This window comes from Mycobacterium sp. 852002-53434_SCH5985345 (assembly GCF_001667155.1).
In the GTDB taxonomy this organism is placed as follows: domain Bacteria; phylum Actinomycetota; class Actinomycetes; order Mycobacteriales; family Mycobacteriaceae; genus Mycobacterium.
Genome location: NZ_LZIE01000053.1, coordinates 1 through 111501, shown reverse-complemented (window position 1 = coordinate 111501; position 111501 = coordinate 1). Strand labels below are relative to the sequence as shown.

Below are 111501 nucleotides of genomic sequence, written 5' to 3'. Positions count from 1 at the left end.
CGCCGCGGTTTCTGGGACACGGGCAGCTGCTCGTGGCGACGCACCTGGGCCAGGTGCTGGTCTTCGAGGCGCACCGCGGCGCGGTGGCCGGCAGCCCGATGGATCTGGTCGACGGCGTCGATCCCACCGACTCGACGCGCGGGTTGGCCGATTGCGCGCCGGCCCGGCAGGGCTGCCCGGTGGCCGCCGCACCCGCTTTTTCGGCGGCCAGCCAGATGGCGGTGCTCGGCGTATGGCAGCCGGGCGCCCCGGCCGCGGGACTGGTCGGGCTGAAGTATCACCCCGGGCAGACGCCCTTGCTGTCCCGGGAGTGGACCAGCGACGCCGTCGGGGACGGTGTCATCGCCAGCCCGGTGTTGTCCGCCGACGGGTCGACCGTCTATGTCAACGGCCGCGACCAACGACTATGGGCCCTGCACGCCGCCGACGGGAAGGTGAAATGGTCGGCGCCGCTGGGGTTCCTGGCACAGACCCCGCCCGCGGTCACGCCCGACGGCCTCATCGTGGCGGGCGGCGGGCCCGACACCCGGCTGGTGGCATTCAAGGACGCGGGCGATCACGCCGATCAGGCGTGGCGCCGCGACGACGTCGTCCCGCTGTCGTCGTCGAGCCTGGCCGGCGCCGGCGCCGGGTACACGGTCGTCAGCGCCCCGACCGCAAACGGCGCGCCCGGTATGTCGCTGCTGGCCTTCGATCCGGGGAATGGCCACACGCAGGGCAGCTACCCGCTCCCGGCAGCCACCGGATATCCGGTGGGGGTCGCGGTCGGCACCGATCGCCGCGTGGTGGCCGCGACCAGCGATGGCCAGGTGTACGGTTTCGCACCGGCATGACCGGGCCATACTGAGCCCATGGCCACCGATGACGACGAGATGCAGGGCGCTGTCGCCGCCTACTCCAGAAAAAGCGAGCGCAACCTGGCGGTGGACCGCACCGCGACCATTGTGCTGCTCGCCGTCCACGCTTTCCTGGTCGCCGTCACAATCGGCGTGCTGAGCCTGTTCGTCATGGGCACCGACCCGTGCGGCTCCCGGAAGTGCGGCGACGCGGCATGGATCGATCGCGCCATGTTCCTGGGTCTCGGCGGCGGCGCCCTCGTCTTCGTTATCGCCCTGGTCGTCGCCATCCGTCGCCTCACCCGGCGCCGCACCGCCTTCTTCGTTCCGCTGCTCGGTTGCCTCGCGCAGGTGGCGCTGGCCGTGGGCGCCGCGGCGATGGAGACACTGGCCGGGCCGGTCTAGCTGTCAGAGCGTCAGCGGCGGGATGGCGTTGCGGGGCACCTCGGCTTGGACCGGCCCGGCAAACGCCGGCAGCATCTCACCGGGCGCGAAGTAGAAGATCAGCTGATCGTCGGTGATCGCAAAGTTCTGATAGTGCGTCGGATCGTGGCCGGTCGAAGGCAAAATGGTTGCGCCCAATGGGGTTTGGCGTGCCAGGTCGCGCTGCACGACCGGGAAGATGCTGTCCAGCGGCGTGGTGCCCGGCGCAAACAGGTTGTCGAAGGTGATGGGCTGCTTCGTCCCGAGGTTGTAGTTGAACGCCTTGTACCAGATGGAGGGGTGCGACCCGCCGAGGTCCTGGAAGAGCTTGAGCACCACGCTGCGGGTGTTGTGCGGCGGCTGACCGGAGCTGCGTTGCTCGGTGGTGGCCTCCAATTGGTAGGGCTGATCGCGCGACCCGGAGCTCTGCGCGACGTTGACGAAACCGTCCCGGTTTTGCGTGATGTAGTCGGTCAGCGCCTGCTCGTCGGGATAGTCGGCGGGAAACACCATGTTGAGCATGTACGTGGGACCGGTGGCGCGCACACGGCACATCTGGCCGTCCTCCATGGCGCCGCCGAGGCTGACGCACGACGGTGGGGCGGCGGCGGCCGGCCAGCCCAGCAGGGCGGCCGATGCGAGCACCACGGCCGCTATCAGATAACGCATCCTTCTATTGTCCTTGCAGATTAGGCGGGGCTGGCGCCTCCAAGAGCGATCCCACCAGCCTACCGCGAGGGCCTGCATACGAACGCCGTCGCGCGACCGGCGGCGCCCGACCCGATGCGCGTGATGACCACGGACAGGGGCCGGCCACCGCGCAGCCGCATCCGTCGGCGCAGCGCGTCCGGATCGACCCGTACTCCGCGAACCAGGACCTCCAGCGTCCCGCAGTCCAGCGCCGACAACGCCTGGCGGAGCCGTCGCTCGTCGAACGCCAGCCGCTCGAGCACCTCGAAGCCGCGGACCGCCGCCGGCAGTGTGTCCCCCGACAGGTAGGCGATGTCGGGGTCGAGTTGCCACAGCCCGTGCCGCGCCGCGTAGTGGCGAACCAGCCCCGCCCGGACCACGGCGCCGTCGGGATCCACTATCCATCGCCCGGCGGGCCGCACCGGGCAGTCGTCCGGGTCGGTGTCCGTGATCTGCTCACCCCGGTCGAGGACGCTGGCCCGTCGGCGGACGCCGCTCTGCGCCAGTCCGCGCGACCACAGGCACGCCTCCCGTACCGCGCCGCGATAGGACGTCACCTCGATCTCGCCACCGAAGCCGAGTCGGCCCACTTCGTCGAAATCTATTCCGGGAGCAGATTTTACGACGAGATCACGGTCCTGATAGGTGTCGATCAAGGCTCCGAGGCCCGGCCGGTAGTCATCGATGCGCAAGCGGCGGCGCCCGCCGCCACGGCGCGCCGGGTCCACGAGCACCGCGGTGTCGCGGGTCACCGGCACCAGCGCGTCGGCGCGGCAGAGGTGGGCCGCCTCGCCCAGGTTGTGCCGGGCCATCGCCAGCCGCACCGCATCGATGTCGCTGCCCACCGCCCTGACCCCGACCCGGCGCAGCGCGGCCAACTCGGTGCCGATCGAACAGGTCGCGTCGTGCACGACGACTCCCGCCTCGGCGAGCCGCCTGGCGCGGTGCAAAGCCACCGGGGCCGCGGTGGCCTGCTGCAGCGCCTCATCGGTGAAAAGCCATTCTGACACCGGGATTTCGGAGCCCAGCGCGCTCAACTTCTCGGTGGCGCGCCGGCGCAGCAACGTCGTTTCCACCAACACCGCCGCCCGGTCGCCGAATCGGGCGCGCGCGGCGGCGATATCGGCGACTCGGGTGGCGTCGGTCAGCTCGAGCTCGGCGACCTCCGCCAGCGCCGCGGCACCCGATTCCGACCGCAGATAACGGACGTCCCCGGCGCCGAACGTGAGGCCGTCACTCAGGAGGGCTTGACCCCGGTGATCATCACGTTGTAGAACCAGCCCTTCGGCGCCAGGTGGCGCATGACGTTGGCGTCGAGCCAACTCAGTGTCTTCCAGCTGGTGAACGCGAACTTCGCCCAGCCCCAGCCGAGCCGCCCGGGCGGCACCGCGCATTCGAACGTGCGCAGCGGCCAGCCCAGCATCGCGGCGGTGAATTCGACGGTGGCCGTTTCAACTTCGGCCGCACCGGCGTCGACGGCCAGCCGCTCCAGGTCGTCCGGCGTGAAGGTGTGTAGGTCGACGACGGCCTCCAACGCCGCGGCGCGGGAGGATTCGTCGAGTTCGGCCTGCGGTCGCCGCCAGCCGTCCAGACCGGGCAGCTTGGTGACGTTGGTGGCGACGCGCCAGGTCAGGGTCGACAACGTGCGGGCGTAGGTGTCGCCGACGGTGGTCGGCTCGCCGGCGAATACGAACCGGCCGCCCGGCCGCAGCACCCGGACGACCTCGCGCAGGGCCAGCTCTACGTCGGGGATGTGGTGGAGCACGGCGTGCCCGACCACCAGGTCGAATGTGTTGTCCTCGTACGGAATGCCCTCGGCGTCGGCGACCCGGCCGTCGATGTCCAGCCCCAGCGACTGCCCGTTTCGGGTGGCGACCTTGACCATCCCGGGCGACAGGTCGGTGACCGATCCGCGGCGGGCGACCCCGGACTGGATCAGGTTGAGCAGGAAAAACCCGGTGCCGCAACCTAATTCGAGTGCCCGATCGTAGGGCAGCTCGCGCAGCACCTCGTCGGGCACGATGGCGTCGAAGCAGTCCCGCGCGTAGTCCACGCAGCGCTGGTCGTAAGAGATCGACCACTTCTCGTCGTAGGACTCGGCTTCCCAGTCGTGGTAGAGGACCTGCGCCAGCTTGCTGTCATGCCGGGCGGCTTCCACCTGCTCGGCTGTGGCATGCGGGTTGGGAACGGCATCGGTCGAACTCGTCGTCATGCAGGGCAGCCTAACGGGCGCCGGATTCGGAGTCGTCTTCACCGCTTCCACCAGCGGCGAACACGTCGGCGTAGCGGCGCCGCTCGGCGGCGGCCCGGTCGGCCGGGCCCAGCTCGAACACGTCGTTGATGCCGGCCTTCGCGGCGGCCAGCGCGTGCCGCGGGCCGTCGAGGAAGCGGCGCGCCCACCCCGCGGCGGTGTCGTACACGTCGTCGGGGGCCACCATCTCGTCGATCAGGCCCAGCTCCAGCGCCTCCTCGGCGTCGAAAAACCGGCCGCTGAACACCAGTTCCTTCGCCTTGCTCGCCCCGGCCGCGCGGGTCAGCCGGGCCATGCCGTCACCGCCGGGGATGAGGCCGGCCAGGACCTCCGTCGCGCCGAACTTCACGTTGTCACCGCTGACGCGCCAATCGGCGGCCAGGGCCAGCGTGAGCCCGGCGCCCAGCGCGTACCCGGTGATCGCGGCAACGGTCGGCTTCGGGATCCGCGCGACGGCGTCGATGGCCTGCTGCCGCGCCCGGGCCGCCGTCTCGGCCTCCGGTCCGGTCAGCGTCCTCAGCTCGGGCATGTCGTCGCCGGCCGAGAAAATCTCGTGGCCACCGAACAGGATGACCGCCGCCACGTCGTCGCGCTCCCCCAGTTCGGCGGCCGCGGAGACGATCTCCCGGTAGAGCTGACGGGTCATCGCGTTCGTCGGGGGTCGCGACAGCAGCAGCATGGCCAGCCCGGCGTCTTGCGAGCCGTCGCTGACCACGGTGCTGACGAACTCGCTCAATGCCGCCACCCCATCCCGCCGGCTTCGCGTGCCTGGTGGTAGCGGTCGGAGTCGAAGAACTCGAAGACCCAGTTGTCGCCCTGGATCTCCAGGTGCGGCTGCACGGTGACGATCTGCCGTTCGACGGCCAGCACTTCCGCGACGGTGCGCCCAGCCAGTGAATCCAGCTGAGTCCACGTCGGCGGCAGCAGAAAACAGCGGCCGGCCGAGAAGTCGTCGATGGCGGCCTGCGGCGTGGTCCAGCCGGCGCGGTCGGATTCGGTGTTCTCGCCGTCGGCCCGCTGCCCGTGCGGCAGTGCGCCCACAAAGAAGTAGGTGTCATAGCGGCGGGTGCGCTCGGCTTCGGGGGTGACCCAGTTGGCCCACGGCCGGAGCAGGTCGGAGCGCAGCTCGAGGTTCTCCCGGCGCAGGAAATCCGCGAACGACAACGTGCCGTCGGCGAGCGCGCGGCGGGCGTCGGCGTACACCGAGGCGTCGCCGACGATACCGTCCGGGTCACCCGCGGGCCCCGCGAACAGCACCCCGGATTCCTCGAAGGTCTCCCGGGCCGCCGCGCAGACCAGCGCCTCGGCCAAGTCGGGCTCGATGCCGAACCGCTGCGCCCACCACTGTGGCGGCGGGCCGGCCCACGCGATGTCGGCGTTACGGTCGCGGTCATCGACGCCGCCGCCGGGGAACACCATCGTCCCGGCCGCGAACTCCATCTTGGCGTGCCGGCGCATCAGGAAGACGGCGATTCCGTCCGGGTCGTCGCGGATCAGCATCACGGTCGCCGCGGGCCGCGGCACCAGCGGGGCCTCGTCGTTTGGTGTCGTCATAGCTGCCTCCGGTGGGCTGCGCGGGTGCGGACGCGTCGGGCGAAATAACGCCTGTCGACGACGTCGAGGGCGATCGACTGGCCGAACGCGGTGGACAGGTTCTCTGAGGTCATGACGTCGGTCAGCAGCCCCGCGGCGACCACCTCCCCTTCGGACAGCAGCATGCAATGGCTGAAGCCGGGCGGGATCTCCTCGACGTGGTGGGTGACCAGCACCAGCGCGGGCGCGTCGGGGTCGGCCGCGAGGTCGGCCAGCCGCGCCACCAGCTCCTCGCGCCCACCCAGGTCCAAACCGGCGGCCGGTTCGTCTAGCAGCAGCAGCTCCGGATCGGTCATCAAAGCGCGGGCGATCAACACCCGCTTGCGCTCGCCTTCCGACAGCGTTCCGTAGCTCCGGTCCGCGAGGTGCTCGGCGCCCAGGCTCTCCAGCATGTCGATGGCCCGGCGGTAGTCGACGTCCTCGTAGCGCTCCCGCCAGCGGCCGAGCACCGCGTAGCCGGCCGAGACCACCAGGTCGCGCACCACCTCGTCGGTGGGCACCCGCTGCGCCAGGGCCGATGAACTCAGACCGATCCGGGAGCGCAACTCCGACACGTCGACTCGGCCCAGCCGCTCGCCGAGGACGAAGGCCACGCCCGACGAGGGGTGCTCGGCGGCCGCGGCAATCCGCAGCAGCGACGTCTTGCCGGCCCCGTTCGGGCCGACGATCACCCAGCGCTCGTCGAGTTCGACCGCCCAATCCAACGGCCCGACAAGGGTGTGGCCGCCGCGCCGCAGCGACACTTTCCTGAAGTCGATCAGCAGATCGGGGTCGGCCGCCTCACTCATCTGGTCGGCTCCACCCTCGGATTCTCTCGAATCCTCGAGGCTCACCTCCGGCGTCCGTCTTTGGGCACCCGACCATCGTGCCGTACCGGGGCCGCTACTCGTCGGGCGGGATCTCCACCCTGCGGACCTCGCCGTCCACCGCGTCGGCGGCCTCGATTTCGCCGCGGGTCACGCCCAGCAGAAACAACACCGTGTCCAGGTATGGGTGGCTCAGCGAGGCGTCGGCCACCTCACGCAACGCCGGCTTGGCGTTGAACGCCACGCCCAGCCCGGCCGCGGCCAGCATGTCGATGTCGTTGGCGCCGTCGCCGACGGCGACGGTCTGCGCCATCGGGACCCCGACCCGCTGCGCGAAGTCCCGCAGGGCCGCCGCCTTGCCGGCGCGGTCGACGATCGGGCCGATGACCCGCCCAGTGAGTTTGCCGTCGACGATCTCCAGCTCATTGGCGGCGACGTAGTCCAGCATGAGCTCCTCGGCCAACGGCTCGATGATCCCCCGGAAGCCGCCGGACACCACACCGCAGTGAAAACCCAAGCGCCGCAACGTCCGCAGCGTGGTCCGGGCCCCGGGCATCAGCTCCAGCTGATCGGCGACCTCGTCGATCACCGTGGCCGGCAGACCCGCCAGGGTGGCCACCCGCTGTTCGAGCGACTGCGCGAAGTCCAGCTCGCCCCGCATGGCTGCGTCGGTGATGGCGGCGACCTTCCCCTCGGCGCCCGCCCGGGCGGCCAGCATCTCGATCACCTCGCCCTGCACCAGCGTCGAGTCCACGTCGAACACGATCAGCCGCTTGGCCCGGCGCTCCAGGGTGTAGTCCTCGACGGCCACGTCGACGCGTTTCTCGGCGGACACCTGGTTCAGGGCCGTCCGCAGCGCGGCGTCCGATCCCGGCGGCACCGAGACGCGCAGCTCCAGGCCGGTCACCGGGTAGTCGGAGACGCCGCGGATGAGATCGATGTTGACCCCCAGGCCGGCCACCGCCCGGGCCACCGCGCCGAACGCACCGGCGGTGATGGGCCGGCCCAGCACGAAGATGGTGTGCGTCGAGGGTTCCCGGATGATCGGCACGTCGTGGCTGTGCTCGATGGTGACGTCCAGGCCCACCCCGCGGATGGCCGACTCGACGTCACGGCGCAGGTCGGGACCGTCGGCGACGTCCGCGGGACAACACACCAGCACGCCCAGGGTCAGGCGGTGCCGAATCACCACCTGTTCGACGTTGAGCAGCTCGACGCCGTGCCCGGAGAGCGCCTCGAAGAGGGCCGAGGTGACGCCCGGTTGGTCCACTCCGGTGACGGTGATCAGCACCGACACCTTCGGTGGTGTGCTCACCCCCGACTCAGCCGCTACTGCTGGGGGGTCGAGCGATCGGGCTCGGTCCGTGGACCGAATCCCTTCGGCGATTCCAGAGCCGTGGCGTGGCGCCCCACATGCGCCTCGGCGCGCAGCCGCTCCACCATGTGCGGGTAGTGCAGCTCGAAAGCCGGTCGCTCCGAACGGATCCGGGGCAGCTCGGTGAAGTTGTGCCGCGGCGGCGGGCAACTGGTTGCCCACTCCAGCGAGTTGCCGTAGCCCCACGGGTCGTCGACGGTCACCACCTCGCCGTAGCGCCAGCTCTTGAAGACATTCCAGACGAACGGGAACATCGACGCGCCCAGGATGAAGGCGCCGACCGTCGAGGCGATGTTGTACGGCTGGAAGCCGTCCGAGGGCAGGTAGTCGGCGTAGCGGCGGGGCATGCCCATGTCGCCGAGCCAGTGCTGCACCAGGAAGGTGGTGTGGAAGCCGATGAAGGTCAGCCAGAAGTGCAGCTTGCCCAGCCGCTCGTCGAGCAGCCGGCCGGTCATCTTGGGGAACCAGAAGTAGACGCCGGCGAACGTCGCGAACACGATCGTGCCGAACAGCACGTAGTGGAAGTGCGCGACCACGAAGTAGGTGTCGGTGACGTGGAAGTCCAGCGGGGGGCTGGCCAGCATCACGCCGGTCAGACCGCCCAGCAGGAAGGTCACCAGGAAGCCCACCGAGAACAGCATCGGGGTCTCGAAGGTGATTTGGCCCTTCCACATCGTGCCGATCCAGTTGAAGAACTTGATCCCCGTGGGCACCGCGATCAGATACGTCATGAACGAAAAGAACGGCAGCAGAACGGCTCCGGTGGCGAACATGTGGTGTGCCCACACCGCGACCGACAACGCGGCGATCGACAGCGTCGCGTAAACCAGGGTGGTGTAACCGAATACCGGCTTGCGGGAGAACACCGGGATGATCTCGGTGATGATCCCGAAGAACGGCAAGGCGATGATGTACACCTCGGGATGGCCGAAGAACCAGAACAGGTGTTGCCACAGCAGCACCCCGCCGTTGGCCGCGTCGTAGACGTGGGCCCCTAGATGTCGATCGGCGGCCAGCCCGAACAGCGCGGCGGTCAGGATCGGGAACGCGATCAGGATCAGGATCGACGTCACGAGGATGTTCCACGTGAAGATCGGCATCCGGAACATCGTCATGCCGGGCGCGCGCATGCACACCACGGTGGTGATCATGTTGACCGCACCCAGGATGGTGCCCAGACCGGCGACGATCAGGCCCGTGATCCACAGGTCTCCCCCGGCGCCGGGCGAGTGGACGGCGTCGGACAGCGGCGTGTAGGCCGTCCAGCCGAAGTCGGCGGCGCCACCCGGGACGATGAAGCCCGCCGACGCGGTCAGACCGCCGAACAGGAACAGCCAGAACGAGAAGGCGTTCAGCCGAGGGAAAGCCACGTCGGGCGCGCCGATCTGCAGCGGCAGCACCAGGTTGGCGAACCCGAACACGACCGGCGTCGCGTACAGCAGCAGCATGATCGTGCCGTGCATGGTGAACAGCTGGTTGTACTGCTCATTCGACAGGAACTGCAGCCCCGGCGCGGCCAGCTCGGTGCGCATCAACAGGGCCATCAGTCCGCCGATGAAGAAGAAGACGAAGCAGGTGACCGTGTACATGATGCCGATCATCTTGTGATCGGTGGTGGTGATCAGTTTGTAGACGAGGTTCCCTTTGGGGCCGGTCCGGTCCGGGTACGGACGAACGGCCTCGAGTTCTCCCAAGGGGGGCGCTTCGGCTGTCAACAGCTTCTCCAAACATCCGGATAGGACAGGGGCCCAAAAACAGAGCTGACACGAATCTTAACCGTCGATCCTGCCGACGTCAGGGCTGGTCCTACAAACTGTCGTAAACGGGTCGGCGGCGCGGCGTGTCCGTTCGGAGGGGCAAGCCGCGAGCCGGCGGGTGTTAGCGTCTGACGCGTGCTTTTCGGCGTGACCCGACCCGTGTCCCTGCGCGCGGCCGCCGCGCTGACGGCGGCGCTCGCCGTCGCATGCAGCGGTTGCGGATCGGGCAAGCCCGGAACTATGGCGCCGACTCCCACGCTGGTCACCCCCACCACCCAGATCGCCGGGGCGGGTGTGCTCGGAAACGACCGCCGCCCCGACGAGTCGTGCGCACGGGATGCCGCCGCGGCCGATCCGGGGCCGAAGACGCGGCAGGCCCACAACGCGGCCAGCGTCACCCCGGACATGGTGCAGGTGCCCGCCGAGCCTCAGCGCATCGTGGTGCTCTCGGGCGACCAGCTCGACGCCCTGTGCGCGCTCGGCCTGCAATCGCGGGTGGTCGGTGCCGCGCTGCCGGACGGGTCCTCGAACCAGCCCGCCTACCTGGGCAGCGCGGTGCGCGGCGTGCCCGGCGTCGGGACCCGCAGCAACCCGGACCTGGCCGGCATCGCGGCGACCCACCCCGACCTCATCCTGGGCTCGCAGGGGTTGACGCCCAAGCTCTACCCGCAGCTGGCCGCGATCGCCCCGACGGTGTTCACCGCGGCCCCCGGGGCGGCCTGGGAAGAGAACCTGCGCGGCGTGGGCGCCGCGACGGCGCGCGGTGCCGCGATGGACGCGCTGCTCAACGGCTTTGCGCAGCGGGCCAGCGACGTCGGCGCCAGGCATGACGCGTCCCACTTTCAAGCGTCCATCGTGCAGCTGACCACCGACACGATCCGGATCTACGGCACCAACAACTTCCCGGCCAGCGTGCTGGGCGCCGTCGGGGTGGACCGGCCGGCGGCCCAGCGGTTCACCGACAAGCCGTACATCGAGATCCGCGCCACCGACGACGACCTGGCCAAGAACCCGGACCTCTCCGCCGCCGATGCCGACGTCGTCTATGTGTCGTGTGCGTCACCGGCGGCTGTCCAGCGCGCCGCCACCGTGCTGGACAGCAACCCGTGGCGCAAGCTGTCCGCGAACCATGACAACCGCGTCTACGTCGTCAACGACGAGCTGTGGCAGACCGGCGAGGGCCTGGTCGCGGCCCGCGGCATCGTCGACGACCTACGCCTGGTCAACGCCCCCATCAATTAGCGCGCGGGCGAGCGGATACCCGCGGCCCTAAGGTGAGAACGAGCGGCCTCCTGTTGGCCCGGGACCATTACCTTAGCTAAACTTTTGCAGACGCGACCACATCGAAGAGGGATATTCATGAGCACTGTTTCGGCGTACGCCGCGACGTCGGCGACCGAACCGTTGACCAAGACCACCATCGAGCGGCGTGACCCCGGCCCACACGACGTAGCGATCGACATCAAGTTCGCCGGCATCTGCCACTCCGACATCCACACCGTCAAGGCCGAGTGGGGTACGCCGAACTACCCCGTGGTGCCCGGCCATGAGATCGCCGGCGTCGTCTCCGCGGTCGGCTCCGACGTCACCAAGTACAAGGTCGGTGACCACGTCGGCGTGGGCTGCATGGTGAACTCCTGCGGCCAGTGCAGCAGTTGCAAGGCCGGGCTCGAGCAGTACTGCAAGCCGGGCGCGACCTTCACCTACAACTCCGTCGACAAAGACGGCACGTCGACACAGGGCGGCTACAGCCAGGGGGTCGTCGTCGACGAGAACTTCGTCGTGCGCATCCCCGACTCGCTGCCGCTGGACAAGGCGGCGCCGCTGCTGTGCGCGGGCATCACGCTGTTCTCGCCGCTGCGGCATTGGAAGGCCGGCGAGGGCACGCGGCTGGCGATCATCGGCCTGGGCGGCTTGGGGCACATGGGCGTCAAGCTCGGTGCGGCGATGGGCGCCGAGGTGACCGTGCTGTCGCAGTCGCTGAAGAAGATGGAGGACGGCCTGCGGCTGGGCGCCAAGCACTACTACGCCACCGCCGACCCCGACACCTTCAAGAAGTTGCGGAACAGCTTCGACCTGATCCTGAACACCGTGTCGGCAAACCTGAAACTCAACGACTACCTGAGCCTGCTCGACGTCGACGGCACCCTCGTCGAATTGGGCATTCCCGAGCATCCCATGGAGGTGGGGGCGTTCCCGCTGGCGCTGGCGCGGCGCAGCCTATCCGGGTCGAACATCGGCGGGATCGCCGAAACCCAGGAAATGCTGGACTTCTGCGCCGAACACGACGTGACGCCCGAAATCGAGCTGATCGAGCCGGATTACATCAACGAGGCCTACGAGCGCGTCCTGGCGAGCGACGTTCGCTACCGCTTCGTCATCGACATCTCGAAGCTATGAGGCGACCTCGGACGGCTCTTCGGGCGTGCGGTCACGGGCGATTACTTCGGCCGCCTCCGCGTGCTCGTCGTCGGGGACAACCTCGCTGACGTCGATGCCGGCCAACGGCCATCCGGCCGCGGCCAATGTGGCCGCCACCCGGATGATGTTTTCCTTGCCGGCGTCGAATTGCGTCATGTCGGAAATGAATTCGGCGATCTCGTCGCGATCGATGGGGTGATCGATGGTCTCCGGAGACCCTTCCGTCGCGGTGATGTGACGCACCACCTCGCGGATCTGGTCTTCGGTCAGCGGTGTGCTGCGCAGCAATGCCATCAGCGGCACGCGGTCCGGGCCGGGGACGCCGTTCGGGTAGCCGACCTGCAGCCACTGGATCACTGAGCGGCAGAAATGGTGGCGGTGATCCTTCTCGGAGGATGCGGTTTTCGTCACCAGAACAGTGTCAGGGCAGTGGCATCACCGGCGCTAGCGAGCCGTCGCTCCCTGCCCACAATTCACATGCCGTTCATTGCCCGAACATGTCCGGGACGGGCGCGGCGCCTGAGGTTAAATGGCACGTCTTGTCGCTGCCCATCCCTACGATCGAGGCGTGCTCAAGGCGCTCGTCGTGCTCCCGTTGGCCTGCGGCGTGGTCGTCGGCGTCGTCGACCACAGCCCTGCGACGGGTTTCGTGGCGTTCTACCTGATGCTGCTGCTCGAGGTGCTGGTCGGGTGGTCCACCAGCCGGCAATGGCCGCGCGGGGGACGGGCCGTATTCGCGGCCGTTGACGCGATGGACGGGGTCGAGTTCGAGGGCTATGTGGCCGCCCGCCTGCGCCGCGCGGGGTGGCGGGTCGCGTTCACGCCGCCGGTCGGCGACTACGGCGTCGACCTGATCGCGGAAAAGGGTGGCCACTCGGTGGCCGTCCAGTGCAAGCGCCACGGCAAATCGGTGGGCATCGCCGCCGTCCAGCAGGTGGTCTCCGGCGCCCGCCACCACGGGTGCGTCAGGAGCATCGTGGTGAGCAATCAGGAATTCACCCGGGCCGCAAAGCAATTGGCGCATACCCATGGCTGCCAATTGATCGGCCGCAAAGTATTGCAGGCCTGGGTGCCGCCGCCGGCATGGAGCGCCAAGAATCCCGCGGGAAGAAAATCGGCCCAGCCGGCGTCTGAATAGGAGATCGGGCCGGCCCCAGTCCCTCCCCCCCGACGTGTGCGGCCGGCCCGATTCTCACCAACCTGCGGTTTTAGAAGTCCCAGTCCTCGTCTTCGGTGACGACGGCCTTGCCGATCACATAGGACGAACCCGAGCCGGAGAAGAAGTCGTGGTTCTCGTCGGCGTTGGGCGAGAGCGCCGAGAGGATCGCCGGGTTCACGTCGGTCTCGTCCCGCGGGAACAGCGCCTCGTAGCCGAGGTTCATCAGCGCCTTGTTGGCGTTGTAGCGCAGGAACTTCTTGACGTCCTCGGTCAGCCCGACCTCGTCGTAGAGGTCCTGGGTGTACTCCACTTCGTTGTCGTAGAGCTCGAAGAGCAGCTCGTAGGTGTAGTCCTTGAGCTCGGCGCGCTTGGCCTCGTCAACGAGCGCCAGCCCGCGCTGGTACTTGTAGCCGATGTAGTAACCGTGCACCGCCTCGTCGCGGATGATCAGCCGGATCATGTCGGCGGTGTTGGTCAGCTTGGCCCGGCTCGACCAGTACATCGGCAGGTAGAAGCCGGAGTAGAACAGAAAGCTTTCCAGCAGCGTGGAGGCCACCTTGCGCTTCAGCGGCTCGTCGCCCTTGTAATACTGCATGACGATCTCGGCCTTGCGCTGCAGGTTGGGGTTCTCCTCCGACCAGCGGAAGGCATCGTCGATCTCGGCGGTCGAGCACAGCGTGGAGAAGATGTTGCTGTAGCTGCGCGCGTGCACCGACTCCATGAACGCGATGTTGGTGTAGACGGCTTCCTCGTGCGGCGTCAGCGCGTCCGGGATCAGGCTGACCGCGCCGACCGTGCCCTGGATGGTGTCCAGCAGTGTCAGCCCGGTGAACACCCGCATCGTCAGCTGCTTCTCGCCGGGGGTGAGCGTTGCCCACGACGGGAGGTCGTTGGACACCGGCACCTTCTCGGGCAGCCAGAAGTTCCCGGTCAGCCGGTCCCAGACCTCGGCGTCCTTCTCGTCCTGCAGCCGGTTCCAGTTGATCGCCGAAACGCGGTCAATCAGCTTCATGTTTTCGGTCACCAGAACCCCACTTCACCCGCCGTTTTGCCTGAGGGACGTCAGGCTCCAAACACTACCCCTGGGGTGCGACAACGGAGCGGAACACAAGAACTTGTGTTTGCGTGTCGCGGACACACCCGCATTCATCTGGAGTCCCCTCCCAGTATCTACCCAAGACCGCACGCGCGATGTACCATTTGGTACATGTTTACCGAAGACAGTGTCGAGATCGATGCGTCGCCGCAGCTGGTGTGGGATGTCTTCAGCGAGGTGGAACGCTGGCCCGAGTGGACCGCGTCGGTGACCTCGCTGGCCGGCCGGGACGGGCCCACGCTCGGGGTCGGCAAGCGGTTCACCATCAAGCAGCCCGGCATGTCGAAGCTGGTCTGGAAGGTCACCGAGATCGACCCGGGCTCGTCCTGGACCTGGGTGCAACGCTCCCCCGGCGTGCGGGTGAGCGCCCGGCATGACGTGATCCCGCAATCCGGCGGCCGCACCCTGGTGCGCCAGCAACTGGATCAGCGCGGTCCGCTCGGCGCGTTGGTCGGGCGGTTGATGCTCAAGAAGACCAAGCGATTCCTGGAACTCGAGGCGCAAGGACTCAAGGCCCGGTCTGAGCAGCTCAGCCGCGCCAATGGCTCGCACTCCTGACTCGCTGCGGCGCCGCGAACTACTGCATGCCTTGTTCGAGGAGTTCGCCGCGAACGGCATCGGCAACCGCTCGCTCCGCGATGTCGCGGCCGCGGTCGGCACCAGTCACCGAATGTTATTGCACCACTTCGGCTCTCGAGACGATCTGCTGATCGCGGTCGTGGAGGAGGCCGAGCGCCGCCAGATGGCCATGGTCCCCGACTTGCCCACCGATCCGGCCGAGGGCTTCGCCGCCATGTGGGCCGACCTTCGCCGCCGGGACCTGCGCCAGCTGGAGCGGCTGTTCTTCGAGTGCTATGCCCGCGCGGCCCAGGGCGAAAAGCCTTTCACGCGAATGGTTCCCGGGGCGGTCGACGGCTGGCTTCGTGAGGTCGAGACCGCCGCCGCCGGCGTCGCCTATAACGGCGCGCTGGCAAGGCTGGGGCTGGCCGTCACCCGTGGCCTGCTGCTGGACCTGGTCGCCACGAACGACGAGGCCGGCGTCGACGCGGCCGCGGCCGCTTTCGCGCAGCTGCTACGCGGACACGGCCCAACGGTCGGCGCGTGACGGCTGGCGCCAAACGATCGATGCCTCAGGCGGTGGTGTAGACGATCAGCACGTCGGTTCTGGCCCTGCGGGAGACTTCGGATGGGACCGATCCCAGCAGCCGCCCGGCAACGCTGCTGAGCCCGACGTTGCCGACGACGAGCAGGTCGGCCTCGATCTCCTCGGCGAGTTGCACCAGCGCATTGATGGGAGCACCGACGATCGGCTTTTCCTCGACGTTCGTGGCCCCGGCTTGGTGCGCCCGCTCCCTGGCGTTCTGCAGGATCGCGAAGAAAGGGGCCTCGCCCACCGTGCGGTAGTCCTGACCGTGGTCGCTTCCCGGTGGGATGGCGTAGCGGCCCTTTTCCAGGGGAACGGGAAGATGCGCGGTCGCAACGATCAATTTCGCGCCGTGATGCGCAGCGATCGCGGCTGCGCGGTCCACCGCGCGCAGCGACGAATCCGAGCCATCGGTGCCGACCACAACGGTCTGGTAGGCAGTCATTTCCCTCCCAGTGTAAGACCAGACGGCGGCTCAACACCCGCTCAGAGAAGAATTCATGGAGAGCCCGACTCGAGCCATGCCTACCCGGCGGCTCAGCCCCGCGCGGCCGCCGCCATGCGCTTGGCGCCCGACCCGTTGCCGAAGAATTCGTACTCCTCCGGCTTGACCGAGCGGGTGTCCCGCCAGTACTCCCAGGTGTAGCCGCCCCACAGCACCGTGTTCTTGCCGTGCTCGTCGAGATACCAACTGGCGCAACCACCGCTGTTCCACACCGACGGCCCCAGCCGGCGCTGCAACTCGTCGTTGAAGGCGTCCTGCGCGGCGCGCGTCGGCGCCAGCGCCTGCACGCCGAGCTTGTCGCAGGTCTTGATCGCGCTGGCCACGTAGCGAATCTGGGACTCGATCATGAAGACCACCGAGTTGTGTCCCAGGCCGGTGTTGGGCCCCAGCAGGAAGAACAGGTTGGGCATGTCGGCGACGGTGATGCCGCGGTGGGCGGCGATGCCCTCCCGGTTCCAGCGGTCCACCAGGTCCTCACCGTTGTGGCCCTTGATCTGGACGTAGGTGTAGGAGTCGGTGACGTGGAATCCGGTGCCGTACACGATGACGTCGGCCTCGCGCTCTTTGCCGTCGGCGGTGACGATCCCGGTGGGCGTGATTCGCGCGATGTGATCGGTGATCAGTTCGGTCTTCGGGTCGGCGACCGCACGATAATAGGTGGAGGAGTTCAGGATTCGCTTGCAGCCGATGCGATAGTGCGGGGTCAGCTTGCGACGCAGTTCGCGATCCTTGACCGACCGGCGGATGTTGTATTTCACGTAGGCTTCGATGAACTTCAGCGCGTTGGGGCGCTTGGTCATCCCGACGGCCAGCGCCTCTTGACCCCAATAGATCGCCACACGCGTCAGCGCCCGCAAGCCCGGGACGTTCGCCATGGCCCGGCGCAGTGCGACGGGAATCTCGGGGTTGGAGCGCGGCACCACCCACGGCGGAGTGCGTTGGTAGAGCTGAAGTTCGGCGACCTGCCCGACGATCTCCGGCACGATCTGGATCGCGCTGGCGCCGGTCCCGATCATCGCCACCCGCTTGCGAATCAAATCGACGCTATGGTCCCATTCCGCGGAATGGAAAGCAGGACCGCGGAATTCGTCGCGGCCGTCGATGTCGGGCAGGGACGGGATGTGCAACGCCCCCGCGCCGGAGATCAGGAACTGCCCGACGAATTCGCGGCCGTCTTCGGTGAAGACATGCCAGCGCTGTTCGTCGTCGTCCCAGTGGGCCCGATCGACGTGCGAGTTGAACTCGATGTACCGGCGCAGGCCGTATTTCTCGGTGACGCCTTTGAGGTAGTCCCAGATCTCGGGCTGATAAGAGAACGGGTTCTTCCAGTCGGGCTTGGGATCGAAGGAGAACGAATACAGGTGCGACGGGATGTCGCAGGCGCAGCCCGGGTAACTGTTGTCGCGCCAGGTGCCGCCGACGTCGTTGAACTTCTCCAGGATCACGAAGTCCACGCCCTGCTGCTGCAGCTTGATCGCCATGCCCAGGCCGGAGAACCCGGTCCCGATGATGATGGCGCGCGCGTGCACGGGCTGGTGTGCGGATGTCGGTTCGGCGTGTGTCACAACGTCGGTCACAGTGGATCGGTCTTCCTGTTAGCTCCCCAAATACCCAGTACCCAGGGTATCGAATGGCACGAGTGTTGACGATCGCCGGAACGATGTCAACGTGCCAAAGGTCCTCAGCCTCAGCTCGCCGCAGGGTTGCTGGGCACCACGCTGTGAACCGGCTGGTCGGGGTCCATCGTGATGCCGAGCACCTCGGCGGTGCCGACGATGACCCCCACCATGATGGTCGTCAGGTGGGCGACGAACTGGTCGCGCGGCATGCGGCGCGCGCTCTGCGGGTCCGGACCCAGCCACCACTCGGTGGCCGATGCAGCCGAGCCGAAGGCCGCGTGCGCGGCGAGCTCGAACGCCGCATGGTCGAGCTCCATCTCGCGCAGCTCGTCGTCGAACAGGTCGGCCATCGCCAACGTGATGCCGCGACCCTCGTTGAGGATCTGGGGGCTTGCCGACGAGCGGCCCTGGATGAACACCCGCAACACGTTGGGGTGCTGGTCGACCAGGCCGACGTACTCGTCGACGGCCCGCCTGATCACCTCGCGCGCCGAGTCGATCTTCAGATCGACCGACGGGAAGATCGCCGTCCAGAGCATGTCGCGCAGCCGTTCCCCGATGGCCTGGAACAGATCGGACTTGTCGTGGAAATGCCGGTAGATCTTCGGCTTGGCGGTGCCGGCCTCCTCGGCGATCTCCCGCACGCTCAGCTCGGGCCCCAGGCGGTCGATGGCGCGAAACGCCGCATCCACGATCTCGCCGCGCACCTTCTTGCGGTGTTCGCGCCACCGCTCGCTGCGCGCGTCGACCTTGGCCCCCGGCGGCTTGACGCTGGGGTGGGGTGGTCGCGGAATTCTCACCACGTCAAGCACCATACCCCTCTGGGACCGCCCTGAGCCGCTGACCTGGGCAGACTGCGCCCCAGGAGCCGGCTGCGACGCTCAGAGCATGCAGGACACGCAGCCCTCGACCTCGGTGCCCTCCAAAGCCATCTGCCGCAAGCGGATGTAGTAGAGCGTCTTGATGCCCTTGCGCCAGGCGTAGATCTGCGCCTTGTTCACGTCGCGGGTGGTCGCGGTGTCCTTGAAGAACAGCGTCAGACTCAGGCCCTGGTCCACGTGCTGGGTGGCCGCGGCGTAGGTGTCGATGACCTTCTCGTACCCGATCTCGTAGGCGTCCTGGAAGTACTCCAGGTTGTCGTTGGTCATGTAGGGCGCCGGGTAGTAGACGCGGCCGATCTTGCCTTCCTTGCGGATCTCGACCTTGCTGGCGATCGGGTGGATCGAGCTGGTGGAGTGGTTGATGTAGGAGATCGACCCGGTCGGCGGGACGGCCTGCAGGTTCTGGTTGTAGATGCCGTACTCCTGCACCGACTCCTTCAGCCGCTTCCAGTCGTCCTGGGTGGGGATCCGGATGTCCGCGTCGGCGAAGAGCTGACGCACCTTCTCGGTCTGCGGCTCCCACACCTGCTCGGTGTACTTGTCGAAGAACTCCCCCGATTTGTACTTCGACCGCTCGAAACCGCCGAACGCCCTGCCCCGTTCGATGGCAATGCGATTCGACGCCCGCAGCGCGTGGTAGAGCACCGTATAGAAGTAGATGTTGGTGAAGTCGATGCCTTCCTCGGACCCGTAGAAGATGCGCTCCCGGGCGAGATAGCCGTGCAGGTTCATCTGTCCCAGCCCGATCGCGTGGGATTCGTTGTTGCCCTGCTCGATCGAGGGCACCGACGTGATCGACGTCTGGTCACTCACCGCGGTCAGCGCGCGGATCGCCACCTCGATGGTCTGCGCGAAGTCGGGCGAGTCCATCGCCTTGGCGATGTTCAGCGACCCGAGGTTGCACGAAATGTCCTTGCCCACTTTGGAGTACGAGAGGTCATCGTTGAACTCCGACGGCGTGGACACCTGCAGGATCTCCGAGCACAGGTTCGAGTGCGTGATCTTGCCCTCGATCGGATTGGCCCGGTTCACTGTGTCCTCGAACATGATGTAGGGGTAGCCCGACTCGAACTGCAGCTCGGCCAGCGTCTGGAAGAACTCCCTCGCCTTGATTTTCGTCTTGCGGATGCGCGCGTCGTCGACCATCTCGTAGTACTTCTCGGTCACCGAGATGTCGGCGAAGGGCACCCCGTAGACCCGCTCGACGTCGTACGGCGAGAACAGGTACATGTCCTCGTTCTTCTTGGCCAGCTCGAAGGTGATGTCGGGGATCACTACGCCCAGGCTCAGCGTCTTGATCCGGATCTTCTCGTCGGCGTTCTCCCGCTTGGTGTCCAGGAAGCGGTAGATGTCGGGGTGATGCGCGTGCAGGTACACCGCGCCGGCCCCCTGGCGCGCGCCCAGTTGGTTGGCGTAGGAGAACGAGTCCTCGAGCAGCTTCATGATGGGGATGACGCCCGAAGACTGGTTCTCGATGTTCTTGATCGGCGCGCCGTGCTCACGAATGTTGGTCAGCAGCAACGCGACTCCGCCGCCGCGCTTGGACAGCTGCAGGGCGGAGTTGATCGATCGCCCGATCGACTCCATGTTGTCCTCGATGCGTAACAGGAAGCAGCTCACCGGCTCGCCGCGCTGCTTCTTGCCCGAGTTCAAGAACGTCGGGGTGGCCGGCTGGAAGCGGCCGTCGATGATCTCGTCGACCAGCTTCTCGGCCAGTCCGGTGTCGCCGGCGGCCAGGGTGAGCGCCACCATGACCACGCGGTCCTCGAAGCGCTCCAGGTAGCGCTTACCGTCGAAGGTCTTGAGCGTGTAGGAGGTGTAGTACTTGAACGCGCCGAGGAACGTCGGGAACCGGAACTTCTTGGCGTAGGCGCGGTCCAGCAGCTCCTTGACGAAGTTGCGCGAGTACTGGTCGAGAACCTCGCGCTCGTAATAGTTTTCGCGAATCAGGTAGTCGAGCTTCTCGTCCTGATTGTGGAAGAAGACCGTGTTCTGGTTGACGTGCTGCAGGAAGTACTCGCGAGCCGCCAGCACGTCCTTGTCGAACTGAATCCTGCCGTCGGCGTCGTACAGGTTCAGCATCGCGTTCAGGGCGTGGTAGTCCGTCTCGCCCGGTAGCGTGTGCGCGCCGGAGGTTACAGGCTCTGCAGTGACGGTTGGTGGCACGTCTGTTCCTTCCAGAAATCTTCCAAACCCGTGCGGACGGCTTCCACGTCGTCCGGGGTTCCCATCAGTTCGAAGCGGTAAAGGTAGGGAACGCCGCATTTGCGTGAGATCACGTTGCCCGCATAGGCGAATTCGGCGCCGAAGTTGTTGTTGCCCGCGGCGATGACGCCGCGGATCAACGACCGGTTGTGCTCGTTGTTCAGGAAAGCGATGACTTGCTTGGGAACATAGCCACCGGCATTCAGATCCGGGGTGGCCCGGCCGCCGCCGTACGTGGGCAGTATCAGCACGTACGGCTCGTCGACCTCGATCGGGCCATGCAGCGGTATCCGCGTGGCGGGAACACCCAGCTTTTCCACGAAGCGGTGGGTGTTCTCCGACACGGAGGAGAAATAGACCAGGTTGCGCGACTGCACCGCAACCTCCTTACCTGACGTCTGCCGCTAACTGCTCAGGCGCTGAGCGCCGATTCCGCGATGGCCCTGATGCGGTCCGGCCGGAACCCCGACCAGTGGTCGTTTCCGGCCACCACGACGGGGGCCTGCAGGTAACCCAGCGCCATCACGTAGTCGCGCGCCTCGTTGTCCAGCGTGATGTCGACCTTCTCGTAGCCGATGCCCTGCTTGTCCAGGGCCTTGAACGTGGCGCTGCACTGCACGCATGCCGGCTTGGTGTACACGGTGATGGTCATAGAAGCCGCTCCTTTGCGGAAGGTGGGACTTGTACGGACTGGCAACTACTCGGGTACTGCAACGAACTCTGTCCTCGCTGTGTTACAGCGGCCCGTCAAGTCCCCCGATTCCCGTCCTGCGGCCGTCGGGGTCGAATGACCTATCGAGCCGATTTCGGGTGGTGAACCAGGCCCCGGTCGGGCTGGTGAACCTGGGATCTGCCGGTCCTCGAAACACTACACCTAGTGGCTGGCAAGATATCGAGATACAAGATGTTCGGAATAACATTTCTGAAATTCGCTGGTCGTAAGCACTCTGGACGACACGCGCCCGGCGTGTCGCAGGTCACATTCGCCGCCTGAGTCATCCATGCGAACGGGTATATCACCGGCCACCGACAACTCCCCGCCGGCGCGGCGCGGGCCCCCCAATCCGACTCGCCGCCAGCAAAGCCGCCAGCCGGGGCTGGCGGCTTCTGCTATCCGGTTACAGCAACCTCGCTGGTCGTCCGGCGGCGGGCTTGTTGACTTCCGCCAATCAGTCGACTTCGGCGACCAGTTTCCCGACGACATCGCGTACGTTCCCCGAGAGCTCGGCGTGGTCCGCGGGCGCCTTGCCTTCCAGTGTTTTGAACGGCACCGAGAGCTTGATCGACTCGACCACGCGGGCACCGGCAATCCCGAACGACTTGCGGGTTTCGTCGTGCGCCCAGACCCCGCCGTACTGGCCGAACGAGCCGCCAATGACCGCCAGCGGCTTGCCCTTCAGCGCGCCGTCACCGAACGGGCGGGACAGCCAGTCGATCGCGTTCTTGATGACGGCCGGGATGCTGCCGTTGTATTCCGGGGTGACCACCAGCGCGGCGTCGGCCTCGGCCGCCGCGGTGCGCAGGGCGGTCACCGGGGCCAGCGGCGGGGCGTCGGCAGTCATCGCCTCATCGATCTCCTCGTTGTAGAACGGCAGGTCCGCCAGCCCGTCGAACACCGTCACGGTGACGCCGTCGGGGGCGATGTCAGATGCCAGTTCGGCGATCTGACGATTGATCGACGCCGCGCGCAGGCTCCCCACTAACGCCAAGACCTTGATGTTGTCTGCCACCGTCGCGTTTCCCTTCATTAGTTGGTCCATCCTCGCACACACAACCGGACCAGAGTCCGGTTGTATTCCCGCGGCGTTAAAGTACAGGAATGAGCAGTGTCGAGCGGTTGGGTGAACTACCCGTCTACCCGCTCCAAGCGGCCCAGCCGGAGCGGGGCGACGCGGCGCGCAACCGTGCCCTCCTGCTGGATGCCGCCCGTAGGCTGATCGCCGAGCGCGGCGCGGACGCGGTCACCATGGATGACGTCGCGGCCGCCGCCGGTGTCGGCAAGGGCACATTGTTTCGCCGGTTCGGCAGCCGCGCCGGCCTGATGATGGTGCTGCTCGACGAGGACGAGCAAGCCAGCCAGCAGGCCTTCCTGTTCGGCCCGCCTCCACTGGGACCCGACGCCGCGCCGGTCGACCGGCTGGTGGCGTTCGGTCGGGAACGCATCCGTTTCGCCCATACCCATCACGAACTGCTGTCGGAAGCACACCGCGATCCGCAGGCTCGCTACAGCGCGCCCGTCCTGGTGCACCACACCCACATCCGGGTGCTGCTCCAGGCGGCGCACACCACCGGCGACCTCGACGCTCAGACCGATGCCCTGTTGGCCCTCCTCCACGTGAACTATGTCGAGCACCAGCTCAACGAACGCGGCCACACCCTGCAGACGTTGGGTGACGCATGGGAAAGCTTGGCGCGCAAGCTTTGTGGGCGCTGATGAGCTCGGCCTGGGTCCTGCACGTCGACCTCGATCAGTTTCTGGCGTCGGTGGAGTTGCGCCGCCACCCCGAACTGGCCGGGCTGCCGGTCATCGTGGGCGGCAACGGCGACCCGACCGAGCCCCGCAAGGTGGTCACCTGCGCCTCCTACGAGGCCCGGGAATTCGGCGTGCACGCCGGCATGCCGTTGCGGGCCGCTTCGCGCCGCTGCCCCGATGCGACGTTTCTGCCCTCGGATGCGGCCGCCTACGACGCGGCGTCCGAAGAGGTGATGGGGCTGTTGCGAGACTTGGGGCATCCGGTCGAAGTGTGGGGCTGGGACGAGGCCTATGTCGGGCTGAACGGCGACGCGGCGGCCGATCCGGCCGCCGTGGCCGAAGAGATTCGCACGATCATCTCGTCGGAAACCGGGCTGTCCTGCTCGGTCGGAATCAGCGACAACAAGCAGCGCGCCAAGATCGCGACCGGCTTCGCCAAACCGGCGGGCATCTTCAAGCTCACCGATGCGAACTGGATGACCCTGATGGCGGATCGCCCGGTCGACGCACTGTGGGGCGTGGGGCCGAAGACGGCGAAAAAGCTTGCCACACTGGGAATTACGACAGTCTGGCAGCTCGCGCACAGTGATGCCGAGTTACTCACTTCTGCGTTCGGCCCGCGCACCGGCCTGTGGCTGCTGCTGCTGGCCAAGGGCGGCGGTGACGCGCAAGTCAGCGCCGAGCCGTGGATTCCCCGCTCCCGCAGCCACGTCGTCACCTTCCCGCGAGACCTCACCGATCGCGCCGAAATGGATTCGGCCATAACGCAACTGGCCGAACAGGCGTTGGCTGACGTGCTCGCGTCCGGCCGGATCGTGACGCGGGTGGCGGTTACCGTGCGAACCGCGACGTTCTACACCCGCACCAAAATCCGCAAGTTGGACGCGCCCACCACCGACCGCGACACCATCGTCGCCGCGGCGCTGGGCGTGCTGGAACTATTCGAGCTCGACCGCCCGATCCGGCTGCTCGGAGTGCGCCTCGAACTGGCCATGCCGGACTAGCGGCGCCGGAGCCGGCCGCAGCGCCCGGGTGAAGATGACGTTGACCTGACGCATCGCCACGCTGTAGGGCCACCAGGCCAGCCGCTTGAAGGCGTACAGCGCCCGGATGTCCGGTGAGGTGTAGATCAGGTAGCGGTTCTTGGCCACCCCGGCCAAGATCTTCTCGGCCGCCTTCTCCGGCGAGACGGCGTGGCCGCTGAACCGGTTCACCCAGCGCGCGACCTTGGGGTCTTCGCGGTCCACGCCGGCGATCTCGACGGTTTGCACCAGTGGGGTGTTCACCGCTCCCGGCACCACGACCGACACCCCGATGCGGTGGCGGGCCAGGTCGAAGCGCAGCACCTCCGACAGGCCGCGCAGGCCGTACTTGCTGGCGCTGTAGGCGGCATGCCACGGGAGCGCGACCAGCCCGGCCGCCGACGACACGTTGACCAGGTGCCCGCCATTGCGGGCGGCCACCATCGGCGGCACGAAGGATTCGATGACGTGGATCGGACCCATCAGGTTGATCGCGATCATCTTGCTCCACTGGTCGTGCGTCAGCCGGTCGACGGTGCCCCAGGCGGAGACTCCGGCGATGTTGAGCACGACGTCCATGCTCGGACGGTCGCGGTGGACGTCGGCGGCGAACGCCGCCACCTGGTCGTAGTCGGCGATGTCGAGCGCCCGGTGCGCGGGCACCTGAGCGCCCAGCGCGCGGGCGTCGGCCACGGTGAGCTCGAGGCCCTCCCGGTCCCGGTCGGTCAGATAGAGTTCGGCGCCCTGTGCGGCCAGCCGCAACGCGGTGGCCCGCCCGATGCCGCTGGCCGCGCCGGTGACCAGACACCGCTTGCCTGCGTAATACCCCTGCTGCCCCATTGCCGTGACGATACCGGCGGTAACGCCCTACGGGCGCCCGCCCCAGAGCGCGTGTAGCCACAACCGCTCGAGTACGCGCACGCGGCGGTCGCGATCGCTGTCACGGCCGGCCAGGATGGGATCGCCGGTCAGCATCAACGCGGTGGTACCGGCCAGGGTGCGGATCAGTGTCGGCAGGTCGTCGCTGATCGGGCTGGCGGTCCCGGCCTTCATCTCGGCCTCGACGATGGCGACGATCTGACCCAGCACCACCTCGAATTGTTGATCCATCAGGTTGCGAATCTCGACGTCGGTATTGCGGGCCTCGTTGCAGGCGGTCATCACCGGGTCGTTGTGCGCATAAACGGCCGCCGCGCTGCCGACCATGCGCTCGGCGAACTGCTCCGGCGACTCGCCCGGCTGGCGAGGGGCGAAATCCTGGGTTAGCGCTTCGAGTTCCTCGGCGGCCTCGGCCATCAGCTGGGCGAGTACGGCGTACTTGGAGTCGAAATAGAAGTAGAAGCCCGACCGGGCCACCCCGGCCCGGAGGCTGATGGTGCTGACCGACAGCTCCGCGAATGGCTTCTCCTGCAGCAGTTCCCGCACCGCCTGCAGGATCGCCTGGCGCTGCTTGTCGCCGCGCCGTTGCCCGCCCGGCTCCGGACTGGCGGGATGGCTGCTCATTCCCTGACCTTGCACCACGCCGGTCAAAAAGCAAACTTGACAGCCGTCAAGTTTTTTCCGAAGGTTATAAGACAGTGACGGCTGTCACCTCGGAGGGAACGCAAAGGAGCGTCTATGACCGCCACGATCAGCACCCCGCAGTACCTGCTGGACCAGGCGCGGCGCCGGTTCACCCCGACGCTGAACACCATCCCGGGGATGGGTGCGGTCGAAAGGCGTCTGCTCAGCCACGACTGGGAAACCAAGGTGCTGGCCGAACCGCCCGCCGGCAGCGGCCTCAAGCCCGTGCTGGGTGACGCCGGCCTCCCGATCCTCGGGCACATCATCGAGATGTTCCGGGGCGGGCCGGACTACGCACTGCATCTATATCGCACCCGCGGCCCCCTGCACTTCCTCGACTCGCCGATCATGCCGGCGGTGACCGCGCTGGGCCCGGACGCCACCCAGGCCGTGTTCTCCAACAAGAACAAGGACTTCTCGCAGCGGGGCTGGCACCCGGTGATCGGGCCGTTCTTCAACCGGGGCCTGATGATGCTGGACTTCGACGAGCACATGTACCACCGGCGCATCATGCAGGAGGCCTTCATCCGCAGCCGGCTGACCGGCTACGTCGAGCACATCGATCGGGTGGCCAGCGACATCGTCGCCGACTGGCCGACCAACGACGCGCGGTTCCTGTTCCACCCGGCGATGAAGGAACTCACCCTCGATATCGCATCCCTGGTGTTCATGGGGCACGAGCCGGGCACGGACCACGACCTGGTGACCAAGGTCAATCAGGCGTTCACGATCACGACGCGCGCGGGCGGCGCGATCATCCGGCAACCCCTTCCGCCGTTCAAATGGTGGCGCGGGCTGCGGGCCCGCAAGCTCCTCGAGGACTACTTCATCGAGCGGGTGAAGGAGCGCCGCAACGCCACCGGCAATGACATGCTCACGGTGTTGTGCCACACCGAGGACGACGACGGCAACAGCTTCACCGACGAAGACATCGTCAACCACATGATCTTCTTGATGATGGCCGCCCACGACACGTCGACGTCGACGACCACCACCATGGTGTACAACATGGCCGCGAACCCGGAGTGGCAGGAGCGGGCCCGTGAGGAGTCGGCTCGGCTCGGCGACGGCCCGTTGGACATCGAGGCGCTGGAGAAGCTGGAGACGCTCGAGCTGATCATGAACGAGTCGCTGCGCATGGTGACGCCGCTACCGTTCAATATGCGGCAGGCCGTGCGCGACACCGAGCTACTCGGCCATTACATCCCCGCCGGGACCAACATCACCATCTGGCCGGGCATGAATCACCGCCTGCCCGAATTGTGGACGGACCCAGACAAATTCGATCCCGACCGCTTCGCCGAGCCCCGCTCCGAGCACAAGAAGCATCGCTACGCCTTCGCGCCGTTCGGCGGCGGCGCGCACAAGTGCATCGGCATGGTGTTCGGTCAGCTGGAGGTCAAGACCGTCGTGCACCGACTGCTGCGACGCTACCGGCTGGAGCTGGCCCGGCCGGGCTATCAGCCGCACCTGGACTACGGCGGCATGCCGATACCGATGGACGGCATGCCGATCGTCCTGCGCCCGCTGTAGGCCTCAGGCGAGCAGTCGGTTAGCGCAGGCGATCACCGCGCGCAACGCCGACTGCGTCGAATCGTCCGACCAGCCCATCGCCCACTCGTCGCGGGCGCCGTTGCTGCCGCGGACGAAAGTGGCGGCGTGGCCGTCCGAGCCCAGCTGATGAAACTTGACGATCTCCACCGCGATCCCGCGATCATGCAGCATCGCAATCAGCGCCGCGATCGGGCCGCATGCGGCGGCGGTTGAAGTTCTGATGTGGTCGCCGACGGCGATGACGGCCTCGAAGTTGCGGGCCTGCGGTCCCGGCCGGGCGGTGTCGATGCACGCCCAGCCGCCCAGCCGGACGGGCCCGCCCGTGTGGGCGTAGGTCGCAACGAAATCTTCCCAGCACATCGCGTCGGCCTGTTCCCGCAGACCGCGGGGTAACGGCGCGCCGAACTGCTGGGCGAACCACACCGTGGCGGCGCACTGGCTGGCTTGGTTACTGGACGGGTCGAGCCGCTCGAAAAGAGTCATCGTGCCGGTCTTCTTCGGTCGAAAGGAGTGACCGACGGCGTAGCTTCCGACCCACAGCGGGGGGTCGGTCTGGGTCAGACCCCGCTGCGGGTGCTAGCTACTACGGCCTTCTTGAAGGCGCGATCGAGAAGACGCACGAGCGACGACATTAGCCGCATACGGCCCTGACATGCAAGTTTGCATAACGCGTCGGTCCGTCGCGAAATAAGTCAAAAATTTTGGTTTACGCGTGTGCAACAGGGGGTATGGGCGGGGGCAACAGTCGTTCAACGGCTGTGCAACAACCCCTCGGAAGAATGGTGAAAGAAGGCTCATCATGCAGGCGAAAACCACCAAGAAAATCCTTAAAACTGTCGCAGCCGCCACCGGGTTGGCCGCGGCGTTAATACTCCCCACCGGATGTGCATCGACGGCCGCCACAGGCGGCACAGGGCTGGGCGGGGGCGGAACCACTTGCGTGGGGCCTGTCTGCGTTGGCCTGTAAGTAATTTTCAAGTGGCCCTCGGGAAGCGATTCCCGGGGGCCGCTTGCGTTCAGCCGTTCGGCCCGGCCGACGGATCGAACCGCAGATACGCCTGAATCGTCGTGCCGCGGGCGGTCGTGTGGGTGCGCACCAGGTCCGAGATGGCATTGACCAGGTATAGCCCGCGGCTAGCGGGGCCGCACGGCCCCGGGTCCATTCGGCCCACCAGCGGATCTTCGAAGCACCCGCTGTCGCGAGCCTCGCACACCAGATAGCCGTCGTCGTGCCAGAAGGCGAGCTGGCACGCGCCGTCGGTGTACATCAGGCTGTTGCTGGCCAGCTCGGTCGCGACCAATTGCAGGTCCTCGATCCCGTCCTGGGACAACCCGATCCACCCGGCGTAATTCGTGGCGAACGAACGCGCGGGGCTGAGGTCCGACGACTTTTTGACCAAGTAGGTGACGGCGCGCGGATTGCCGGGGAGCGGCCGGTTGCAGCGCCGCAACGCGGCGTCGGGCGCGTAGTCGGCGCTGCGCTGCAGCGCGTCGCCGCTCCACAGCAACGGGTGCGTCGCTCGGACGTCCGCCAGCACGTCGTCGTCGAGCCGGCTTCCGTCGTAGAGGCACAAACCGGTCACCTGGTAGCCGTCCATTGCTCCGTTGACCAGGGCCTCGTGCTCCACGCAGGCGACCAGCTCTTCCGCGGTGCGGCCGGGCCAGGCAACTTGACTGACGATCCGCACCCGCTGGTCGGGGTGGTCGTCGACGAAAGCCCCCTCCATTGCCATCAGCCGGCTGGGGTTGCGGGCGACCTCGGTGATGTCGACCATCTGCAGATCTGCCGACGACTCGGCCGTGCCCAGCGCGTCATGGAGTAGCGCCAGTTGTTCCGACGGCACGGCGACCATGACCGCCTCATCCATCGCCAGCCCGTCGCTGACGAAGCGGCTCACGAAATCCAAGTACTCAGGCTGGGATTGGTAGATGAGTGCCGAATGGAGGAACCCGAGCTTTCCGATTTGGGTGCTTGCCGTCACTCCAGCACTCTCGCTCTCGATCACTAACGCCAACCCCCTGCTGGACCGGCCGTTCACTTCCTCCCTCCCCAGTACCCCCGACGGGCCTTCGCTATACCGCGCTGCAGATCACATCTGCGAACTACAGCCACCAGGACGCGGCGGCGTCCAGATGACGCCGCACGCGATACCGGGCCAGGCTCTCGTCACCCGCCTCGATGGCGTCGACGATCCGCAGGTGAGCGTGGTGGACGGCTAGGACGTCCGCCCAGGTCGGCGGCGCCTGCCCGGTGCTCGACCAGTGCCGCCGGAACAACTCGACGATGATGCGCAGGAACAAGTCGAGCAGCGAATTGCCCGCCAGTTGGGCCAATCCGACGTGGAACCGGAATTCCTCCACGGCGGCGTCGGCGACGTCGCCGGGCTTTTCGTCGACCTCGGACCGATGGGCGGACAGGAAGGCGGCCACCTCGGATTCGCCGCGCCGCTTGACCACCTTGGCGACGTTGTCGATCTCGATGGCGTCCCGGACGCACCGTAAGTCCTCGCGGCTCGGGTCGCGGTACTGGAGGTACAAAGCGATGGTGTCAATGCTCGCCTGCGCCTGCGGTGTGGCGATGACGAGCCCGCCGCCGGGCCCGCGGCGCATGTACGCGATCGAGTGGTATTCGAGCAGCCGCACCGCTTCGCGGAACACCGCGCGGCTCACCCGATAGCGCTCGAGGAGGGCCGTTTCGGTGCCGAAAACCGAACCGACCTTCCAACCGCCGGCCGCGATGTCGTCGCCGATAGTGGCCGCCAGCATCTCCGCCAGCTTGCCGCGGGGCATCTCGATGTTGAGCGGCCTGGGCCTGCGCCGTCTGCTCGCGTTGCGGGGGTGATGGTGCTGAAGCCAGGCGGTCACGGCCTCGACGTGTCGTTCGCTGAGGGTCTTGGCCCGCGCCGAGTCGCCGGACGTGACGGCCGCGACGATCTCGGAGTGGTCGACGTGCATCCGGTCGACCGCCTCGATGGCCTCGCTGGCCGTGTCCGTCCGCGACTGCAGGGCGTAGCGGGTGGTGAGCCGCATCAGCACGTCGATAAACAATTGCAGGACAGGGTTTTTCGATTGCTCCGCCAGGGCGATGTGGAACTCGTCCCGCGGTGTGGGCAACCCCGGCTTCCACTGTTCCTCGCCCCGCAACACGGCCCGCAGCCGAGCGATGCCCGCTTCGTCGATTCGTTCGGCGGCCAGCGAGGCCGCCAACGGCTCGAGCACCAGGCGCGCATTGAGCAGGTCGCCGAGCGTCGTGCCGAGGTATTCGAGATAGATGACGACGGCGCGGGTGGCGGGGCCGGCATCGGGCTCGCAGATGATCAGCCCGCCGCCCGGCCCGCGGCGCATCCGGGCCACCTGATGATGCTCGACGAGCCGGACGGCCTCGCGCAGCACCGAACGACTCACCCCGAAGCGCTCCTGCAGAGCGTGTTCGGAGCCCAGCGATTCGCCGATGGCCCAGCCGCGGCGGACGATCTCGGCCTCGAGGTCGCGCGCGATCTTGGAGGCCAGTTTGTTCCCGAGACCAGTGCTCATGTCAGGCCCAGCGGCGTTTTGGCGCAAGCCTTTTCAGCATGTGAGCAACATGCAGCCGGCGACGGGGCCGCCTCCGACGGAAACGACGCCGACGTCCGGGCGCTGCGCCACCTGCCGCTCCCCCGCCTCGCCGCGCAACTGCAGGCAGCCCTCGTGCAACGCCCAGTAGCCGTGCATGCGCCCGGCCGAGAGTTGGCCACCGTAGGTGTTCAGGGGGAGTTCGCCGTCGCGGGCGATGCGGGCGCCGCCTTCGACATAGGGCCCGGACTCGCCGTCGCCGCAGATTCCCAGGGCTTCCAGCCAGGCCAAGGTGAGATAGGTGAACCCGTCGTAGAGCTCGGCGACCTTGAGGTCGGACGGTTTCAGGTCGGTCCGCGACCACATCTGCGCCGCCGCATCCGACATCGCCATCTTCGGGTAGTCGTCGCGGTGGAACCAGCCGCCGGCGCCGTCGGATCCGCCGATCGCCTCCACCGCCACCGCGCGGTGCGGGCAGTCACGCGCGTACTCGGCGTGCGAGACCACCACCGCGATCGAGCCGTCGATCGGCACGTCGCAGTCCAGCAGCCCGAACGGCGTGGAAACCGGCCGCGCGCTGAGGTAGTCGGCCATGGTCATCGGGTCGCGGTACACCGCACGCGGATTCAGCGCGGCGTTGCGCCTGCCGTTGAGCGCCACCCAGCCCAGCTGTTGTTTGGTGGTCCCGTACAGCTCCATGTGGCGACGGCAGTTGAGTGCCAGCCAGTTCGCGGCGGAGTAGGCGTTGGCCGCGACCAGATCGTTGACGTCGTCCATCGCGCCGACGGCGGGCCGTTCGGCACCCTCAGGCGCCTCGAACATCCGCGCGAGCGGGGGCGCGGGCGCGTTCTCCTGCGGCTTGACGGGAACGGTGCCCCCGAGCATTTGGATGGTCCGGTACACCACCACGTGGCGGGCGCGACGCTCGGCGACCGCGCGGCACGCCGACATCACCGGGCTGAGCAACCCGCCGGTGCCGAAGCCGGATCCGCAATCCGCCGCCTCGATCCCCAGCTGGGCGTTGACGTCCCCGGCGGGGGTATCGCCCAGCGTCGCGATGCCGTCGACGTCGGACGGGACCAACCCGGCGTCCTCGATGGCGGCCCGCACCGATTCCATGGTCAGGTCAAGACCCGCGATGCCGCTGCGGCGACCGATCCGCGATATGCCGATGCCGGACAGGATCGCGTCCTTCTCGAAATGCGTCATGCACACCGCCCGTCAGCCCACCAGCCCCGCATCGGATCAATTGAGTGTACTGTATTCGTCGTGCCGGACGAGCCGCTGCTCATCGAATATTGCGACCATTGCGCCCATTGGGTGCATCCGGCGGCCGGCGAATGCCGCACGTGCGCAGGCCCGCTGGTGGCGCGGCCGGTTTCCGGCCGCGGCACGGTGTTCACCTATACGGTCAACCATCACCCGTACAACCCGGAGATTCCCGTCCCGTACGTGATCGCCATCGTCGAACTCGCCGAACAACAAGGTCTGCGGGTGGCCGCCAACATCGTTGACTGCGAACCCGATTCGGTCAGGTGCGGCATGACCGTCGACCTTCGGCCGGAAAAGGGCAGCGGCGGGGCGCCGTTGTTCGCACCCGCCTGACCCGGGCGGCTAGTTGATCAGCGGGTCGCGCGGCATGCCGAGGATCCGTTCGGCGATCTGATTGCGGGTGACCTCCGACGTGCCGCCGGCGATCGCCATGCCGCGCGCTCCCATCGCCAGCCGGCCCACCACCGCTCCGGGCCCATCCATGAGTGCGACCTCCGGACCGGCCAGTGCCGCCCAGATCGCGGCGCCGTCCACCATGTGGTCGGCCAGCTTCAGCTTGGTGATGTTGCCTTCCGGGCCGGGCCCGGCCCCCTCGACGCTGCGCGCGGCGCGACGCAGGTTCAGCAGCCGCAGCGCGTGATCGTCGGCGAGGAAGAATCCGATCCGAATCGGCGCGCCCGCCAAGCGATCTGACTGCTGCGCCGCGAGCTGCACCAGGGTGGACGCCAAGCCCTCGTAGAACGATCCGCTGCCACCGATGCTCACCCGCTCGTTGCCCAGCGTCGCGCGGGCGACCGTCCACCCCGAGTTGGGCGTCCCGACGACGTCCTCGTCGGGAACGAACACGTCGTTGAAGAACACCTCGTTGAATTCCGAGCCGCCGGTGATCTGCCGCAGCGGCCGCACCTCGACGCCCGGGCCCTTCATGTCGATGATGACGGTGGTGATGCCGGCGTGCTTAGGAACTTCGGGGTCGGTGCGGACGGTGGCCAGGCCGCGCGCGCAATACTGGGCCCCGCTGGTCCAGACCTTCTGCCCGTTGATCTTCCAGCCGCCGTCCACCCGGGTGGCTCGGGTCTTGACCGATGCCGCGTCGGAGCCGGCCTCGGGTTCGGAGAACAACTGGCACCAGATCTCCTCTTGGCGCAGCGCCTTCTCCACAAATCTCTCGATCTGCCAATCGGTTCCGTGCTGGATCAGGGTCAGGATCACCCACCCGGTGATCGAGTAATCGGGCCGCTTGATGCCGGCCGCCCGGAACTCCTCCTCGATCACCAGCTGCTCGACCGCATCGGCGGCGCGACCCCACGGCTTGGGCCAGTGCGGCATGACGTAACCCGTCTCGATCAGCTTGTCGCGTTGCGCCGTTTTGTCCAGGGCGGCGATCTCGGCGGCGTCGGCATGGATCCGCGTGCGCAATTCTTCGGCCTCGGGCGGCAGGTCCAGGCTGTTCTCCCGCTTGGCGCCGGCGGCCGTGCGCTCGAAGACATCCCTTGCCGGCGCGTCACCGCCGAACAGCGCCGCGATCACCAACGCGCGGCGCAGATGCAGATGGGCGTCGTGCTCCCAGGTGAATCCGATGCCGCCGTGCACCTGAATGTTCAGCTCGGCGTTGCGTGCATAGGCGGGGAAAGCCAGGGCCGCGGCCACCGCGGCGGCCAGCTGGAACTGGTTCTCGTCCTCGGACGCCGCGCGCGAGGCATCCCACACCGCGGCGACCCCCGACTCGGCTGCCACCAGCATGTTCGCGCAATGATGCTTGACCGCTTGGAAAGTGGCGATGGTGCGCCCGAACTGCTGCCGCACCTTGGCGTAGTCCACGGCGGCGTCCACGCAGTCCGCCGCGCCACCCACCGCCTCGGCGGCCAACAGCGTCCGCGCCCGGGCCAGCGCCGATGCCCGCGCGCCCACCAGGACGTCGTCGGCGTTGACGTTCACGTTCTCCAGGCGGACCCGTCCGGAGCGCCGGGTGGGGTCGAAGTTGTTCGGCACCTCGACCGACACGCCGGCGCGATCGCGCTCCAGCAGCAGCACGTCCTCGCCCGCGGTGATCAGCAGCAGCTCGGCCAGCCCGGCGCCAAGCACGATTCCGGCGTCACCGTCGGCGATCCCGTTCTTGAATTGCACCTGGCCGTCCAAGCCGATGCCCGCGGTGACGGTCCCGTCGATCAGCCCGGGCAGCAGCCGCGACTTCTGTTCGGCGCTACCGTCTTTGGCGATCACCGCCGAGGCGATGACGGTCGGCACGAACGGTCCGGGCGCGACGGCACGGCCGAGTTCCTCGACCACCACCACGAGTTCGGGCAGACCGTAACCGGAACCGCCGTGTTCTTCGTCGACGTGCAGGCCGAGCCAGCCCAGCTCGACGAGGTTCTGCCAGAAGGGTGGCCGGGATTCCTCGGCGGCGTCGAGCAGGGACCGCGCCGCCCAGCGAGCCTTCTGCGAGGTCAGGAACCCGCGCGCGACCTCGGCGAGTTCACGGTGGTCGTCGGTCAGTGCGATACCCATGAGGGGCCCTCCTCGCTACCGGCTGGGTAGCCGGCCCCGCTTCGAGGGGAAGCGGGGCGGCTACCTAAAGAGTGTACTTAATGCGAGGAGGGCGACCCGTGGGGGTGGCTACTTGGGAGCGAACCGCTGTCCGGCGTCCAGGCGCAGGCACTGGCCGTTGAGCATCGGGTTCTCCACGATGGCCGCCACCAGCTTGGCGTACTCGATCGGCCGGCCGAGACGCTTGGGGAAGGCCGCGTCCTTGGTGAGGGCCGCGGCGAATTCGTCCGGAATGCCCTGCGTCAATCCCGTGGCGAACAGGCTGGGCGCGATCGCCAGCACGCGGATGCCCAGCGAGCCCAGATCGCGGGCCATGGTCAGGCACATGCCGGCGATGCCGGCCTTGGCGGCGGTGTAGGCGACCTGCCCGATCTGCCCTTCGAAGGCCGCGATCGACGCGGTGTTGATGATCACGCCGCGCTCTTCGTCCTCGGGCTCGTTCTTGGCCATGTGCGCCGCCGCGAGCCGGCTGATGTTGAAGGTGGCGATGAGGTTGAGGTCGATCACGGACTGGAAGGATTCGAGGTCGTGGGGGCCGGACTTGGTCATCGTCCGCTTGGCGATGCCACCGCCGGCGGTGGTGATGATGACGTGCAGGCCGCCCAGCTTGTCGACGGCGGTCTGCAGGGTCTCCTCGGTGCCCATGAAGTCGGTGACGTCGACCGGGTAGAACGCGCCCCCGATGGCCTCGGCCACCTCTTTCCCGTCGGAACCCTCACGGTCGAAGATCGCGACGTCCGCCCCGCGCTCGGCCAGCAACTCCGCGGACGCACGGCCCATCCCCGACGCGCCGCCGATGACGACGACCTTCTTCCCGTTGATCTCCATCCGGACCCTTCCTTTCGGGTTGTCAGATCTCTTGCAATCTGTAACGTTACGTAGGCACGCTAGCGTGTCTGTCCGGCAGGGGTGACCCCGCCTTGTTCAAGAGCCATGCCAAGCTGATTTCGTGCTCCTTCTCGACGTCGCGACGACCTCACTTGACGTGGGCGGCACGTCGTCACGGCTGAGCAAGGTCGCCCACATCGCCGACCTGTTGCGCCGCGCGGCGGCCGACCCCGACGGGGTCGCGATCGTGGTCTCCTGGCTGTCGGGGGAGCTGCGCCAGCGCCAGATCGGGGTCGGCTGGGCGTCGTTGCGGTCGCGGCCGGCGCCGGCGTCGCGCCCGACGTTGACCGTCGCCGGTGTGGACGCCAGCTTCTCGGAGATCGGGGCGGTGTCGGGCAAGGGGTCACAGGCGCGGCGTGCCGAACTCGTGGCGGGACTGTTCGCCGCCGCGACCGACACCGAGCAGTCCTTCCTGGTGCGGTTGCTCGGCGGGGAGCTGCGCCAGGGCGCGCTGGCGGGCATCATGGCGGACGCGGTGGCCAGGGCAGCCGACATCCCGGTTGCGTCGGTACAGCGCGCCGCGATGCTGGGCGGGGACTTGCCGGCAGTGGCGGCCGCCGCCCTGAGCGGCGGGACCGGGGCGCTGGACGCGTTCGCCCTGCGGGCCGGCCGGCCGGTCGGCCCGATGCTGGCGCAGACCGCTACCGGGGTGGCCGATGCGCTCGAACGCCACGGCGGCACAACCATTTTCGAGGCGAAGCTGGACGGCGCCCGGGTGCAGATTCACCGGGCCGGCGATCAGGTCACCGTCTACACACGAAGCCTTGACGACGTCACCGCCCGGCTGCCCGAGGTGGTGGAGGCGACGCTGGCCCTGCCGGTGTGCGACCTCATCGCCGACGGTGAGGCGATCGCGCTGCGGCCCGACAACTCCCCGCATCGCTTCCAGGTCACCGCGTCGCGGTTCGGTCGATCGGTCGATGTGGACGCGGCCCGTGCGGCGCAACCACTTTCGGTGTTCTTCTTCGACATCTTGCACCGCGACGGCGCCGACCTGCTCGACGCGCCGACCGCCGAGCGGCTGGCCGCCCTGGACGCGCTGGTGCCGGCCGCGCAGCGGGTCGACCGGTTGCTCACCTCGGACGCCGCCGAGGCCGCCGGCTTCCTGGACGCGACACTGGCCGCCGGCCACGAAGGCGTGCTGGCCAAGGCGCCGGGCGCGCCGTATCAGGCGGGCCGGCGCGGGGCGGGCTGGCTAAAGGTCAAGCCGGTGCACACGCTGGATCTGGTGGTGCTCGCGGTGGAATGGGGATCGGGGCGCCGAAGCGGCAAGCTCTCCAACATCCATCTCGGGGCGCGCGACCCGGCCACCGGTGAATTCGTCATGGTGGGAAAGACTTTCAAGGGAATGACCGACGCCATGCTGGACTGGCAGACCGCACGGTTCAGCGAACTCGCCGTCAGCGGAACCGATGGTTACGTCGTGCGGTTGCGGCCCGAGCAGGTGGTCGAGGTGGCGTTGGACGGCGTCCAGAAATCCTCGCGCTACCCCGGCGGTGTGGCGCTGCGTTTCGCCCGGGTGGTGCGCTACCGCGACGACAAAGGCCCGGCGGACGCCGACACGATCGACGCCGTACGGGCGCTGTATTAAGTCGCGCGCTGTTCTTCTTCCGCGCGTAGGGTTTCCGCCGTGGCAGTGAAAGCGCGCGACGACGACGTCAGCTACATCCACACCGACGAGGAGCTGCCGCCCGTCGCGATCGTGGACCGCTCCCCCATCACCGTCCGGCACAAGATCGTGTTCGGAGCCGTCGCCGTGATCGGCGCGGTCGCGTGGGCGATCATCGCGTTCGCGCGCGGCGAGGCGGTGAACGCGGTCTGGTTCGTGGTCGCGGCGATCTGCACCTACCTCATCGGCTTCCGGTTCTACGCCCGGCTGATCGAGATGAAAATCGTCCGCCCGCGCGACGATCACGCCACGCCGGCCGAAGTGTTCGAGGACGGCACCGACTATGTGCCCACCGACCGGCGGGTGTTGTTCGGTCATCATTTCGCCGCCATCGCCGGAGCCGGACCACTCGTCGGCCCGGTGCTCGCCGCGCAGATGGGCTACCTGCCCTGCAGCATCTGGATAGTCATCGGCGCCGTGTTCGCCGGCGCGGTGCAGGATTACCTGGTCTTGTGGATCTCCACCCGGCGGCGGGGACGTTCCCTGGGCCAGATGGCCCGAGACGAACTCGGCGCCACCGGCGGCGCGGCCGCCCTGGTTGGGGCGTTCGTCATCATGGTGATCATCATCGCGGTGCTGGCGCTGGTGGTGGTGCGGGGCCTGGCCCAAAGCCCCTGGGGCGTGTTCTCCATCGGCATGACCATCCCCATCGCCCTCTTCATGGGGTGCTACCTGCGGTTCCTGCGGCCCGGGCGGGTCGCGGAGGTGTCGATCGTCGGATTCGTGCTGCTGATGCTGGCCGTGGCTTCCGGCAACTGGGTCGGTGAAACACCTTGGGCCGCAACGTGGTTGACCATCTCGCCGGTGACGGTTTCGTGGTTGATCATCGGCTACGGTTTCGTGGCTTCGGTGCTGCCGGTCTGGCTGCTGCTGGCCCCACGCGATTATCTCTCCACATTCATGAAGGTCGGCGCCATCGCTTTGCTCGCGGTCGGCATCTGCCTGGCCCGCCCGCTCATGCAGGCACCCGCGATCTCGCGGTTCGCCGCCAGCGGCGACGGGCCGGTGTTCCCCGGCTCGCTGTTCCCCTTCCTGTTCATCACCATCGCGTGCGGTGCGCTGTCCGGATTCCACGCGCTGATCTCGTCGGGGACGACGCCCAAGCTGCTGGAGAAGGAAAGCCAGATGCGGTTCATCGGGTACGGCGGCATGCTCACCGAGTCGTTCGTCGCCGTCATGGCCCTGATCAGCGCATCGATCCTCGACCAACACCTGTACTTCGCCCTCAACGCCCCGGCGGCGCAAACCGGCGGCACCGCGGCCACCGCCGCCGACTACGTCAATCGGCTCGGCCTGTCGGGGGCCCCGGCGACCGCGGACCAGCTCACCAGGGCCGCCGCCGGCGTGGGAGAAAAGTCGATCGTGTCGCGCACCGGTGGAGCCCCGACGCTGGCGGTCGGCATGTCGGAGGTGTTGCAGCGGGTCTTCGGCGGGGCGGGCCTCAAGGCGTTCTGGTATCACTTCGCGATCATGTTCGAGGCGCTGTTCATCCTGACCGCCGTCGACGCGGGCACCCGCGTCGCGCGGTTCATGCTGTCCGATGCGCTCGGCAACCTCGGCGGCCCGCTGGCCAAACTTCGCAACCCGAGCTGGCGCCCGGGCGTCTGGCTGTGCAGCCTCGCCGTGGCCGCGGCCTGGGGCAGCATCCTGCTGATGGGCGTCACGGATCCGCTGGGCGGTATCAACACCCTGTTTCCGCTGTTCGGAATCGCCAACCAGCTGCTGGCCGCCGTCGCGCTGACCGTCGTCACCGTGATCGTCGTCAAGAAGGGCCTGCTGAAGTGGGCGTGGATTCCCGGGATTCCGCTGCTGTGGGACTTGGCGGTCACGCTCACCGCGTCTTGGCAGAAGATCTTCTCGGCGGATCCCAATGTCGGTTACTGGACGCAACACTTCCAATTCCTCGCGGCGAGAAACGCCGGCAAGACGTCGTTCGGTTCGGCCAAGAACGCCCATCAACTCGACGACGTCATCAGGAACACCTTCATCCAGGGCACGCTGTCGGTTCTGTTCGCGCTTGTCGTCGTCATCGTGGTGATCACCGGGGTGGTCGTCGCGCTGGGCGCGATGCGCGGCGCGGGCAGGCCGCTGACCGAGGATGAGCCGGTGCCGTCGAAGCGGTTCGCGCCGTCGGGTCTGGTCGCGACCGCCGCCGAGCGGGAGTTGCAAAAACGATGGGACGCGCCGGTCAAAAAGGTCGTGTCGAACTCCCCAGCGCGGTCCTAAGATTGCGCGATGAGAGTCGGCATCGACTTTGGCACCACACACACTGTCGTTGCGGCCGTCGACCGAGGCAACTACCCCGTCATCTCGTTTGACGGCGTCGACGCGTGGCCGTCGATCGTTGCGGGCAACGCCGCCGGGGACTTGCGGTTCGGCGCGGAGGCCGCCGCCGTCCGCCACGACCCGGGGTGGTCGGTGTTGCGATCGTTCAAACGTCTGCTCAACGACGCCGGGCCCCAGACCGAGGTGAGCCTGGCCGGCCGCAGCCATCGACTGGCCGACCTGCTCACCGGCTTTCTGGCACAGCTCAAGAGCGACTTACTGCGCCACTCCAACGCCAGCCTCACCGCGGGGGAAACCATCGAGGCCGCTATCAGCGTGCCGGCCAACGCCTCGAGCGCCCAGCGCCTGCTGACACTGGATGCCTTCGTCGCGGCGGGGTTCCACGTCGTCGCGCTACTCAACGAGCCGTCGGCCGCGAGCCTGGAATACGCGCACCGGTACCGCTCCACGATCACCGCCAAACGGGAATACGTCCTCATCTACGACCTGGGCGGCGGCACCTTCGACGCGTCGCTGCTCAAGATGACCGGGCACGCGAACGAGGTCGTCATCAGTGAGGGCATCCAGCGCCTGGGCGGCGACGACTTCGACGAGGCGATCGTCGACCTCGTCCTGGCCGGTTCGCGGCTCTCCGGGGTGGACGACGCCGCCCGCGACCTGCTGCGGGAGGAGTGCGCCGCACGCAAAGAGGCCGTAGGTCCGCAGACCCGCCGCTTCCTGGTGGACCTGTCGGGCGTCGACGGGGCGGACCGGCCCCCGTTCTCGTGTCTGGTCGACGACGTCTATGCGGCCTGCGCGCCGCTGGTCGACAAGACGATGAAGCTGCTCGAACGCGTCCTGCACAACCCGGCGCCGGGCGGCGCCGACGTGACCTGGTCGGAGGTCGCCGGCATCTACGTCGTGGGCGGCGCCGGAAGCTTCCCGCTCGTTTCGCGGATGCTGCGCACCGCCTTCGGCGACAAGCGGGTCAAACGCTCACCGCACCCCTTCGCGGCCACCGCGATCGGCCTGGCCGTCTTCCTCGACAAGGAATCAAATTTCGCACTCTCCGAACGCTTCTCGCGCAACTTCGGCGTTTTCCGCGAGGCCGAGGCCGGCGCCGGTGTCGTCTTCGACCCGATCGTGTGCAAGGACGTCTCATTGCCCGCCGATGGGCGCACCCCGCTGGTGGTGAAGCGGACCTACCGGGCCGCGCACAACATCGGCCACTTCCGGTTCGTCGAGTGCAGCCGCCTGGTCAACGGCCGGCCCGACGGCGACGTGACGCCCTACGATCCGGTGTTGTTCCCGTTCGACCCGGCCCTGCACGGGCGCGACGACCTCGGGCGCCAGCCCGTCGGCCGGTGGCGGGACGGGCCCGATGTCGAGGAACGGTACGTCATCACGCCGAGCGGTGCGGTCGAAGTGACCCTGACGACGCAGCCGGCCGGATTCAAACGCACCTTCCGCCTGGAGCGCCGCGCCTCCGCGAGCGCGTGACGCGGCCATGGAGCTGTACGACGTCATGCGGACGACGTTCGCGGCGCGCGACTTCACCGACGACCCGGTGCCCGACGAGGTGTTGTGGCGCATCTTCGACAACGCCCGGTTCGCCCCGAGCGGGGGCAACCGGCAGGGCGCCCACATCACCGTGGTGCGCGACCCAGACACCCGTCGCCGCCTCGCCGAGCTGGGCGTGACCGCGGCCCGGCGCTACTACGCCCAGCTGCAGGCGGGTGAAAACCCTTGGAATTCAATCCATCCCAGCGGCGTGCCGCAGGACGTCATCGACCAGACCGAGATCCCCGACACTTTCGTCGCGCCGATCGCGAAAGCGCCAGTCGTTCTTGTGGTTTCGGTCGACCTGACCGTCGTCGCATCCATCGATCAGGACCTGGACCGCGTCGGCCTGGCCGGCGGCGCGTCGGTCTACCCGCTGATCTGGAACATTCTGCTGGCCGCCCGTAGCGAGGGGTACGGCGGCACCATCACGACCATGGCCATCGCGGCCGAGGACCGGGTCCGCCGGCTGCTGGGAATCCCCGACCTGCACGCGCTCGCCGCGGTTGTGCCCCTTGGCAAACCGGTGCGCCAGCCGACCAAGCTGCGCCGCCGCCCGGTCGGGGAATTCATCACTCGCGACCGTTTCGATGGTCCGGCGTTCGAGGGCTGAGGGGCTGTCCGTCCCTATTCGATGACATCGGCGTAGATGTCCAGCAGGCGGAACCTTGTCGCATCGAGATGCTCTCCGAGAACCGCGATCACACGCTTCTGCAGCTCGTACCCCAGTTCGTGGTCCTCTTCGCACTTGCCGCGCAGGCACTTGCCGTCGAAACCGATGGCGCGCGTCGTCTCGACCGCCCGCGCGTCGAACCGCCAGTTGTACGGTGGCACCAACCACGACCAGCCAAGGATGTCTCCGTCTCCGAGTGTCTGCACCGTCAAGCTGCCACGGCCCAGCGCGGGGGTTTCCAGCGCGATCCTGCCGGCGCGGATGAGGTAGAAGTGATCGGCGGGCTGGCCCTCGCGGAAGATCAACTCACCCGCGGTGAAGCGCAGGTTTGCCGCACACCCGACCGCCAACTGCACATAGCGCGGGTCCATCCCGCGGAAGAACGGGTGTCTGGCCAGAACGCCCTCTAGCGTCCGCACTGCCTGTTTCCTTCACCGGTGCCGATCAATCCTTAAGACGGACGATAGTTGATGATGAAGGCCAACGTTCGGCGATCGAAGAGAAGAATTACCACGGCATAGCCCTGCCTTGCGTCTCGGCGATAAGGAGCCATCCGAATGTCCACCTGGTTCATCACCGGCTGCTCGACCGGACTCGGTCGCGCGCTTGCCGAGGCCGTCATCGGGGCCGGTCACAACGCCGTCGTCACCGCGCGCGACGTCGCGAAGGTCGCCGACCTGGCCTCGGCCGCGCCCGAGCGGGTGCTCGCCGTCGCCCTCGACGTCACCGCCCCCGCACAGGTCGCCTCGGCGGTACGCGAGGCCCACGCCCGGTTCGGCGTCCCGGACGTACTGGTCAACAATGCCGGCTACGGGTACCGCGCCGCGGTCGAGGAGGGCGACGACGCCGATGTGCGCACGCTGTTCGAGACGCACTTCTTCGGCACGGTCGCCATGACCAAGGCCGTCCTGCCCGGCATGCGGGCACGCCGCAGCGGCGCGATCGTCAACATCTCCTCGATCGGCGCAACGGCGACTCCGGTGGGCTCCGGCTACTACGCGGCGGCCAAGGCGGCCATCGAAGGCATGAGCGGCGCTCTGCGCGGTGAGCTTGCCCCGCTGGGCATTTCGGTGACCGTCGTCGAGCCGGGCGCGTTCCGCACCGATTTCGCCGGACGCTCGCTCGTGCAGTCGTCCACCGTCATCGACGACTACGCCGCGACCGCCGGGCAGCGCCGTAAGGAGAACGACACCATGCACGGGAACCAGGCGGGCGACCCCGCCAAAGCGGCCACCGCGATCATCGCGGCGGTCGAATCCGACGAGCCGCCCGGCTTCCTGCTTCTCGGTCCGGACGCTCTTGGTCTTTATCGCTATGTCGCGGAGGCGCGCGCGGTTGAGATCGCGAAGTGGGAAGGGCTGACGAGCGGCACTAACTTCGGGCCGTAATCCGGCGGCGCCAACGTGCGAAGCTCCTCCATCGGCCGGCGGCGTGGTGCGCGGCGCTGACGCCGGCCGGGATGCCCAGCGGGGCAGCGATAATGACGACGATGGTGATGAGGGTCATGGCCGCTTCAGAACCGGATCAGGCCGCGGAGATTGACCCCGGCGTGCAAGTCGGCGTAGCCGGTGTTGATCTCGTCGAGGGTGTATTCCCGGGTGACGAGCTCGTCGAGCTTCAGCCGTCCGGCGCGGTACAGGTCGAGCATCCTGGGTATGTCGTGCCGGGGATTGGATGACCCGAAAAGCGAACCGCGAACCTGCTTTTCGTACAGGGTCAAATCGAAGAGCGACATGGCGACGGACGTGTCGGTCGGATGCGGGATCGCGGTCATCACCACCCTGCCGCGCTTGCCGACCAGGCTCAGCGCCTGAGCCACATACGCGCCTTCGGCCGAGTCGGTGCTGACCACGCAGACGTCGGCTCTCTGGCCGCGCGTCAGGTCGGTGATCAGGGCTTGCGCCTCGTCGACCGTCGCCGCGGTGTGGGTGGCGCCGAACTCCAGTGAACGGCCCCGCTTGTACTCCACGGGATCCAGCGCGACGATCACGCGTGCCCCCGCGATCCGCGCGCCTTGCACCGCGTTCATGCCGATCCCGCCCACGCCCATGACCACCACCGTGTCGCCGTCACGCGCTTCGCCGGTGCGCACCATGCTGCCGTAGCCGGTGGTGACTCCGCATCCCACCAGGGCGGCGGTGTCGAGCGCGGTGGATGGATCGACCTTGATCACCGATGCCAGTGGGACCACCGTGTATTCGGAGAACGTTCCCAGCACGCACATTTGGCCCAGCGCTTGGCCTTTCGCGTGGAATCGGAAAGTGCCGTCGAGTTGCGGTCCCGCGATGATGGCGGCGCCGAGCACGCACAGGTTGCTCATGCCGCGCGAACACGGTTCGCAGCGGCCGCAGGCGGGGATGAAGCTGAGCGCAACCGAATCGCCTTCGGCGACTTCGGTGACGCCCGGGCCGACATCGACGACGACGCCGGCGCCCTCATGCCCACCGACGACCGGTAGCTGCATCGGCATGTCGCCGGTGATCAGGTGGTCATCGGAGTGGCACAGCCCGGCGGCGGCCATCTTGACCAGGACCTCGTTCTCCTTGGGCCCGTCGAGATCGACCTCTTCGACCTCCCACTTCTGGTGCAGCCCCCACAGCACCGCTGCTTTCGTTTTCATCGAAAACTCCTTGGGATCAGCGCTTCTCGGGTGTCCAGGTTGCCGGCAGGCTGTTGACACCGTTGATGAAGTTGGCCAGGGCGTAATTGGGCCGCGGTGCCGAGATGTCCGGGATGCGCGTGTAGACCTCGGTCAGCAACGCCTTGAGCATGGTGCGCGCCAGCGCCGCGCCCAGGCAGAAGTGCGGACCGCCGCCGCCGAAGGCGATGTGCGGGTTCGGGTTTCGCAAGATGTTGAACAAGTGCGGGTCTTCGAAGACTTCCTCGTCGCGGTTGCCGGAGTAGTACCACAGCACCACCTTGTCGCCGGCCTTGATCTCCGAGCCGCGCACGGTGATGTCCTGGGTGGCGGTGCGGCGCATGTGCAGCAGCGGCGACCCCCAGCGCAACACCTCCTCGACGGCGGTGCCGACCCGGCCCTCGACGTCCTCGACGAGCAGGGCGCGCTGGTCGGGGAATTTCGAGAGGGCGGCGATGGCGTGGGCCGAGGCGTGCCGCGTGGTGTCGTTGGACGCGACACCCATCAAAACGAAGAAGGCCTTCAGCTCGTCGTCGGTCATCTTCTTGCCGTCGAACTCGGCCTGCACCATCCAGGTCATCAGGTCGTCGCCGGGGTTGGCCCGCCGCTCGGGGATCAAGACCGTAGCCACCGCGTGCAGATCCATCACGGCGCCCATGAACAGTTCGAGTTCGCTCTGCTCGCCGCGAATGTTCGGGTCTGTCCAGCCCACGAGCCGCTGCGCGGCGCTGACGGCCTGGTCACGCAGTTCACCTTCGGGCAGGCCGAAGAAGCTGCCGAAAATGCGGCCGGGCAGCTTGACCGAGACGAGTTGGACGAAGTCACCCTCACCCAGGTGCGCCATCTCGCTGACCAGGTCGTGGGCGTGGCCACGGATCCAGCCTTCCAAGCGGCGCACGTTTTTGGGCTTGAAGGCCTCCGTCGTGATTCCGCGCAGCTGGGTGTGCCGCGGGGCGTCCATGGCGATGAACGACTGGGCGATCTCCACCGCCTCGGGGGCGAAGTCCTCCATGGTGATGCCCTGCGCCGAGGAGAAGATCTCCGGGTGGCGGCTGGCCATCCGGATGTCCTCTTGTTTGGTCAGGGACCAGAAGCCCCTGGTGTTGAGCTCGGGAGGCAGCAGATCCGACTCCGCGGGGCGGCTCCAGGGCACGGGGTCCTCCGCGCGCAGGACGGCGAAGGCGGCGTCCCGCTGTTCCGGGGGTTTCGCCCAGAACTCGCGGGCGCTCAGATCGATGTCTTTATGGGTAGGCGCGGTCGTGGGTGCGGTGGTCATCGGGGGCCCTTTCTGGCGGTGGGCAGTGGTGCACGTCACCGCGGTTAGCACCCATGCTGGTCAGCGCGGTGGCGGCGCGGCACAGGCGCGAGTGCCAAACACTGGCCTGCGCGGGCCAGCCCACGGAACCGGCGATCAGGCGACCGGTGCCCGGAAGGTGGCCACCAGGCCCCCGCCGTCGCGCGCGGCGAAGTCGACCCGTCCGCCCATCGCTTCGGCGATCTGCTGCACAATCCACAGGCCGAGTCCGGCGGTGCCACGTTGGCCGCCGACGCTGACGTACTTGGTGGTCAGCTCGCCCAGGCTGTCGGCCGGGATCCCAGGCCCCCGGTCGGCCACCGCGCAGACCAATTCGTCGCCTTCCCGCGAGCACGTGACGTCGACCGGTTCACGCCGGCCGTGCCGGGAGGCGTTCTCCAGGAGGTTGGTCAGCAGCCGGCGCAGCCCTTGGGCGTTCACGGCCACGGCGCCAACGTCGCCACTGACGCTCAGCCGCAACCGCGGCGCCGCCAGACCGACGGCGTCGGCGGCGGCAACGATGAGGTCGGCCACGTCGACGCGACGGACCCGCCCAGTCGAGAATGTCGGCCGGCGACTCAGCGCGACGTCGGAGAGCGCGTCGAGCATGTCGGCCAGGTGGTGGACGTGGCGGGCCACCAGCTGCAGACTGGTTTCCCGGTCGGCCTGCGACATTGCCCGCTGCGAAGTCAGTGCCTCGGTCAGCGCCTCCAAAGACGTGACGGGAGTGCGGAATTCGTGCACCAGCACCTGAAGTCCGTCCTGTTGCGACTGGTATGAGCGCAGCAGGCGGGCCCGCAGGTCGCGTTCCTCTTCGGCGGCAGCGTGTTCGGTCTCGGCCTCTACCAGCGCCCGCACCCGGGAACGGTGTTCGCGTTCGGCGAGCGCGGAGAGCCCCGCGGTGATGATCGCGACGAAGATCAGATACACCGCCGACCACCCCGCCAGTAGGGCCGGAGCCGCGGCGACCGGAAGTCCGGGCGACGAAGTCAGCGCCACCGGAACATAGGCGGCGCCCAAAAGGATTGCGACCAACAAGGTTTCACCGAACGACAGCCGCGCCGCCGAGGCGATGACCGCCAGCGCCAGCACCGCTACCACCGGACTGTAGACGCCGCCGCTCAAGGCGATGAGCGCCAGCGTGAACGCCGAATCGAAGCCGGTGACCAGCCACGCGTACCTGGTGCGCCGCACCTCCAGCTGCGGATAGGCCATCACGACGGCCGCGTAGAGCATCGCGGCGCCCAACACCGCGACCGTGGCCGCGGTGTGCTGCCGGACCCACTGGGGTCCGATCGCCAGTAGCACCCCGATTGAGATGACCACGGCGACCCGCACCGCGACGACGATGCGGGCCAGCCCGTAGTCCTCGCCGTCGAAGTCCGTTCGATCGAGCGGTCTCACCCAGCTGACCATAGGGTTCGGGCTAGCATCGCGGCAATGACTCGTTCGCCGTTTGTCGTGGTGATCGTCGACGACCATGAGCTGTTCGCGCAGGGCCTGGCCCTGTTGCTCACCCGCGAATGGGGCGAACTGTTCACCGTCGGCGGCCAGACGACGTACGTGGAAGAGGCCGCCGACCTGGTGGCTCGCTGCGACGCCGATGTCGCGATCATCGACCTGTCGATGCCTCCCCTGGGCGGGGTCGCCGCCATCCGGCACATCAAGGCGCGCCACCCGAAGACCCGGATCCTGGCGCTTTCGGGGACCGACGACCTGGGGCTGGCCGAAGAGGCGTTGCGGGCCGGAGCCGACGGTTTTCTGCCCAAAACCGCCAGGCCGGAGGCGCTGGCGGGGCCACTATGGACGATCGCCGAGGGGTTGCGGGTCGTCGACGGCGCCCTGCTCGATGGGCTGCTGAGCAACACCCGCAAGCCGCCGTCCGAGCTGCTGGACAGCCTCAGCGCGCAGGATTTCCAACTGTGGACGCTGCTCGCGACCGGCATGGAGACCGGTGACATCGCCCAGCGGATGCTGGTGTCGGAGCGCACCGCCAAACGCATGGTCGCCGGGCTGCTGCACAAACTCGGAGTCAACAACCGCATCGCCGCTGCCGCGTTGGCCGGGCGCTACCGGTTGCTCGATGACGTTGCCGAAACCGGTCGGATCAGTTGAGGATCCGGATCGCTTGCGCGGGGCACATCGCGGCCGCCCGAATCACCCGTTCGCGGTCGGCTTCGGGCGGGTCCGGCTCGAGCACCACCACCTGTTCGGCACCGTCGGGAATGTCGAACACGTCGGGAGCCGCCAGCAGGCATTGCCCGTGCCCCTCGCAGAGGTCGTAGTCGACGGTGATGCGCATGATCGCCAGTATCGGCCCCTCCGGGGCACCGCGGACGGTCCGCCCGCGCCAGATGTGGCCTGGCCGGGCCAGCTAGTCCAGGGCCTTTCAGCCCTAGGCGGACGACGCAGCATCTGCTCATTCTGGAGACCCTTAGCGTTCCCTTCCTGAGCCGAAACCCGATCATGACCACTACCCGAACTCAGACCGCCTCGTCCCTCGAAGCGCCCGCCGTCACAGAACAGCGCATCCGCGAAGTCGATGCGATCGTCGACGCGGCGGCCGAGGCGGCCCGAGACTTCCGCAAGCTCGATCAGCAGCAGGTCGATGCGATCGTCGAGGCGATGGTGCGTGCCGGAGTCCGCGCGGCCGGCGAACTGGCCAGCGTGGCGATCGAGGAGACGGGCTTCGGCGTCTTCGAGGACAAGGTCGTCAAGAACTATGTGGCCACCGAGTTCCTGCACGACTATTTGCGCGACAAGAAATCGGTGGGAGTCGTCGAGGAGGACGTCGAGCACAACATTGCGTACGTGGCCGAGCCGATCGGGGTGGTGCTGGGCATCACCCCGGTGACCAACCCGACCTCGACGGTGCTGTTCAAGGCGATCGTCGCCGCCAAGACCCGCAACGCGATCCTCTTCCGGCCGTCACCGTATGCGGTGCGCTGCTGCGAACGCAGCCTCGAAATCCTCCGCACCGCGGCCGAAGCGGCCGGGATGCCGCCCGGGGCGCTGCAGGTCATTCCCGACGCCGCGCACGAGGTGACGCACTACCTGTTCAAGCATCCCAAGGTCGATTTCATCTGGGTGACCGGCGGACCGAAGATCGTCGCGTTGGCGAATTCGGCCGGAAAGCCGGGGCTGTCGGTCGGTCCCGGCAACGCGCCCATCTACGTTCACAAGACGGCCGACCTGAAAGGCGCGGTCGTCGACATCTTGATCTCGAAAACCTTTGACTCCTCGGTCATTTGCCCGGCCGAGCAAACCTGCATCATCGACGACGAGGTATACGACGAGGTGATCGCCGAGTTCGAGCGGATGGGCGCCCGAGTGCTCACCCCCGGCGAGGCCACGGCGGTGGCGGAGTTCGCCTTTGGCTGCGGCGACAAGATCTCGCACGAGGCCGTTGGGCAGAAGGCGTCGGAGCTGGCCGCCCGAGCCGGCTTCAACGTGCCGCCGACCGTGAAGGTGCTGCTGGCACAGCTACCCGCCGACTTGGACGAGCTCGCTTCGCATCCCCTGTTGCAGGAGAAGCTGATGCCGGTGCTCGGCGTGGTGCGCGCACGCGGCGTACAGCACGCCATCGACGTGGCCGTCCTGGTCACCGAGCATGGGGGGCTGGGTCACACGTCGGCGGTGTACGCCAACGACGAGAACGTCATCGAGGCATACGGTCTGGCGGTTCGCACGGGCCGCATCCTGGTGAACGCGCCCACTGCGGTCGGAGCCCTCGGCGGGGTCTACAACAACCTGACACCGACGTTCTCGCTGGGTTGCGGCACCTGGGGCGGCTCCAGCACGACGGAGAACGTCAACTATCGGCAGCTGCTGAACATCAAGACCGTCTCGCGGCGCCGTACCCCGCCCCAGTGGTTCCGTGTCCCGTCCAATACCTACTTCAACGAAGGCGCACTGGACAACTTGCGCGAGCTCGAATGCGAAACCGTCGTGGTGATCACCGACGTCCAGACCGAAGAGCGCGGTGTGGTCGAGGCGCTGCGCGGCAAGTTGCGCGCCCCACACGTGCAGGTGTTCAACGAGGTGACACCGGAGCCCGACGAGAGGACCATCCGCCGTGGTGTCGCGATGCTGCAGCGGGTCCAACCCGATCTGCTGGTCGCCGTAGGCGGCGGCTCGGTGCTGGACGCCGGCAAGGCGATCCGCCTGTTCTACGAACACCCGGAGAAGAGTCTCGACGAGTTGACGATGCCGTTCCTCGACCCGCGCAAGCGCGTGGCCGACTATCCGGTCGACCGCCATCGCGTCCAATTGGTGGCTGTCCCAACCACATCGGGTACCGGATCGGAAGTCTCACCGGCCGCGGTGCTGACCGTGCGCGGAAAGAAGGAGACGCTCGTCGACTACAGCCTGGTGCCTGACCTCGCGGTCGTCGACCCGGTCCTCACCTCGTCGATGCCGCAGACACTGACCGCCGACACCGGCATCGACGCGCTGACCCATGCGCTGGAGGCGGCCGTCTCGATCTTCGCGTCGCCGTATACGGATGCGTTGTGCGCCCAGGCGGCGCGACTGATCTTCGATGCGTTGCCGAGGGCATACGACGACCCCGACGACCTATCGGCGCGCACTGACATGTCCAATGCGGCAACCCTTGCCGGGCTTGCCTTTTCGAATGCGTTCGTCGGGACGAATCATGCGCTCGCCCATGCGGTCGGGGCGAGATTCGAGATCCCGCATGGCCGGGCGAACGGTATCTTCCTGCCGCACGTACTGCGCTACAACGCAAGTCTGCCCAGCAAGTTCATGCCCGCGCCGGGTTATTCCGCCTACGTGGCCCCGGACAAATACGCACAGCTCGGTCAGCTGATCTTCGGCGGCCATGAACCAGACGAATCCCGCGGCCGGTTGTTTCATGGGGTCGATGATCTGCTGAACCGACTGAACATGCCTCGATCGGTGCGCGAGTGCGGCGTCGACGAGAAGCAGTACCTGGAGGCGCTACCGGCGTTGGCGATGACGGCTTTCGAGGACCTCAGCAACCGCACGAATCCGCGGATGCCCTTGGTCAGCGAGATCTCCACGCTGCTTCGGGTGGCCTTCTACGGCGATGCCGAAGCACAACCTCAGCCGCGCAGCTGAGGCAGCACGTCACGCTCGTACGCGGCGAAGAACCCGTCCATGTCCGGGCCGACCTGCTGCACATACACCTCGTCGATGTCGGCGTCGAGATACTCCCGCAACTTCGCGACATGGGTGTCGGGGTCCGGCCCGCAGGTGACCGCTTCGGCAACCTGGTCCGGCGTGACGAGAGACATCAGGGCGGCGAAGTCCTTGGGGCGCGGCAGGGTCTGCGCCGATTGTCCGGGCAGCGCGTCGTTACCCCACAGCCGGTGCGCCGCCTTCAGCGCGGTGTCGGCGTCCTTGTCCCAGCTGACTTTGGCGCCGCCCTGCACGGGCTTGTCGCCGCCGCCGGACTCACGGAATGTCTTGACGAGGCCGGCATCCGGCATCACCAGAACGAAGCCGTCCCCGATGCGTCCGGCCAGCTCCGCGCCCTGCGGGCCGAAGCCGGAGACGTAGATCGGCACCGGCTGGTCGGGTCGCGTGTAGATGCGGGCCTCCTGCACCTCGTAGTGCTTGCCGTGGTGGCTCACCTCGTCGCCGCGGTGCAGCAGGCGGATCACGTCGACCGCCTCCTCCAGCATTTCCTGGCGCACGCCCACCGACGGCCACGGGTCGCCGAGGATGTGTTCGTTCAGCGCTTCGCCGCTGCCCACCCCGAGCACGAAGCGGCCGTCGAGTTGGACGGCGGCGGTGGCGGACGCCTGCGCGATGATCGCCGGGTGCGTCCGGATCGTCGGGCACGTGACGGCGGTGCTGACGGGCAGCGACGTCACCTCGGAGAGCGCCCCGATGACGCCCCACACGAAGGGGCTCTGGCCCTGCTCGTCGTTCCAAGGGTGAAAGTGGTCGGAGATCCACAGCGCGTCAAACCCGGCCGCCTCCGCACGCTTGGCCTGGTCCACGAGTTCCTTGGGGCTGTATTGCTCGCAGGACAGAAAGTATCCGATCTTCGTCATGCCGTGCGGGCTACCCCGCTGCGCGCCCGGTTATGCACCGTCTTCGCTGTTGATCCGCTGTACACCGCGGGGACCCGTCCGCTCGCGCGCCCGGCGCCGCAGCGCGACCACCCAGCCCAATGTCCCTGTCGGACTGGTTGTTTCGCAGAGCGCACAGCTACGCCCCGATTCGCGACCGAGGCGGCTTGGGGCCAACCGCATCCTCGCGCACCCAACCGCCGGGTCTCCCCAAAACCAATATGTTGCAAACGCTTTCGCCGCCGAGCCGGGACGGATTGGACGCACCGATGTGCTCGACGCCGGATTCCCCTCGGCAGGGCTCGCTTCTACGGGATCTTTTTTGCGATCCGTTTGGCGATCTGAGCACCCCGATCGCCGATGTGATCGGCGCAGGCGCTCACGTCGACGACAACGTTATTCGCGGTCGTCAACGCCCGCTGGCACGCCCAGCCCTCCCCACCCTCTTCTTGAACCCGAGTTATCGCCAAGACGCCGTCCTCGACGCTGGCCTTAGTCAGCGACCAGTAATGAGGGTTCGGGTCGCTCGGGTCATGCAGATCGACACGCCGGTTATCGCAGTTGGCCCAGCCGGTCACCTGGCTTGCATAGAAGTCATGGGCGGCCATAGCCCCAGGAAACGCCACCACCGCCTGGTAGGCGATGTGGTCCGCACGATCGCGGTGGTCCTTCAGCTCCTGAACGCGCACAGCTGTCCAGCCGCTGCCTTGGTAGGAGTAATCCTGTGCTTCGGCCCAAACCAAGCATCCATCCTCGAGGGGACGGTTGGTGTACATCGTGTCGGCGGAAGCCACGACTTCCATGTGAGCATCCATGATGGAGCCCACATCACCGGTATCGAGCAGCAATCCAGACAGCGCGCCGGTCGGCAGCGGTTGCGGGGCATGACCCAACGTCGGAGCCGCAACCACCCTCCCGTCGGTGGTCACGGTGCATCCCGCTGTCAGCGCGGACAGCACCAGGATCGACACCGCATGCCGCTTGCCCGCTAACCTCATCGGCCTATTTCACCCCACCCCTGCATGGTCACCAAGCCTATGCGGGGGCGCGGGAGAATCGCTTCGCCGGCTCGGAGAATAGAGTTCTCCAAGATCGAGAGACGGATTACTATGACCGTGTCCTGTCAGGTACCGCGCCCGAACGATGGGAGTCGTCATCGACGCCTCGATCCTCGATGCGCTACGCGCGCCGCGCGGCCGAGGCCGCCCCGACGGAGGGCCGCTCGCCTCACGTTGGCGGGCCGTGTCTGTCCGCCGCCTCACCGCGCCGGCCGAGCGGACGGGCTCCAGCACGGCGACCGTCATCGAGCCGGTGTGAGCGCGCCGGGCGCGCTGGAGCGCGATCGGCCGTGCGACGGTGTCGTCGTGCTGCGCCTGAACCGCCCGAAGCAGCTCAACGCCATCAACGAGGCGATGCAAACCGAATTGCGTGAGACGCTGGCCGATTTGGCCACCGACCGCTCAGTGCGTGCGGTGGTGCTGACCGGCGCGGGGCGAGGCTTTTGCGCCGGCATCGACGTGCGGGACTTCGGCCCATCGATGCTGGAGGCCACCGCACCCGCGCTGGAGCGGATGCGCTTCCAGGAGCGGATGGCGGGCCTGGTGGAAGCCGTCCGTGCGCTGCCGCAACCCGTGATCGCCGCGGTCAACGGACCCTGCGTGGGAGCCGGCCTCGCGCTATGCCTGGCGGCCGACATCCGAATCTGTTCGCAGAGCGCATCATTCGGCAACGCCGCCATCCTGCTCGGGCTCTCCGGGGCCGAGATGGGCATGAGCTACCACCTGCCGCGCATCGTCGGCACCAGCGTGGCCGCCGACTGGATGCTCACCGGCCGCACCGTGCCGGCCGCCGAAGCCGATCGGCGCGGCCTGGTCAGCGAGGTGCTCGAACCGAATCGGTTAGCGGAGCGGGCCGTCGAGTTGGCGTCGCTGATAGCCGGCCATGCCCCGCTGGGCGCGCAACTGACCAAGCGCGCCCTCCAGGTCAACACCGACGCCGCGAGTCTCTCCGCGGCGCTCGAGCTGGAGAACCGCAACCAGGTGATTTCGCACGCCACCGACGAGGCGGCCGAGCGCCGCAAGAAATGGACGTCGTGACGGAGTCAGCAACCTAGAAAGGACGCCGCATGGCGTGGGACTTCTCCACCGATCCCGAGTGGGCACAGCAACTCAAGTGGGTCGAGGACTTCGTGCGCGAGGAGTGCGAACCGATCGACCTGATCGTCAAGGAGTCGCACGACCTCAACGATCCGGTCCGCCAGGCCCTGATCCCGCCGCTGCAAGAGATCGTCAAGGACCGCGGCCTTTGGGCCACCCACCTCGGTCCGCATCTGGGCGGCCCGGGCTACGGCCAGGTGAAACTGGCGCTGCTCAACGAGATTCTGGGTCGGTCGGAATGCGCGCCGATCGTCTTCGGCTCCCAGGCTCCCGACTCGGGCAACAGCGAAATCCTGGCGCACTACGGCACCCCGGAACTCAAGGCCCGCTACCTCGAGCCACTGCTCGACAATCGGATCGTGTCCTGCTTTTCGATGACCGAGCCGCAGGGCGGTGCCGACCCTAAGGTCTTCCGCACCACCGCTGTACCCGACGGGAACCACTGGGTCATCAACGGCGAGAAGTGGTTTTCGTCATTCGCGTCGATGGCATCTTTCATCATCGTGATGGCCATGACCGATCCCGACGCGCCGCCGTATCAGCGTTATTCGATGTTCGTCGTTCCCGGCGATACCCCGGGCATCAACGTGCTGCGCGACGTCGGCCTGGGCTACCAGCCGGTCGGCGGCGGGCGCGAGGGCTATGTCCGCTATGAGAACGTGCGCGTGCCGGCCAATCACATGCTGGGTCCGCGGGGCGGGGCCTTCGTGGTCGCGCAAACCCGCTTGGGCGGCGGGCGGATTCACCACGCGATGCGCACCGTCGGGCTGGTCCGCCGGATCTTCGACATGCTCTGCGAGCGGGCGGTGTCGCGGTACACCCAGGGTGAGGTGCTGTCCAACAAGCAACTCGTTCAGGAGATGATCGCCGACTCGTGGATGGAGATCGAGGCCTTCCGGCTGCTGACGCTGCAAACCGCTTGGAAAATCGACCAATTCAACGATTACAAGGCGGTGCGGGCGGACATCTCGGCGGTCAAGGCGATGATGCAGAAGGTGCTGCACGACGTGTCGTCGCGGGCGCTGCAACTGCACGGATCACTGGGCACCACGCACGAGATGCCGTTCGTGCAGTACTTGGTGGAGTCGTTCGTGCTGGGGCTTGCCGACGGACCGACCGAGGTGCACAAGGTGACGCTGGCCCGCTTGCTGTTGAAGGACCGCGAGCCGGCACCCGACCTGTTTCCGTCCGAGCACCTACTGCGGTTGCGCGCGGCCGCGGAGGCGAAGTTCGCCGACAGGCTGGCCGGCATCCCCCGCGGTTAAACCGATTTGGTGACGCCGACGTACGACAGCACCACGTCGGACAGGTCGGTCATCCGGGTCAGCACCGCATAGGAGCGGATGAACGACTGGCCCACGCACCCGTCGATCTTGATGTGGAAGTTGCTGATCATGACCCAGGGATTGGCACCCTTGAATTGTTTCTTGATCACCGGCACCGTGAGGACGAGGCCGGGTTTCATTCCGATGCTCATCACGCCGTTCATCGGAGTCGAAACGAACGGCAGCAGGGGCGGCAATGTACCGGTGGTGTCGAAGGTGGGGCTGACGCCGGGGATGATGCCGACACCGCCCTCCATGATCACGCCGTTGGAGGTGCTCATGTCGATCCCGCAGCCGATCTGATAGCCCACTTCCAGGACGCCGTGGGGCTCTTCGGATCCTCTCAGCGAGCCGACGAAGATGCCGCTGGCCATGTATTCGCGCGACGCGACGGACGTGGTCAGCGGTGCCACCGGAACCTGCGACTCGTCCTTCGCGCCCAGCCCCAGGGTCCAGCCGTCCGGGGTGTTGAGGATGACGGGGGGATTCGAGGGCACCGCCCCCTCGGCCGGTGCCGAAACTGCAGCGGCAGGCTCGACCTCGGGACCGTCCTCAGGATCAGCGGCCGCCGCCGGCGCCGTGACCACAGACATGACGAGGCAAACGGCCACCACCAGCGCGCGACGAACGACCACGGCAACCGGCCTCACGCACGCCAACGTACGCACGTGCCGTTTCGAGTCGCGAAATTTGCCGGGCGGCCGATCAGAGTTGTTGTGTCTTTGTGACTCTTATGCGATATGGGCGCCGAAGGTAGGATTGAGCCTGTTAGCCGGCGGTTCAGGCAGACGACGGAAGGCCGCGACGATGAAACCTAGATTTGCTGCTCTACTCGTCGTGGGTTTGACGGCCCTTGCAGCTTTGACGGGCGGCACCGGAATGGCGGTGGGAATAGCGCTCGCGTCTCCGGACCCGGGCCAGGTGGACGACATCCCGACGATCGACGAATGGCAGATCCAGTACCCGACCACAATGACGAACCCATACGAAGATTCAGTCGGCTCGTCGGGTGACTGGGGTGGCGTCGGAATGTGGTGCCAAAATCTCCACGCCAACTGCAGCTGATCGGGTGACCCGTTAATCCAGCAGTGACCGCGCCCGATCCAGCAGCCTCGGGAGTGTTGCCGCCATGTCTTCCAATTCCTTTCGTGGTGTGCGCCTCCGCCGATTGTGCTTGACGATCAGCGACCACGTCGCCGCCGACTTGAAGCACGCCAGCGCGCTGAACCAGGCCAAGTCGGTGACCTCGCGGCCCAGCTCTTCCTGGTAGATCTCGGCGAGCTCACCGACGGGCGGCACCATCCCCGCTGAGCCGGTAACGCGCCGGTACGTGTCCGGGTCGCAGTTGATGAGAAACCAGCCGGCGTCGATACGCGGATCGCCCACCGACCAGATTTCCCAATCGATTACCGCGTTGATGCGGGAGCCAGCGGCCATCAGGTTGCCCAGCCGGAAATCGCCATGCACCACGCTCGGCCTGATAGCCGTTGGCGCGCAACCCAACAGCGCGTCGCGCACCCCGGGCCACTCGGGCACCAGCGCCGCGTCGACGGTCCCCAGCGTTTCGGACCACCGCCGGACCTCGGCGACCGCGTCGACAATCGGTTCACCGTCCAGGCCAAGCTCACTCGGTGACAGACCGTGCAGCGCGGCCATGACGCGGCACGCGTTGCGGTACCGGTCGCGAAGGCCGGGAGAATCGGCACAACCATCGAAAAGCGGTTCGACGCAGTCGCCCTCGACGCGTGACATGACGAACAAGGGCGGCGTGTGCGGCGGTTCTCCCCGGTCCTCCCACAGCACTTCGGGCACCGGAACCCGTGTTCCGGCAAGGGCTTTGATGATGCGCGCCTGCCGGAGCACGTCGCGATGCGCGACGGGCTCGACACCGGGCGGAGCAACCTTGATCACCACCGGCCGGTCCTCCATGGCGCCCCCGAACGTGAGACTGGAGGCCCCCCCGGACAGCGGCGCGACTCCGGTCACGCCGGCGCCGTCCAGTCGTCGCCGCAACTGGTCCGGCTCGAGCTCGGCCATTCAGCCGGCGGGCTTGGTCCAGCCGACCTCGGCGAGGAAGGGCTGGGTGTGCGCGATGCGCCCGGTCAGGGTCTTCGGGTCACCGGTACACAGCCGATAGGCCGTCTCGGTGATCAGTTCGATGTCCTCGGTGTCGGTCTTGGCCAGGTCGAGGGTGCCGGCCCCGGGCGTGGCCACGGGATTGCTGGGAGCGGCGGCGTTGACGGCGATGCCGTCGTCGTACAGCTCGGCCGCAAGGCTTTTCGTCAGCCGGTTGAGCGCGGCCTTGACCGTCCCGTAGATCCCGAAGCCCGCGGTGCGGTCGAATTCCGAGAACGGCGGTCCCGGCGGCAGATCGCCGCCCACCGAGGTCACGTTCAGGATCCAGCCCCGCCCGCGTTCGCGCATCGCCGGGATCGCCAGTTGGCTCAACTGCAGTGGGCCCAGAACATGCATCTCCATCATCAGGCGGGCCCGCCGTTCGGGAAACGCGTCCAGGGGCCGCAGGAAGGTCACCGCCGCATTGTTGACCAGGATGTCCGGGGGGCCGACGGCGCCGACCACCTCCGCGAAAAGCCGTTCGCGTTCCGCGGACTGGGACAGATCGGCTTGGACCGCGACGGCCTTCCCGCCGGCGGCCACAACCTCGTCCAGGGTTTGACTCAGCGACCCTTGGTATTTGGGGTCGGGGTCCATCGTGCGGGCGGTCAGCGCGACCGTGGCACCTCGCGAGGCGAGCCGTGCGGCGATCGCCTTGCCCAGCCCCCGGCTGCTGCCGGTGACGAGGGCCACCATCCCTTCGCACCGTCGGTCAGCGCTCATCATCGGCCTCCTACGGAAATGGCTTCTCCGTATCAGAGAATGCCATTATCATCCGCCGAGGGGAAGTGCCGTCCTGCGCAAGGCATCGATCGAGTAGTTCCCGCCGCCCGTGAACACCAGCAGCAGGAACGCGAAGCAGAAGAGGATCGCCAGCCCGCCGCCGTTGCCCGCCGGCGGATCGGCGACGGGCCAGAGCGCTTGCGGCTGATGGATCCAGAAATAGGCGACCGCCATCTCCCCCGAGGCCACGAACGCGACGGCCCGGGTGAACAGGCCGGTCGCGATCAGCAGACCCGCGACGACTTCGATCAACCCGGCGTACCAGCCGGGCCAGGAACCGAACTCGACGCGAACGGGCGAAGGGACGGGCCAGTCAAACAGGCTCCTCGAGCCGTAGGCCGCGAACAGCAATCCGTATACGGCCCGAAACACACTCAGCACCGCCGGCGTGTGGCGACCGAGCCGCCGTTCGAAATCCTTTGTCACGATCGAAAGGTTACGGTCGCAGCCCAGTCGAGCAGACGCCGCCAAAGGCGATGCCGGCCCGCCGCCATGTTGTGGCAGTGCGCGCTGTCGCCCAGCACCAGGGTGGTGATGTCCGGGCAGCTGCGATAGACACCGGCCTCGGCGCGTGGGTCCGGTGAGACGTCGACGACGCCGTACCCGATCAACACCGGGACATCGATCAGCGCGGCGTGTTCAGCGACGACCCCGGGGATCATGGCGGTGCCGAACACGCGCGGCACCATTGATTTTGCGACGACGCAGTCCGCGGCCACGACGTCGGCGGGAACATCGGCAAGGTGGAACCAGCTCTGCAAGTGCTCGCGCGGACCCTCGAAATAGGGCTGCGGCAGAGCGGACAGGATCTGCCGGGCGAGCTCGGCGCGTCCCTGCGCGGTTGCCGACCGGGCGATGAATTCCGGATCGAGGTTCAGCGGCGCCACGTGTTGATTGGTGCACCCGAGCAGGGCCAGTGCGGCGAAGCTGGAGAACAGTGCTTGTTGCGTGATCGCGAGGTAGCCGCCGAGGGAATGGGCCATTGCCACGGGGGGTGCTTGGATTCCCGTTACGTCAGGCAACGCGGAGACCGCATGAGCGAGCGCGGCGGCGATGTCGGTGAAGCCGAAATCACGTGCGGGTTGGGAGCTTTCGCCGGTGCCCAGGGGGTCGATGGTGACGACGGCGTAGCCGTTCCCGGTGGCGAAGTCGGCGAAGCTGTACCCGTGTTGACCGGGGATGCGCAGGTCCCAGTAGTCGCGGCTGTAGGTACCTCCAGGCAGACAGACCAATAGTGCCGGCGTCTGCGCACCGGTGCGCGCGGGATAGTACGTCGCGGCCAGCGACGCTTCCTCACCGATGACGTCGCCGACATCAAACTTCAACGGCCGCGCGGAAGGGTTCATCGGACGCCCATGTCGTTATCCTCCTCTGGGTGGCAGAGCCGAACGGGCCACCACGCAGTGTCTTCGCGGTGGCGCCATTTGTACCGGCCTAGCGTCATAATCGCTTATATCGGGCGGTTAAGACGTTGGCTCGTGGAATGGATTGGTGATGGCCGAACTTTCCCCCGTGGGCAATCGAATCCTTCGGGACGAGCCGCGCAGGTCAAGCAGCGGGTGAAGGAACTCAGCCACCGAAGGGCCGAGTTGCAGACGAAGCTAAGGCCCACAACCCCAATGAATCGTCCTCGGGTTAGCTTCCATCTGCCGTCCGCCCGTCGCCCGCCCAAGGAGATTTCGTGACATACGTTTTACTTCTCTGCGCCATTCTTGCGGAAGTAGCCGCGACCAGCCTGCTCAAGAGCACGGAAGGCTTCACCCGATTGTGGCCGACGGTCGTCTGCCTGACGGGTTACGCGATCTCATTTGCGCTCCTGGCGCTGTCGATCTCGCGCGGCATGCAAACGGACGTAGCCTATGCGCTGTGGTCGGCAATCGGTACGGCCCTGATCGTGCTGATCGCCGTGCTGTTTCTCGGCTCGACGATCTCGGTCGCCAAGATCGTCGGGGTCGGGCTGATCATCGCCGGCGTGCTGACGCTGAACCTGTCCGGCGCACACTGACGCTAGGTGTGGGCCGTCAACGGTGCACCCAGCAGACTGACCAGCGCGCTGGTCACCTCGTCGGGGCGTTCCTCCATGACGTAGTGGTCGGCGCCGCGCAGCCGAACCAGCGTGGCGTGCGGAACGGACTCGGCCATTTCGCGCGCGGTGCTGAACGGGATATAGGGATCGCGGTCACCCCAGATTACGGCGACCGGGCACCGTATCGTCCCGAGTCCCTCCGCGAGCCACGGGACGATGGGCACCGGATAGTGCGCGAAGAAGTTCCAGAACGTGCGCTTTCCCTCCGGCGAATTCATCCAGCCCAGGTACTCGGCTTCCAGCGCGGTGTCGAAACAGCCGAGCCTTCGGTACCGGGCCAGAGCTAAATGGTGCAGCGCCGCCAGCGGAAGATGTTGTGCGGCGCGAGACGCTGGCGGGTGGGTAGCGATCCAGTGTTGGCCCCGCGAGAAGCGGTAGAACCACGGGCGAAAGGTGCCATGTGCGCGGGTGTTCAACAGAGCGAGTCGCAGCACCCGCTCGGGATGGCGGATGGCATAGCCGAGTCCGATGAAGCCACCGTAATCGTGGGCGCACAGGTTGAACCGTTGCCATCCCAACTCCGCCACGAATCGTTCGATCCGCTCTACCTCTTCGTCGTAGGTGGGTGCGGTCGCCGGTGGAGCGGACCGGCCGAAGCCGGGCCAGTCCGGCGCCACGACATGATGGCTGTCGGCCAGCGCCTTGATCTGGTGGCGCCAGCAGGACGCGCTCTGGGGATAGCCGTGCAGCAGCAGGACCGGCTCGCCGGTGCCGGCAGCCTCGCCGAACACGTTGCATCCGTCGACGTTCCACATGGTCGAAACATATTCGGATTCGTGGTCGCGCTGCCCCTCGCTTTGAGACACACGGCGCTCCATTCCCGCCACCGCTATGCTCTTCTGACCTCAACGCCATACCGTCGCCGGCCCGTGAGCTGGTGTTTACGTAACAGCCTTCAACTGCGCGCCTGGTGTGCAAACATCGCTGCCAGACTGACGGTCTGCCGCCCCGGGGCGGACAGGTTGATTGCGGCAACCTCGAGGGATAGGACCCACCATGACCGATGTCGAGCAGACACCTTCCGATGGGCTCTCCCCCACCAGCCCCGCCCGGGCGGATCTGATTGAGCACTCCCGCACCGGGATGAGCGCGGCCGCGCTGCAGCGCGCCATCAACGACCACCTGCGCTACTCGATCGGCCGCCCGGCCGCGGCCCGGCGGCCCGAGCATTACTACCGGGCGCTCGCTCTGGCCGTGCGCGACCGGATGCAGGACCGACGCGTGGTCTCGACGCAGACCTCACTCGATCTCGGCCGGAAGGTGACCTGCTACCTGTCGGCGGAATTCCTGATGGGCCCGCAGCTGGGCAACAACCTGCTGAATCTGGGCATGGAGCGGGCCGCCCGTGACGCACTGTCGGCGATGGGCCAGAACCTGGACACGGTCCTGGCCTGCGAAGAGGAGCCGGGCTTGGGCAACGGCGGCCTCGGCCGGCTCGCCGCGTGCTACCTGGACTCGCTGGCCACCCTGGAGCGGCCGGCGATCGGCTACGGAATCCGTTACGAGTTCGGCATTTTCGATCAGGAGATCCACGACGGCTGGCAGGTTGAGCAGACCGACAACTGGCTGGACCACGGAAACCCTTGGGAGATAGCGAAACCCGACGTGAACTACGTGGTCAAGTGGGGCGGCTACGCCGCTCACGACACGGATGACGCCGGCCACGACCGCGTCCAATGGGTGCCGGGGCGGGTGCTGAAAGGGGTGGCCTATGACACGCCCATCCAGGGTTACGGCGTCAACACGTGCAACGTGCTGACGTTGTGGAGCGCGCGGGCCGTCAAGTCGTTCGCTTTGGAGGCCTTCAACACCGGCGATTACTACGGGGCGGTCGAGGACGAGGTCATGTCGGAGACCGTTACCAAGGTGCTCTACCCGAACGACGAGCCGGAGGCGGGTAAACAGCTGCGCCTGTTGCAGCAGTACTTCTTCGTGTCCTGCTCGCTGCAGCATGTGCTGCACATCATGGACGATCTCGCCGACGTTTCCGTCAAGGAGCTCCCCCAGCGGTTTGCCTTGCAGCTCAACGACACCCATCCATCGATCGGCGTGGCCGAGCTCATGCGGTTGCTGGTCGACGAACGCCAGCTGGACTGGGATGAGGCGTGGGAAATCACGGTGGCGACGTTCGGTTACACCAACCACACCCTGCTGCCCGAGGCATTGGAGACCTGGCCGCTGGATTTGTTCGCCGAGTCGCTGCCGCGCCACCTCGAGATCATCTACGAGATCAACCGCCGATTCCTCGACGAGGTGCGTGCGCGCTTCCCGGGCGACGAGGCGCGGGTCAGCCGGATGTCGCTCATCGGCGAGAACGGCGGCAAGAACGTCCGGATGGCGCACCTGGCCACCGTCGGCAGCCACGCCATCAACGGTGTCGCCGCGTTGCACTCCGAGTTGCTCAAAAGCAGTGTGCTCAAAGACTTCTACGAGCTGTGGCCGGAGCGGTTCAGCAACAAGACCAACGGCGTGACGCCGCGCCGCTTCCTGGCGCTGGCCAATCCCGGGCTCCGCGAACTGCTGGACCGCACCGTCGGGGACGGCTGGCTGACCGATCTCGGGCGCCTGCGCGGTCTCGAGCCATTCGTCGACGACGCCGCTTTCCGTCGCGAATGGCGCGACATCAAACGCAACAACAAAGCGCGCCTCGCCAAATACATCCGCTCGGTGGCCGGCGTCGAGCTCAATCCCGACTGGATGTTCGACGTCCAGGTCAAGCGCATCCACGAGTACAAGCGTCAGCATCTCAACGTGCTGCACGTCGTGGCGCTGTATCACCGGCTCAAGCAGGACCCGGGGCTGTCGATTCCGCAGCGGGCCTTCATCTTCGGCGGCAAGGCCGCGCCCGGATACTTCATGGCCAAGCGGATCATCAAGTTGATCAACGCCGTTGGGGAAACCGTCAACGCCGACCCGGACGTCAACCGGTTCCTGAAGGTGGCGTTCGTGCCGAACTTCAACGTGCAGAACGCCCACATGATTTACCCGGCCGCCGACCTGTCCGAGCAGATCTCCACGGCGGGCAAGGAAGCGTCCGGCACCGGGAACATGAAGTTCATGATCAACGGCGCCCTTACCGTCGGCACGCTCGACGGCGCGAACGTGGAGATGCGCGACGAGGTGGGCCCGGAGAATTTCTTCCTGTTCGGGCTCACCGAGCAGGAGGTCGAGTCGGTTAAGGCGGGCGGATACCGCCCTGGCGACTACATAGAGGGCAATGACGAGCTGCGTGCGGTGCTCGACCTGATTGCCGGCGGCACGTTCTCGCGCGGCGACACCGAGGTGTTCCGGCCCCTGGTGGACAACCTGCGCCATGACGACCCCTTCCTGGTGTGCGCCGACTATGCGGCCTACGTGAACTGCCAGGAACAGGTGAGCGCCGCGTGGCAGGACAGGGAGTCGTGGACAAAGATGTCCATCCTGAATACCGCCCGTAGCGGCAAGTTCTCATCCGACCGCGCGATCACCGAGTACTGCGACGACATCTGGAACGTGTGGCCGCTCACCGTCAAGATGTGAGAAAGCGGCTGATAATCGCCGCGCCCGGGCCTACGATCTCGCCATGCCGATTCTGGGCGATGCAACGGTGGTCCTCGCGCGGCTGACGAGGTCGACATCTAACGCGTTGCGCGTCGAGCTCGCGACCCCCGATGGCACCGAACTGGCGCGCGCCCAGCAAAAGGGCGGTGCCGCAGTGCTCTTCGGTTTTAAGAACGGGGGCAAGGGCGAGTACACACTGTCCGCTGCCAGCGGTGATGAACTCAGAATCGCGGTGGCCGGAACGACCACCATCACCAACCGCGGCACCCCGGTGGGAAAAATCGTCCCCGCCGACGGCGCGGCACGACTGGAAGATGGTGGCGGCACCGTGCTGGCGGAGGTGCGGCCGCACACCGGGCACAAGGCCGACGGCGCCTGGCATCATCGCTTATTGTCGCCGTCCGGCGAGGCGCTCGGCGTCCTCACCCTGATGACCGTTCACACCGGTTGGAGCGACATCGAATCCGAAGCCATCCAGTTGCTGTTCAACCGCAACGTGGCGACCCTGAAGGCACCATCGGCGGGTGCGATGCTCACCCTCGCCGCGCCGGCCGGTCCACACCTGGGCGACGTCCTGGCAGCGGCGTGCGTTGACTTCTCGGTGCTCCCCCGCGGGTACATCGACCAAAGCCAGACCTAGTCACAGCTGGGAAGATCCGGCACTCCGCTGGCCGTCAACCGTCCGCGCCGTCGACAACCAACCGGTGGCGCCACCGGCAGCGAATCGGCCCGAAACGGGTGCACCGGGGTCGACAGTGGACGTTTTCAAGGTCCACCGCAAGGATCGACACCGTGACCCCTGGCAGGAGGAAAGTGACCCGACGATTCCGTGGGCTTTTACTGGCCCCACTGACCGCGATGCTGGCGGTGCTGCTCGCGCCGTCCGCCTCGGCGGACACCTACACAGATCAGCTGGTGGGCAAGTTCAACGCCCAGACCCACGTGGTGGCCGACCCGGGGGCGAATCCGCCGTTGCGGGACCCGGACAGGCTGAACGACCAGATCCTCACCAGCCGCTGGACGTGGAGCTCCACGCCACCGATCTGGGTGGCGGCCGTCGCGCCCAGTCAGACCGGGGTGACCACCCCGGACGCCATCCACAACGTCATCCTGGGACGCAATCCGGCATTCAGCGGGATCATTCTCGTCATCGACTCCAAGGGCTACCACGTGCGGGCCTACAACGTGCCCAAGGCGATCGCAGACAGCGTCGACCCGTTCATGAGCCAGTCAGCCAGGGGCCACCGCAACGACCCGCAGGGCGCGACGAGTGAATTCGTCAGCAAATTGACCAGGCTGGACGTGTCCTCCGGAGGACCGGCGGCCACCACCTCCCCCGTCGTGCACAAGAACCCCGACCGCTGGGCGTGGTTGTGGACCATGCTTGTCTTCATTGCCGTCGCGTTGAGCGTGGTCGCCTTGGTCTCGTTCGCTGTCAGCCGAAATCGCAAGCGCCGCAAGGATGCAGACGAGCGCGAGCAGATCAAACAGGAATTGATCACCGCCGAATCCGGTGTCGCCGACATCGACAACGCGGTGCTCACCAACAGCGAAACGGACGTCAGCGCAGAGTCGACGAAGGCCAACGCCAGCCTCTACGACGCCCGAAAGGCCTACGAGACAGGCGACTACGGCGCGGCGAGGGCGCACCTGCGAGTAGTGGAGTCCACGGTGGCCAGGGCATACCAGAAGCTCGGACGCCCCGCGCCCAATGTTGGCGCTGTCGACTCGGTGCCCGGGGACGAGCGCAAGCAGGCCTCGGTACGGGCGAAGAATCCCGACACCGGCGAGTACGTGACGATCAACAACAACAACTACAGCACCACCCCGCAGCCCGGCTATCCGCACTACTACGGGGGTGGCTACTACAACGGAATGTTCTTCTACCCCGGCTATTACCCGTACGCATTCTGGGGCGCGGGTTGGGGTTGGGCGCTCACCGACGTCCTGCTGATGGATGCGCTGCTGGACGACCATTGGGGCGGCAGCTACGACCGCGGCTTCGAGGCCGGCCGCGACTCGGCGTATGCGGACGCCAACTACGACGGCGGCCAAAGCACCGGCTACGACAGTCAGCAAGGCGACGTCGGGTTCGGTGGGGGCTATGATTCCGGCGGCGACACCAGCTTCGCGGGCAACGACGGCTCGTACTCCGGCGGTGGCGACGTGGACTTCGGCGGCGGCTGGGACTCCGGCGGCGGATCCGACTTCGGCGGCTCCGATTTCGGCGGCGGCGGTTCGGACTCCAGCGGCGGCGACTTCGGGTTCTGATGCCCCAGAAGTAAGGTTTTCACCGATGAGTACCGACAAGATCAACCGCGGCATCCTGCTCGTCATGGCGGCGATCGGGGCAATCGCTTACGCGTTGCTCTACTCGCACGCCTCAATCGTCTTCAAGGTTCTGGTGCCGCTCGGTCTGGCCGTCCTGTTGGGCCTGATCGTCCGCGACGTCGTCAACACCCGGAAGCGGTGACACAGAAGGAGTTCGATGGTGACTGAGGGCTTGTTCGGTCTGCTGACCGTCGTCGCTTTAGGGCTGGCGTTGACGCTGGCCGCCATCGCCACCGTGTTCGTCCGGCGGATGGAGAGGCGACCAACCACCCCGATAAGCGAGGAAATCGGGAGCGCCAAAGAGGTCGTGCGCAAACTGCGCAAAGGCGAACCGATGTCGGCGGAAGAATTGGATTACGCGAAGCAAATCGTCGCCGATCGCAGTTCCTTCATGGCGCTCTGCATCCCCGGCGCGTTGTTCATGCTTGGTTGCTTTTACGTATTCGGCAGCCTTTACCACCTACACGGAGCGACGCCGTCCGAGCGGACATTTCTCGGGGTGATCCCCATGTTGACCTCCACGAACCTGGCCCTTCGCCTGCTCGGTAGCGCACGGTTGAAGAGGCGCCTGCGCAGCGCGCCCACCGCGTCGTAAGGGCCCCGCATGACGAGGTCCGGCACACCGAGATCGCGCCCGCGGTCCGCTTGCAGTAGTCTCTTTACCGTGGCATATCAACCAGATTGATATATCACCTGGTCTTGCCGCATGCGCACGGCGGTCGGGGACGGAACGAACACAAGGTCAGGAGGGGTTCGGGGAGATGAACGAGTGAGTCCTCGTTCAGTCAGCAGGACTGTCTTGCAGCGAGCCTGGATGCCGTTGGTCACCGTGGTCGCGGTCGGTGTCGGTCTGCTCTGCATGCACAAGGTGCACCAGTTCTCGGAACCCGAACCGGTCATCACGGTCAATGGCCCGCAGGCTCCCGAGCAGTTCAACCTCAAACGGATCACCTATGAGGTGTTCGGCTCCGCCGCGCAGGGCGGGAAACTCGTCTACATCGACATCGACGGCCATCCGCATCAGGTTGAAATCACAACTCTGCCGTGGTCCCACACGGAGACGACCACGCTCTCGGTAGCGTCCGGCAGCATCTCGGTGCATGTCCGCGGCGGTCAGGTGGGTTGCCGAATGCTCGTGGACGGCGTGGTCCGTGATGAACAGACGGACGACCATCAGGACGCCGACGTTGAGTGCAGGGTCAAGTCGGCATGAGCGAGCACCGTTTCGACGAGCCCCGGGTCAAGCGCCCGTTCATCCCCAGGATGGTCCGGGCTTTCGCGATACCGATCATCTTGTTTTGGGGCCTGCTCGCGGTCAGCACGAACACCTTTATGCCCCAAGTGGAACGGGTCGCTGAAGAACTCGCCGGACCGATGGTCCCGCATTACGCGCCCTCACAACGGGCGCTGCTGCACATCGGCGAAAAATTTCACGAATCCAACTCGACCAACTTGACCATGGTGGTGTTCGAGGCGAACCGACAGCTGGGAGACGCCGACCACCGGTACTACGACGATCTGATGCGCCGCCTCCAGCACGACACCCGGCACGTGCAATACGTGATGGACCTGTGGGGCAAGCCGTTCACCGCTGCCGGAGCACAGAGCGTCGACGGCAAGTGCACTTACGTGCTGTTGCGTCTCGCAGGCGACATCGGCCAGATTCAAGCCAACCAATCCGTGGACGCCGTCCGCGACATGATCAAGAATGACCCGCCGCCGCCCGGCCTCAAGGTCTACGTCAGCGGCGCGGCTCCGCTGGCCTCGGACACGCTGGCCATCGCAAATGCCAGCCTCAACAACGTCACGATCGTGACGATCTGCCTCATCGTGGTGATGCTGCTGCTGGTGTATCGCGCTCCTTCAACCCTGTTGGTGCCGCTGCTCGGGGTGCTCATCGAAATGCTCGTCGCGAAGGGCATCGTGTCCACGCTCGGTCACCTCGGGTACATCGAACTCTCGTCGTTCGCGGTGAACATCGTCATCGCGCTAACTCTGGGAGCGGGAACCGATTACGGCATCTTCTTGATGGGCCGGTATCACGAAGCGCGACAGGCGGGCGAAAGCCGGGAGGACAGTTTCTACATCGCGTACCAGGGTGTCGCGCCCATCATCATCGGCTCCGGCCTGACGATCGCGGGCGCATGTTATTGCTTGACGTTCGCGCGCCTTAACTACTTCCACACCATGGGGCCGGCCGTCGCGATCACCATGCTGTTCACCATCGCGGCGGCGATGACGCTGGGCCCGGCGGCGCTGACCGTCGGCAGCCTGTTCGGGATGTTCGACCCGAGGACCAACGCCAAGGGATATCTGTATAGGCGGATCGGGGCGAGCGTGGTGCGGTGGCCGGTGCCGATCCTGGTGGCCAGTTCCGCGGTCGTCATGCTCGGGGCGATCTTCGTGCCGACGTACCGGCAGAACTACGACGATCGGCAATACCAGCCGGCCAGTGCACCCGCCAATCTCGGCTTCCAAGCGGCGGATCGGCACTTCCCCAAAAGCAAGCTGTTCTCCGAGATGCTGATGGTCGAAACCGATCACGACATGCGCAACTCGGCCGACTTCATCTCGCTGGACCGCGTCGCGCGGGCCCTGATTCGCCTGCACGGTGTGGCGATGGTGCAAGGCATGACGCGGCCCTTGGGCCGAGCGCTCGAGCACGCCAGCATTCCGTACCTATTCACCACGCAGGGCAGCGGCAACGGCCAACAACTCCCGTTCAACAGGGAGCAAAACGCCAACACCGACGCGCAAGCCGAGATTCAGGCGCACTCCGTCGCGGTCTTACGCAAAGAGGTCGGCTTCTTCCAAAAGGTGTCCGACGAACTGCACCAGACGGTACTCACCGTCGAAGACCTCCAAAGGGTCAGCGACGACATCAGGGACGAAGTCTCGAACGTCGACGATTTCTTCCGGCCGATCAAGAGCTACTTCTATTGGGAGAGACACTGTTTCGACATCCCCATCTGCTGGACGTTCCGCTCCCTGTTTGAGACCATCGATCAAATCGACAAGTTGGCCGACGACATCGCGGACGCGAAAGTGTCTCTGCAGGAGGTGGACAAGACTTTCCCGCAGATCATCGCCCAACTGAAAGCCACCGCGGACGATACCGAGGCACTGCAGTCGAAGTTGGTCAACAGTTACGGATCCGCCGATCTGCAGACCACCCAGACCGAGCAGACATTCGATGATCTGATCAACGTCGGCAACGACTTCGACAAGTCCCGCAGCGACGACTTCTTCTACATCCCGCATGAGGGCTTCGACAACGACGATGTCAAGACGGGGATGAAGTTGATGATGTCGCCGGATGGCAAGGCGGCCCGGTTCATCGTCACCCACGAGGGCGACGCCATGGGCCCGGAAGGCGTGGAGCACGTCGAACAGTTCCCCGACGCGATAAAGACGATCCTCAAAGAGACCTCGTTGGCCGGCGCGCGGATCTACATCGGCGGTTCGGGGGCCAACGACAAGGACATCAAGGAATACGCGATGTCCGACCTGATGATCGCGGCGATCGCCGCCTTCGTGCTGATCTTCTTGATCATGATGTTCATCACGCGAAGTCTGGTGGCGGCCTTGGTGATTCCGGGCACCGTGGCCTTCTCCTACGCCGGCGCGTTCGGCCTGTCCATACTTGTCTGGCAGCACCTGATCGGCCTGCACCTGCACTGGCTCGTCCTACCGCTGACGTTCATCATCCTGGTGGCAGTCGGGTCGGACTACAACCTGCTGCTGATCAACAGGGTCAAAGAGGAGCTGCACGGCGGAATCCACACCGGTCTGATCCGCGCGCTCGGCAGCACGGGCGGGGTGGTGACATCCGCGGGTCTGGTCTTCGCCTTCACCATGCTGGCGATGCTCACCAGCGACCTCAGGACGATCGGCCAGGTGGGTTCGACCGTGTGCATCGGCCTGCTGCTCGACACCCTGATCGTGCGTTCGTTCGTCGTGCCGTGCATCCTGCGGATCCTTGGGCCGTGGTTCTGGTGGCCAACCCTGGTCCGCAGCCGTCCGGCGGTCGCGCGCTAGCCGGCGCCCTTGCCGTTGTCGACCCGATAGACGGCGCCGTGCACGGCCGCGGCGGCATCGCTGGCCAGGAAGGCGATCACGTTCGCGACATCGAGGGGCTGCATCATGCCGCGTGGCGAGGCGGTGCGCATGATCAGGTCGTAGTTGGGATTGTCCGGCGCACTGAAATGTTCGATCTGCGGTGTGAGCATCCCACCCGGGCATATTGCGTTGACGCGTAAGCGATCCGCGGTGTACTCCACCGCCAGGGCGCGGGTAAGTCCGATCAGGCCGTGCTTGGCGGCGCAGTAGCCCGCCGAGTACGCCTGGCCTTCGACACCGGCGATGGAGCCGACGTTGACGATGTTGCCGCCCCGCTCCAGCAGGTGCGGCAGCGCGGCCCGGCACAGGTAGAACGGCCCGTTCAGATTCACCGCAAGATCGTGCGCCCAGTCCTCATCGGTCATTGACTCCGTCCGACGCATCTGGTGGTGGCCGGCGACGTTGACCAGGACGTCGAGTCCGCCCAACTCGCGCACGCACTGCTCGACCGCGTCGCGGCAGGCCTGCGCAGAGGAAACGTCGACTGATGCGTAGGAACCATCTTGGCCGTCGGCGAATACCTCGGCCAAACGTGCGGTATCGCGGCCAATACCGAAAACCGTTGCGCCCTCGCGGGAGAACAGCCGAGCCGTCTCGGCGCCGAGGCCCGACGACGCTCCGGTCACCAGGGCGACCTTGCCCTCCAGCGTTGACATATCAGTCCGTCTCGCTCAATACCGCATCCGAGCAACGCCACCCCGCAGCAGCCCGAGGGGAGCAACAAATCTTGGCCCCCACAAGGTCATTGCCCGGCGCGCGGTTAACAACACGAGCAGACTGATCGCGAGCCGCCCCAGGGCCACCCTGCTCGTTCGCCTTCTCCAGCTTGGCGGCCTCGCCCCCGCGCGTCGGCCGAAGTAATAGCCGACACACATCGCCACCGTCAACGCGGCGACTGCCGCGAGCACCGTCATGATGATGAGCGTTGTGCGTCACCGTCGCGGCGCGATCACGCGCGGGATACACCTTGGCCAAGATGAGGCCAGGGCCGGGTCCGCCGCTATTCGGTCTCGCTGATGACATGAACGGCGACATAGCCGATGGGGATGCCGGTCCAGGTCGCAATGCATTCGCGCGCCGCCAGTTCCACCGCACCCCGGCGGCCGGTCCGCGTGATCCTGCTGATCTCGGGAATCCGGATAATCCACCCGTCAGCGTCACGCGTGATTTCGATATCGAAGCACTGGCCGACCATGGGGCACTTCACACGGGGAGCGGCCCGATGTGCACGGGCGCTGCGCAGTGACTGTCGGCGCAGCAGGGTGGGCTGAATGGGCATGGCTGCTTTCGGAGAGTCGCAATCAGAACCGCGGGCAAGAGTAATGCGCATTCAGACGAAAACCTAATCGGCCAGTCAGACTGGCACGCAACCGATGCGCACTCTCCACCAAGCCGTCGCCGGCACTTAATGTTTGTGCTTATGCGACTGGTCCAGGCGCCTGAACTCGCGGCGAGTGCCGTGTCCGCGTTGATAATCGGCAGTCTTGCCGCCCCGTCGGCGCATGCGGACGGCGGCTATGGGCCCGGCTCCTACGCGGTACCCGCCCAACTCCCCTATGGCACCTACGTCGCCCACGCCGAACCCGGCGACTACCGAGCGGCCTGTGTCTTCACCACGTGGACCAGCGATGGAAGACTGATCAACTCCGACAGCGGGATCCAAACTACCCCGGTCACAGCGGACCTCTCGGCACCCGCGGTGGCGAAGTTCATTACCCACGGCTGCACACCGTGGACGAAGGTCGGATGAGATCAGCGCCGGCGTTTGCGCGAGGCGGCCGAGCGCGCGGGTCGAGCACGCATGTGATCCCGGGCGCGACCCATGATGTCGCCGAGCGCGCGCACGTCCTCGCCGGAAAGCGCATCGAATAGCAGGTCGCGAACAACGTCGATATGGCCCGGTAGGACTTTGGCGAGCCGCGCGTGGCCGGCCTCCGTGATGCGGACGACCGTGGCGCGCTGGTCAGCGTCGCTGGCTCCGCGATCGATGAGGCCCGCATCCTCCAACAGACCCGCCTGATGGGTCAGACCGCTGCGGCTGTAGACCACGCCGTCGGCCAGCTCGGTCATGGTCAACCGGCGCTGGGCATCGGCGAGTTTCGCCAAGATCTCGAACTGCACATAGCTGAGATCGCCCTCGGCCCGTAACTGTCGTTGCACGGCGTACTGCAGCAGGCTGACTCCCTCCATAAGGGCGAAGTACGTGCGCATCTGCTGGGGCTTGAGCGACTCCGTCATGCCGCGATCATAATGCTTCGACCTTGAAGCAATGTGGCCGTTGTCACTCCTCCGTCCGGAATCGCTTTGACTTCGAAACAAGTTATGCCGACTGCAACTGCTTCGATCTCGAAGCACCTACGAATGGAGGAGATCATGAAGGCTGTGCAGTATCACCGTTACGGCGGAAGCGACGTTCTGCGGTATGAGGAGGTTCAGCGGCCGGTGCCCGGCCCGGGCCAGGTCCTGGTGCAGGTGGCCGCCACCTCGTTCAACCCCGTCGATGCCGGCATCCGCGGCGGCTACCTGTCCGAGGTGTACGCCATCTCCTTCCCGCACACCCCGGGCGTCGACGTTGCCGGCACCATCGCCGGGCTCGGCGAGGGGGTGACCGGCTGGAAGGTTGGCGACGCCGTCGTCGGGATGCTTCCGCTGGATGCCCCCGGCGCTGCCGCCGAGTACGCGCTCGCACCGGCCGAGGTGCTGACCGCCGCGCCGAAGTCGGTGCCGCTGGCCGATGCCTCCGCGCTACCGACCGTCGGCTTGACCGCGTGGCAGGCGTTGCTCGAAATCGCCGAACTCCGGGCGGGCCAGTCGGTGCTGGTCAACGGGGCGGGTGGAGCGGTCGGCGGCTACGCGGTTCAACTGGCCAAGCAGGCCGGAGCCGTCGTCACCGCGACCGCCTCGGCCCGCAGCGAGAACCGCCTGCGGCGCCACGGGGCCGACCAAATCATCGACTACATCGACTACGCGGCCACCCCGCTCGCCGTCGCCGGGCAGCCCTTCGACGTGGTGCTGAATCTGGTCAGTACCGCACCGGAGCAGACCGCGGCCCTCGTCGGTCTGGTCGCCGACGGTGGGTTTTATCTCGGCACCATGACGTCGGGAGAGGAGGACCCGGCGCGGCGGGTGCGGGCGCAGCGCGTTTTCGTCCGCAGCGACGCCGCGCAGCTGGGAGAACTCGTCAGCCGGGTCGACGCCGGACAACTGGTGATCGACGTCGCCGACCGCCGCTCGCTGACCGACGCGGCAGCCGTGCACGATGACTCCGACGCCAATCGCCTGCCGGGAAAGACGATCCTGGTTCCTGGGCTGTGAGGTTCGGCCGATCGGGCGCGATAGCGAATGTCCGCCCTCGCTATCCCGCTCGGCTCGGCGGAAACTCGGCTCGCTTCTCGATGGCATCGCGGTAGGCATAAACCCGGCCGGCGACGGTCCCGAGCACCGCGATGGTGTGACCGCCGCGCCCGTACGCGGCGACGAACTCCCACGAGCGGGGATCGCCTTCGATGATTTCGACGGAGTCGTAATCGGTTGGCACGCCCAGCATCTGCAGCTTGACATCATATTGATCGGACCAGAAGTACGGCGCCTCGTCATTGGGTTCAGCGTCCTGCGGCCCGGCCAGCAGGGTCCGGGCGGCGGCCGCACCCTGGCGGCCGGCGTCCTCCCAGTGCTCGGTACGCAGGTGCCGCTCGTACAGCGGGTGCCACCAGCGCGCGACGTCACCGGCCGCAACAACCGGGACGTCCGCAGTGCTGCCGTCGGCGACACCGCAGGCGTCACAGATCACCCCGTCGTCGACGCGCAATCCGGAGCCGTCCAGCCAGTCGGTGGCCGGGGTGACGCCGAGTCCGACGATGACGAGGTCGGCCGCAACCTGCGAGCCGTCGGTGAGCCGAACACCCTCCACCCGACCGTCGCCCACGAATCCGTCGACGCCCACGCCCACCCGCAGGTCCACGCCGCGTTGCCGGTGCAGGTCGGCCCAGCGCGACGCCAGCTCCTCACCCAGCGCGGAAACCATTGGGCTGCTAGCCTTTTCGATCAGCACCACGTCCAAATCCATTGACCGGCAACTCGCGGCGACCTCGGCACCGATGAACCCGCCGCCGACGACCACCACCCGCGGCCGCGAACCCAGCCGGTCCCGGATTGCCAGGCAGTCCTCCACCGTGCGCAGCAGCAGCACCCCGTCGGGAACCGAACCGCCCGGCCATTCGCGTGGCACCGCACCGCTGGCGATCACCAGCCCATCGAACGGCAAGGCAAGTTCTTCGCCGTCGTCGCGCACGTGAATGGTGCGCGAGGACATGTCCAACTTAAGGGCCGATGCGCCACGCAAGACCCGCGCTTCCATGTCGAATTGCGGCGCCAGATCGACGCCGGCCCGGTGCACTTTGCCGGTCAACAACTTCTTCGACAACGGCGGGCGATGGTAGGGGGCGTGCCGCTCAGCACCAACGATCGTCAGGGCACCGTCATAGCCTTCCTGCCGCAGCGTCTCGGCCGCGCGCGTCCCGGCGACACCCGCCCCGACGACGACAACTTCTTTCAGCTGGCGACTCGGCATTGCTCAGCCCTTCACCGTGATCGCCTGTGTGGGACAAGACACCTCGGCGCCGATCAACTGCTGGCGCAGCTCCTCCGGCGGCTCGTCCTGCAGCACGTGCAGACCGTCCTCGCGCACGTCGAACACCTCGTGGCAGATGCTCATGCACACGCCGTTGCCATCGCAGGTGTCGAGATCCACCGAAACCTTCATCGCACCTTCGCCTTTCGCGCTCCGTTGCCGGACGTCTCGATCCCGTCAGTTTGATCCGGCGACTTTCCTTGGGATCGCGCCCGCTCCCGGGCGGCCTTGGCCACCGGCGAATACGCCAGGTAGTCGATCGCCATCTGCGTGGACGCCTCCTCGTTCGGATGATGGCTGGGCCGCATGTACCTCATGGGCGTCGTCACCATCAGCTTCCAAGGGCCAGGCAACCGGTACTCGCGAGCGGCCCAGAGCCAGTCCCGCAAGCGCCACTTGCGGTCGATGGTGGGGTCTTGGGCCATCAGGTAACGAGCCCCCGCGACCCACCAGCCGATGAACAGCGGCGAGACGAACAGCATCGAGAACGCCCTGATCAAGTAGCTCCCGGAGACGTGCTGGTAGACGTCGAAGACCAGCGAGCGGTGCTCGACCTCCTCGGCGCCGTGCCAACGCAGCAGGTCAAGCATCATGGGGTCGGCCTTCGCGTAGTCCAGACCTCGGTTCGTCAGCACCCACTGGCCCAACATCGCGGTGTAATGTTCCAGCGCGGCCACGTCGGCCAGCCGCCGATACAGCCACCACCGCTTCATGGCCGGCGGAAACCACTTCGGCGGGTCGCCCAGCGTCATCGACAACAGCCTCCCGAGCCGATCGGTGTACGGCTTGGTGTCGATGCCCTGCTCGGCGAGGTGGTCGAGCACCACCTGGTGCGCCCACGCATGCCAGGACTCCTGCTGGATGAACGGCTTGATCGCCGCCTCCAACTCCGGGTCATCGACCAGCGACGACGCCTCGAGGACGGCCTTGATGAAGTGGCGCTCGCCCTCGGGCAGCAGCAGGTGCAGGACGTTGATCATGTGCGTCGAGAACGGATCGTCGGGCACCCAGTGCAGCGGCGTCTCCGACCAATCGAACCGGACCATCCGGCGATACATGGGGTGTCCCTCGTGGTGAAGTTGGACCTCGGGCATTCAGAAGCTCCCTCCCGCCTACAGGCCATGCGGGCGTCGATTCTCTGCGAACAACCGTTCACTCGGCCGCGTACCCACGCGCGCGGCGGGTTATGCGTACCGGCGGTACGAGGTTTCTGAGAGTTCGCTGCCGAGCCGGATGTCGGCTTGCCCGGGCGCCATTGACTCGACACGGTGAACCGTAGAAACCGATTCGGATCGACTGCGAAGCGCCACTTATGGTGACAAAAGTCACAAATTTAACATCACGCGATGCAGGACTTGTCGGCGAGTGCGCAGCGGTCGCGCCCTCTCCCCCGGCGCGACGTGTTGCTCTACGCCATCACGATGGCGGCACTGCCAGGGTTGTACGCGGCGTCGACCAGTGTCGCCGTCCCTGCGCGGGCTGCCGCCCCCCTCCGGCTGATCGACTTCGCCACGCGCCAGATTCCAGCCGACCACATCCGGGCTGCGGGGTACTCCGGGGTGATCAACTACGTCTCGCTATCGCGTCCCGGCTCGTCCATGGGCGCCAAGCCGATCACGCGGTCTTACGCCGAGCAGCTGACCGCTAGTGGGCTGATGATCGTCAGCAATTACCAATACGGAAAGCCGGGCGGGACGGCACCATCGGACTTCAGGCGTGGGTTCGAGGGCGGCGTGGCCGATGCGCGCACCGCCTGGGGCCTGCATACCGCGGCGGGTGGTGGCCAGAGCGCCCCGATCTTCTTCAGCATCGACGAAGACATCAACCACGACACCTGGAACAACCTGGCGCTCAAGTGGTTCCGCGGAATCAATTCGGTGCTGGGAGTGCAGCGCACCGGCGTCTACGGTGGTATCGATGTGTGCCAGTGGGCCGCCGCCGACGGGGTGATCGGCAATTCGCGCACCCCCGGCCATCGGTGGGCCTGGCAAACCAAGGCGTGGTCGGGCGGCAAGGTCGACCCTGCCGCTGTCCTCTACCAACGCGTGGTGAGCACGCCGTCGAACCCAGGTCCCGAAGTCGGGGGGCTGCAAGTCGACGTCAACGACGTCCTCGCCGCGGATTGCGGCCAGTGGAACCTGCATCGGTGAACCCGCGCCGACCACAGACGAGGAGTTCGCCGACGCGGCGATCGCCTTGGCCTCGCCGACATCCGGAAAGTTCGTGATGTAGAGGCGGTCGCGATATATAACGCACGCAATTAACGGGGACCGCGGGCCCGGCGGTGATGCGATCGGGGCCCGCCCTGGAAGATGTCGCGGCGTTTAGTGGCACCGACTTAATTCACCTGCAGGTTCGCATGACTGGCCGACCGTGTCATCAGATTTCGCGAGTCGCTAGGACTCACTCGACGACGAGAGGACGTATAGCACCGCGAGCCAATACATAGTGTTATGATGTATATTCAAAGTATGGCCAAGTCGGAAGACGGCATAGACAGGATCGCCGAAGCCGTCCGACAGGCTGCGCTACTGGCAATGCGTCACTTCCTCAATCGCGACGAGCTCAGCGTGTCCGCGATGGAGGTGTTGCACACGTTAAGCCTTGAAGGCCCAACTCGGCTCACTACGCTTTCCGAGGCCATCCACGTGAGCCAGCCGGCAATGACCCAGTTGATCCAGCGCCTTGACCGCCGCAACTTGGTGGCTCGCGTGGCCGATCCAGCAGACGGCCGCGCAACCATCATCAATGTCACTGAGAGTGCACGAGATCTGTTGCGCCGGCTACGCAACGAAGACAGCGAGAAGCTCGCCGCCCTCTTGGCGACGCTCTCTGAGAGCGATCAAGAGGCGCTACGGCTTGCCATGTACGTCGCCGGGCCGATCATTCAACGACTCAATGAAAACGCCGCACTGCTCGCGCAGGCCACCACCGGATAGCGCGCCCGTTGAGACGAGCATATGGAACCGGCACTAGTCACTTGGAACACCTGACGCCAGCTTGATCGCCACGGTCATAGACCCACGAAGTAACTGCAACTATGAACTCCAGGAGAACAATGACGAATCTGCTTGTCCTTGGAGGCAGCGGTCGCACCGGGGTCCATGTGCTCACGCACGCCGCCACACGCGGTCACCGCGTTCGTGCACTGGTGCGAAACCCCGACGCCGTCTGCGCCCCGGCTGGCGTGGAGCTCATCGCGGGCACGCCCTCCAATATTGATGACATCCGCAAGGCCGCCCAGGGTACCGACGCGGTGATCAGCACTCTCAACAACTCGCGCGCCTCGGACAATCCCTGGGCCAAGCCCGTCAGCCCGCCAATGTTCATGACCGACGCGACCCGCAACGTCTTGACCGTGATGGGCGAGCAGAACATCCACCGGATCGTCATCAACTCCACCATGGGCGCGGGCGACGACTGGGCTCGCCTCAACCCGATGGCTAGGTTCTTCATCAACATCTCCAACATCAAGGCCGGCTTCGTCGACCACAACGGCGTCGACAAGATCGTGCGCGCCTCCGAGACCGACTGGACTCTCGCCAGAGCAGTCGCCCTCACCGACAAGCCGGCCCGCGGCCCCGTGCGGGCCGCGGAGGCCGGCACCGAAAAGCCCGGCACCCGGATCAACCGCGCCGACCTCGCCGCTTTCCTGGTTGACACCGTCGAAAACGGCACCTGGATCCACCAAGCGCCGCTTGTCTGGAATACCCGAGGCTGATACGGCCCCGCCATTTGCGCGGCATCTCGGGCGGGTTTCCAGCAGCCGTTGAAAAACCCCGGGGCGCGGACGGGATTGCCACCGAATTTTTGGTGGAGCTAAGGGGACTCGAACCCCTGACCCCCACACTGCCAGTGTGGTGCGCTACCAGCTGCGCCATAGCCCCAAGTCGTGCCAATCGAAGCTACACCAACCGCCACCCTGGTTCAAAGTTGCTGTTCAGGCCGCCTCGCCGTCCGCTTGGGGCTCCGCCAAGCCGTGCTCCGGATGGATCAGCGTCCGCGTTTCCGGCGCCAGAATCCAACCGGCTGCGGCGATCACCAGGACAATCCCGCTGATGCCGAAGCCCCAACCGAAGCTCAATTCCTCGGCGGCCCAACCGACCGTCACGGAGCCGACGATGGCACCCAGATCGGACAGCATCTGCACCGCCGCCACCGGCATTCCAGCGCGCGCCTCGCTGCCGAGAATGTCCGCCACCGCGGCCTGCATCGGCGACATGAAAACGCCTGTGGTCGCACCGGATACCGCCGCGGCGACCATGAACGCCGGCAACGACGACACGACTCCCAGTGCGGCGGTCGCCACGCCGGACGTCGCCAGGCCGATGATCAACAACGTGCGCCGTCCCATCCGGTCGGACAGGTAGCCGCTGGGAACGACGGCCACAGCGTTGCCGGCCGCGAAGGCCGCCAGTGCCACCCCGATCATTCCGACGCTTTCGCCCATGACGTCGGAGAGAAACAGCGGCACCAGCGCGACGCGCAGCCCAAACGCCGCCCAGCCGGTCGCGAAATTGGCCAACAGCGCCGCCCAATAGGCGCGGAATCGCAGCGCCTGGCGCATCGTCACCGTGGACCGTGTCGGCGGACGGGGCGCGGCGAGCTCCGAATGCCGCAGGCCATAAAACAACACCGCCGCAACCCCCAGCATCGCGACGCCGTACACGATGAATGGCGCGGTCAACCCCCACCCCGCGGTCAGGCCGCCGACGGCCGGGCCGCCGACCGCGCCCACCATGAACGACGTGGTGAACAACCCGGCGATCCGTCCGCGCGCATCGGGCGGGCTGATGTGGATCATCAGCCCCAACGCCGAGACGTAAAACATCGTCGAGCCGATGCCGCTGATGGCCCGGAAAGCCAGTAGTTGCCAATAGGCCTGCGAATACGCGCACGCGATGGTGGACAACGCCACGATCAGCAAACCACCGATGTAAATCCGGCGCTCGCCCAACCGCTGCACCAGCACCCCGCTCACCGGGGCAAAACACAACCGGCTCAACGAAAAGACGGTGACCAAGAAAGTCACCGCCTTGATGCTGACCCCGAAGGTATGGGCGAAAGCGGGCATCGCCGGCGAGATGACGCCATAGCCCAGCGCGACCATGACATTCGCCCAGCTCAGGATCCAGACTTCGCGCGGCAGCCGCGGAGAACGGGAACCACATTCTCGCGAACGGGTAAGCCTGGGGGAAAGAGTCACCCAATGACTTTATTAACCACCTCGCGCGCGGCTTCCTGCACCTCCGCCAAATGCTCGGGGCCATTGAAGGATTCCGCGTAGATTTTGTACACGTCCTCGGTGCCGGACGGCCGCGCGGCAAACCATGCGTTGGCGGTCGTCACCTTCAATCCGCCCAGCGCCGCGCCGTTGCCGGGCGCGGCGGTGAGTTTCGCGGTGATCGGCTCGCCGGCCACCTCGGTCGCGGTCACCTGCTCGGGCGAGAGCTTGGCCAGCCGGGCTTTTTGGTCGCGGTCTGCGGGTGCGTCGACCCGCGCGTAGAAGGGTGTGCCGTATTCGGCGGTCAGCTGCTGGTACCGCTGCGACGGCGTGGACCCGGTGACGGCCAGGATCTCGGAGGCCAGCAGCGCGAGGATGATGCCGTCCTTGTCGGTGGTCCACACCGAGCCGTCGCGCCGCAGGAACGACGCGCCCGCGGATTCCTCGCCGCCGAACCCGATGGTGCCGCCGATCAGGCCGTCGACAAACCACTTGAACCCGACGGGCACCTCGACGAGCTTGCGGCCGATGCCGGCGACCACCCGGTCGATGATCGAAGAACTGACTGCCGTCTTGCCGACGGCGATGCCGTCCGGCCAGGACGGCCGGTGCGTGTACAGGTAGTCGATGGCCACCGCCAGGTAGTGGTTGGGGTTGAGCAGCCCTTCGTCGGGCGTGACGATGCCGTGGCGGTCCGAGTCCGCGTCGTTGCCGGTGGCGATCTGATAGCGGTCGCGGTTGGCGATGAGCCCGGCCATCGCGTCGGGCGAACTGCAGTCCATCCGGATCTTGCCGTCGTGATCGAGCGTCATGAACCGCCACGTCGCATCCACCAGCGGGTTGACCACGGTCAGGTCCAGACGGTGCCGCTGCGCGATCTCACCCCAGTAGTCGACGCTCGCCCCGCCGAGCGGATCCGCCCCGATCCGCACGCCGGCCGCGCGGATCGCATCGATGTCGACCACGTTGGGCAGGTCGTCGACGTAGTTGCCGAGGTAGTCGTGGCGCTGGACGGTCCGAAGCGCCCGGGCCAGCGGCACCCGCTTCACCCCGGTACCATCACGCAGAATCTCGTTGGCGCGCTTGGCAATTGCGTTCGTCGCGTCGGTATCCGCGGGGCCGCCGTTGGGCGGGTTGTACTTGAAGCCGCCGTCCGACGGCGGGTTGTGCGACGGCGTCACGACGATCCCGTCGGCCAGCGCTTCGCTGCGGCCACGGTTGTAGGTGAGGATCGCGTGGCTGATCGCCGGTGTCGGGGTGTAGCGATCGCGGGAGTCGATGACGGCCGCTACATCATTGGCCGCGAGGACCTCCAGCGCCGACACCCAGGCCGGCTCGGAAAGGCCATGCGTGTCACGGCCGATGAACAACGGTCCGGTGGTGCCGTGGGCGGTGCGGTATTCGACGATGGCTTGGGTAATGGCGAGGATGTGGGCCTCGTTGAACGCCCCGTTGAGCGCGGACCCGCGATGGCCTGACGTGCCGAACACCACCTGCTGTGCGACGTCGTCGGCATCGGGCTGGATCGAGTAGTAGGCCGTCACCAGGTGAGGCAAATCGACAAGATCTTCGGGCTGGGCCGGCTGACCGGCGCGGGGGTGGGCCATGGTTCTCAATTCTGCCCGTGGCGCACCTCGCTGACTTGTCAGGTACTTTTCTGACGTCCCGGATTCACTTACCGGTAAGTCCTGGCAAGGGGAAGGGATCGCGCGTGGCACACGACTATCGCGAGTTGGCCGCGGTTTTCGCCGGCGGGGCGCTGGGTTCCCTCGCCCGGGCCGGCCTGGGCACGCTCGCCGCGGGTGATCCAGCGAAATGGCCGTGGCCGACGTTCACGGTGAACATCGTTGGCGCCTTCCTGCTGGGGTACTTCACCACCCGACTGCTCGAGCGATTGCCGCTGTCGAGTTACCGGCGCCCCCTGCTGGGCACCGGATTGTGCGGCGGGCTCACCACGTTCTCCACGATGCAGGTCGAGACGCTGAGGATGATCGAGCACGGCCATTGGACGCTGGCCGCGGGCTACACCCTCACCAGCATCACCTTGGGCTTGCTGGCGGTGCACTTGGCCACCAAATTGGTGCGCCGGGTACGGATCCGCGGATGACGGCGGGCGCGGTCACGACGGCTGCGGTATGGGCTGGGGTCGCGCTGATCGGCGGCGTCGGGTCGGTGCTGCGCTTTGCGGTCGACCGCGCGGTGGCCCGCCGGGTCGCCCAATCCTTTCCGTTCGGCACGCTGGTCGTGAACATCAGCGGCGCCGCGCTGCTCGGATTTCTCGGCGGCCTGGTGCTGAGCAAGGAGGCGGCCCTGTTGGCCGGCACCGCCTTCGTCGGCGCCTACACCACGTTTTCCACCTGGATGCTGGAAACTCAGCGGCTCGGCGAGGAGCGACAGGTGCGCGCGGCGTTCGCCAACATCGTCGTCAGCGTCGTGCTGGGTGAGGCGGCGGCGCTCCTCGCGCAGTCGATTGCCGAGCGGCTTTGAGTCACCCCTGGGGAACGTCGTCGGGCGTCCGGGGCAGCACATAGAGCGCCATCCGCCGGTTCGACATGTCGTGCTCGCCGAGGAATGCGCAGCCGCCCCGCTCGCAGAATTTGCGCGCCAAGACATTGCGGTGGTCGGGATCGAACATGATGCGCCGACATCGCGGATCAAGGCCCAAGATGCTGCCCACCAAATGCGGCAGCAGGTAACTGACGTGTCCCCGCTTGATGTAATCCAAATCGGCCACCGCGACATGCAGACCCAGATCGTGCGCATCGTAATCGTACCGAGTGGCGATGGAATCCTTTGCCGCTCGGTACAATTCGATGTAAGCGCGGTCCGTTCCATCGAGCGTCGCGATGAGTGGGCGGGAGAAGCCGCCTCGGAGCTGCGCCCGCAGATAATTACGCCAGCGCGTCATCGGCCACGCGGACTCCCACGCTTCCACCAGGTGCGGCCGGTTCATCCACTCGGCGATCATCTCGGCGTCGGCGTCCGGGTCGACGAGACGCAAACCGTACGGCTCGGGCAATGTGGGTATCGGCGGCGGCGGGACGGCGCGCACCTCGTCGGGGATGTCGGTCAATTCCCGCGGCAGTAGGGGATCCGCCTCGCTCATGCCGGTGCCGCCATCGTCCACTGCTCTGCCAGCTCCGAGACCCATTCGGCAGCCGCATCGGGCCGGTCCGGCGGCGCTGCGACGAGAACCAATTCGTCAACGCCCAACTCGGCGAGGGCGCCGATATCAGCAACGCCCGGATCGCGCAGCGCCACCGCCAGCCGCAGCTGCCCATGATCCCGCCCCGCCTCGGCACACAGCTGCTCCAGTTTGGCGATGCGGTCCCGGACGGCCCCGACGCCGTCGATGTTGAACCCGTACCAGCCGTCTCCCCACGTCGCCACCCGGCGCAGCGCCGAATCGCTATTGCCCCCAACCACGATCGGGATCCGACGATCGTGCACCGGCTTGGGGTTGACACGAATGGCATCGAAGCAGACGAAATCACCGTCGAACGAAGCGACGTCGTCACGCCATAACGCGCGCATCGCCGCAACGTATTCGGCGGTCCGCGCTCCGCGATGGGCGAAAGGCACTGAAAGCGCGGCGAATTCCTCCTTCGACCACCCGACACCGATGCCCAATGCCAACCGTCCGCCGCTGAGCCGATCCAGGCTGGCGGCCTGCTTGGCCACCACCACCGGATTGTGTTCGGGCAGCAGGAGCACGCCCGTCGCCAGTCCGATCCGAGACGAGGCGGCGGCGGCGAAGCTCAGCGCGATCATCGGATCAAGCCAGTCCGCTTGTGCGGGAACAGCGATGACGCCGTCATCCGAATAGGGATAGCGAGAGGCGGGCCGGTCGACCATGACGACGTGTTCGCCGACCCACAGCGTGGCGAAGCCGCAGTCGTCCGCCGCTGACGCGACGGCATCGATCACCGCGCGGTCGGCGCCGGCACCGATTCCCAGGGCGTGCAATCCCAGCCGCATCGCCCGATCGTCTCACGCGTTCAGCGGCTTTTCAGCAGCTCCGCGAGAACGGCCGCCTGGCTGATGTCCGTATCGCGGGTCGCGGTCACCAGGGTGAGAACACCGCGCCCGGTAAGCCTCCGCAGCTCCTCCAGCGCCGCGTTACCCCGCAGTTCCGCCCTGTACCGCGAGGCGAATTCGTCGAATCGTTCGGGCCGGTGCTGATACCACTCGCGCAGGTCCTTCGAAGGTGCGACCTCCTTGCACCAGATACCCACCCGCGGGTCCTCCTTGCGCACTCCGCGCGGCCAGACTCTGTCGACCAGCACGCGCTGACCCTCGTCTGGGGTGACGTCTTCGTAGACTCGCGCCACCCGGATCCGACTCTTGGCGCTCATACTCGCCAGCGTAGCCACGCACGCGTTGTCAGTGACCCCATTTATTATCGAACTTATGTTCGAAGAATTGGCGGAAGGTGACCCGCCGGCCGACGAATCGGCGCTGATAGAGCGCATCGCGGAGCTGGAGACGGTCAAATGCGCGGCCGCCGCGGAACAGGCCCGAGCGGCTGCCGCCCTGGACGCGGCCCGTCGTGCCTCCGAAGCGGCGGCAGGGGTGCCCGCCGCGCGGCGAGGACGCGGCGTGGCCGGTGAGGTCGCACTGGCGCGGCGCGATTCCCCCGCGCGGGGCGGCCGGCATCTCGGCTTCGCCAAGGCCCTCGTCTACGAGATGCCGCACACCCTGGCGGCGCTGGAATGCGGGGCGCTGTCGGAGTGGCGCGCGACGCTGATCGTGCGAGAGAGCGCCTGCCTGGACGTCGACGACCGCCGCGCATTGGACGCGGAGTTGTGCGCCGACCCGGCGAGCCTGGCCGGCATGGGCGACGCGCGAGTGGCCGCGACCGCGAAAGCAATCGCCTACCGGCTGGATCCCCACGCCGTCGTCGAGCGGGCGGCCAAGGCCGAGCAGGAACGCACGGTCATCATTCGGCCGGCGCCCGACACGATGACGTACCTCACCGCGTTACTCCCTGTGGCCCAGGGCGTTTCGGTGTACGCCGCGCTGCGGCGCGAAGCGGATGCCCGCGGTGATGGGCGCTCACGCGGACAGGTGATGGCAGACACCTTGGTCGAAAGGGTCACCGGCCGCAGCGCCACGGTCCCGACTCCGATCGCGGTCAACTTGGTGCTATCGGACGAGACGCTGCTCGGCGGTGACGATGCGCCGGCCGACATCTCCGGCTACGGTCCCATCCCCGCGGCGGTCGCGCGCGCGATGGTCAGCAGCGCTGTCACCGACCGACGTTCGCGCGCGACGCTGCGCAGGCTTTATACGCACCCCCGGGCCGGAGCGCTGGTGGCGATGGAGTCGCGGGCACGCATCTTTCCCCGCGGGCTGGCCACTTTCATCGGGCTGCGCGATCAGCGTTGCCGCACACCGTACTGCGGCGCGCCGATCAGGCACCGCGACCACGCACAGCCGTGGGCCGACGGCGGCCCGACCACCGCGGACAACGGTCTGGGTCTGTGCGAAAGCTGCAACTACACAAAGGAAGCCGCGGGCTGGCGGGTCAGCACCGGTGTCGACGAAAACCACACCCATAGAGCACTATTCACGACGCCGACCGGCAAGAGCTACCGATCGACGGCCCCGCCGCGCGCCCCCGCGATCACGGTCAGCAAGGTGGAAATCCGCATCGGAGTGTCACTCGCGCGGCATGCGGCCTAGGTCCCTTGGTCGGTGAACCGCGAGACGTCGACGACTTCACCGCGATTGATGCTGACCCAGTCGCGCCCATCGAGGTAGGGACGCAGACTTCGACCGATCAGGTCGACATCGGCCGCGGACTTGGGCCGCTGCAGCTCGTAGACGTGGGGCAACTCGGCCATGCCGGTGACGACATTCCACAGCGTCAGGGCTTTCGGCCCGGTTGGCGGATCCACCAGGACCGGACCAAAGAGGCACTGTCCCAACAGGAACAGGGTCGGCACCCCGTAGCCGCCGGCATCGATCACCCGTTGATGGTCGCGGTGTATCTCGTCGTGGGTTGTCGGATCGCTCAACGCCGCATCGAAAACCGACGCCTCGGCGCCGATGTCACTCAGCAAGCGCCGGGCAACCGCGGGATCGTGCGGCTTGCCGCCTAGCGTGTGCAGTTCATGTCCGATGGCGGCGTACCAGCGATCCAGCAGCGACATGTCCGTTCGGCGCAGTAGCGCCCCGATGCGCATCAAAGACCATCCATACGACCACTCCCGCTCCCACGGGTGCTTCTGGCCCTCTGACCGGTTGACCTCCTCGAGGCTGAAGAATCGCCAGTCGACGGTGATGCCCAGTTGCTCGCGAACGTCGCGGATCCACAACGAGGTCTGGTAGGCGAAAGGGCACATCGGGTCGAAATGGAAGTCCACCACAATGCTCATCTCGGACCCGTTCCGCCGCTCAGTAGTGATAGGTGTCCGACGGCGCGGGGGAATGATCCCGTTCTTCGTCGTCGAATTCCGACGATTCTATGTCGTAGGCGCGAGCCAGCTCGAGGATCTTGGTGGCCCTGGCAATCCGCGGCAGGTCGGAGCCGTTGCGGATCTCTCCCCCATCGCGTTCGAATTCGGCGAAAAACTCCTTGGCCCAAGAGATTTCGTCCTGCGACGGCGACAGGCCCTCGTTCACCACGGCGCATTGATCCGGGGTCAGGCAGATTTTGCCCGTCATCCCGAACTCCACGGAGACGGCGGTGGCTTCGATGAGTTTCAAAGCGTTGGAGCCGATCGTGGGTCCGTCGATTGCGCTCGGCAGGCTGGCCGCCTTGGCGGCGATGGTGAAGCGCGACCGGGCGTAGGCCAGCGTGCTCGGGTCTTCCCCGAAACCGGTATCGCGGCGGAAATCGCCGATGCCGAAGGCGAGCCGGAAGGTGCCCTTCGCCGCGGCTATTTCGGTGATGCGTTCCAGCCCGCGGGCCGTTTCCACCAGCGCCACGATCGGCACGTTCGGCAGCCGTTGCGCGGTCTCGGTGACGTGGTCCACCGATTCGACCATCGCCAGCATCACCCCGCCCACCGGAGTGCCGGCCAGCGCGGCGAGGTCGTCCGCCCACCACGGGGTGCCGAAGCCGTTGACGCGGACCCAGTCGGTGTTGCCGGCGCCCAGCCAACTCACCACGTTGTCGCGGGCGGTGTGCTTGTCTTTCGGCGCGACGGCGTCCTCGATGTCGAGTACGACGATGTCGGCCCGGGAATGTGCCGCGGACTGGAACCGGTCGGCGTGGGCACCGTTCACCAGGAGCCAACTCCGGGCCAACACGGGATCGATGCGGTAGCCGATGACGTCGTCGGGCTCCGTCGCGCTGCTATTGACCTGGTCGTACATCTTTAGCTGATCAGCCGTCTTTCGTAATCGCCAACGTGGGGTTAGTGCCTTAACCGTAGCGATATCTCCAAACGGGCGGTCGGGCATGCCCCGGGAAAGCCAAGACGCCCGGGGCGCGCGGCACGCCCGACGACGCCCCGCGGCGGGGAACCCTTTGCTTTACTGCATCTTCGCCTCGACCGACGAAGGCCGCCCGGGCGGAGGGAACTCGCCCGGGCGGCCTTGCAGATTCGCCTGATCGACTAGTTGATGCCGACGACCTCTTGCGCGATCGCGGCGACACGCGTCTGTGCGGCCGACACGACCCGCTGGCGGTTCTTGTTCGCCTCTTCGTAGGCGATGATCGCCCGCACGTCGCTCGGGTTGGTGAGGTCCTTCACCTCGGCGACGGCCTCGCTGACGTTGAGCTCGTCGTAGTTGGCGATGGGCAGCTCGTCGGCGTCGAGCACCCCTACTGCGGCGCGTGCCGCGTGCAGCGCATCGGCCGTCTGCCGGGCCCCCTCGTTGCGGGTGACCCTTTCGGCCGCCTCGAGAGCGGCGTTCCGCGACGCCGCGAGGGCGCGGGTCGCCACGTCACCGGCGTAGGCGCCCCGGCTCACCAGCTCGTTGAAGGTCGGCCTGGCCGAACGCAGCGCGTCCGCGGCCCTGTCCACACCCCGGACCGACCACTCGACCGGCAGGTTCACCAGTTTGACCGCCGTACCGGCCGCCGCCTGCAGCGGTGTCCGGCGCAACGCGGCGGGGCCACCAAGCGCATCCTCGGCAAGCACGGTCGTCAGCCAATCGACGGTCGCCGAATGCGCCGTGATCAGCCGCGTCGCCAGGCTCTCGATTTCGGGAAGCTGCGCCGCGACGGCCAGGGCTTTGAGGTAGCGGGCGCGGTCCAGCAACTGGTCCTCCAGCGCCAGGTCACCCAGAAGCGCCTCGTCGAACGGCTGGGCCTGTTCGGTCAGTGCTTTGACCGCAGCGGCGGCGCGGCCCAGGAAGGGGCCGACGATGTCCGGGACACCGCCGAGCTCACGGATCGCCTTCTCTATGGCCTCGGAGCGCTCGCGCCCGTTCGACGCGTTCTGCGTCAGCTCGCGCTCGACCGCCTCGGTACGCGCTTGTGCGATGCGCGTTTCGGCGACCTGGATCTCCGTGTTGGTCAGCTGGTGAAGCGCACGCAACTGCGCCAGCACCGTCGTCTTGTCCGATGAAGTCATCAAAAATTCGCCTCCTGCGTTGATTGTTGGATCGGCACGAAAGCGCCTCTGTTGGGGCTACCCATTCCGGCGGCGGCAAATAACATGGCCTCCGCCATGTGATCCAGATCGCTTTTACGGCGAGGGCATCCCGGCGGAGCAAACAAGTCGATGCCCCTGCGAGAGTTTCACGCCTGCCCTCCGGGGTAGCCATGCTTTGCCACGCCGCCGCTTCGGTGGAGCGTCGCTTTCCGCGAGGACTAGAGCACCCTGGTCCTTCAAATGTGTCTCGGCACCCTTCAGGGCTTCGACCGAGGCAAACCCGCTAGGAGTACACATGCGTAGGACCATTGCGATCGTTTCGGCCACCGGGGCGCTGTTGTTCGGTGGGGCAGGCGTCGCCAACGCCGCCAGCTCAACCACTCCCGCACCGACGTCCACCACAACGACGTTGGCGGACAACGACAACAACAACAACGGCCAACACAACGACAACACCGGGCTGTGGGGCCTGCTCGGCCTCCTCGGCTTGGGCGGACTCGCCGGACTGAAGCGCCGCAAGGACGCCGTCACCGGCACCGGCGTCGGACCAGCCGCCACCGGCGACCGTCGCGTCTAGTTCCTCCGCTCGGCTTCAGATCCCCGTCAGGCGCCGCGCCTGGCGGGGATCTGGCTCGGCGCCCGAACAGAAATTGCTTGTGCTTCAAACGATTCCGCCCGCGCCCGCGAGGCCTCGTTTAGGGGTTTGTACAGCGGGTATGCCTCGTCAAGCCGCACACAGCCCATAGTGCGAGTCCCAATTCCCCGAGAGAACAGCGAGGTATGGCGATGGCCGACATGATTGTCCAATCGCCCGACGAAGTCGTCGCATTTCTGAAAGCGCAGCACAACCTCATCGAGGACATGTTCGACGAGGTGCTGCACGCGTCAGATCCGCAGGCGCGCGAGAAGCCGTTCTCGACGCTGCGTCAGCTGCTGGCCGTCCACGAGACAGCCGAAGAAATGGTGGTGCACCCGCGCGTGCGCCGCGAGGCCGACGCCGGTGACGAGATCGTCGACGCCCGGCTCAAGGAGGAGCACGACGCCAAAGAGCTGCTGTCGAGCATCGAGAAGCTCGACGTCACCTCGAAGGAGTTCATCGACGAGGTCACCAAGCTCCGGGAGGCCGTGCTCGACCACGCCAAGCAGGAGGAGAGCGAAGAGTTCCCCGTGCTGCAACGCGAGGTCGACGACGCCGACCTCAAGCGGATGGGTGCGGCGGTGCGGGCGGCCCAGGCCATCGCGCCTACCCACCCGCATCCCGGCGTGGAATCGGCCAAGCTGAACTTCGCTCTGGGCCCGTTCGCGTCGATGCTCGACCGCGCCCGCGACCTCATCGGACAGGCCCTGGGCTCGTAGGACTTCCGTAGGCTTGTTGAGGTGAGTGTCGCCCCGGATATGACCGTCGCTCTACAGGACCGGTTTTTCCGCGAATTGCCGGAGATGGCCGTCCGCTGGAAAGCTGAGGCGCCCGCCGACTTGCGGCTGCTTGCCCTCAACGAGCGGCTTGCCGCCGAACTCGGCCTGGACGCCGGCTGGCTGCGAAGTCCGGATGGGATGCGCTTCTTGGTGGGCGACCTGGTCCCCAGCACCGCCGTTCCGGTGGCCCAGGCCTATGCAGGGCATCAGTTCGGCGGCTTCGTCCCCCGGCTTGGTGACGGACGCGCGCTGCTGCTCGGCGAGCTCGTCGACGGCGACGGGCGGCTGCGCGACATCCACCTGAAAGGCTCGGGGCCGACGCCGTTCGCCCGCGGCGGGGACGGCCTGGCGGCCGTTGGGCCCATGCTGCGCGAGTACATCGTCAGCGAGGCGATGCATGCGCTCGGGGTGCCGACGACGCGATCGCTGGCCGTCGTGGGGACCGGCCGCCCGGTGCTGCGTGAGGCGGAGCTGCCCGGGGCCGTGCTGGCCCGCGTGGCCAGCAGCCACCTGCGGGTGGGCAGCTTTCAGTTCGCCGCGTCCACCGGTGACGCCGACCTGCTGCGCCGCCTCGCCGACCATGCGATCGCCCGCCACTACCCCGGCGCCGCGGACGCCGAACGCCACTACCTCGCGTTGTTCGAAGGGGTGGTCGCCGTGCAGGCAGCGCTCATCGCGCGCTGGATGCTGGCCGGATTCGTCCACGGGGTGATGAATACCGACAACATGACGATCTCCGGCGAAACGATCGACTACGGACCGTGCGCCTTCATGGACGCCTACGACCCCGACACCGTCTTCAGCTCGATCGACTTCTGGGGGCGCTACGCGTACGGCAACCAGCCCCTCGTCGCCGGCTGGAATCTCGCCCGATTCGCCGAGACGCTGCTCCCGCTGGTGTCCGACGATGTCGAGGAGGGGGTCGCGCTCGTGGAGAATTCGTTCGGGGTCTTCCAGCGCGAATACGACGCCGTGTGGTCGTCCGGAATGCGTGCCAAATTGGGTTTGTCCGCGGACGTCGACGCCCAAGAGCTGAAGGCGCTTTGCGACGAGTTGCTCGCCCTGCTCAAGGCCAGCCACGTCGACTACACCTCGTTCTTCCGCCACCTCGGCCGCGCGGCACGAGGCGATGCCGAACCCGCGCGCGGCTTGTTCATCGACCTCGCCGGGTTCGACGCGTGGCTGTCGCGGTGGCACACCCTGCGCCCCGACGCCGACGCCATGGATCGGGTCAACCCGATCTACATTCCGCGCAACCATCTGGTCGAGGAAGCCCTGGCGGCCGCCACGGCGGGCGACCTCGGTCCACTTGACCAGCTCCTCACCGCGGTCACCGCACCCTATGAAGAGCGAGTGGGGCTGGAACGTTACGCCAATCCGGCCCCCGAGGACTTCGGTAAGTATCAAACGTTCTGCGGCACTTAGCGTTACGTGAGTTTCGCGAATTCAGCCTGCAGCTCATCGAGGCGGAGAAGGGTTTCGTCGCGAGGCTCGGTGGGCAGTTCAACCAGCAGGTGCTGCAACCCGAGAGCGCGGTAGCCCTCAAGCTCTTCCGCCGTCGGCGCGCCGCCGTGAAAGCTGATCACCGGCACGTCCCGACCGGCCATGTCGCGCAGTTGCTCCAATTGCGGCGCCAAAACCTGCGCCGATGGTGTCATCGACAGCCAGCCGGCATGCAGCCTGGCGATGCGTTTGAACCCCGCGGGTCCGCCGCCGAAGTACAGCGGCGGGTAGGGCTTCTGCACCGGCTTGGGCCAACTGTAGATCGGGTCGAAGTTTACGAATTCGCCGTGAAATTCCGCTTTTTCGTGCGTCCAAATCTCGACCATCGCGTCCAGTCGTTCGTCAACCACTCGTCCTCGGACCCCGGGATCGACGCCGTGGTTGGCGATCTCTTCGCGCAACCAGCCCACACCGACACCGAATCGGAACCGTCCTCGCGACACCAGATCCAGCGACGCCACTTCTTTGGCCGTGTGAATCGGATCGCGCTGGGGCACCAGCGCGATGCCGGTGCCCAGGACCAGCCGCTCGGTGACGGCGGCCGCGGCGGTCAACGCCACAAACGGATCCAGGGTGCGGTAGTACTTCGGCGGGATGGGACCGCCGGCCGGGTACGGGGTTACGTCGCCCGCCGGAATGTGGGTGTGCTCGGCGAGGAACAGCGACTCGAATCCACGCTGCTCGAGCGCCTGCCCCAGCTCCATCGGGCCAATGCCCTCATCGGTTACGAATGTCAGTACGCCTACGCCCATGGTCTCAGTCAACCGCATCGGGCGCGTTCCGGCGAACGCGTGACTGCGGTCGGGCCGCGCCCCAGAGCCCCACACCGATGCCGATGACGGCGCCGCCCAAGCCGATGATCCGTTGCGAGGGCTTCAGCTCGTCATGGACGCTGATGCCGCCGAGCAGGTCGGCCGCGTCGGCACCGCCGGATGCCAGGAACCAGCCGCGGGTGTTCTTGCCGCGCGACGCCGCCATCGCGAGCATGCCACCGATCAAGGCGTCGCGATATCCCATGGATCGCAACAACAGTCGCGCCGTCGGCGCCGGCTCGCCGGGATCTCCCCAGAACCGGTTCGCGGTCAAGGGGTCGACGAGGAACCAGACGCCGGAGGTGAGTCGGATGCTGCCCGCGAGAAGTGCCGCTCGGTCGATTGACATGCTCGGCAGCCTAGGAGCAAAACGCGCTCCCGCGCACGGCTTCGCCCCAGAAGCCCGTCAAGGCGCGGGGCACGCGTGGGCGATTTGTATGGAGGCCGGCCACAACGCCGTGGTCAGGCCGAATGCCACGGCGTCGGCTCCGGTGGGGAAGACGGCCTCCACCCGAGTCTGGATCAGTCGAGCCTCGTCGGCGTGAAAAAGGGTCCACACGAACCCGATACACAGGTATGGGATCGCCAGCCACAACGCCAGCTCGATCAGTGCGCCGACCCTGACCTGGTAGCGCATGGTGCGCCGAATTACGTCCATCACCGCACGCTCCTAGGTTCCGGTCCGGTCAGTCCAGCGCGGGGTCGGGCAGCCCGCACAGCTTGCACAGGGTGGCGAGGCCGTCGGGCGTCCCCGGCCAGTGCCTGGCAAGCACACCGGGTCCCGCCGTGCGGCTGATCCAGCGCAGCACCAGACCGACGATGATCACGTCGTCGGCGAATCCGATGACCGGGATGGCGTCGGGTATCAGGTCGATGGGCGACACGACAAAGGCGATCAGTGCGACCAACGCAACCCGGATCCGCCGCGGCAGCTCGGTATCGGCGGCGAGCCGTTTCAGCAGGCGGAGCACGTCGGGCAGGAGGCGCACGAGGTCCTGCATTTTGGCCTCGGGTCGCATCAGCCAGAAGGTGACAGCGAGGATCAGCCAGATCACCGCGAACGCAACCAGGATGCCCAACGCAACCATCCACCAGTCGGGCCACATCAGGTACATCTTGGTTGGTGGGGCGCAGGCACGCCAGCGCCGGCGGGTTTTCTAAGCGGCCCCCGGCGGCGGGAACGGAATCCAGGGGATCATCCCGGTGTCGGTCGGACGTGGCGGTGGCTCGGTGTTTGGTTCCCCAATGTGTTGGGGGCAGAAGGCATTCACCGCACTGGTCGCGAAACTCGTAGCTTCCGACACGGTGAATCCCGCGTTTTCCGAGGACACACTCTGGATGACCGCGGCTTTGGAGTGACCCTGGTCCATCAGCTCGCAGGCCTTCTTGCCGACCTGAATGGCAACGGCCCCGTTCTTGTAGGGAACGCCGGCCTGATCGAGGGCCGACAAGAAATTCGCATCGGGGTTGCCGGCCGGGTCGGCGTGCGCGGGCGCGGCCGCGCCAATGGCGGCGGCGAAGCTCGCAAGCACGAGAAGCATCCGCACCGCTTCATCCTTGTACAGATGACGCGAATTGTCCTGTCGGCCCCCGCGAACTCGGCTTAGTGTGGTTGGCGGGATGAAGGACAAGTGCCAATGAACATCGACGAAGAGTCCGTCACGACGCTGGAAGACCTCAGGGGCGATCTGGCGCAGCGGTACAAGCGAACGGCGAGCGGTGGAAGCTCCGTCGACAGCGCGGTCGTCAACGCCGACATGGCGGCCCTCGACCGCGACGGCTACGTCATTTGGAAGGACCTGCTCACACCGGAGCAGTGCCAGCAGATCCGCGAGGTCGTACGCCCGTGGCTCGGGCACACCGGACGCAACTCGTTCGAGGGGCGGCGCACCCAGCGCATCTACAGCCTGCTGAGCCGGACGCGGGTATGCGACGGCGTCGTCGACCATCCTCGGGTACTTGCGGTGCTCGATCGGCTGCTGATGCCCAACTACCTGCTTTCGGCGTTGCAGGCCATCAACATTCAGCCCGGAGAGGCCGCCCAGCTGGCTCACCACGACGACGGGTTCTACCCGGTCCCGCGGCCGCGAGAACCCTTGGCGGCGGCGACGATCTGGGCCATCGACGACTTCACCGCCGACAATGGGGCCACCGTCCTCTACCCCGGCAGCCACCGCTGGGGCAAGCGCCGGCCGGGTCCCGACGATCAGGCCATGCCGGTCGTCATGCCCGCCGGCTCGTGCGTCTTCTTCGTGGGCACCCTGTGGCACGGCGGGGGCGCCAACAACACCGGCCACGACCGCCTTGCCGTCACCGCCCAGTACTGCCAACCGTGGCTGCGGCCGATGGAAGCCTTCACGTTGTCGATATCGCGCGACATCGCCCGCTCGGTATCCGACGACATTCGCCGCATGCTCGGCTACAGCATCCACCCGCCGTTCGTCGGCGCGGTCGACGGCCTGCACCCGCTCCGGCTGTTGGAAGCCGATTCGTAGGTCCTACTCGCGTCTTCCGCTGACACCCGCCAACCGCGCGGCGTCGACGGGCGTGGGCTGTTGCGGGCTGCCCACTTCGATCGCCTGGCTGCGGCTCAGCGCGACAGCGGCGGCCACCATGCCCCATACGGCCACTGCCAACGCCAGCGCCGCCGAGCGGCCCACGGCCAGGTGCTCACCCAGCACGCCAACGCCGAGCACGACCGCGACAACCGGCTCGCCGACCAACATGATCGGGACCGACGCCTGCAACGCGCCGGCATGAAAGGCCGAGTTCTGCACCAGCGTCACCGCGACCGCCAGGCCGACCAACAGGTACGGAGCGGGGACGGTGAGGAGCGCGTGCCAGCCGCCGGCGGCGTAGCGGTGCGTGCAGATCTTCGTCAGGACGGCGATCATGCCGAGCAGGACCGCCACGGCCACGCCCAGCAGCATGGCGCGCACACGACCAGCGGCGCGGCCGGCCGCCGTCACACACACCACCAGCAACGGCACCATCACCAACAACGCCAGTGTCCACGCCGGGACCGCAGGTCGGACACGGCCTTCGCGCGGCTGGCCGACAAGCACGAAGACCGTCAGTGCGCCCGTCAACAGCGTCGCCCAGCCCCACTGGACTGCACTGATGCGCTGGTGGCAGAGCCGCGCGCTCAAGGGCAACGCGAACAACAGCGACGAGACCAGCAGCGGCTGGATGAGCAGCAGGGATCCGTGCGCCAGCGCCACGGCCTGAAACACGTAGCCGGCGACGGCGGCGACGGTGCCCGCCCACCACAGCGGTCGCGTCGCCAGGGTCGTCACCATCGTTCCCGACATGCCCTCATCGGCCGGAACGTCCTGGGCGGCTCGCTGCCGAACGACGATGCCCACCGCGGCCCAGAACGCCGAGAGCAATGCCGAAAAGATTGCGACCGCGTGCGATTCCACCCACCCCATGACCGTGCGGATACCCGGGACGTCCGCATGGCTAACTGGGCCCCGCGCGAACGCGTGCAGCGGCGCAGCGCGGGAATTTGTTTGTGACTCACCGCACATTTATGCTGACGGTGTATTCCAGGTCACAACTCGGTAGGAGCTTGAATGGCCGCAGCCCATGGCTCGAGCAAGCACGTTGTCGTCGCGCCGCGTCCCAGCGGAGCGATCCATTCGCACCGGATACTGCTGGCCGTATTCGTGGTCATGGCCCTCATCGCGGCGATCACAGGCATCGTCGTCGCCGCGTCGACGGGGCACACCACCGCCGCGCTCGTCATCGCCCTGGTGGCGGGCGGGTGGTTTTCCGCCGCCCTCTGCTAGGGGTTGCACCGCCGGCAAGGAAGGTCGGCGCGGCGCTCGAAAACCTCCGGATGCCAACGGGTTTGACACCCCTAAGAGTCACCCATGATCTTTTACCCCGCCGTTGCGGGAAATGGCTACGCCTCCGCGCAAACGGGCCAGATCATGGGCGCGCCGCGTTCGACCGCTGGACGACGGCTAGGGATCAGTTGGCGACCGCGCCGGGGCAGTACTTGATTCGTCCCAGGTCGACCCACATGTTGGCGCGCTTGGCGGCTTGATCGGGGTTCAGCCCGGTCACACTCTGGTTGTTCGCCTGTTGCATCGCGCCGACGATCTGCGCGCGCGACCAGCCCTGCGCCATGGCATTGCACATGGTCTGTTCGGTTTGCATCTCGTAGAAGGGCCAATCCGGCGGGAAGCCGATCGGGTCGGCGTTCGCCGTCGCGAACGCGCCCGGCAGGGCAGCCGGAGCGATCAACGCGATGACGAACGCCAGGCCGAGAAGCAGCTTTCTGGTGACGGACAGGGGTGAAAGCGACTGCTGCACGGACACTTCTCCTCGGATTAGGCGCCTCGATGACCAGGAGGCCGAAAAAGCAATGACCCCACCCACCAATGGTAGGGCCTCGGCGTCGTTGGCCGATCGAGATGTGCGATCTGACTAGGTCTCGCCCTACGATTGCCGGGAACCCGACGTTCGATCAGGCAATACGGTAAGCCGACGACGGCCGTCTCCCGACGCGTCAAACGGGTCATGCGATCCGTCTGAGCTACTGGCCGAAACTAGGAGAACGAAAAGTGAGAGCCCTCGTTGCGGGCGCCGCCGGGTTCTTGGGGTCTCATCTCTGCGACCGTCTTCGCCGCGACGGCATCGAGGTTGTCGGGCTCGACAACTTCTGCACCGGTGGGCGCGACAACATCAGGCAGTTCGAGGGAGACCCGGGCTTTTCTTTTTTCGAGCACGACATAACCCGACCGGTAGACCCGGCTGCCGCTCGCCCGCTGGATCTCATCTTCAACATGGCCTGCCCCGGGTCGCCGCGCGCCTACCAGCGGGATCCCCTGTTCACCCTGGAGACCAACTACCTCGGTACGAGGAACCTTCTGGAACTGGCACGCGAGGAGCGGGCGACGATTCTCCAAGCTTCCACCAGCGAGGTCTACGGCGATCCCGTCATCCATCCTCAAGTCGAGAGCTACTGGGGCAACGTCAACTGCTTCGGCACGCGGAGCTGTTACGAAGAAGGCAAGCGGGTCTCGGAGACGCTGATGCTCGAGTACGCCCGCCGCTACGGCGTGCGGATAAAAGTCGTCCGCATCTTCAATACCTACGGCCCGAGGATGGACGTGGAGGACGGCCGAATCATCCCCTCGTTCATCGTCCAGGCGCTGCGGGGAGAACCGATCACCGTCTTCGGGGATGGCAGCCAGACCCGCTCTTTCTGCTATGTCGACGATCTCATCGAGGGTCTTGTGAGGATGGCCGCGAGCGAACCCTCGTTTACGGGGCCCGTCAATCTCGGCAGTCCGACCGAACTCACCGTCCTCGAAACAGCGAGCATTATCGGCGAGATGACCGGGTCGGCGTCGGAAACCGTGTTCAGGCCCCTGCCGCCGGACGACCCCAAGAGGCGCCAACCGGATATCAGTCTTGCCGAATCCAGGCTCGCCTGGCGTCCACGAGTCCCTTTTGGAGATGGCGTCGCGCGAACTATCGAATACTTCAGGGGAATCGTGGAGGTAGCTCCTGGGGAGCGCCGTGATCATTGACGCCAGCGGTCTTGTCTATCACCAACCTCATGGCCGTTCAGGCTGCTGGGTCGATGGCGTTAGCATCAGGGAGCCCCACGCGCAACGGACCACCCCCGCCGACCACGATCAACGAAGGGGAGGGTGATGGCTGATCAAGCCCATGACAGCCGCCGTTATCCCGTTGCCGCCGTTCGTTTCCGGTGTCCCTGGGCGCACGGCGATGGGCTCCGGCGATGAGATTTGTATTGGCAACCTTGGGAACTCGGGGTGATATCGAGCCATGCGCCGCCATCGGTCGGGAACTGCAGCTTAGGGGCCACGACGTCCAAATGGCGGTTCCACCGAACTACATTGGCTTCATCGAGTCGGCGGGTCTTGCCGCGGTCGCACACGGTCCCGACCAGGACCGGCAGAACGCCGAAATCGAACTCAAATACGGCACGACGCCGAGTCCTATGCTCATGGCGTGGGAGATTTTCCAGGGAATCACCAAACTCTGGCCGGAGCTGGGTACGGCGCTCACGTCACTGGCCGACGGGGCCGATCTGCTATTGACGGACGCAAGCCAGCAGGGGCTGGCCGCCAATGTTGCGGATTACTACGACATTCCGCAAGCTGCCGTGCACATCTACCCGATCACAGATAATGCGCATTCGCAGATAACCAAAGACGCTGAAGACGCCCTGCGCCGTGAATTGGGCCTGCCAGAGGAAACGGGACCGCCGACGCGACAACCGCTGGAAATCCAGGCCTACGACGAACTCTTCTTTCCCGGAATGGCAGCCGCATGGGCGGATCACGGCTTCCGGCGGCCTTTCGTTGGCGGGCTGACCCTGGAGCTGCCAACGGACGTCGACGACGACGTCTCGTCGTGGATTACCGCCGGAACGCCGCCGATCTATTTCGGATTTGGCAGCAGCGCACGAGTCGCATCGCCCCGCGATGTGATCGCCATGATCACTGCGGCTTGTGCACAGCTAGGCGAACGGGCATTGATTTGCAGCGGCGTGAGTGACCTAGCCGGCCTTCCGGATTCCGACCAGGTAAAGATTGTGAACGCGGTGAACCACGCAACCGTGTTTCCCGCTTGCCGCGCGGTCGTCCACCACGGTGGCCCGGGCACCACGTTCGCAGGCATCCGGGCCGGAATCCCCACGCTGGCCCTTGCCGTATCGGTCGATCAACCGATGTGGGCAGCCGCGGTCAACCAACTCGAAGTCGGCATCGGACGGCGCTTCATCGAAACCACCCTCGATTCGCTGATTGCGGATTTGCGGTCCATCCTCACTCCGCGCTGCGTCACTCGAACCCGTGAGGTCGCCGCCCAGATGGCGACGCCCGCGGAAAGCGCCGCCACCGCGGCCGATCTCTTGGAAGATGCCGTCCGTGTCGGCACGTTGGCTGATCGGCAAATGCCGCGGACCGCGAACCGACCGGTGCCCACTACTCAGGCACCTCGATGAGAAGTCGGTCAGCCCAACGGTTCTGACTAGCTCGTAGGCATTGACCCGACTGCTCCGCTATGCGCAGAGCATGGTTGGACTATTCGGCGGAATGCCTGTCATCCCTTGGCGATCGAGCGGCGAGTTGCGTAGCCGAGACGCTGCGATACGACGGCAAGTCAAAGTCGGGCAAGGCGCAGATGTCAGCACAATCCCGGACCCGCTCCAACCAGTAACTCTGATCAGCGGCCGATGTGCAGGCGTAGATCTTCATGAACGTCGCCGCGAAGGGGAACAAGAAGCCATTGCCGACAGCCTGCCAAACAGCCGCGGCTACCCCGGGAGTTTCGACGCCGCGATAGTCGTCGATCGCAATCACGCCTCGCTTGGCCGTGTGAGTCACGGCAAGATTGATGTCGTTGGCGACGCACCGGTAGCTGTGACAACCGTCGACGTGGATGAAGCGGAGTACCCGTTCGCCAAGATTGAGCTCTGATGATTCGCAGACTTCGAGCGTTGGCCGGCGAGGGTGGAAACGGTCCCAGTTGGCCAAGAACTGCTTCTGGTCCAGGCCCGAATACTGCTGGCGTGGGATCCGCGACATGTCCGCGTGATCCATTACGGCGTCGAACAAGTCGCAGATCACCAGTTCTTCATCGTCGCGGAGGCCGTAACCCATCAGGATTGCGGACTTGCCTTGATAGGTGCCGATCTCCAACATGTCGCCCTTGATGCCTTCGGCCGTCTGGCAAGCGAGCAGCTTGCTGAATAGTGAGACATCGGCCTCAAAGAACCAGCCGTCGACGTCGTCCATCTGCTCGGCATAGAGGGTCCAGGCGGCATCGGTCATGGCGCGCTCCTGCGCATCAAAGCCTCCAGAGAGGTACTGCCCGAATGTGTGGCGGCCTGCGTTTGAAGGGTATCAACCCGCGCTTCATCGGTGCCTTTGGTCCTTCGGCTTGCATCGCTTCGGCCCTGACAATCCCGGCCGCCATGAATGATCCTGCCGGGGGGCACCGATCAGAAACGAGCTGAAATGTGGGAGCCACCACGTGGCGCGATCTTGGTAGGCGTTGACGGCTCGGCAGCGGCACTGGGCGCCGTCCGGTGGGCGGCCCGTGATGCCGCGCTGCGGAAAGCGCCGCTGACCCTGGTGCATGTCGTCGACGCCCCCTTGCCGGGGTGGTTCCAGGTCACCGCGCGGACGCACTTCAGGCCACGGCACGGGCAGCGGGCACGCGGACTCATCAAATCGGCGATCAAGGTCGCCGAGGAGAGCGCTGGTGAGCGCGGCCCGGTGAAGATCGACAGCAAGGTGCTTTGTTCAACCGCCGTCCCGACGCTGGTCGCCCTCTCCAAAGAGCTGGAGATGGTCGTGGTGGGCGATCGGGGACATGGCGGTGCCTTGGCCCGCAGCTCGCTTGGCTCGGTGAGTTCGGGATTGGTTTACCACGCGCACTGCCCAGTCGCCGTGATCCCCGACGAGCAAGCGCAGGTCGGCAAGGCGGAGGCGCCGGTGCTGGTCGGCATCGACGGCTCGCCGGCCTCGGAAGCAGCGACCGCGATCGCGTTCGAGCAAGCATCACGACGGCAGGTAGGCCTAACGGCTTTACACGCCTGGGCTGATCCCCGGGCGTCCACGTCCAGAACGGTGTACCAGGACGCCAAATGGGACGCCCAGCTGTCCGAGGAGGAAGAGGTGCTGGCCGAACGGCTGGCGGGTTGGCATGACCTCTATCCCGACGTGGAGGTCCATCGCAGGATCGAGATTGGCGAGCCGGTGCGCTGGCTGCTCGAGGCATCCGAAAAGGCGCAACTGCTGGTGGTCGGCAGCCACGGCCGGGGCGCATTAGCCGGCAGGGTGCTGGGCTCGGTCGGTGCGTCGGTGGTCAACCGGGCCAAGATTCCGGTGATCGTGGCGCGATAGACACTGGCAGTCTGACCAACCATTCTCAGTGGAGCGAGCGGTGAGGACTCATCCCAGTTGACGCCCTTCGAGCGGCGGCGTGCCGCGGTGGCCGGAATGCTCGCCGGGTGTCTTGTGCTGGTGCAGTGCACCGCGGCGCAGCCACCGCCGGCGGCGACACCCTCAGGGCCTGCGACACCGTCGCCATCGGCCGCGTCGCCCAGTGCGCCGCCGGCACCTCCAGGTGACAGCGTGGAGCCGGTCACCGCCGCCGAACTCGGCGAAAGCTGGCGGCCGGGTTGTCCAGTCGAGCCGGAGCAGCTGCGACGGGTCAACGTCGACCACATCGGTTTCGACGGCCAGGTGCACCGCGGTGAGCTGATCGTGCAGCAAGACCTGGCGCCGGCGGTCATCGCGATCTTCGAGCGGCTACACCGGCTTGGTTACCCGGTCGAGAAGATCCGCACGGTCGACCACTACCCGGGTGCCGACGACGAGTCATCCATGGAGGACAACAACACTTCGGCGTTCAACTGCCGACGCATCCCTGGAACCAACGAGTGGTCTCCGCACGCCTACGGTCGGGCTATCGACCTCAATCCGCTCATCAACCCCTGCCTTTACGCGAGCGGGTATTTCGAACCGCGAAACGCGGCCGCCTACCTGGACCGCAGCCGCAGCGACCCGGGACTCTTACACAACGGCGACCCAGCCGTGCGCGCCTTCACAGATCGTGGCTGGCGGTGGGGTGGCGAGTGGACCGGCCCCCTCGACTATCAACACTTCGAGCGGCCCTAAAGACGCAGCGCCTGTGCCGTCGCGGTTGCGACCTCACCTCGCAGATTCGACATCGGTGGACTGCCCCGGGTGTGAATCGAGTTCGAGAGCAGAACGACGTACGTATCTGAGCGCGGGTCCATCCAGACCGAGGTACCGGTGAAGCCGGTGTGGCCGAAGCTACCGATGGGGAAGATCGCGCCTCGCGGCGTGGACTGGCCCGTATCTATGTCCCAGCCAAAGCCGCGCAGGTTCTGGCCCGCGATCGCGGGATAGCGCGGAGCGAGCAGCGGATCTGTTTTGTTCGGCCGCTTTGCGACGGCTTCTTGGGCCGCATCGTTGGCCGCCTTGAGTTGCGCAGGCGTATGGCCCGGCTGCTGCGGACTCGTCATCAGCTCGAGAGTTGTTTGCGCCAAGGGGAATTGGCTGGGACGGCCCGCGAGCCGGTCCAGTAATGCCTGCGAAAACATGCTGACATCGTGGGCGGTCGAGAACACGCCGGCGTGCCCGGCCACTCCGCCCATGCGACGAGCCGTCGTGTCCTGCACGGTGCCCCGAAGCAGGTGATCGAGATCGGGATTCTTAACCGGGTCGGCTCGGCCCTCTTCGTCACGTGCTGTCGGTGCGATGCGCGGCAAGAGACCGGTGCTCCATGTACCCGCGGGGCAGGCGTCCGGCGTGCGGCCTTGCGGCGCAGGAGCCCAGGCGGTCGCGGCTCCCAACGTCGTGTGCGAACCGCACGCTTGCGCCGGGGGAAGGTAGTGGGTGTCTTCCATGCCAAGCGGCTCGAACACGTGCCGCTGAACGTATGCGTCCAGGGCCTCACCGGTAACCTTTTCGATCAGCGCGCCAAGCAGGATGAAGTTGATATCGGAGTAGCGGAATCCGCCACCGGGAGCGGACTCCAGCGGCGTGGCGAGCGCACGATGAATCCCCTCGCGTTTGTCGGCGTGGTCCAGTCCCCACGGGTCTCCGAGGTTGACGTCCCCCGTTTCGCCGGAGGTGTGCGTAAGCAGCATCCGGACGGTCACTGCCGCGCGGCGCGGATCGTTCGCGGTGTTGAACTCGGGGAGGTACTGCTGCACCAGATCGTCGAATGCAACCTTGCCCTGCTCGTAGAGCTGCATGACGGCTGTCGCCGTTGCGAGGCTCTTCGTTAACGACGCGAGGTCGAAGATCGTGTCCTCGGTCATCGGCTCCGCGGGGGCAGGCAAGCCGTCCAGCCCGGGTTCGCCGGCAAGCTTGCGCGAACCGTAGGCATGGTGGAACGCGACCTTGCCACCGTGCCCAATGACAACCACCGCGCCCGGCAGCTTGTTCGCCGCAATCGCATCGTTGATCAGCTTGGAGACCTTCGCGAAATCAACTGCGGGAACCGGGTCGGGCGGTTTGACGACCGTGGCGACGTCCGGTCTGGGGGCGGGCGTGCTGGCGCCCAACACCGGGCGTCCCGGGTCGCCCCTCGAGCAAGCCGTGGCTATCGCAAGTAAAGCGGTCCCGGCGGCGACGGCGGTTCGCATCGCACCGCGGAAGCCCGCGGCGGCCGGTCGATTCATGGTGGAGCTCATCTCGTTACCTGCGATCTTGTTTTCGGATCTCGGCGGCGTCAAGAGAGGACGACGAAACGCGTCCCGCGCCCCCGCATCACGCCCGTATCGTGAGGGCGGTGTGCGAGCCTGCGCCCGGCCGGCCCCAGGAATCGCCGGCCGTTGTCAGCCGTCGCCAGCTTTTGGGGGTGGCCGGCAGCGTGGGGCTGGGGTCCCTGGTCGGCGGCAAGCGACCTTCGGCCCCACCTCCTTCCGCGACGTCGACGACCAGCGTCAGCCTGACCGCGACCACTTCGGCATTGTTGCTATGCCGAGACGCCTGGGGCGCTCGACCGGCGCGCTCTGGAGGGAAGCGCCACACCATCACGCGGATGACCCTGCACCACGAGGCTGTCGTCCTTGGCGACAACCGCAATGCCCCAGCGCACCTCCGGCAGGATCAGCGGTACCACCAGGATCAGCACGGGTGGATCGACATCGCCTACCACGTCGGCGTCGACCGCAACGGCAACATCTACGAACTCCGGAGCACCGAGATCGCGGGCGACACCGCGACGGACTACGACACAACGGGCCACTTCCTGGTCCTCTGCGAAGGAGACTTCGATCAAGAGCCCGTCCCAGAGGCCCAGCTTCAGGGAGCGGCTCGCGCGTTCGCATGGGCCGCCCAGAATTTTTGTGTAGCGAGCGCCACGTTGGCGGGCCATCGGGACCTGGCCCAGACGTCTTGCCCGGGTGGAAACCTGTACGCCCACCTCTCCTCGGGCGACCTGAAACGCCGCATCGACGATCTGCTGGCCGCGGGCGGAGTGGACCTCCAGCGCTTCTGCGGATCCGACGCGGCCGCACGCGTCGCCGCAATCGAGGCGGGCAACTGATCGGCGCCGGGTAGGCCTGCGCGGCAACCGCCGGTCACGCCTACTGGGATTGCGCCCAATTGGCCTACGCGTGTTTGCTGGGCATGCTACGTTGCTGATCAATCGATAGCCCGACTGGTATTTGCGAGGCAACATGGTCGACTTTCGGAAAGCGGCCGCTCTGCCCACTGCTCTAGCGGTCGCCTGCCTCGGTATAGCCAGCATATGGACACTATCTGGGTGCAGCGCGGCGTCACCGCCGATGCGTGCGGCGGTGACCTCAGCTACCGTAGGCGCCAGCAGGGCCGACGACCGACGGCCGACAGCGGCACCGGTCAAAACGATTGCTAGTGGCGTGTATGGCGACCCGGACGCGGCAGCCGAGTTCTGGCAGCAGCAGTCCTACGAGGACAACTGCGGGCTGGCTTCCGTGGCCGACGTGGTCGGGGAAGTCACCGGTCACTCCCCGACCGAGCAGCAAATCATCAAGCTGGCACAGCACACGCCCTCGTCCACCCGCAACGGCCCGATTTACGCGCCCACCGGCGACCCGGCTCACGACGGCCCGAACGGTGGCATCGACATGGCCGACACGGTGGTGCTGCTCGACCACTACGGCATCAAATCGCACATGACCTATGACAAGCACCCCGAAGAGGTGGGCCTGTCCTCGCTGGAGCAGTACCTGAGCGCGAACCGCAAGGTCATCGCATGGGTCAACTCCGGAACCATCCTGAACTCCAACGACCAGCGCACGTCGGCCGATCATTTGCTGGTGGTCACCGGGATTGATACCAACAAGGAAGTCGTCCACCTCAACGATCCCTACGCCGATCACGCCGACACGAAGGTCAGCATCGCCACGTTCATGACGGCCTGGAAAATCGGGCAGGAATCGATCGTCGTCACCGCGCCGGCGGGCTAACGCCTCGTCACTCGGTATTGCCCGGAGCCGGGCCCGCCGTCTTCATCGGGGTCGCGGAACTCGTCGGGCTCACGGGGCTCGTAGTGCTCGTCGGGCTGGTAGAACTCGTGGGCTTCGTCGGGCTCGTCGGGCTGGTCGGGCTGGTCGGGCTCGTGGGACTTGTCGGAGTCGTAGGAGTCGTAGGAGTCGTAGGCGTTGTACTCGCAAGGCCTGGGCCTTCGCCACACCAGTCCGCCACATCTTTCGGGTACTGCTCGAGCGGTGGAGGACAACGCTGCCCCGGCGGGAAGTTGGCGCCGGCATTGAGCAGATCGCAGGGCACGTAGACCTGCTTGCCCTTGGGAGTGTTGGTCAGACACTTCGTCGGCGGCTCACCGTGGGCCTGGACGGGGATGGTGGCGGCCGCCACCACCGCGCCGAGCGCCCAAGCAAGACGGCGGTATGTCATGAGAGCTCCTTACTCGCTCACCTGATACACGTTCTGGTGATCCGGTGTCGGGCGTGCACAACGTGAGATCGCCGTCGTCTGACGCTACAACCGGCCCGCGGCGAACGTCGCCGCCTGGTTTGTCATTCCCGACTGAATGTACTGACCATGCGGTGCCATGCTCACACCGCGCGTGCAAATCGGATCCCCGGGCATACACATGTCAATCGTTTTCGCGGCGTATAGCGGGCCAATGGTGGGAAGCGAGCCGGCCGCCAGCGTCCGCGCGAATGTGCCCGATGCCGACGGATTTCCGAAGACAGCGACGGCGGCGACATGATTGGCGACATCGGGTGGCATCTGCGTGGTGATGACGTCGACCACGGCCGCACCTTGGGAGTATCCACCGAGGACCACCCTGGTGTTGGGACAGTTTGCCGCCATGGACTGGACATGAGCGCTCGCGTCATTGGCACCGGCAGCGATGGAGCTACGGAAATTGTTGGTGGCGGGGTAGTTGACCGGATAGACGCTGACAGTCCTGCGTCCTACTCGCGAACGCAGCGAATCAACAAATGACTGTCCGACCCCCCCGACGCCAGGGGGCTCGGTGGTGCCCCGGGCGAACACCACGTCGACGTCGGAGCAGGGAGCCGCGGTGGCAGATGGCAGGGACGAGGCGGCGGTCAGCGACGCCCACGCTGCAACGACAGCCGCGCCGAGCAGACCAGAAGTCGGACGTGCGGTCACGGCTTGCATGTCATGTTGTCGCTTCGGAACGACCCTGTGGGCCGCCGTGACAGCCCGGGCGCGCGGTCCGACGATGAAAGCTCATGGTGGTTGCCCTTGGTGTAGTCGCCGCTCGGTTGGCGGCTCTCACACTTAGGAGCAACGACGCCGCTCCTAGGGGACACTTTTTCCGCCGCCTACGTCGGACGTCGAAGATTTCTTGTCGTCCAGGCCCATACCGCAACAGCACGTAGGTGCTCCCATTCGTGCGCGTGACACGCCGAACCGACACCACAGGGTGAACTCGGACGATCGATGTTGATGAAAAAGAAGCTGGCCAGGCCTTGCGGCGCTGACCAGCTAATTTCTCGGTGGAGCTGCCGGGAATCGAACCCGGGTCCTACGGCATTCCCTCAAGACTTCTCCGTGCGCAGTTCGCTATGCCTCTGCTCGGATCTCCTGGTCACGCGAACCAGCCAGGATGACGATCCCAGTCGCTGTTGGTGTCCCGATGAGTCCCGCGACCGAACTCATCGGTTGATCCCTCTAGCTGACGCCAGGGTCCGGGTCGAGGGCTTTCCCGGTCTGACGGACTAGCTGTCGCTTAGGCAGCGAGAGCGTAGTCGCGCTGATGTGAATCGGCGCTTATATGGTTGCAACGACGCTTACGGTGGTCTCTTGCCTGCACCGGCACGCTTCCCTTGATTCGATGCGCGAAGTCGAAACCGTTCAGCCCCTCGCACCCCCACCGATTTTCGGCAGGACAATCTATGGTACGCCGCTATCAACGCGCGGCAACGGAGTTGTGTTCCGGTCCGGCGCAGCGATCAGATCACGAAGTTCAGCCGCTCGACGATTTGCGCGGCCACGTCCTCGTCGCCGCCGAGCTCGATGTCCTGTGACCGGGAGGGGCACATCGGCCGCCCGCCGGCGAGCCGGGTGAACTGCACCCCGTCCAGCCGAATCGTCACCGTCGGCTCGTGGCCGCCGAAGTCGTCGACCAGCTGGGCCCGGCCATCGACGCCGATACGGATGCTGCGGGAAAGCGGACCGGTCAGCTCGAACAGGACCCGCGAACCCTCTGGCGCCTTGGCCCGCTTGCCCACCACGTAGCCCATCGTCCCGGCGATCTCGTCGAGGGAGAGCTCCGATGCGGCCCCGACAAGCTGGTCGTCCGACGCTGGCCGCCGCAGCGCCTCGCGGATGTCCTGCTCGTGCATCCAGCAGTCGAACACCCGGACCCGCATGAACCGCCCGTAGCTCTCCGGACCTACCGGCGTCAGCGTCACGGCGTCCCACTCCTCGGCCGACATGCCCGTCAGCGCCTTGCGCCGGTCATCGGTGATGTCCTTGAACCGTTTGAGCACGTCCTCGCCGGATTCGGCGGCGAGGTGACGCACCCAGCACTCGTTCATCACGCCGATGTCGTTGTGGACATGCTCGAGCGCCGAGACGTCGATGTCGGGTTGGGGCGCGGGCACGCCGGCAAGGAACGACTCGGTGCCGATCATGTGCGCCACCAACGCCTTGACGTCCCAACCGGGCAGCGGGCTGGCGGCCTGCCATTGCTCTTCCGGCAGCCCGTCCAGCATCGCGGTGATGTCGTCCCACACCGCGAACAAACCGGCGAGCACTTCGGACTTGTCGAGCTTGGTGACGGGGCGATCGGCCATGGTCGGATAGTAGGCCGATGGGTTAGCTCAAGACAGGCGCAACCGTCAGCTGGCGGCGATCATGGCCACGGATCCCATGGCCATCACCATGCCGAACCCCTGCCAGCGGGTCAGTCGCTCGCGCAGCACGACCATGGCCAGCACGACCGTGGCCGCCGGGTAAAGCGAGATCATGATGCTGGCCAGCGACAGCAACCAGATGTGCAGCGCCAGCAGCATGGTCACGTTGGCGCAGATGTCCAGCACCGCGACGGCCCAAGCCAGCTTCAGCGGCTTCCCGCGCGGCGCCCGCAGGTTCTTGCTGGCCGCGGCCATCACGAAGATCACGACGGTGGCCGACAGCCGGGCGAATACCAGCGGCCAAAGTTTGCAGGCATGCGGCGCCTGATGGAGAAAGACCAGGTTCAGCCCCATCGCCGAGCCGGCCAGCAGCGTGAGCCATGCCACCTTCGGGGTGAACCGATACGGAGTGACACCTTGGGCGGTGGCCTCCCGGCTCACCAGCATGACCGCGATGAGAGCCAGCACGACGCCCACCGAGGCCCCCGGGCCCGGCCGCTCCCCCAGCGCCACACCGACCGCCACCGGCACGGCGGCGTTGAGGACCGCCGCCAACGGTGAGACGACCGAGATGGGGCCGGCGCCCAGCGCGGCGAAGAACGCCCACATGCCGACGGCCATTCCGACGCCGTAGAGGCAGCCCCAGAAGACGGCGCCGGTCGAAATCGGCCCGCCCACGGCGAGCGCCAGCGCGCCCAGCAAGATTGTCTCGATCGGATAGACCACCAGCATCACGCGCAGCGCGGCTACCCGTCGAGCGGCTACACCGCCCACGAAGTCGCTGACGCCGTACGTAACGGCCGACAGCTGGGCGTAAGCGGCCCCGATCAGTTCATGCCCTTGGCTCGGCGACCCAATTCACGGACCACTTCGCGCTGGGCATCGCGGCGGGCCATGTCCTGACGTTTGTCGTGTGCTCGCTTGCCGCGCGCTAACGCGAGCTCGACCTTGACCTTTCCTTCGGAGAAATACAGAGACATCGGCACGAGGGCGAGGTTACCATCTCGTATCTTGCCGACCAGGCGGTCAATTTGTGCCCTATGTAACAACAACTTTCGATTGCGACGGGGCTCATGGTTGGTCCAGCTACCGTGCTGATACTCCGGAATGTGCAAGTTGCGCAACCACACTTCGCCGTCGTCGACGGTTGCGAACGCGTCGGCCAGGGAAGCATGGCCCTCGCGCAGGCTTTTCACCTCTGTGCCCTGCAAAGCCACTCCGGCCTCGAACTCCTCGAGGATCGAATAGTTATGCCGCGCTTTGCGATTGGTAGCAATGATCTGTTTGCTGCCGCGCTTGCCGCCCGCCGCCTTGGCCCGGCCGGGATCTTTGGCCACAGCTACCGCCGGATGTAGAGGCGCAGCGTCGCGTAGGAAGTCAGGCCGGCCATCGACACGCCGAGCAGGAACAACCACGGCGAGATGTAGAGGATGTCGGCATAATCGACCTTCGCGATCAAATGAGCTTGGTAGAACTGACTTAGCGCGTTGTCCAGGAACCACGCCCGCACCAGGACCAAGCCGACGACCGCGATGGCCACACCGATCGCCGCCGCCAGCATCGCCTCCACCAAGAAGGGCAACTGCGTGTACCAGCGGCTGGCGCCGACCAGCCGCATGATCCCGATTTCGGTGCGTCGGGTGTACGCGGCGACTTGGACCATGTTGGCAATCAGCAGGATTGCCCCGACTGCCTGCACCAGGGCGACGGCGAACGCGGCGTTCCGCAAACCGTCCAGAACGGCGAACAACCGGTCGATCAAATCCTTTTCGTTGAGGATGCTGCGCACGCCGGGCTGACCCTGCATCGCGGCATCGAACTCCGAATGTTGTTCGGGGTTGTTGAGCTTGACGATGAACGACGCCGGAAACGATTCCTTGCCGGCCACGTCCTTGAACTCCGGGAACTTCTTGATCGCGTCGTTGTAGGCGTCCGGCCGGTTGACAAAGCGCACCGACTTGACGTCTTGCCGAGCATCGATCTTGTCCCGCAGCGCTTTACACGGACCGGACGCGCACGTCGCGTCGTTGGCGGAGATGTCGTCGGTGAGAAACACCTGTGTCTCGACCCGGTCGAGATAGATCTCCCGCGAGTTGTCGGCCAACCGGACCACCAGCAGACCGCCGCCGAACAAGCCGATGGAGATGGCCGTCGTAAGGATCATGGCGGCCGTCATCGTGACGTTGCGGCGCAGCCCGGTCAGGACCTCGTTGAATAGGAAGCCAAAGCGCACTTAGCGGTCCATCCCGTAGATGCCGCGCTGCTCGTCGCGGACCAGCCGTCCCAGAGACAGCTCCACGACACGCTGACGCATCGAGTCGACGATGTGGTGGTCGTGGGTGGCCATCAGCACCGTCGTCCCCGTGCGGTTGATCCGCTCCAACAAATCCATGATGTCCTTACTGGTATCCGGGTCCAGATTGCCGGTCGGCTCGTCGGCCAGCAGAACCAGGGGCCGGTTGACGTAGGCGCGCGCGATCGCCACGCGTTGCTGCTCGCCACCAGACAACTCGTGTGGCAGTCGGTTGGCTTTGCCGGACAGGCCGACGGTTTCGAGCACCTCGGGCACCACACGGTTGATCGCGTCGGTCCGTTTGCCGATCACTTCCAGCGCGAAGGCGACGTTCTCGTAGACGGTCTTCTGCTGCAACAGGCGAAAGTCCTGGAAGACGGTTCCGATCACCTGACGCAGCTTCGGCACGTGACGACCGCGCAGCTTGTTGACGTGGAACTTCGACACCCGGATGTCGCCGGTGGTCGGGTTCTCCTCGCCGAGCAGCAGCCGCATGAACGTCGACTTGCCGGAGCCCGACGGACCGATCAGGAAGACGAATTCACCCTTGTCGATTTTGACGTTGACGTCCTCCAACGCCGGACGCGCCGACGCTTTGTACTTCTTACTGACATGGTCCAGGGTGATCATCACGGCACGCCAGTGTAGCCGTGAATTTCGCTGGCGAGCCAAGTCAACTGGCTGGCAGCGGTGAACTAGGCGCCGGCCCGGGCCCCGGCTGCGGTAGCTGAGGCGGCGATGTGGTGGCGCTCGTACTGGGTGGGCAGATTTCGACCGGCGCCGTCTTCTGGGGCTGCCTCTACGGCGTCGGAATGGCCGTCGGCATGTGGGCGTTCTTCGCCGCGCTGGGCGCCGGCCCCATCTCGGTCGTCTCACCGTTGGCGGCGGTCCTCAACGCCGCCGTGCCGGTGGCGGTCGGTGTGGCGCTGGGGGAGCGGGGGCCCGGGGGCCTCGGTGGGCG

The 111501-nt window shown here is 66.6% G+C and carries 114 protein-coding genes, 1 tRNA gene, 1 other RNA gene and 2 pseudogenes (1 of these 118 only partly in view); 48 read left to right on the top strand and 70 right to left on the bottom strand.

Translation table 11 applies throughout. The annotated features are described in order from the left end of the window. Positions 1–833, top strand: partial view of a PQQ-binding-like beta-propeller repeat protein gene (locus tag A5756_RS11975; protein ID WP_066952676.1) — the 3' portion only. It extends 421 nt beyond the left edge of the window; the window shows 833 of its 1254 coding nt (coding positions 422–1254); its start codon lies off the left edge, out of view; the stop codon is at positions 831–833. 18 nt (positions 834–851) lie between these two features. Continuing rightward, positions 852–1241, top strand: coding sequence for a DUF6264 family protein (locus A5756_RS11970; RefSeq protein ID WP_066952372.1), 390 nt, complete (start codon positions 852–854; stop codon positions 1239–1241). Between the two features lie 3 nt (positions 1242–1244). Here the strand turns inward: A5756_RS11970 and A5756_RS11965 are convergent, their stop codons facing one another. The 8 genes from A5756_RS11965 to ctaD form a co-directional block, all read right to left on the bottom strand. Further along, entirely contained in the window at positions 1245–1928 is a 684-nt protein-coding gene (locus A5756_RS11965) for an esterase (RefSeq protein ID WP_066952370.1), read from the bottom strand. A 59-nt stretch (positions 1929–1987) separates the two neighbouring features. Further along, positions 1988–3190 (bottom strand): class I SAM-dependent methyltransferase, encoded by a 1203-nt coding sequence (locus tag A5756_RS11960; protein WP_197505521.1) that lies wholly within the window; start codon positions 3188–3190, stop codon positions 1988–1990. After that, positions 3187–4161 (bottom strand): class I SAM-dependent methyltransferase, encoded by a 975-nt coding sequence (locus A5756_RS11955; RefSeq protein ID WP_066952368.1) that lies wholly within the window; start codon positions 4159–4161, stop codon positions 3187–3189. Before A5756_RS11955 ends, A5756_RS11960 begins: the two co-directional genes overlap by 4 nt. Before the next feature lie 10 nt (positions 4162–4171). Continuing rightward, positions 4172–4936 carry an enoyl-CoA hydratase gene (locus A5756_RS11950; RefSeq protein ID WP_066952672.1) on the bottom strand — a complete coding sequence of 255 codons (765 nt, stop codon included), beginning with the start codon at positions 4934–4936 and terminating at the stop codon, positions 4172–4174. Beyond that, on the bottom strand, positions 4933–5754 hold the full coding sequence (locus A5756_RS11945) for an NUDIX domain-containing protein (RefSeq protein ID WP_066952366.1): 822 nt from the start codon (positions 5752–5754) through the stop codon (positions 4933–4935). The genes A5756_RS11950 and A5756_RS11945 overlap by 4 nt, the downstream gene beginning before the upstream one ends. Next, positions 5751–6581 carry an ABC transporter ATP-binding protein gene (locus tag A5756_RS11940; protein WP_066952364.1) on the bottom strand — a complete coding sequence of 277 codons (831 nt, stop codon included), beginning with the start codon at positions 6579–6581 and terminating at the stop codon, positions 5751–5753. Before A5756_RS11940 ends, A5756_RS11945 begins: the two co-directional genes overlap by 4 nt. 94 nt (positions 6582–6675) lie before the next feature. Further along, positions 6676–7914, bottom strand: coding sequence for a phosphoserine phosphatase SerB (gene serB / locus A5756_RS11935; protein WP_066952362.1), 1239 nt, complete (start codon positions 7912–7914; stop codon positions 6676–6678). A gap of 14 nt (positions 7915–7928) precedes the next feature. Continuing rightward, the gene (gene ctaD, locus A5756_RS11930; RefSeq protein WP_066952670.1) at positions 7929–9689 is read right to left on the bottom strand and encodes a cytochrome c oxidase subunit I; all 1761 of its coding nucleotides are present in this window, start codon (positions 9687–9689) and stop codon (positions 7929–7931) included. A gap of 201 nt (positions 9690–9890) precedes the next feature. On the opposite strand from ctaD, the gene A5756_RS11925 reads away from it, so the two are divergent. Together A5756_RS11925 and A5756_RS11920 are read left to right on the top strand one after the other, a co-directional pair. Continuing rightward, a complete protein-coding gene (locus tag A5756_RS11925) occupies positions 9891–10973 on the top strand; it encodes an iron-siderophore ABC transporter substrate-binding protein (RefSeq protein WP_232005345.1) in 1083 nt (360 codons plus the stop codon). Positions 10974–11090: 117 nt separating this feature from the next. Then, entirely contained in the window at positions 11091–12131 is a 1041-nt protein-coding gene (locus A5756_RS11920; protein WP_066952360.1) for an NAD(P)-dependent alcohol dehydrogenase, read from the top strand. Here A5756_RS11920 and A5756_RS11915 read toward each other — a convergent pair. Further along, positions 12126–12563, bottom strand: coding sequence for a DUF3349 domain-containing protein (locus tag A5756_RS11915; protein WP_066952358.1), 438 nt, complete (start codon positions 12561–12563; stop codon positions 12126–12128). The two genes, A5756_RS11920 and A5756_RS11915, sit on opposite strands and share 6 nt — an antisense overlap. Before the next feature lie 157 nt (positions 12564–12720). Between A5756_RS11915 and A5756_RS11910 the strand changes: the two genes are divergently transcribed. Then, positions 12721–13290, top strand: coding sequence for a restriction endonuclease (locus tag A5756_RS11910; protein ID WP_066952356.1), 570 nt, complete (start codon positions 12721–12723; stop codon positions 13288–13290). 70 nt (positions 13291–13360) lie between these two features. On the opposite strand, the gene nrdF is transcribed toward A5756_RS11910, so the two are convergent. After that, a complete protein-coding gene (nrdF, locus tag A5756_RS11905; protein ID WP_170826133.1) occupies positions 13361–14335 on the bottom strand; it encodes a class 1b ribonucleoside-diphosphate reductase subunit beta in 975 nt (324 codons plus the stop codon). A 183-nt stretch (positions 14336–14518) separates the two neighbouring features. Between nrdF and A5756_RS11900 the strand changes: the two genes are divergently transcribed. Then, on the top strand, positions 14519–14965 hold the full coding sequence (locus tag A5756_RS11900) for an SRPBCC family protein (RefSeq protein ID WP_066952354.1): 447 nt from the start codon (positions 14519–14521) through the stop codon (positions 14963–14965). Continuing rightward, positions 14949–15512, top strand: coding sequence for a TetR/AcrR family transcriptional regulator (locus tag A5756_RS11895; protein WP_066952352.1), 564 nt, complete (start codon positions 14949–14951; stop codon positions 15510–15512). The genes A5756_RS11900 and A5756_RS11895 overlap by 17 nt, the downstream gene beginning before the upstream one ends. A gap of 25 nt (positions 15513–15537) precedes the next feature. Here the strand turns inward: A5756_RS11895 and A5756_RS11890 are convergent, their stop codons facing one another. The 7 genes from A5756_RS11890 to A5756_RS11860 all read right to left on the bottom strand — a co-directional run bounded on the left by A5756_RS11890 (position 15538) and on the right by A5756_RS11860 (position 22509). After that, a complete protein-coding gene (locus A5756_RS11890; protein ID WP_066952350.1) occupies positions 15538–15996 on the bottom strand; it encodes a universal stress protein in 459 nt (152 codons plus the stop codon). Positions 15997–16088: 92 nt separating this feature from the next. Next, positions 16089–17633: an NAD(P)/FAD-dependent oxidoreductase gene (locus tag A5756_RS11885; protein WP_066952347.1), complete on the bottom strand. Its 1545-nt coding sequence runs from the start codon at positions 17631–17633 to the stop codon at positions 16089–16091. Positions 17634–17743: 110 nt separating this feature from the next. Beyond that, positions 17744–18478, bottom strand: a complete 735-nt coding sequence (locus A5756_RS11880; RefSeq protein ID WP_156659458.1) for a TetR/AcrR family transcriptional regulator — start codon at positions 18476–18478, stop codon at positions 17744–17746. A 78-nt stretch (positions 18479–18556) separates the two neighbouring features. Further along, positions 18557–20722, bottom strand: a complete 2166-nt coding sequence (nrdE, locus tag A5756_RS11875; RefSeq protein WP_082948029.1) for a class 1b ribonucleoside-diphosphate reductase subunit alpha — start codon at positions 20720–20722, stop codon at positions 18557–18559. Beyond that, the gene (gene nrdI, locus A5756_RS11870; RefSeq protein ID WP_066952343.1) at positions 20692–21138 is read right to left on the bottom strand and encodes a class Ib ribonucleoside-diphosphate reductase assembly flavoprotein NrdI; all 447 of its coding nucleotides are present in this window, start codon (positions 21136–21138) and stop codon (positions 20692–20694) included. The genes nrdE and nrdI overlap by 31 nt, the downstream gene beginning before the upstream one ends. A gap of 35 nt (positions 21139–21173) precedes the next feature. Then, positions 21174–21413 (bottom strand): glutaredoxin-like protein NrdH, encoded by a 240-nt coding sequence (gene nrdH / locus A5756_RS11865; RefSeq protein ID WP_066952340.1) that lies wholly within the window; start codon positions 21411–21413, stop codon positions 21174–21176. A 517-nt stretch (positions 21414–21930) separates the two neighbouring features. Further along, on the bottom strand, positions 21931–22509 hold the full coding sequence (locus A5756_RS11860; RefSeq protein ID WP_066952338.1) for an NAD(P)H-dependent oxidoreductase: 579 nt from the start codon (positions 22507–22509) through the stop codon (positions 21931–21933). 71 nt (positions 22510–22580) lie between these two features. Here A5756_RS11860 and A5756_RS11855 point away from each other — a divergent pair, with 71 nt between their 5' ends. Both A5756_RS11855 and A5756_RS11850 read left to right on the top strand, forming a co-directional pair. Next, positions 22581–23195 carry a TetR/AcrR family transcriptional regulator gene (locus A5756_RS11855; RefSeq protein WP_066952336.1) on the top strand — a complete coding sequence of 205 codons (615 nt, stop codon included), beginning with the start codon at positions 22581–22583 and terminating at the stop codon, positions 23193–23195. Further along, positions 23195–24238: a DNA polymerase IV gene (locus A5756_RS11850; protein ID WP_066952334.1), complete on the top strand. Its 1044-nt coding sequence runs from the start codon at positions 23195–23197 to the stop codon at positions 24236–24238. The genes A5756_RS11855 and A5756_RS11850 overlap by 1 nt, the downstream gene beginning before the upstream one ends. Here A5756_RS11850 and A5756_RS11845 read toward each other — a convergent pair. Beyond that, positions 24173–25096, bottom strand: coding sequence for an SDR family oxidoreductase (locus tag A5756_RS11845; RefSeq protein ID WP_066952332.1), 924 nt, complete (start codon positions 25094–25096; stop codon positions 24173–24175). The two genes, A5756_RS11850 and A5756_RS11845, sit on opposite strands and share 66 nt — an antisense overlap. Positions 25097–25123: 27 nt before the next feature. Further along, on the bottom strand, positions 25124–25759 hold the full coding sequence (locus A5756_RS11840) for a TetR/AcrR family transcriptional regulator (RefSeq protein ID WP_066952330.1): 636 nt from the start codon (positions 25757–25759) through the stop codon (positions 25124–25126). Between the two features lie 114 nt (positions 25760–25873). Between A5756_RS11840 and A5756_RS11835 the strand changes: the two genes are divergently transcribed. After that, positions 25874–27352 (top strand): cytochrome P450, encoded by a 1479-nt coding sequence (locus A5756_RS11835; protein ID WP_066952328.1) that lies wholly within the window; start codon positions 25874–25876, stop codon positions 27350–27352. A 3-nt stretch (positions 27353–27355) separates the two neighbouring features. Here A5756_RS11835 and A5756_RS11830 read toward each other — a convergent pair whose 3' ends face one another. The 4 genes from A5756_RS11830 to A5756_RS11815 all read right to left on the bottom strand — a co-directional run bounded on the left by A5756_RS11830 (position 27356) and on the right by A5756_RS11815 (position 32134). Continuing rightward, entirely contained in the window at positions 27356–27856 is a 501-nt protein-coding gene (locus A5756_RS11830; RefSeq protein WP_066952326.1) for a homocitrate synthase, read from the bottom strand. Positions 27857–28389: 533 nt separating this feature from the next. Further along, positions 28390–29379: a sensor histidine kinase gene (locus tag A5756_RS11825; protein ID WP_066952324.1), complete on the bottom strand. Its 990-nt coding sequence runs from the start codon at positions 29377–29379 to the stop codon at positions 28390–28392. A 97-nt stretch (positions 29380–29476) separates the two neighbouring features. Continuing rightward, complete coding sequence (locus A5756_RS11820) at positions 29477–30907, bottom strand: FadR/GntR family transcriptional regulator (RefSeq protein WP_066952322.1); 1431 nt, start codon at positions 30905–30907, stop codon at positions 29477–29479. Positions 30908–30940: 33 nt separating this feature from the next. Beyond that, the gene (locus tag A5756_RS11815; RefSeq protein ID WP_066952664.1) at positions 30941–32134 is read right to left on the bottom strand and encodes a thiolase family protein; all 1194 of its coding nucleotides are present in this window, start codon (positions 32132–32134) and stop codon (positions 30941–30943) included. Positions 32135–32194: 60 nt separating this feature from the next. On the opposite strand from A5756_RS11815, the gene A5756_RS11810 reads away from it, so the two are divergent. Beyond that, positions 32195–32530 carry a Zn-ribbon domain-containing OB-fold protein gene (locus tag A5756_RS11810; RefSeq protein ID WP_066952320.1) on the top strand — a complete coding sequence of 112 codons (336 nt, stop codon included), beginning with the start codon at positions 32195–32197 and terminating at the stop codon, positions 32528–32530. Between the two features lie 9 nt (positions 32531–32539). Here A5756_RS11810 and A5756_RS11805 read toward each other — a convergent pair whose 3' ends face one another. Next, complete coding sequence (locus A5756_RS11805; RefSeq protein WP_066952318.1) at positions 32540–34705, bottom strand: acyl-CoA dehydrogenase; 2166 nt, start codon at positions 34703–34705, stop codon at positions 32540–32542. Positions 34706–34813: 108 nt separating this feature from the next. Further along, complete coding sequence (locus A5756_RS11800) at positions 34814–35572, bottom strand: SDR family NAD(P)-dependent oxidoreductase (protein WP_066952316.1); 759 nt, start codon at positions 35570–35572, stop codon at positions 34814–34816. 121 nt (positions 35573–35693) lie between these two features. On the opposite strand from A5756_RS11800, the gene A5756_RS11795 reads away from it, so the two are divergent. From A5756_RS11795 to A5756_RS11780, 4 genes are read left to right on the top strand one after another with little or no spacing between them, the layout of a single operon-like run. Next, a complete protein-coding gene (locus A5756_RS11795) occupies positions 35694–37223 on the top strand; it encodes an ATP-dependent DNA ligase (protein ID WP_066952314.1) in 1530 nt (509 codons plus the stop codon). A gap of 39 nt (positions 37224–37262) precedes the next feature. Continuing rightward, positions 37263–39527: a carbon starvation CstA family protein gene (locus A5756_RS11790; RefSeq protein WP_066952312.1), complete on the top strand. Its 2265-nt coding sequence runs from the start codon at positions 37263–37265 to the stop codon at positions 39525–39527. A gap of 9 nt (positions 39528–39536) precedes the next feature. Then, on the top strand, positions 39537–41066 hold the full coding sequence (locus A5756_RS11785; protein WP_066952309.1) for an Hsp70 family protein: 1530 nt from the start codon (positions 39537–39539) through the stop codon (positions 41064–41066). Between the two features lie 7 nt (positions 41067–41073). Next, complete coding sequence (locus tag A5756_RS11780) at positions 41074–41739, top strand: nitroreductase family protein (RefSeq protein WP_066952307.1); 666 nt, start codon at positions 41074–41076, stop codon at positions 41737–41739. 14 nt (positions 41740–41753) lie between these two features. Here A5756_RS11780 and A5756_RS11775 read toward each other — a convergent pair whose 3' ends face one another. Beyond that, positions 41754–42218 carry a cyclic nucleotide-binding domain-containing protein gene (locus A5756_RS11775; RefSeq protein WP_066952305.1) on the bottom strand — a complete coding sequence of 155 codons (465 nt, stop codon included), beginning with the start codon at positions 42216–42218 and terminating at the stop codon, positions 41754–41756. 138 nt (positions 42219–42356) lie between these two features. Between A5756_RS11775 and A5756_RS11770 the strand changes: the two genes are divergently transcribed. Continuing rightward, positions 42357–43187, top strand: a complete 831-nt coding sequence (locus tag A5756_RS11770; protein WP_066952303.1) for an oxidoreductase — start codon at positions 42357–42359, stop codon at positions 43185–43187. Between the two features lie 125 nt (positions 43188–43312). Here the strand turns inward: A5756_RS11770 and A5756_RS11765 are convergent, their stop codons facing one another. The 3 genes from A5756_RS11765 to A5756_RS11755 all read right to left on the bottom strand — a co-directional run bounded on the left by A5756_RS11765 (position 43313) and on the right by A5756_RS11755 (position 47135). Further along, the gene (locus A5756_RS11765; RefSeq protein ID WP_066952301.1) at positions 43313–44419 is read right to left on the bottom strand and encodes an NDMA-dependent alcohol dehydrogenase; all 1107 of its coding nucleotides are present in this window, start codon (positions 44417–44419) and stop codon (positions 43313–43315) included. 16 nt (positions 44420–44435) lie between these two features. Then, the gene (locus A5756_RS11760) at positions 44436–45713 is read right to left on the bottom strand and encodes a cytochrome P450 (protein WP_066952299.1); all 1278 of its coding nucleotides are present in this window, start codon (positions 45711–45713) and stop codon (positions 44436–44438) included. A 135-nt stretch (positions 45714–45848) separates the two neighbouring features. After that, the gene (locus A5756_RS11755) at positions 45849–47135 is read right to left on the bottom strand and encodes a sensor histidine kinase KdpD (RefSeq protein ID WP_232001781.1); all 1287 of its coding nucleotides are present in this window, start codon (positions 47133–47135) and stop codon (positions 45849–45851) included. Between the two features lie 36 nt (positions 47136–47171). Here A5756_RS11755 and A5756_RS11750 point away from each other — a divergent pair, with 36 nt between their 5' ends. Next, entirely contained in the window at positions 47172–47846 is a 675-nt protein-coding gene (locus tag A5756_RS11750) for a response regulator transcription factor (protein WP_197505507.1), read from the top strand. On the opposite strand, the gene A5756_RS11745 is transcribed toward A5756_RS11750, so the two are convergent. Further along, positions 47839–48033 (bottom strand): ferredoxin, encoded by a 195-nt coding sequence (locus tag A5756_RS11745; RefSeq protein ID WP_066952295.1) that lies wholly within the window; start codon positions 48031–48033, stop codon positions 47839–47841. The genes A5756_RS11750 and A5756_RS11745 overlap by 8 nt on opposite strands. A gap of 164 nt (positions 48034–48197) precedes the next feature. Between A5756_RS11745 and adhE the strand changes: the two genes are divergently transcribed. Next, positions 48198–50831 (top strand): bifunctional acetaldehyde-CoA/alcohol dehydrogenase, encoded by a 2634-nt coding sequence (gene adhE / locus A5756_RS11740; protein WP_066952292.1) that lies wholly within the window; start codon positions 48198–48200, stop codon positions 50829–50831. On the opposite strand, the gene A5756_RS11735 is transcribed toward adhE, so the two are convergent. Continuing rightward, on the bottom strand, positions 50816–51772 hold the full coding sequence (locus tag A5756_RS11735; protein WP_066952290.1) for an LLM class F420-dependent oxidoreductase: 957 nt from the start codon (positions 51770–51772) through the stop codon (positions 50816–50818). The two genes, adhE and A5756_RS11735, sit on opposite strands and share 16 nt — an antisense overlap. Positions 51773–52098: 326 nt before the next feature. Continuing rightward, a complete protein-coding gene (locus tag A5756_RS11730; protein ID WP_231989286.1) occupies positions 52099–52761 on the bottom strand; it encodes a sensor domain-containing protein in 663 nt (220 codons plus the stop codon). A gap of 342 nt (positions 52762–53103) precedes the next feature. On the opposite strand from A5756_RS11730, the gene A5756_RS11725 reads away from it, so the two are divergent. Further along, positions 53104–53886 (top strand): enoyl-CoA hydratase/isomerase family protein, encoded by a 783-nt coding sequence (locus tag A5756_RS11725; RefSeq protein WP_066952286.1) that lies wholly within the window; start codon positions 53104–53106, stop codon positions 53884–53886. A 29-nt stretch (positions 53887–53915) separates the two neighbouring features. After that, positions 53916–55211, top strand: coding sequence for an acyl-CoA dehydrogenase family protein (locus A5756_RS11720; protein WP_066952284.1), 1296 nt, complete (start codon positions 53916–53918; stop codon positions 55209–55211). Here the strand turns inward: A5756_RS11720 and A5756_RS11715 are convergent. The 5 genes from A5756_RS11715 to A5756_RS11690 form a co-directional block, all read right to left on the bottom strand. Beyond that, positions 55208–55864: an MspA family porin gene (locus tag A5756_RS11715; RefSeq protein ID WP_066952660.1), complete on the bottom strand. Its 657-nt coding sequence runs from the start codon at positions 55862–55864 to the stop codon at positions 55208–55210. The two genes, A5756_RS11720 and A5756_RS11715, sit on opposite strands and share 4 nt — an antisense overlap. A 484-nt stretch (positions 55865–56348) precedes the next feature. Then, entirely contained in the window at positions 56349–57308 is a 960-nt protein-coding gene (locus A5756_RS11705; RefSeq protein ID WP_066952280.1) for a phosphotransferase family protein, read from the bottom strand. Further along, entirely contained in the window at positions 57309–58109 is an 801-nt protein-coding gene (locus A5756_RS11700; protein WP_066952658.1) for an SDR family NAD(P)-dependent oxidoreductase, read from the bottom strand. It abuts the gene before it with no gap. 48 nt (positions 58110–58157) lie between these two features. Beyond that, positions 58158–58595 (bottom strand): DoxX family protein, encoded by a 438-nt coding sequence (locus A5756_RS11695; protein ID WP_066952278.1) that lies wholly within the window; start codon positions 58593–58595, stop codon positions 58158–58160. After that, on the bottom strand, positions 58592–59515 hold the full coding sequence (locus A5756_RS11690; RefSeq protein WP_066952276.1) for an alpha/beta hydrolase: 924 nt from the start codon (positions 59513–59515) through the stop codon (positions 58592–58594). Before A5756_RS11690 ends, A5756_RS11695 begins: the two co-directional genes overlap by 4 nt. 335 nt (positions 59516–59850) lie before the next feature. On the opposite strand from A5756_RS11690, the gene A5756_RS11685 reads away from it, so the two are divergent. Further along, on the top strand, positions 59851–60174 hold the full coding sequence (locus tag A5756_RS11685; RefSeq protein ID WP_066952274.1) for a multidrug efflux SMR transporter: 324 nt from the start codon (positions 59851–59853) through the stop codon (positions 60172–60174). 2 nt (positions 60175–60176) lie between these two features. Here A5756_RS11685 and A5756_RS11680 read toward each other — a convergent pair whose 3' ends face one another. Beyond that, on the bottom strand, positions 60177–61061 hold the full coding sequence (locus tag A5756_RS11680; RefSeq protein ID WP_231989285.1) for an alpha/beta fold hydrolase: 885 nt from the start codon (positions 61059–61061) through the stop codon (positions 60177–60179). 277 nt (positions 61062–61338) lie between these two features. Between A5756_RS11680 and A5756_RS11675 the strand changes: the two genes are divergently transcribed. The 7 genes from A5756_RS11675 (at position 61339) to A5756_RS11650 (ending at position 70164) form a co-directional block, all read left to right on the top strand. Beyond that, positions 61339–63774, top strand: a complete 2436-nt coding sequence (locus A5756_RS11675; RefSeq protein WP_066952656.1) for a glycogen/starch/alpha-glucan phosphorylase — start codon at positions 61339–61341, stop codon at positions 63772–63774. A 43-nt stretch (positions 63775–63817) separates the two neighbouring features. Then, positions 63818–64435: a hypothetical protein gene (locus A5756_RS11670; RefSeq protein WP_066952271.1), complete on the top strand. Its 618-nt coding sequence runs from the start codon at positions 63818–63820 to the stop codon at positions 64433–64435. Between the two features lie 173 nt (positions 64436–64608). Continuing rightward, positions 64609–66066 carry a hypothetical protein gene (locus tag A5756_RS11665; protein WP_066952269.1) on the top strand — a complete coding sequence of 486 codons (1458 nt, stop codon included), beginning with the start codon at positions 64609–64611 and terminating at the stop codon, positions 66064–66066. Positions 66067–66091: 25 nt separating this feature from the next. Beyond that, positions 66092–66268, top strand: a complete 177-nt coding sequence (locus tag A5756_RS26240) for a hypothetical protein (protein WP_197505506.1) — start codon at positions 66092–66094, stop codon at positions 66266–66268. A 15-nt stretch (positions 66269–66283) separates the two neighbouring features. Continuing rightward, positions 66284–66721, top strand: a complete 438-nt coding sequence (locus tag A5756_RS11660) for a hypothetical protein (protein ID WP_369828621.1) — start codon at positions 66284–66286, stop codon at positions 66719–66721. A 219-nt stretch (positions 66722–66940) separates the two neighbouring features. After that, positions 66941–67339, top strand: a complete 399-nt coding sequence (locus tag A5756_RS11655; RefSeq protein ID WP_066952267.1) for an MmpS family transport accessory protein — start codon at positions 66941–66943, stop codon at positions 67337–67339. Further along, positions 67336–70164 carry an RND family transporter gene (locus A5756_RS11650; RefSeq protein ID WP_066952265.1) on the top strand — a complete coding sequence of 943 codons (2829 nt, stop codon included), beginning with the start codon at positions 67336–67338 and terminating at the stop codon, positions 70162–70164. Before A5756_RS11655 ends, A5756_RS11650 begins: the two co-directional genes overlap by 4 nt. Here A5756_RS11650 and A5756_RS11645 read toward each other — a convergent pair. Next, on the bottom strand, positions 70161–70901 hold the full coding sequence (locus tag A5756_RS11645; RefSeq protein ID WP_066952263.1) for an SDR family NAD(P)-dependent oxidoreductase: 741 nt from the start codon (positions 70899–70901) through the stop codon (positions 70161–70163). The two genes, A5756_RS11650 and A5756_RS11645, sit on opposite strands and share 4 nt — an antisense overlap. 344 nt (positions 70902–71245) lie before the next feature. After that, positions 71246–71440: a long chain fatty acid-CoA synthetase Faa4p gene (locus tag A5756_RS11640; protein ID WP_066952261.1), complete on the bottom strand. Its 195-nt coding sequence runs from the start codon at positions 71438–71440 to the stop codon at positions 71246–71248. 264 nt (positions 71441–71704) lie between these two features. Here A5756_RS11640 and A5756_RS11635 point away from each other — a divergent pair, with 264 nt between their 5' ends. Then, positions 71705–71995 (top strand): hypothetical protein, encoded by a 291-nt coding sequence (locus tag A5756_RS11635; RefSeq protein ID WP_156659456.1) that lies wholly within the window; start codon positions 71705–71707, stop codon positions 71993–71995. A 2-nt stretch (positions 71996–71997) separates the two neighbouring features. Here the strand turns inward: A5756_RS11635 and A5756_RS11630 are convergent, their stop codons facing one another. Continuing rightward, the gene (locus tag A5756_RS11630; protein ID WP_066952257.1) at positions 71998–72483 is read right to left on the bottom strand and encodes a MarR family winged helix-turn-helix transcriptional regulator; all 486 of its coding nucleotides are present in this window, start codon (positions 72481–72483) and stop codon (positions 71998–72000) included. 135 nt (positions 72484–72618) lie between these two features. On the opposite strand from A5756_RS11630, the gene A5756_RS11625 reads away from it, so the two are divergent. Then, positions 72619–73560 carry an NADP-dependent oxidoreductase gene (locus A5756_RS11625; protein WP_066952652.1) on the top strand — a complete coding sequence of 314 codons (942 nt, stop codon included), beginning with the start codon at positions 72619–72621 and terminating at the stop codon, positions 73558–73560. Between the two features lie 40 nt (positions 73561–73600). Here A5756_RS11625 and A5756_RS11620 read toward each other — a convergent pair whose 3' ends face one another. From A5756_RS11620 to A5756_RS11610, 3 genes are read right to left on the bottom strand one after another with little or no spacing between them, the layout of a single operon-like run. Next, positions 73601–74815, bottom strand: coding sequence for an NAD(P)/FAD-dependent oxidoreductase (locus A5756_RS11620; RefSeq protein ID WP_066952255.1), 1215 nt, complete (start codon positions 74813–74815; stop codon positions 73601–73603). 3 nt (positions 74816–74818) lie between these two features. Then, a complete protein-coding gene (locus A5756_RS11615) occupies positions 74819–75007 on the bottom strand; it encodes a ferredoxin (protein WP_066952253.1) in 189 nt (62 codons plus the stop codon). Next, entirely contained in the window at positions 75004–75969 is a 966-nt protein-coding gene (locus tag A5756_RS11610; protein ID WP_066952251.1) for a metal-dependent hydrolase, read from the bottom strand. Before A5756_RS11610 ends, A5756_RS11615 begins: the two co-directional genes overlap by 4 nt. Positions 75970–76221: 252 nt before the next feature. Here A5756_RS11610 and A5756_RS11605 point away from each other — a divergent pair, with 252 nt between their 5' ends. From A5756_RS11605 to A5756_RS11595, 3 genes are all read left to right on the top strand, one after another. Then, on the top strand, positions 76222–77025 hold the full coding sequence (locus A5756_RS11605) for a DUF1906 domain-containing protein (protein WP_066952249.1): 804 nt from the start codon (positions 76222–76224) through the stop codon (positions 77023–77025). A gap of 321 nt (positions 77026–77346) precedes the next feature. Further along, positions 77347–77814, top strand: a complete 468-nt coding sequence (locus A5756_RS11600) for a MarR family winged helix-turn-helix transcriptional regulator (protein WP_066952650.1) — start codon at positions 77347–77349, stop codon at positions 77812–77814. 119 nt (positions 77815–77933) lie between these two features. Then, on the top strand, positions 77934–78596 hold the full coding sequence (locus A5756_RS11595; RefSeq protein ID WP_066952247.1) for an NAD(P)-dependent oxidoreductase: 663 nt from the start codon (positions 77934–77936) through the stop codon (positions 78594–78596). Between the two features lie 90 nt (positions 78597–78686). Here A5756_RS11595 and A5756_RS11590 read toward each other — a convergent pair. The 3 genes from A5756_RS11590 to pgm form a co-directional block, all read right to left on the bottom strand. Further along, positions 78687–78762 (bottom strand) — tRNA-Ala (locus A5756_RS11590). Between the two features lie 53 nt (positions 78763–78815). Next, the gene (locus tag A5756_RS11585; protein ID WP_066952245.1) at positions 78816–79985 is read right to left on the bottom strand and encodes an MFS transporter; all 1170 of its coding nucleotides are present in this window, start codon (positions 79983–79985) and stop codon (positions 78816–78818) included. 92 nt (positions 79986–80077) lie between these two features. After that, a complete protein-coding gene (pgm, locus tag A5756_RS11580) occupies positions 80078–81706 on the bottom strand; it encodes a phosphoglucomutase (alpha-D-glucose-1,6-bisphosphate-dependent) (protein ID WP_066952243.1) in 1629 nt (542 codons plus the stop codon). Positions 81707–81810: 104 nt separating this feature from the next. On the opposite strand from pgm, the gene crcB (A5756_RS11575) reads away from it, so the two are divergent. Both crcB (A5756_RS11575) and crcB (A5756_RS11570) read left to right on the top strand, forming a co-directional pair. Then, positions 81811–82206, top strand: coding sequence for a fluoride efflux transporter CrcB (gene crcB / locus A5756_RS11575; RefSeq protein ID WP_066952241.1), 396 nt, complete (start codon positions 81811–81813; stop codon positions 82204–82206). Next, complete coding sequence (gene crcB / locus A5756_RS11570; protein WP_066952239.1) at positions 82203–82586, top strand: fluoride efflux transporter CrcB; 384 nt, start codon at positions 82203–82205, stop codon at positions 82584–82586. The genes crcB (A5756_RS11575) and crcB (A5756_RS11570) overlap by 4 nt, the downstream gene beginning before the upstream one ends. 1 nt (position 82587) lies before the next feature. Here the strand turns inward: crcB (A5756_RS11570) and A5756_RS11565 are convergent, their stop codons facing one another. Genes A5756_RS11565 through A5756_RS11555 form a run of 3 tightly spaced genes read right to left on the bottom strand, consistent with a single transcriptional unit; the run spans position 82588 to position 84454 of the window. Then, complete coding sequence (locus A5756_RS11565) at positions 82588–83205, bottom strand: GNAT family N-acetyltransferase (protein WP_066952647.1); 618 nt, start codon at positions 83203–83205, stop codon at positions 82588–82590. Further along, positions 83202–84077, bottom strand: a complete 876-nt coding sequence (locus A5756_RS11560) for an LLM class F420-dependent oxidoreductase (protein ID WP_066952237.1) — start codon at positions 84075–84077, stop codon at positions 83202–83204. Before A5756_RS11560 ends, A5756_RS11565 begins: the two co-directional genes overlap by 4 nt. A gap of 20 nt (positions 84078–84097) precedes the next feature. Continuing rightward, positions 84098–84454 carry a DUF488 domain-containing protein gene (locus tag A5756_RS11555; protein WP_066952235.1) on the bottom strand — a complete coding sequence of 119 codons (357 nt, stop codon included), beginning with the start codon at positions 84452–84454 and terminating at the stop codon, positions 84098–84100. A gap of 55 nt (positions 84455–84509) precedes the next feature. Between A5756_RS11555 and A5756_RS11550 the strand changes: the two genes are divergently transcribed. Then, a complete protein-coding gene (locus A5756_RS11550; protein ID WP_066952233.1) occupies positions 84510–85784 on the top strand; it encodes an HNH endonuclease signature motif containing protein in 1275 nt (424 codons plus the stop codon). Here A5756_RS11550 and A5756_RS11545 read toward each other — a convergent pair. The 3 genes from A5756_RS11545 to A5756_RS11535 form a co-directional block, all read right to left on the bottom strand. Next, complete coding sequence (locus A5756_RS11545; RefSeq protein ID WP_066952231.1) at positions 85781–86479, bottom strand: DsbA family protein; 699 nt, start codon at positions 86477–86479, stop codon at positions 85781–85783. The two genes, A5756_RS11550 and A5756_RS11545, sit on opposite strands and share 4 nt — an antisense overlap. 19 nt (positions 86480–86498) lie before the next feature. Further along, entirely contained in the window at positions 86499–87422 is a 924-nt protein-coding gene (locus A5756_RS11540) for a CoA ester lyase (RefSeq protein ID WP_066952229.1), read from the bottom strand. A gap of 242 nt (positions 87423–87664) precedes the next feature. Then, on the bottom strand, positions 87665–88627 hold the full coding sequence (locus tag A5756_RS11535; RefSeq protein WP_066952228.1) for a hypothetical protein: 963 nt from the start codon (positions 88625–88627) through the stop codon (positions 87665–87667). A 316-nt stretch (positions 88628–88943) separates the two neighbouring features. Between A5756_RS11535 and A5756_RS11530 the strand changes: the two genes are divergently transcribed. The 3 genes from A5756_RS11530 to A5756_RS11520 all read left to right on the top strand — a co-directional run bounded on the left by A5756_RS11530 (position 88944) and on the right by A5756_RS11520 (position 91489). Further along, positions 88944–89225 carry a WGxxGxxG family protein gene (locus A5756_RS11530; RefSeq protein WP_066952226.1) on the top strand — a complete coding sequence of 94 codons (282 nt, stop codon included), beginning with the start codon at positions 88944–88946 and terminating at the stop codon, positions 89223–89225. 209 nt (positions 89226–89434) lie between these two features. Continuing rightward, the gene (locus tag A5756_RS11525; RefSeq protein ID WP_066952645.1) at positions 89435–90004 is read left to right on the top strand and encodes a hemerythrin domain-containing protein; all 570 of its coding nucleotides are present in this window, start codon (positions 89435–89437) and stop codon (positions 90002–90004) included. A gap of 39 nt (positions 90005–90043) precedes the next feature. Next, positions 90044–91489, top strand: coding sequence for a YdiU family protein (locus A5756_RS11520; RefSeq protein ID WP_197505767.1), 1446 nt, complete (start codon positions 90044–90046; stop codon positions 91487–91489). A 2-nt stretch (positions 91490–91491) separates the two neighbouring features. Here the strand turns inward: A5756_RS11520 and A5756_RS11515 are convergent, their stop codons facing one another. Genes A5756_RS11515 through A5756_RS11495 form a run of 5 tightly spaced genes read right to left on the bottom strand, consistent with a single transcriptional unit; the run spans position 91492 to position 93920 of the window. Further along, complete coding sequence (locus A5756_RS11515) at positions 91492–92319, bottom strand: LLM class F420-dependent oxidoreductase (RefSeq protein ID WP_066952222.1); 828 nt, start codon at positions 92317–92319, stop codon at positions 91492–91494. A gap of 4 nt (positions 92320–92323) precedes the next feature. Then, positions 92324–92728 (bottom strand): DUF4267 domain-containing protein, encoded by a 405-nt coding sequence (locus A5756_RS11510; RefSeq protein ID WP_066952220.1) that lies wholly within the window; start codon positions 92726–92728, stop codon positions 92324–92326. 57 nt (positions 92729–92785) lie between these two features. Next, the gene (locus tag A5756_RS11505) at positions 92786–93037 is read right to left on the bottom strand and encodes a hypothetical protein (RefSeq protein WP_066952218.1); all 252 of its coding nucleotides are present in this window, start codon (positions 93035–93037) and stop codon (positions 92786–92788) included. 28 nt (positions 93038–93065) lie between these two features. Beyond that, positions 93066–93485, bottom strand: a complete 420-nt coding sequence (locus tag A5756_RS11500) for a YkvA family protein (RefSeq protein WP_066952643.1) — start codon at positions 93483–93485, stop codon at positions 93066–93068. Between the two features lie 51 nt (positions 93486–93536). Then, positions 93537–93920 carry a DUF732 domain-containing protein gene (locus tag A5756_RS11495; RefSeq protein WP_082948034.1) on the bottom strand — a complete coding sequence of 128 codons (384 nt, stop codon included), beginning with the start codon at positions 93918–93920 and terminating at the stop codon, positions 93537–93539. 96 nt (positions 93921–94016) lie between these two features. Here A5756_RS11495 and A5756_RS11490 point away from each other — a divergent pair, with 96 nt between their 5' ends. After that, positions 94017–94874 carry a phytanoyl-CoA dioxygenase family protein gene (locus A5756_RS11490; RefSeq protein WP_066952214.1) on the top strand — a complete coding sequence of 286 codons (858 nt, stop codon included), beginning with the start codon at positions 94017–94019 and terminating at the stop codon, positions 94872–94874. 3 nt (positions 94875–94877) lie between these two features. Here A5756_RS11490 and A5756_RS11485 read toward each other — a convergent pair whose 3' ends face one another. After that, entirely contained in the window at positions 94878–95810 is a 933-nt protein-coding gene (locus A5756_RS11485) for a DMT family transporter (RefSeq protein WP_066952212.1), read from the bottom strand. Positions 95811–95954: 144 nt separating this feature from the next. On the opposite strand from A5756_RS11485, the gene A5756_RS11480 reads away from it, so the two are divergent. After that, entirely contained in the window at positions 95955–96170 is a 216-nt protein-coding gene (locus tag A5756_RS11480) for a hypothetical protein (protein WP_066952210.1), read from the top strand. A gap of 184 nt (positions 96171–96354) precedes the next feature. Here A5756_RS11480 and A5756_RS11475 read toward each other — a convergent pair whose 3' ends face one another. Beyond that, entirely contained in the window at positions 96355–96699 is a 345-nt protein-coding gene (locus tag A5756_RS11475; RefSeq protein WP_231989280.1) for a hypothetical protein, read from the bottom strand. Positions 96700–96950: 251 nt separating this feature from the next. Between A5756_RS11475 and A5756_RS11470 the strand changes: the two genes are divergently transcribed. Together A5756_RS11470 and A5756_RS11465 are read left to right on the top strand one after the other, a co-directional pair. Continuing rightward, positions 96951–97922 carry a UDP-glucuronic acid decarboxylase family protein gene (locus tag A5756_RS11470; protein WP_066952208.1) on the top strand — a complete coding sequence of 324 codons (972 nt, stop codon included), beginning with the start codon at positions 96951–96953 and terminating at the stop codon, positions 97920–97922. 215 nt (positions 97923–98137) lie between these two features. Then, positions 98138–99367, top strand: coding sequence for a glycosyltransferase (locus tag A5756_RS11465; RefSeq protein ID WP_082948035.1), 1230 nt, complete (start codon positions 98138–98140; stop codon positions 99365–99367). A gap of 57 nt (positions 99368–99424) precedes the next feature. On the opposite strand, the pseudogene A5756_RS11460 reads toward A5756_RS11465, so the two are convergent. Then, positions 99425–100196, bottom strand: a pseudogene (locus A5756_RS11460) (class I SAM-dependent methyltransferase). Between the two features lie 186 nt (positions 100197–100382). Here A5756_RS11460 and A5756_RS11455 point away from each other — a divergent pair. Next, on the top strand, positions 100383–101273 hold the full coding sequence (locus tag A5756_RS11455) for a universal stress protein (protein ID WP_066952639.1): 891 nt from the start codon (positions 100383–100385) through the stop codon (positions 101271–101273). A 96-nt stretch (positions 101274–101369) separates the two neighbouring features. Then, a complete protein-coding gene (locus tag A5756_RS11450; RefSeq protein ID WP_082948036.1) occupies positions 101370–102050 on the top strand; it encodes a M15 family metallopeptidase in 681 nt (226 codons plus the stop codon). Here A5756_RS11450 and A5756_RS11445 read toward each other — a convergent pair. After that, positions 102047–103597, bottom strand: coding sequence for a serine hydrolase (locus A5756_RS11445; RefSeq protein WP_066952203.1), 1551 nt, complete (start codon positions 103595–103597; stop codon positions 102047–102049). The genes A5756_RS11450 and A5756_RS11445 overlap by 4 nt on opposite strands. A 278-nt stretch (positions 103598–103875) precedes the next feature. On the opposite strand from A5756_RS11445, the gene A5756_RS11440 reads away from it, so the two are divergent. Together A5756_RS11440 and A5756_RS11435 are read left to right on the top strand one after the other, a co-directional pair. Next, a complete protein-coding gene (locus tag A5756_RS11440) occupies positions 103876–104454 on the top strand; it encodes an N-acetylmuramoyl-L-alanine amidase (RefSeq protein ID WP_369828629.1) in 579 nt (192 codons plus the stop codon). 334 nt (positions 104455–104788) lie between these two features. Beyond that, the gene (locus tag A5756_RS11435; protein WP_231989278.1) at positions 104789–105358 is read left to right on the top strand and encodes a C39 family peptidase; all 570 of its coding nucleotides are present in this window, start codon (positions 104789–104791) and stop codon (positions 105356–105358) included. Here A5756_RS11435 and A5756_RS25890 read toward each other — a convergent pair. From A5756_RS25890 to ftsE, 8 genes are all read right to left on the bottom strand, one after another. Continuing rightward, positions 105355–105585 (bottom strand): hypothetical protein, encoded by a 231-nt coding sequence (locus A5756_RS25890; protein ID WP_066952198.1) that lies wholly within the window; start codon positions 105583–105585, stop codon positions 105355–105357. The two genes, A5756_RS11435 and A5756_RS25890, sit on opposite strands and share 4 nt — an antisense overlap. A gap of 305 nt (positions 105586–105890) precedes the next feature. Beyond that, positions 105891–106535: a cutinase family protein gene (locus A5756_RS11425; protein ID WP_066952637.1), complete on the bottom strand. Its 645-nt coding sequence runs from the start codon at positions 106533–106535 to the stop codon at positions 105891–105893. A gap of 348 nt (positions 106536–106883) precedes the next feature. Then, positions 106884–107251, bottom strand: a transfer-messenger RNA (tmRNA) gene (gene ssrA, locus A5756_RS11420). Positions 107252–107341: 90 nt separating this feature from the next. After that, positions 107342–108187 carry a maleylpyruvate isomerase family mycothiol-dependent enzyme gene (locus A5756_RS11415; RefSeq protein ID WP_066952196.1) on the bottom strand — a complete coding sequence of 282 codons (846 nt, stop codon included), beginning with the start codon at positions 108185–108187 and terminating at the stop codon, positions 107342–107344. 45 nt (positions 108188–108232) lie between these two features. Next, on the bottom strand, positions 108233–109078 hold the full coding sequence (locus A5756_RS11410; protein WP_156659447.1) for an EamA family transporter: 846 nt from the start codon (positions 109076–109078) through the stop codon (positions 108233–108235). Continuing rightward, positions 109075–109584: an SsrA-binding protein SmpB gene (smpB, locus tag A5756_RS11405; protein ID WP_066952192.1), complete on the bottom strand. Its 510-nt coding sequence runs from the start codon at positions 109582–109584 to the stop codon at positions 109075–109077. Before smpB ends, A5756_RS11410 begins: the two co-directional genes overlap by 4 nt. A 2-nt stretch (positions 109585–109586) precedes the next feature. Then, positions 109587–110480 (bottom strand): permease-like cell division protein FtsX, encoded by an 894-nt coding sequence (gene ftsX, locus A5756_RS11400; protein ID WP_066952190.1) that lies wholly within the window; start codon positions 110478–110480, stop codon positions 109587–109589. Continuing rightward, positions 110481–111170 (bottom strand): cell division ATP-binding protein FtsE, encoded by a 690-nt coding sequence (gene ftsE, locus A5756_RS11395; protein WP_066952188.1) that lies wholly within the window; start codon positions 111168–111170, stop codon positions 110481–110483. Between the two features lie 110 nt (positions 111171–111280). Here ftsE and A5756_RS11390 point away from each other — a divergent pair. Beyond that, positions 111281–111501: pseudogene (locus A5756_RS11390) on the top strand (EamA family transporter); the annotation flags it as partial.

What these genes read in the sequence shown, in the direction of transcription:
- A5756_RS11770 (WP_066952303.1), top strand. Translation starts at nt 42,357, where the DNA reads ATGTCCACCTGGTTCATCACCGGCTGCTCGACCGGACTCGGTCGCGCG.
- A5756_RS11645 (WP_066952263.1), bottom strand. Translation starts at nt 70,901, where the DNA reads ATGTCAACGCTGGAGGGCAAGGTCGCCCTGGTGACCGGAGCGTCGTCG.
- A5756_RS11715 (WP_066952660.1), bottom strand. Translation starts at nt 55,864, where the DNA reads ATGTCTGTGGTCACGGCGCCGGCGGCGGCCGCTGATCCTGAGGACGGT.
- A5756_RS11655 (WP_066952267.1), top strand. Translation starts at nt 66,941, where the DNA reads ATGCCGTTGGTCACCGTGGTCGCGGTCGGTGTCGGTCTGCTCTGCATG.
- A5756_RS11785 (WP_066952309.1), top strand. Translation starts at nt 39,537, where the DNA reads ATGAGAGTCGGCATCGACTTTGGCACCACACACACTGTCGTTGCGGCC.
- A5756_RS11595 (WP_066952247.1), top strand. Translation starts at nt 77,934, where the DNA reads ATGACGAATCTGCTTGTCCTTGGAGGCAGCGGTCGCACCGGGGTCCAT.
- adhE (WP_066952292.1), top strand. Translation starts at nt 48,198, where the DNA reads ATGACCACTACCCGAACTCAGACCGCCTCGTCCCTCGAAGCGCCCGCC.
- A5756_RS11455 (WP_066952639.1), top strand. Translation starts at nt 100,383, where the DNA reads ATGTGGGAGCCACCACGTGGCGCGATCTTGGTAGGCGTTGACGGCTCG.
- nrdH (WP_066952340.1), bottom strand. Translation starts at nt 21,413, where the DNA reads ATGACCATCACCGTGTACACCAAGCCGGCATGCGTGCAGTGCAGCGCC.
- A5756_RS11970 (WP_066952372.1), top strand. Translation starts at nt 852, where the DNA reads ATGGCCACCGATGACGACGAGATGCAGGGCGCTGTCGCCGCCTACTCC.
- A5756_RS11955 (WP_066952368.1), bottom strand. Translation starts at nt 4,161, where the DNA reads ATGACGACGAGTTCGACCGATGCCGTTCCCAACCCGCATGCCACAGCC.
- A5756_RS11940 (WP_066952364.1), bottom strand. Translation starts at nt 6,581, where the DNA reads ATGAGTGAGGCGGCCGACCCCGATCTGCTGATCGACTTCAGGAAAGTG.
- A5756_RS11445 (WP_066952203.1), bottom strand. Translation starts at nt 103,597, where the DNA reads ATGAGCTCCACCATGAATCGACCGGCCGCCGCGGGCTTCCGCGGTGCG.
- A5756_RS11720 (WP_066952284.1), top strand. Translation starts at nt 53,916, where the DNA reads ATGGCGTGGGACTTCTCCACCGATCCCGAGTGGGCACAGCAACTCAAG.
- A5756_RS11540 (WP_066952229.1), bottom strand. Translation starts at nt 87,422, where the DNA reads ATGTACGACCAGGTCAATAGCAGCGCGACGGAGCCCGACGACGTCATC.
- A5756_RS11480 (WP_066952210.1), top strand. Translation starts at nt 95,955, where the DNA reads ATGGCCGCAGCCCATGGCTCGAGCAAGCACGTTGTCGTCGCGCCGCGT.
- A5756_RS11805 (WP_066952318.1), bottom strand. Translation starts at nt 34,705, where the DNA reads ATGGGTATCGCACTGACCGACGACCACCGTGAACTCGCCGAGGTCGCG.
- A5756_RS11560 (WP_066952237.1), bottom strand. Translation starts at nt 84,077, where the DNA reads ATGCGGCTGGGATTGCACGCCCTGGGAATCGGTGCCGGCGCCGACCGC.
- A5756_RS11670 (WP_066952271.1), top strand. Translation starts at nt 63,818, where the DNA reads ATGCCGATTCTGGGCGATGCAACGGTGGTCCTCGCGCGGCTGACGAGG.
- A5756_RS11735 (WP_066952290.1), bottom strand. Translation starts at nt 51,772, where the DNA reads ATGACGAAGATCGGATACTTTCTGTCCTGCGAGCAATACAGCCCCAAG.
- A5756_RS11835 (WP_066952328.1), top strand. Translation starts at nt 25,874, where the DNA reads ATGACCGCCACGATCAGCACCCCGCAGTACCTGCTGGACCAGGCGCGG.
- A5756_RS11675 (WP_066952656.1), top strand. Translation starts at nt 61,339, where the DNA reads ATGAGCGCGGCCGCGCTGCAGCGCGCCATCAACGACCACCTGCGCTAC.
- A5756_RS11505 (WP_066952218.1), bottom strand. Translation starts at nt 93,037, where the DNA reads ATGGACGTAATTCGGCGCACCATGCGCTACCAGGTCAGGGTCGGCGCA.
- crcB (WP_066952239.1), top strand. Translation starts at nt 82,203, where the DNA reads ATGACGGCGGGCGCGGTCACGACGGCTGCGGTATGGGCTGGGGTCGCG.
- A5756_RS11610 (WP_066952251.1), bottom strand. Translation starts at nt 75,969, where the DNA reads ATGCCCGAGGTCCAACTTCACCACGAGGGACACCCCATGTATCGCCGG.
- A5756_RS11640 (WP_066952261.1), bottom strand. Translation starts at nt 71,440, where the DNA reads ATGGTCGGCCAGTGCTTCGATATCGAAATCACGCGTGACGCTGACGGG.
- A5756_RS11500 (WP_066952643.1), bottom strand. Translation starts at nt 93,485, where the DNA reads ATGTGGCCCGACTGGTGGATGGTTGCGTTGGGCATCCTGGTTGCGTTC.
- A5756_RS11615 (WP_066952253.1), bottom strand. Translation starts at nt 75,007, where the DNA reads ATGAAGGTTTCGGTGGATCTCGACACCTGCGATGGCAACGGCGTGTGC.
- A5756_RS11765 (WP_066952301.1), bottom strand. Translation starts at nt 44,419, where the DNA reads ATGAAAACGAAAGCAGCGGTGCTGTGGGGGCTGCACCAGAAGTGGGAG.
- A5756_RS11620 (WP_066952255.1), bottom strand. Translation starts at nt 74,815, where the DNA reads ATGCCGAGTCGCCAGCTGAAAGAAGTTGTCGTCGTCGGGGCGGGTGTC.
- A5756_RS11760 (WP_066952299.1), bottom strand. Translation starts at nt 45,713, where the DNA reads ATGACCACCGCACCCACGACCGCGCCTACCCATAAAGACATCGATCTG.
- A5756_RS11535 (WP_066952228.1), bottom strand. Translation starts at nt 88,627, where the DNA reads ATGACTTCATCGGACAAGACGACGGTGCTGGCGCAGTTGCGTGCGCTT.
- pgm (WP_066952243.1), bottom strand. Translation starts at nt 81,706, where the DNA reads ATGGCCCACCCCCGCGCCGGTCAGCCGGCCCAGCCCGAAGATCTTGTC.
- A5756_RS26240 (WP_197505506.1), top strand. Translation starts at nt 66,092, where the DNA reads ATGAGTACCGACAAGATCAACCGCGGCATCCTGCTCGTCATGGCGGCG.
- A5756_RS11750 (WP_197505507.1), top strand. Translation starts at nt 47,172, where the DNA reads ATGACTCGTTCGCCGTTTGTCGTGGTGATCGTCGACGACCATGAGCTG.
- A5756_RS11415 (WP_066952196.1), bottom strand. Translation starts at nt 108,187, where the DNA reads ATGGCCGATCGCCCCGTCACCAAGCTCGACAAGTCCGAAGTGCTCGCC.
- A5756_RS11600 (WP_066952650.1), top strand. Translation starts at nt 77,347, where the DNA reads ATGGCCAAGTCGGAAGACGGCATAGACAGGATCGCCGAAGCCGTCCGA.
- A5756_RS11490 (WP_066952214.1), top strand. Translation starts at nt 94,017, where the DNA reads ATGAACATCGACGAAGAGTCCGTCACGACGCTGGAAGACCTCAGGGGC.
- A5756_RS11525 (WP_066952645.1), top strand. Translation starts at nt 89,435, where the DNA reads ATGGCCGACATGATTGTCCAATCGCCCGACGAAGTCGTCGCATTTCTG.
- A5756_RS11840 (WP_066952330.1), bottom strand. Translation starts at nt 25,759, where the DNA reads ATGAGCAGCCATCCCGCCAGTCCGGAGCCGGGCGGGCAACGGCGCGGC.
- A5756_RS11780 (WP_066952307.1), top strand. Translation starts at nt 41,074, where the DNA reads ATGGAGCTGTACGACGTCATGCGGACGACGTTCGCGGCGCGCGACTTC.
- A5756_RS11920 (WP_066952360.1), top strand. Translation starts at nt 11,091, where the DNA reads ATGAGCACTGTTTCGGCGTACGCCGCGACGTCGGCGACCGAACCGTTG.
- A5756_RS11845 (WP_066952332.1), bottom strand. Translation starts at nt 25,096, where the DNA reads ATGGGGCAGCAGGGGTATTACGCAGGCAAGCGGTGTCTGGTCACCGGC.
- A5756_RS11700 (WP_066952658.1), bottom strand. Translation starts at nt 58,109, where the DNA reads ATGAGCGCTGACCGACGGTGCGAAGGGATGGTGGCCCTCGTCACCGGC.
- A5756_RS11555 (WP_066952235.1), bottom strand. Translation starts at nt 84,454, where the DNA reads ATGAGCGCCAAGAGTCGGATCCGGGTGGCGCGAGTCTACGAAGACGTC.
- A5756_RS11605 (WP_066952249.1), top strand. Translation starts at nt 76,222, where the DNA reads ATGCAGGACTTGTCGGCGAGTGCGCAGCGGTCGCGCCCTCTCCCCCGG.
- A5756_RS11520 (WP_197505767.1), top strand. Translation starts at nt 90,044, where the DNA reads ATGACCGTCGCTCTACAGGACCGGTTTTTCCGCGAATTGCCGGAGATG.
- A5756_RS11705 (WP_066952280.1), bottom strand. Translation starts at nt 57,308, where the DNA reads ATGGCCGAGCTCGAGCCGGACCAGTTGCGGCGACGACTGGACGGCGCC.
- A5756_RS11630 (WP_066952257.1), bottom strand. Translation starts at nt 72,483, where the DNA reads ATGACGGAGTCGCTCAAGCCCCAGCAGATGCGCACGTACTTCGCCCTT.
- A5756_RS11545 (WP_066952231.1), bottom strand. Translation starts at nt 86,479, where the DNA reads ATGAGCATTGTGGTGGACTTCCATTTCGACCCGATGTGCCCTTTCGCC.
- A5756_RS11550 (WP_066952233.1), top strand. Translation starts at nt 84,510, where the DNA reads ATGTTCGAAGAATTGGCGGAAGGTGACCCGCCGGCCGACGAATCGGCG.
- A5756_RS11745 (WP_066952295.1), bottom strand. Translation starts at nt 48,033, where the DNA reads ATGCGCATCACCGTCGACTACGACCTCTGCGAGGGGCACGGGCAATGC.
- A5756_RS11815 (WP_066952664.1), bottom strand. Translation starts at nt 32,134, where the DNA reads ATGACGCATTTCGAGAAGGACGCGATCCTGTCCGGCATCGGCATATCG.
- A5756_RS11830 (WP_066952326.1), bottom strand. Translation starts at nt 27,856, where the DNA reads ATGACTCTTTTCGAGCGGCTCGACCCGTCCAGTAACCAAGCCAGCCAG.
- A5756_RS11820 (WP_066952322.1), bottom strand. Translation starts at nt 30,907, where the DNA reads ATGAGCACTGGTCTCGGGAACAAACTGGCCTCCAAGATCGCGCGCGAC.
- A5756_RS11860 (WP_066952338.1), bottom strand. Translation starts at nt 22,509, where the DNA reads ATGAAGGGAAACGCGACGGTGGCAGACAACATCAAGGTCTTGGCGTTA.
- A5756_RS11855 (WP_066952336.1), top strand. Translation starts at nt 22,581, where the DNA reads ATGAGCAGTGTCGAGCGGTTGGGTGAACTACCCGTCTACCCGCTCCAA.
- A5756_RS11510 (WP_066952220.1), bottom strand. Translation starts at nt 92,728, where the DNA reads ATGTCAATCGACCGAGCGGCACTTCTCGCGGGCAGCATCCGACTCACC.
- A5756_RS11900 (WP_066952354.1), top strand. Translation starts at nt 14,519, where the DNA reads ATGTTTACCGAAGACAGTGTCGAGATCGATGCGTCGCCGCAGCTGGTG.
- A5756_RS11565 (WP_066952647.1), bottom strand. Translation starts at nt 83,205, where the DNA reads ATGAGCGAGGCGGATCCCCTACTGCCGCGGGAATTGACCGACATCCCC.
- A5756_RS11530 (WP_066952226.1), top strand. Translation starts at nt 88,944, where the DNA reads ATGCGTAGGACCATTGCGATCGTTTCGGCCACCGGGGCGCTGTTGTTC.
- A5756_RS11650 (WP_066952265.1), top strand. Translation starts at nt 67,336, where the DNA reads ATGAGCGAGCACCGTTTCGACGAGCCCCGGGTCAAGCGCCCGTTCATC.
- A5756_RS11890 (WP_066952350.1), bottom strand. Translation starts at nt 15,996, where the DNA reads ATGACTGCCTACCAGACCGTTGTGGTCGGCACCGATGGCTCGGATTCG.
- A5756_RS11800 (WP_066952316.1), bottom strand. Translation starts at nt 35,572, where the DNA reads ATGGAGATCAACGGGAAGAAGGTCGTCGTCATCGGCGGCGCGTCGGGG.
- A5756_RS11495 (WP_082948034.1), bottom strand. Translation starts at nt 93,920, where the DNA reads ATGCTTCTCGTGCTTGCGAGCTTCGCCGCCGCCATTGGCGCGGCCGCG.
- A5756_RS11450 (WP_082948036.1), top strand. Translation starts at nt 101,370, where the DNA reads ATGCTCGCCGGGTGTCTTGTGCTGGTGCAGTGCACCGCGGCGCAGCCA.
- A5756_RS11965 (WP_066952370.1), bottom strand. Translation starts at nt 1,928, where the DNA reads ATGCGTTATCTGATAGCGGCCGTGGTGCTCGCATCGGCCGCCCTGCTG.
- A5756_RS11895 (WP_066952352.1), top strand. Translation starts at nt 14,949, where the DNA reads ATGGCTCGCACTCCTGACTCGCTGCGGCGCCGCGAACTACTGCATGCC.
- A5756_RS11945 (WP_066952366.1), bottom strand. Translation starts at nt 5,754, where the DNA reads ATGACGACACCAAACGACGAGGCCCCGCTGGTGCCGCGGCCCGCGGCG.
- A5756_RS11690 (WP_066952276.1), bottom strand. Translation starts at nt 59,515, where the DNA reads ATGAACCCTTCCGCGCGGCCGTTGAAGTTTGATGTCGGCGACGTCATC.
- A5756_RS11660 (WP_369828621.1), top strand. Translation starts at nt 66,284, where the DNA reads ATGGTGACTGAGGGCTTGTTCGGTCTGCTGACCGTCGTCGCTTTAGGG.
- A5756_RS11515 (WP_066952222.1), bottom strand. Translation starts at nt 92,319, where the DNA reads ATGGGCGTAGGCGTACTGACATTCGTAACCGATGAGGGCATTGGCCCG.
- A5756_RS11465 (WP_082948035.1), top strand. Translation starts at nt 98,138, where the DNA reads ATGAGATTTGTATTGGCAACCTTGGGAACTCGGGGTGATATCGAGCCA.
- A5756_RS11485 (WP_066952212.1), bottom strand. Translation starts at nt 95,810, where the DNA reads ATGGGGTGGGTGGAATCGCACGCGGTCGCAATCTTTTCGGCATTGCTC.
- A5756_RS11850 (WP_066952334.1), top strand. Translation starts at nt 23,195, where the DNA reads ATGAGCTCGGCCTGGGTCCTGCACGTCGACCTCGATCAGTTTCTGGCG.
- A5756_RS11585 (WP_066952245.1), bottom strand. Translation starts at nt 79,985, where the DNA reads ATGGTCGCGCTGGGCTATGGCGTCATCTCGCCGGCGATGCCCGCTTTC.
- ftsE (WP_066952188.1), bottom strand. Translation starts at nt 111,170, where the DNA reads ATGATCACCCTGGACCATGTCAGTAAGAAGTACAAAGCGTCGGCGCGT.
- A5756_RS11625 (WP_066952652.1), top strand. Translation starts at nt 72,619, where the DNA reads ATGAAGGCTGTGCAGTATCACCGTTACGGCGGAAGCGACGTTCTGCGG.